The following is a 115,343-nucleotide window of genomic DNA, read 5'->3' as shown; positions in this document are numbered from 1 at the left end:
ACACGGAATGATTACCGAAACCATGCCTTTGCTTACCACTTCCGGCGACGTTCGTTCTTCTTGTTTTAGCCTTACAGGCTCATCAACATTTATCATGACGCGAAAATTTTAGTAGTCAAAAACATCACAATGCATGGCTTATACAAACAGGCTAAGTTAAGCGCTACAACATCCGGCACTATGCCTGATCAGTCATTGCGGTATAAATCTGCTGGTAAGACCGCACCATTGCTTCAACTGAAAACAGCTCCTGCGCCCGCGCACGGTTTGCAGCCCCAATCTGCAGGCGCTTCCTGCGGTTATCCAGTAACGCAATAAGCAACGTAGCTAATTTTTCAGTATCTCCCGGAGGTACCAGCAGGCTGTCGTCGGCAATAATTTCCGGTAGGGCTCCTACACGGTAGCCTGCCACCGGTATGCCCATGTTCATGGCAAAAGGCGTTACCTGGCCAAAGCTTTCGTTATGAACAGGCGCTACAAAAACACTTATCTTTTTATAAAAATGCTGCAGGTCTTCGTAAGCTACGTACCCGGTAAAGGTAAAAGCATCTGCTAAACCGGCCTCGGCGACTGCTTTCCGGTAATAGTCCAGGAGGCTACCTCCGCCCACGATCAGTGCTTTTGTTCCTTTTCTGCGCCTTACAACCTCTATAAATACATCGATTGATTTCTCATTTATTTTATCCCGTTCGAGCCGGTATACCATGCCAATGCAGTTGTCCGGTATAGCCGTGTAATCGGTCCTGTTGAAATGAGTAAAATCAGAACCCGGATAAATGACGACATTGTTGTGTTCTGCCCTGCTGTAGGCATTGTTCACATACCGGCTGACATAAACATAATGACTAACGGCCCCGGAGGTATAGGGCTCTGTCGGGATGTTGATATTCTCAACCACCTTACAGCCATACGCTTCAATCCCTTTAAAAACGTAGTCATACCATTTCCAATCCTGCTCACCCCATTCATCTTTATGATGCCCTAAGTAATGCACATGAACAAGAACGGGTTTAAAACTTTCCAGCTCCGCACGTATAGCTTCAGGGTTTCCTGTTTCTTTATGCACGATAACCGGGACGCCGGTATAAGCAGGAATTTCAGGCACGTCGTAGGTTATAATTTTCTGTTCATACAAATGCCCCAGGTGTTCAACCAAATCGATAACCAGCCGGGCAGAACCACCTGTCCAGAAGTTACAGATGACATGCAAAATCTTTTTACGGTCGGCCCCTGGCGGCTGGTGCATTTTTACCTGGTAAGGCTTGAACCCCGCATGGTAATTACGATTGTTGGCATGGGGCCTCTTTTTATTTACCTTCTTCTTTACCTTTTGCAGCAGGGCAAATAAGACCGGGAAATAAAACCTGATAAAGCTTTTAATATTCCTGGCAGGGATATAATTGGTTTTCATTCATTTATACAGCTTAAGGTTGTTCTTCCGGAGCTTCGTTATTTACCTGCCGGGGCTATGGTGGCGCAGAGGCTGTAGTGGCAGGTACAGAACCATTAATAAGTTGCAAAGCCAATGCCCGCTGCTCTCTTATCAGCACAAACCAGGTGTAACATGGCTTTATCAGTTATTCAGTCGCTTCCAATGTTCAAGGGCATAGAGAAAGGCAGGTTCAGCAAGATTTTTAACCTGGAACCTGCCCAGGCGGTACGGATGCGACCGGTTCGTAACAGCCCTTGCTTCGGTCGTAAAGGCTGCTTCGAATGCCGCATCAGCTGCCGCTGTTAAGGTGTCGTGATTGTAATTGCCGTAGGGGTAAGACAAAAGGCTTACTTCTTTATTTATAGTTTCCTGCAGATACTGCTTGTTCACCTCCAGCTCCGCTTTCTGGTACTCCAGGCTATGCGAAGCCAGCGCAGGATGCGAGACGGTATGGGCTCCAATGTCGAAGAGGCTGTGCTGTGCCAGCTCCTGCAACTGGGCTACCGACATACTTTTAGTAGCGGGCCGGGTTTCCGTTGCAGCGTCGGCCCAGTTCCGGACAAGCTGCAGCTGCTCTTGCAGCACCGCAGCAGGCAGCGGCTTCAGGCGCTGCCACAGCTTGAGAAAAAGTGCGCAGCGCCCGGAAGGGGGCACTTCTTCGCAGGCCCTCCACGACCTGTTTATTTCCAGCTGCTTCCCGGTTAGTTGTGCTTCTTCACCAAGATGCATCGCAACCTGCTCCCCGCCTACTGCTAAAGCTATTTCGTCAGGCAATTGTGGCGTGTACAGAATCAGCTGCTCCAGCTCGTCCCACCAGAAGGCTGCGTCTTTGCCTACATTGCCGGAAGAGATAAAGAAGGTAGCAGGCAGCCCGTATTTTTCCAGCAACTGTTTGGCTACCTGATAGTTATCAACATACCCATCGTCAAAGGTGAGAGCAACAGTGCTCTTTTCAACTTTCTTCCGCTTAACCCTTTCCACCAGCTCTTTGAGCGGAATTACGTTTGCCGTATTCTTTAACACCTGCAGTTGCTGTTCAAAATTTTCAGGGCTTACCGCTATATCCCAGGCATCGGCAGCAGGCACAGCTACCCGATGATACATGAGTACCAGCGCCTGCGGCTTCAAAAACCTGTCGATGAGGTAGCGAACCATGGCTTTAACGGACTGCTGCCTTTTGCGCTTTTACGGAAACGATAACCTGGTAATGCGGATCGTGGTGGTCGAGCTTTTGCCGTGGCACTTCCGGCAGCCCCATGCCATACAGGAAAGCCGTAGCCACATACACATTCCCGTAGGCATTTACCTCCGCTGCCCCGCCAGGAAAAGTTTCTGCCATAAGCCTCCGCATTACTTTATCAGTAAAAGACCAGTACCAGGTTTCCTTCCACTCGCCGTGATCTATAGGCGTTATACCGGGAACGGTCAGCAACAAAGTACCGCCGGGTTTTAAGATACGGTGACAGGTACTTAGTGCTCCTTTAAAATCGTAGATCAGGTGCAGTGTCTGGGTAAGCACAATGCAGTCGAAGGTATTATCCGGAATATGGGGGGCATCGCTTATATCCCCGATAATGGTAGCATTGGGGTTACGATCATTTATATGCAGAATATCGCTCCGGGTGATGGCACTGCCCCCGAACCGCATGGTATATTCGTTGTCGCCTATTTCCAGGGCTCTGCCCCTGATACTGGCGGCCTCGTTATCCAGAAATTTTTCGATGTAATACCTGTCTACCGGGCCTCCCCTGTTGTAGCCAAATTCTTTACTGAAGGGCGTTACCCGGTTAAAGTCGCCGGGCGCAACGCAGCCAACCCCAGGAATGCCTGATTTGTACAGGCCCATCTGGTGCAGCCACCTTAAGCTAAAAGCAGGTGCATGTTTTTTCACAATTGTTTTAATTACGGCAGCCATCGTGGTTAATAAATATTTTAAAATGAAAGTGGGTCTGTATTTCAAAAAAGTATGCAGCTCTTTTTTTGTGGCAGCAGTTTTCTTCTGTTTAAGCCTGGTATAGAGTTCCTTTGTATAATAATTCTTCCAGACCTTCTTTCCTTTCAGCCAGGAATTTTTATCGGCTGCCGAATTCAGAAAACGCTGCTGCCGGTCTAACACCAGGAGTACCGCCGTCAGCATTTTAGGCACATTGGCAGACATGTTTGCCGTATGAAGCCGGTATGCAGCAAGTCTTTCGGTGTGGTGCAGCACCGGGTATTTGCGGGCAATTTTCAGGTACAGGTCATAATCTTCGCAGCAGTTCAGGCTGGTGTCATACTGGAATTCATCAAACACCCACCTGCGGTACATTACTGTAGCATGCATGCCAATGTAATTGCCCTGCAGCAGGCGCCTGTAATGATCGTCAGTTACGCTGGTAATATCCGGCTTTACGAGGTTAACATCCTCAAACACTTTATCGTGACCACCTGATACAAAAGCAAGCTGCGGGTGTTGCTGCATGTACCGCACGTTGGTGCTGATGGCGCCAGGCAACAACCAGTCATCGGCATCGAGAAACATCAGCAGTTCGCCACGGCTGTTCCGGATACCTGTATTGCGGGCGGCAGATAAGCCCTGGTTGTACTGGTGCAGATAGTTGATACCTCCGCATTGGGCTGCCACCTCTCCGGTCGCATCAACCGAGCCATCGTCCACTACCACAACCTCGACAGCGGGATATTCCTGCTGCCACACGCTTGCCACCGCCTCCTGCAAAAAGAGAGCCTGGTTATAGCAGGTAATAATGACAGAAACCAGGGGCATACGCTTTGAATCCTGCTTTTCCATTGCCTTATTGTTTAACTGCCAGACCTGAATGATTTATGTACCGCCTTTTCAGGAACTTCCAGGGCCCGGCACGCACTGCTTCAGCACGCCTGCAAGCCCTCCTTAATTATACAGCACCTGCCACCACAGCCACTGCGCACAATTTTGTTTACTGCACCTGCCACCACAGCCTCTGCTCCCGTAGTAACCCGGTGCAACGACTGCCAAACAGAACATTTTAAGGCTGTACCAGCAGCTCCGCCTTTACCTGTTCCGGGCTTATCAGTTGTGCGTCCTTTTTGTCCCTGTTTTTAAGATAAAACAGCACCCCTGCAACCATCCCGCTTATTTCAGACCACAGTGTGCTGTGCTCAGACCGGTAGAAAGGAAAACCCTTTAAGATTAACCGTACATAATTTTTGGGCTGCCTCCAGAAAATGTGCCGGCGATAGCCCGCTTCAGCATGATACGCCTGCTGCATGAGCGCCGCTGCAACATGGCCTTTCATGTAGCTAAAGAGTTGTTTATGTAAAGCGGTCATGCTTTTGCGGTGGGCATGGTACGCGATCGCTCTCGGGTTATAAACAATGGCCTTGCCCGCTACTAATATCCTGTACCACATCTCGGAGTCTTCGCTGCAACCCGATGCCCCGGCGCCCAGCCTTTCGTCAAAATAACCAGCTATTTCAAAAATAGCCTTCCGGAAAGCCATGTTTGCACCCGCGCCTATATTCCACACAGGAGCGCCACCACGCAGGTTTTCCCTTAGAAAGTCACTGTCATACAGCCTGTCTATATAACCACGGTTAAACCCCCAGCGTTTTTCAAAAATCTGCTGCGCCTCCGTTTCCAGTTCTGAGGTTATTACCAAACCGGTCATGGCTGCTACGTTTTTCTGCTGAAAGGTCTGCCAGACCCAATATACCCAGGCCGGATGCACCAGTACATCATCATCCGTAAAGGCCACAACCGGAAAGGCTGCGGCACGCACGCCTGTATTTCGCGCATAAGAAAGTCCAGGCAGAGGTTCTTTCAGGTATTTAATTCCCGGCAGGCTTTTTACCAGTTGTTCGGTCCTGTTATCGGCAGGGGCATTGTCAATAATAATAACTTCTTCGGGCTGGCAAACCATACGCTGCAACGAGGCGAGGCAGCGTTCTAAAGCTGCCGTTCTGTTCCGTGTACAGATCAGCACAGAAACAGGCACCTTCGCCGGCAGGGCTTCTGAAGCACAGGCAGAGAAAATGGTTTTCATCCAGCTGGTCCACATTTCAAACTCCCCCATCAGCAGCCACAACTCCCAATCCGGCGCTGCAGCATGCCGGCTTTCTGCATAAAACTGAACAGCAGGCCCAATGGCTGCCACCAGCTTCTTATAATAAGCAGCTTCAGTTGTTTTTTCCCCGGGACTGATAAACAGATGCCCTAACGCAACGTCTTCCCACCAGAATACCAGGTAGTTTCCCTGACAGGCAACATCAAGCGGGGGCTGTGCCTGCTGCTCATGCAGGTGCACATGCATAATCTGGTAAGGCGGGTGCATCATCATAAGGGTAGTAGCCTGGCATGTGGTTATTGAAGTATCAGTTCGGCCTGTTTAAGCCGGAAAGGTAGTTTTGGCCGTACAGCGCCCCACCATTTTCCGTACCATTGCAGATTCTCCCGGTAATCTTCGAGTTCGAACGAGAGGCACTCGTTAAAATTGAATAGTTCCACAGAGGTATCCCGTACAATCACCATGGAAATATAGTAGGAGCCATCGTTCAGGAAATTGCCGGGTATCATGCATTCGCCCTCCACAATACCTTTATCGCAATGCGCCGGCGGGGAGGGGACATTAAAAATACACTCTCCGTTCGATGTAAACAGATGCAGCCCCACACTCAGCAACACATCGTCCTGCATGTTCCAGAACTGAAATTTAACTGTGAGCGGGGTCCTGATATCGAGGTATTCCTCAAAAACCTCCTGGTGCGGTACCAGCTCTACGGCTTTCATACGCACCCACTCATTGCCGGGGGCCTCTGCCGGTGTATGCCAGTGCTGCTTCAGTTTAGCCTGCTGGGTAGTAGCCAGGTATTTATTCACGACACTGTTTACGTCTCCGATGGCTTTTAATTTACCCTGGTTCAGCCACAGCGCCTTATCGCAGAGCGTTTTAACGGCCTGCATGCTGTGGCTTACAAACAGGATCGTCCTGCCGCTGTGCTGCGAAACTTCCCGCATTTTCCCAAGGCACTTCTTCTGAAAATCAGCATCGCCCACGGCCAGCACTTCATCCACAATCAGGATGTCCGGCTCCAGGTGGGCAGCCACGGCAAAGGCCAGGCGCACGTACATACCCGACGAATACCGTTTTACCGGGGTGTCAATAAACTTTTCGACGTTGGAAAAAGCCACAATTTCATCAAACTTCTTCCTTATTTCGTCTTTGCTCATGCCCAGGATGTACCCGCTGATGTAGATGTTCTCCCGCCCCGTAAGCTCTTTATGAAAGCCGGTGCCCACCTCCAGCAGACTGCTGATCTTCCCCCTGCCCTTCACGGTGCCGCTGGTAGGCCGAACGATGCGTGAAATAATTTTGAGCAAGGTGGATTTGCCAGACCCGTTGCTGCCAATAATACCCATTACATCGCCATGCCTTACCTGGAAATTAATGTCCTGTAGTGCCAGTATGGACTGATGCTGGGCTGCCGGGTTAAATTCTCCGTCAAGCTGAAAGTACGGGTCTTGCTTTTTTAAGACGTAGGTGGTCCACCAGCGCTGTAAGTCACGGCGAAAGGAGCCGGTACTGATGGTGCCCAGGCGGTACATCTTAAACAGGTTTTCTACTTCGATTACTACGTCCGGCATAACTTTACTTTTTATATTACATCTATCAGCTTGTCTCCCTGCTTGTTGAAAAACAACACAGCCCCCACCAACACCAACACGGTAAACAATACACTATAGAGTAACTGAAAGGGTGTAAGCGAGCCTTCTCCTAGTAAAGACAAACGGAACAATTCAAACAAAGGCGTAAGCGGGTTTAACTGCACAATCCAGCGGGTTTTCTCCGGAATGGCCACCAGCGGATATATAACCGGTGTTACGAACAGAAGCAGCCGAATGCCCAGGGCAACCAGGTTCGTCATGTCGCGGTACTTGGCAGTTACCACGGAAAACAGCAAGCCCAGCCCCAAGCCCATTGCCCCGATAAACAGGATGGCAAAAGGGAAAGCCAGCATCCACACACCAAAAGGCAACGTTAAACCCTGGAACACACTGTAATAAACAATAACCAGCAGAAACATGACCAGCTGGATCAGGAAACGCAGAAAATGCGTGCTGAGCACCGACACGGGCATAATGATACGCGGAAAATAGACTTTGGCAAACACTTCGGCATTTTCGCGGAAGGTACTGGAAGTTCCGGTAAAGCTGTCGCTGAAAAAGTTCCAGAGAATAATGCCGGAGGCGTAGAACACGACCGGCGGCAGCCCCCCTGTCGAAATCCCCACGAGCTTGTTAAACACAACCATATAAGTAACCAGCGTTAATATTGGCTGCAGCAGCACCCACAAAGGCCCCAGTACCGTCTGGTGGTAGTACAGCAAAAAATGACGACGCACCATCCCCTGCAGCAAATGGCGGTATAACCAAAGCTCCTTTACCCCATGACTCCAAAAACTGGTCTTATTGCTTATCTCCCAGTCCCACTTACCATTTGATGATACCATGATCCGAACATTAACAGGAATACAAACTTTTACATAAAAAACAAAATAAAGTTGTGGGTTAAATTAAAAAATATAGCGAAATAATGCATTAAAACACATCTATTTGTAACACCTGATAAACGAATACGACATGCCCAGGCTATTAACCGTAAACCACAACCAGAGGCAAAAGCCCGTGTGCTGCTTCCGGAAAGGTCTTTTCCCTGACCGGTTCCTGCAGCAGGTTTTAAGCACCGCAGCGGAGGCAGCACTTCCCACACCACATATAACCACCTGGTTTACAGATAATTTCTACTGTATTGGCAACTTTCTTTCTTTTGCCCGGATGAACGCCTGTTTTTATCTGACTGCCGCTGCCACCACAGCCTTACATCAGCTGCTAAAGCTGTGGTGACAGTGGCTGCAGTTAACGAAACATATACTTCGGACAACACCGGTCTCCTCCTGCACGTGAGGCAGCCCCCCAGCATTATGCTGTTGCAGAAACAAGCCAGGTGGAAGGAAAAAACCAGGCTTCTTTTTGCTTTCAGGCAAAAAATATCACTTCAGTTCAGCTAAAAGAATTCTAATGGATTTTTAATGTCAAAATAGTGTAACTTTTTATTGTAAAACCGATATAATAATACTCAATACTCCGCTATTGTAACCTTGGAATTATCCTGCATCTTTCGCAGACTACTGTGTAAACGTGCACAGGAGCAGAATATGGTATAACTGGCCGATTGCTATGAAAAGATTTACAACGCTGTTTTTGTGTGTTTATGCAACGCTGGCATCTTTCAATCTTGCTGCTCAACAAGCAGTAAAAGGCTTTTATGCTATAAAAAACCTGGCGTCCTTGTCCATCGCAATCAATACCGCCGATAAACCACAATCTAAGGTATGGTCTTATGACGGAAAGCATTGGGCAGTATTAGCAAACGAGGCGGGCACCCATGTCTGGCGGCTTGATGGCACCTCCTGGACCAAGGTACTCACCATAGCATCCAGCACCTCCCCCCGGGCCGACTGCAAGGTGGTAGACAATGTGGTACACATCCTGCTCTTCAGGGGCTCCTCTGCTGACTCTTACTTGTTATCGCTGGAGTATGTTCCGGGTTTACAAACTTACAAGCTCTGGTCGCGCAGACCTGAAAAGATAGACCTGCCCCTGCAGGAAGGCGTTGAAACAGCCACCATGGATATCGACGGTACCGGCAGGATGTGGATAGCCCACGATGGTAAACACGATGTGTATGTACAGTGGAGCGATCCGCCTTATAAAACCTGGAGCGCCCCGATAACCATAGCCACCGGAATAACAGACGATGACATCAGTGGCATTATTGCCATGCCCGATAAAATTGGCGTGCTTTGGTCTAACCAGAATACCAAGCGTTTCGGTTTTAAAACTCACGCAAACGGAGCAGCCCCCACGGCCTGGTCAGCAGATGAGGTGCCGGCCTCGCAGTCGGCTCTGGATGTTGGCAAAGGCATGGCCGACGACCACCTGAACATGGCCGTAGCCAGCGACGGAACCTTATACTGTGCTGTTAAAACCAGTTACGACGAACCCGGATATCCCAAACTGGCCCTGCTGGTGCGCCGTCCGCAAGGTACCTGGGACGACCTCTACAGAATTACAAGCACAGAAGGGACCAGACCGATTGTGCTCCTGAACGAAACTTTTGGAAAGATGAAAGTAGTATACACGTCAGCCGAAAGAGGCGGAAGGTTAGTATATAGGGAATCTGCTTTGTCTAAAATTGCTTTCAGTCCTCCATTCACACTTATCAATGGGTTTCATAACTATGCCACCAGCAGCAAAGACAACTTCAGTACCGATGTAGTGATTCTGGCTACAAACATGAACCCTATAGCGCAGGGAAATACCTGGGAAGCAGTTGGCGTACTGGCAACAGATGTGGAAGGCGTAACAGTTTATTCTGAAAGTGAAGAGGGAGAACTGCTCGCCTACCCAAACCCTCTCCAAACTCAAACCACTATTACCTTCGCTGTTCAGGAGAGTGGAGATTATACTCTGGACTTGTATGATAGTAAAGGCATATTTGTTTCCAGCCTGGAGCAGGGTATAGCAGAGGCTGGTGAAGTTTATTCAACTAAACTGAATACATATCTCAAGGGAGGCCTGTATTTCGTCAGGTTACAGACAGAAAACAGGACCAAGACCCTGAAGCTGGTTATCCAGAATTAGTGCTGCATGCGGTATACTCCACTTCCAGACGTCAGCTGGAATAAATATGCAGGCAGCATAGCCTGTTGCTACACTTAAGTCATCTTCACCCTTAGTATATTTTTTATGGATGATGTAACGCCTTTTTTCAGTATCGTGATACCTCTTTATAACAAAGAGACACATATAGCCGATACCCTCCTGTCTGTGTTCAACCAAAGCTTTCAGGACTATGAAGTAATTATTGTAAATGACGGCTCTACAGACAGGAGCCTGGCTATAGCGGAGACTTTTTACGACACCCGCATTAAAATTTTTTCGATCGCAAACGGGGGCGTATCCGCAGCACGGAACTATGGCGTGGGCCATGCGCAATCTGCTTTCATAGCCTTCCTGGATGCTGACGATACCTGGGAACCTTCTTTTCTCGAAGAAATGAAGCACCTGATTGAGCGATATCCTGCCTGTGGCCTGTATTCTTCTTCATACACGGTATTAGAGCAAAACAAGGTTTACGACAAGTGCAGGCATTTGCCGGAAGGATTTGTGCAGAACTACTTCGAAACAGAATTTAAACACGGAATCTCAAGACTCTCGGCCACTGTTGTGCGGAAAGCCGTTTTTGATGCAACAGGCGGATTTCCGGCAGGTATGGTGAGCGGCGAAGACAGTTACTTCTGTGCCAGGGTTGCCCTTAAGTATGCGATGGCCTTTACGCCAAAACTTCTGGTTACCTACAACAAAAGGTTCAGCGGCATAAATCTTCGCTATTGCCAGGCCGATAGCTGCCGGGAGTCCTGGTTTGATTTATATGAGGAAGGGGATTTCTACAGGAACGAACTGCTTGCTGACAAAGCCATCAGGGCAGGCATCAGATATGCACTTGGGTTTCATAAAAGCAGGAGCATCCTGATAGAAAAACGGACAGAATTTACTATGTTATCTAAAAAGAGGTGGAGATATCTCTTTATCTTAAACAGGCTCCCTTACCCCGGCATTGTTCTGCTTAAAAGAGCAAAATATATCTATAGCCTTACAAAACTGCTGAACAGCTGGGTCAGCATGACAACGCCGCTGTACACGGTTCCAAACATGAGCAAAATGAAGCAGCGATGGCAGGCCCGGGCAGCCTCCGTTTTACATGTTTGCAAAGAACTACTGATAAATTCAGCCCGGCAGGACGGACAGTTTTAGCGCCTGTTCAACTTATGGCTTTGCCTGTAATAACGGCAGCCCCTACTATTTTCCGTAAGCCGGCAACCGGCTTACTCTTTACGGGCTGTCTGGGCACCCGATGTCATGTCAGCGAAAGCAGCTTTTTCACTGCCCACCCTGATGTCGTCAAAGTAGGCTATTCGTTTACTTACCTCGGAGGTGCCATGCTTAAAGGAAGCCTTATACAGCCCGATCTTCCATTTTGGCAACATTACATTATTGTACATGTTGCCCCCTTTATGGGTAAGTATCTTCTCGCCATTGTGCCACACTTCTACCAGGCCATCCTCGCCATAGGAATGCACAAAATGAAACACAAACTCATGCCAGGTATTCTTGGTTACAGCTCCCAGTTCAATCTTCTTCCGGCCTCCCGGCGCTACACCATCCGACACCTGCTTTGCATTGTAGCCAACATCTAAAATAAACTTGTCTCTTTTCACGCGCAAAGCGGTAGCAGGACTCCCGCCATCTTCTCCCAGATGGTAATCGGGCCGTTGTCGCCACTGGCTGATGATTTCCTGTTCAGAATCGGTGGCAAAGCCATCTGAAGGAAAGTAAACAGCAAAGGAGTACCACCTGTTTTTGTCCGGAACAGCATCTACAATGGTTACTTCCGACCTTTTACCATTTTTAACCAGCGGCTGATCTTCCCTGATCTCGAAGCGGACGGCTTTTCGCCCCCTGTACACAGGGCTGTTTACATATTGCAGGGCGTATTGCCAGTCGCCTGTTTCCAGGTTGTGCGCCGTAGAAAAAGGGTTGGCCCCTTCAAAGGTTTCCTCGAACAAAAGCTTATCAGAAGCACCCGGGGCAACAGACCCGGGTGGTGCAGCCTGCTCATATTGTTTATAAGAAAAAGTCATCAGACAAACCAGGACAAAGACTGGCAGGAAACGTGAGGGAGCAACCATTAGAATAATCTGTTTATATTTTAAAAAAAGCTGTAATTACTCCTACTTCTTACGTAGTAAGGAAAGACTGGTTTTTGCTACCGGCGCCCTTAAAACGTGCACCAGGGTTTAGCTGCTGCTGAGGTGCCCGGAAAGCGGAGGAGGAAGGCCCGGGCAGGTATGAACAAGTTGTAAAACAAATCAAAAAAGAGCGACTTACGACTGTTTATTTGAAGAGCGCCAACCCTGCAGCCTTCATAACAACCCGGCCAGGAACAGGCAGGCGAGCAACAGGCAAAAACTTTACTCGGTGAAAAACAATATTAGTATATGTAAATTAACCATTCACCCACCAAAAACAGCCTTTAACCAAAATAAACCACAACACCACAACCGTACCCCTTGATTTAAGTATATTTTTTATAACAAAAATATTAAAAACAATTTGTTAATATAAAAATAAAGCAAAAGCAACATCTGGCAGCCCAACTTTTTGAAAAAGGTCACTCTAAACACTCAAAGCTATGACAAACAATTACAAAGCCACTACACCCCGGACAACTGTCCTGGCAGCTGCAACACCCTTGTTTTTACATAACAAATCAGTATGCAACCTAAGGCAATGCGCGATGGCTCACGATCAGACGCACCTGGTTCAGTCTTCCGTTTGAACAGCATCATAAAAGCCCTTGTGCTACGCCAAAGCAACGCAACCACCACCACTCTCACCAGGAGTTGCTGAAACCGGCTCCTGCTAAAAAAGAAAAGTAGAGCATTCTCTCCCTCGGCCTGTAAACTAGCAGGGCAAGCAATGGCAAGTGCACTGCTGTTGTTTAACCTGTAACCGGGCAGGCTAGCTTCGTCAGTAAACAATACAGTCAGTAAGGTGCATTGGAAGGTAACCTCTTTAAGCCTGCTGTTGAACCTGAGAACAACCTATTAAAAGTAAAACTTATGAATACCTCAAGACAAATACACCCATCCTTCTATCTGGGAGGAGATATGCTTACCCTCCTCCTGACGTTTTTAGTTTCGCTTCACTTTTTTAACGACAGCAAAAACCCTGAGCTGGAGTGGAGTATTTTTGCAGGCTTCCTCTTGCTCTGGTTCGTGATCGGATACTGGAGAAACCTGTACTTCTCTAACTTTTACAACAGGTTCAGTGCGCGTATTTCGAGCTACATCAAAGCCTATTTCATTTTGCTGGGGCTGGTGTTCCTTTCCTATATATTGTTTTCCTTTCCGGTGCCTGACAGAGAAGTGATGGCAGCCTTTGTGGTTGGTTTTCCGATATTGGGCGTTTCAGTAAATTATTTAATATTAAAAGCTGTAAACCAGGTAAAAAATATACCCAACGAAACAAAGTATGCCCTTGTAGCGGGCGTAGGCAATCCGGCAAGATATGTGGAGAAAGAGTTTTACTCAAACCCGGCCGCTGGCTACAGGATCAAGGGATTTATTAACTGTAAAAAGAATGAACAGTGCCTGGTAGAGCAGGAAAGGGTGGTGGGCAACCTGGACAGCATGCGCCAGTTCCTGAAAGATAACCCCGTAGACGAGATTGTAATTGCTTTACCGGTTAAAACCTCTAAAAAAGTCCGCAACATTATAGAAGCCGCTGATTACCATGGCATCCGGGTGAAATACATTCCGGACTACCAGGGCTTACTGGGCAAACATTACAAGCCGGTGCGGGTTGGGCAGCTGGATGCGGTAGATGTAAGGCACTTACCGCTCGACGAGAAATTCTCTTTCTACCTCAAAAACGCCTTCGATAAAGTATTTGCCCTGGCTGCACTCACCATGTTGGCACCTGTGTTCCTGGTGCTGGCCATCCTGATCAAGCTCGAATCCCCGGGCCCTGCGTTTTACTGCCCTACCCGGATCGGGAAAGGCGGCAAGCCCTTTAAGGTGTATAAGTTCAGAAGCATGCGGCAAAACGACGCTGCCACCGGCGGCACCTTGTCTACCCAGAAAGACGATGCCCGCATTACGGGAACAGGCAAGTTTATCAGGAAATACAGCATCGACGAGTTGCCGCAGTTCATAAACGTGCTCCTGGGCGACATGAGCGTGGTGGGCCCCCGACCGCACAGAAGCTTCCTGAACCAGCAGTTCCAGGAAAGTGAAGACAAGTACATGATCAGGCACTACTTTAAACCAGGCATTACAGGCTGGGCACAGGTAAACGGCTGGCGCGGACCAACCGACACAAAAGAACAACGCAACCAACGTACCGTGCACGACCTGTGGTATGTGGAAAACTGGTCTTTGCTCCTCGATATTAAAATTATTTACCTGACTGTTTTTGGGAAGAAGGTACACAACAACGCTTTCTAAACCTGTACCACCAGGCTCAGGACACGGACAATACAAGCGGTTTAAAACTCATCAGGCAGGAGAAAGCCGGTTTCCAACCCTATGGAAGCCGGCTTTCTCCTGTTTTAGCTGCCGCAACTACTTTTATTCCAGTCCGGGCTGAAAAAAAATTTCAGGGAGCATGCAACCCTTCCTGGTGCTGCTGCATCTATACAGTACAAAGCAGCCGCACCTGTTCCTGTTGCAGCTGCGATGCGCGCCTTTTCTACCCGTAAAACTATGAAAGAGTACCTGGTCCTGTTCCGCTCCCGAACCGGAGTGGAACAGGATAAAACCAGTCCGCCTGACTGCTTACACAACCACGCCAGTCTTTTTATAAAACCTCATCTTCCGGTTAGTTCTCCGTGATATTTTGTACAGCAGCGGGAATGGTGGCAGGAGCTGCAAAGTAAATGGCAGCAGTTTAGAGGCTAAAAAGCTGCCTAAGCCGGCAGATAGCGGCCAGCCAGCCGGGTGAAACTGCTGATCTGTTGCTGCACCCAGCGCTCATCCTGGCCGAGTTCCTGCGCCAGAATAGCAGCAACCTTCGGCGCCATCCGGATCGCGGCCCTGGCATCCAGGAACAGCACCCGCAACCTTCTGGCCAGTACATCTTCCACGGTTCTGGCCATTTCGTGCCGCACGGCCCACACCACCTCTGCCTGCCTGTAGGGGAAATCTTCGTGCAACCTGCTGCCAAGTTCTGCTCTGCCAGCCACCAAAGCCTCTATTGCTGCCGCATCGCTCCCGTAAACGGCCAGGTGGCCGGCGGTGTGAGTTGCGGCCTGGTAACCGTGTATTTTGATGGCTGCCGTCGGGCAGGGTACTGCTGGTAAACCCGCTGCTTTAATCGCTGCATCTACTGTGTCTGCTGCCATTTTGCGGTAGGTCGTCCATTTGCCGCCAGTTATCGTGATAAGCCCGGAGGGGGCTACAATTAACTTATGGCTGCGGGAAATTTCTTTGGTGCTTTCCGGGGTGCCGGCAGGCGCCGCCAACGGGCGCAATCCGGCAAAAACACTCCGCACATCCTGGCGGGTAGGCTTGCGGCTCAGGTACCGCCCCGCCGTCTGCAGTATAAAAGTTATTTCATCTGAAAGGGCATCTGGTTCCAGGCTGCTACTGTGAAGCGGCGTGTCTGTGGTGCCAACCAGCACATGCCGGTACCACGGAATGGCAAACAGCACACGCCCATCCGGTGTTTCAGGTATCATCAGGGCTGTTTCGCCTGGCAGGAAGCTGCTGTCTACAACCACATGCACCCCCTGGCTCGGCCGCACCAGCGGCTCACCAGCCGGCTTGTCCATGTGCAGCACGGTATCTACAAACACACCAGTGGCATTTATGACCACCCTGGCCTGTAACCGGTACTCCCGTCCGCTTTCCAGGTCCTGCGCCTGTACGCCTGTAATGCGCCCGCGGTCATCTTTCAGCAAACTTGTCACCTGTACATAATTCAGCAGCACGCCGCCCTGCCCGGCACAGGTCTGCGCCAGGTTTATAGCTAAACGGGCATCATCGAACTTACCGTCGTAGTACCTGATGCCGCCTTTCAGCCCGCTCTTTTCGATGGTTGGCAGCAGTGCAAATACTTTTTCCCGGGAAAGGAACGAGGTTTTCCGGAACCGGAAGCGGCCGGCCATCCAGTCGTAAATTGTTAAGCCGGCGCCATAAAAAAGCTTGCGCCACCAGCTGTAACAGGGAATGATAAAAGGCTGCTCCTTTACCAGGTGCGGCGCATTTTGCAGCAGCAGTCCCCTCTCCTGCAGGGCCTCGAACACCAGCCGGATATTGCCCTGCGCCAGGTACCGCACGCCCCCGTGCACCAGTTTGGTGCTCCGGCTTGAAGTACCCTTCGCAAAGTCCGACTGCTCCAGCAGCAGGGTTGTAAAGCCTCTTGCAGCTGCATCCAGGGCCACTCCCAGGCCGGTAGCCCCTCCGCCAATCACCAGCACATCCCAAACCAAGGGCCCGGATTCTATCCTGCCGATAAATTGTGCCCGATCAAACGGGAGCCTGCCGGTTGCTGCCTGTCCTGCGTCCATAACCAATGCTGTGGTGGCTGGTTGTCTCCTGCTCCTGCTAATACCGAACCGGCAGGAGTAACAGGCTGTTTATTCCTGTGGCGGCACCAGCACCTTATCAATAATATGCACTACGCCATTAGAGGCATCCAAGTCAGATCGTAGCACCGTGGCTCCACCCACCAGTACCACCTGCCCGTTGCGCTTGATAATCACATCATCGCCCTGCGCCGTTTTCTCGGTCATGCTGGCCTGCATATCGGCGGTGGTTAGTTTGTTATTGAGCACATGCGCCTGCAGCAGCCGTTTCAGCTCCGTTTGGTTGTCAGCCCTTTTCAGGTTTTCAACAGTACCCGCCGGAAGCGCCTCGAACGCTTTGTTGTTGGGCGCAAAAAAGGTGTAGGAAGCCGGGCTTTGCAACACATTTACCATACCTGCCGCCTTTACCAATTCCAGCAACGTAGACAGGTCAGGGTTCTGCTGCACAATCGCTACGATGCTCATATCACGCCCCACCTGGTTGTCGACAGAAACATTGCCTCTGACCTGTTCTTCATCCGTGGTATCTCCAAGCGGTACATCCGGTGCGTTTTCATAAGCCTGTTCAGCCACACTTTTGTCTAAAACCTCCACATCGGTGGTGGTATCGGTACTGGAGCAGCCAGGCAATAACACCGAAAACATAAACAGCACCAGGGGGCATAGCATTTCTCTTTTCATAGTCGTTTTGTCTTTCTTGTTTTTAGTTACTGCTTTAGAGCATGTTTAAATTCCGTCCTTTGCGCTACAAATTGCCCGGAAAGGAACCTGACTTCATATTTTTCTCGCACCATAGCGCTGCTATGCTGCTCAAAAAACATTTCGTCAGAACCCTTCCCGAACAATTTTCGCTTGCTAAAACGAAATTTAAACATACTCTTAGTTCTACGACATACAACTAAAAGAAGAAAAAATTTGCTTAAAAAATGTATTTACCGGAAAGCAATCTCTTAAAAGCCAGGAAGAAAACAATGCCGGTTCTGATGCTTCAGCGTACGCCACAGCCACTGTCCATACCTGGTCGGTGTTTCAACACTTACTATAAAAATATTTACCTTAACCTATATATAACTTTCATTCACCAAAATCCCCTCCTATAATCCTGTTTAAGCCCGTCATTATCACAACATTACCGTAATATTAACTTTACCATAAGTTTACATTTCCAGTGCCTGTTTAGGTTTTATGCAGAATTACTACTTATCCATCCGGGGCTTTTGCATTCTGCTGTGGCTTTTGCACAGCCTGATGTTCCCTGCCGCAACTGCACCTAACCATAATTAATCTGATTGACGATGTTAAGACTATCCCTACTTCTTTGTTCTTTCGTGGCACTCCTTTCCCTTAAATCAGCTGCCCAAACCAGTATGGTACCTTTCGGCTCTTCCTGGAAATACCTGGACGACGGAAGCAACCAGGGCACCGCCTGGCGTTCCGCCTCTTTTAGCGACGGTAGCTGGGAAAGCGGCAACGGGGCTTTTGGCTACGGCGACAGCGGGCTCTCCACCACCATAGATTATGGGCCTAACTTCAACAAGAAATACATTACCACCTACTTCCGGAAAAGTTTTAGCATCCCGGATGCTACCATGTATGCCGGCTATACTGCCAGGGTTAGAAGAGACGATGGCATCGTGCTCTATGTGAACGGCGTGGAGGTATTACGCAACAATATGCCCTCCGGCACCATCACCTATACAACAGAAGCCGCATCAAGCAGCGAAGAAACAATCAGTTTCCCCCTGCAAGCTGCGGCTTTCAGGAGCGGCACCAACGTTATTGCAGTGGAAGTACACCAGGCGGATGGAAAGGATGCTGACCTTTCGTTTGACCTGGAGCTTACCGGCCAGTACAGCCTGGTGGTGAACACTTCCGGCAGCGGCACCGTTACCCGGAGCCCCAGCCAGACCACCTACGCCAGCGGCAGTACCGTTACGTTAACGGCCAGACCCGATCCTGACTTTGTTTTTACCGGCTGGAGCGGCGCCGCTTCGGGCACGGCCAACCCGCTGACGGTAACCATGAGCGGCAACAAGGTCATCACTGCCGGCTTTGTTCCTGTTGAGCGAAAGGTAACAGGCTTTGTACTCGTAGATGCCGATTCGGAGCAGGATATCCAACCCATTGCCGACGGTGCTGTCATCAGCCTGGCCTCGCTGCCTTCTTCTAAACTCAATATCCGCACCACTACCACGCAGGCCTCGGTAGACAATATGGTCTTTGAACTGAGCGGCACCCAGCGTAAAAACTACACCGACAATGCCGCACCTTTTGCCCTGCACGGCGACAACGGCGACGGCAACTTCTACTACGGCAACTGGAACCCGCCGGAAACAGGAACCTATACCCTCAAAGCCACTCCCTACTCCGGAAGCGGCACCCCCGGCACCTCCCTCTCCATCACTTTTACAGTTGTAGAAGATGCCAGCGCCCCGCCTCCTGCCGAGCAATACAGCCTGGCGCTAAGCACCTCGGGCAGCGGCACCGTTACCAGAAGCCCCGACCAAACGACCTATGACAGCGGCAGTACCGTCTCCTTAACAGCTACGCCAGCATCAGGCTATGCCTTTGCAGGCTGGAGCGGAGACGCATCCGGCACTACTAATCCACTGTCGGTGACCATGAACAGCAACAAATCCATCACAGCTACTTTTACCGCTGTTAGTCCCTCTGTATACACCCTATCGGTGAGTACTACGGGGGGTGGTACTGTTACAAAAAGCCCGGATCAAACCACCTACGCCAGCGGCAGCACCGTTACCCTGACGGCCACGCCAGCCACAGGCTTTTCCTTCGACGGCTGGAGCGGCGATGCCACAGGCACAACCAATCCGCTGGCGGTGACCATGACGGGTAACAAAGCCATTACAGCCACCTTTACTGCTGTTTCTGGTGAGCAACAGCTAACAGGCTTTGTACTCGTAGACTCCGACTCGGAGCAGGACATCCGGCCCATCACCGACGGTGCTGTTATCAGCCTGGCTTCGCTGCCTTCTACCAAACTCAATATCCGCACTGTCTCTTCCACATCCTCGATAGGGAGCACGAAACTCGAACTGCAAGGTCCCCAAAGCAAGGTCCACACCGACAATGCAGCCCCCTTTGCGCTGCACGGCGATAATGGCGATGGCAACTACTACTACGGCAACTGGAACCCGCCCGCAACCGGCACCTACACCCTCAGGGCCACCCCGTACTCCGGCAGCGACGGAACCGGCACGCCGGGTACCCCGCTCACCGTCTCTTTTTCTTTTGTGACAGATGATGATGTCACTCCTCCCCCTGCCGAAGCATACAGCCTGGCCGTAAGCACTTCCGGCAGCGGCACCCTTTCGAAAAGCCCGGACCAGACCACCTACGCCGGCGGCAGCACCGTTACCCTGACAGCCACGCCTGCCACAGGCTTTTCCTTCGACGGCTGGAGCGGCGATGCTTCGGGCGCGAGCAATCCGCTGGCCCTCACGATGAACAGCAACAAGTCCGTTACAGCTAATTTCGTTTCTGTTTCAGGTGCGCAGCAGGTAACAAGTTTTGTGTTCGTGGATTCAGGAACGGAGCAGGACATGCAAACGATCACAAACGGGGCTGTCATCAGCCTGACCGCCTCCAAGGTAAACATCCGCGCCAATACCTCCCCGGCGTCGGTGGGCAGTGTGATCTTTGAACTGAGTGGCGCCCAAAGCAAAACCTACACCGACAACGCCTCCCCCTACGCCCTGCACGGCGACAATGGCAGCGGCAACTACTACTATGGCAACTGGAACCCGCCGGCGCCAGGAACCTATACGCTCAAAGCTACCCCATACTCCGGAAGCAATGGTAGCGGTACAGCCGGCATCCCACTAACCGTCTCCTTCACTATCAGCTCGATACGCCTGACCCGCGGCCCTTACCTTCAAATGGGCAACCAGACCGCCATGACCTTGCGCTGGCGAACCTCCGAACCCACCGATTCCAGGATAGAAGTCGGCACCACCTTCGGCACCTACTCCTTTTCCGCCACCAACCCTACGGTTACAACCGAACACGAGGTCAGGATTAGCGGTTTGAGCCCCGGCACCAGATACTACTACCGCTTCGGCAGCTCTTCCCAGATACTGCAGGCCGACCAGAGCAACTTCTTCAACACCGCTCCTTCCGCCAACACCACCAGGAAAATCAGGATTGCCGCCTTTGGCGATTGCGGAGCAGACGACAACGGCAACCGCACCGGCTCCCTGAGCTCTTACCTGAAACATACTGGTGGTAGTCCGGCAGAACTGATGCTGCTGCTGGGCGACAACGCCTATGCCGATGGTACCGATGCCGACTACCAGAAGGAGTTCTTTACGCCCTTTGGCAATAACCTCCTCAAGAACCATGTGCTGTTCCCGGCTCCCGGCAACCATGATTACCATAATATTGCGCTGACCGAACGGAATGCCGGCGGCTACTACAAAAGCTTCTCGATGCCCACGGCAGGCGAGTGCGGCGGCGTACCCTCCGGTTCCAAAGCCTTCTACTCCTTCGACTGGGGCAACATCCACTTCATCAGCCTCGACTCTTACGGTGTGGAAGCCCTGGACAATACGCTGCTTTACGACACAACGGGCGTGCAGGTACAGTGGCTGAAGCAAGACCTGGCAGCCAATACGAAACAATGGGTGATCGCCTACTGGCACCACCCGCCCTACTCCATGGGCACCCACAACTCAGACACAGAAGCGGACCTGGTGCAGATACGCCAGAAAGTAGTGCGCATCCTGGAGCGGTACGGGGTAGACCTGGTGCTTACTGCCCACAGCCACAACTACGAGCGCTCTTACCTGATGGACCAGTATTACGACAACGAAGCTTCTTTCGACCTGGCCACCCACACCAAAAGCAGCTCCAGCGGGAAATACAATGGCAGCGCCAACTCCTGCGTCTACGTGACGGCCTCCGGAAGCCGGAACCACGGAACGGTGTATGTGGTGGAAGGTTCTTCGGGTAATTCGGGTGAGGTAGAAGCCGGTTTTCCGCACAAGGCCATGCCCTTTGCCGTAGACGATGGTGGCATGCTCTACCTGGAGGTGGAAGACAACCGCTTAGACTGCAAGATGCTGCGCAAGGACGGCACCATCTTCGACCAGTTCACCATCATGCAGGATGTGAATAAAACGACTACCATCGACACAACTCCCGGCAGCCAGGTGCAGCTGACCGCCTCCTGGGTCGGCACCTACCGGTGGTCTACCGGCGAAACCACACGCAGCATCACTGTTAGCCCGTCTGCCTCTACTGTTTACTCTGTGTCTGATGCTTACAACTGCCTGACCGATGTGTTTAACGTGAACACCGAACCGGTGGCTGCTGCTACCCAAAGCCTGACGGGCACTAACGACGGCGTTGTTCAGAATACCGGCAAGCTGGAAATATATCCGACTATCGTGAGGCGAGGCGCGCGTATCACGATCAGAACAAACGAGAAAGAAGCTGTGGAAGCTTTTGTGACCGACATCACCGGACGGGTTATTCAAACCCATAAATTCAGCGGCTCCTTCTCGATACAGACAAAAGATTTGCCGGCCGGCATGTACTTCATCAGCCTGGACGGAAGCAAATACCTGCCGGAGCATAAGTTTGTCGTTACCGATTAAACGCTGTCCGACTGGTCAGGCTGCTGCGAATTCACCACAAAACCAGCCTCTCAGAAAAAAAGCACCTGCCTTTGCCCATTATACAAAGGCAGGTGCGGAAAAGGTTAATTTGCCAGCCAAAAATTCTGCTGCTGCTGCAGCCACCACAGCCACTGCTCCTGAAAACCACGCACTGTCAGGTAAATTCACGCCCTTCTCGCCTTCACCTCCATCCCACCAGGCATTTAATACCAGCTAGTATTTACTCAGTTCCACAAAACAATTCCCTCTTTGTCATCCCCGAAGGGGACCTTGTTGGGCTTTAAATAGGGCCCCTACCCCAAACTGCAGTCAAGCTAACTACTGGAGGTCATGTAATGGAAGGTACTTTATGCGATTTGGTATAAATAAAAAAATCACAGCTCACACCAGTTCCTGCACATCGGCAATGAAGCCCGCCACTCACCCTGCTGTGGCAGCAGCACACTAAAATTATTGTGGTACCTAAAGGAGATGAGATTTACTTTAACTACTTTTGCAGGTTCGCATTTGTGCCGGCAGCGCCTTGCCGGAGAATTTTGAAAAAATATTTTGCTGCTTGCAACCCTTTTGCGGGTTCAGGTATCATAGGTATGTAAGTCTTTAAGAAGGCAGCTATTGAAACTGTTTACTAAGCCAAAGTCAGACGAGGAAAAACTCATAGAGGGGTGCATTGCCGGCAAGCGGGAAATGCAGCAGAAGCTCTATGACCTCTATGCTAAAAAGATGATGGCGCTGTGCCTGCGGTACGCACCAACTAATTTCGAGGCGGAAGACATGATGCAGGAAGGGTTTGTGAAAGTATTTGCCAACATTCAGAATTTCAAAAAGGATTGCCCGGTTGAGTTCTGGATCAGGCGCATCATGATCAACACCGCCCTGAAACATTTGCGCCAGAAGTCGCTGCTCACGGTGTCGCACGAAACGGAGGAAGCCGCCAGCGTCAGCACCGACAGTTTCAGCCTGACAGGTTACAGCCTGGACGAGTTGCTTGGCCTGATTCAGAGTCTTGCACCACGGTACCGGATGGTGTTCAACCTCTATGCCATAGAGGGCTACAACCACAAAGAGATCGGCGAAATGCTGGGCATCTCGGAAGGCACTTCAAAATCACAATATTCACGCGCCAGGGTTATCCTGCAGGAGATGCTGGCACGGCAGGAACATAAATTTAAAGAGCATGTCATCAGCAGATAAACTAGAGCGCGGGAGGCTGGAAGAAGAGTTCCGGAGCAGGATGCACGATGCTGAAGTCGCGCCTGCACCTGATTTGTGGAGCCGCATCGAGCACGAACTGACCGTAAACGAAAACCGGGAGTATAAAGACCGCCTGTTCATCTACAAGCGGCTGGCGGCGGCCTGTTTTGTGCTGTTCATGCTGGCCGGTGCCTTGCTTACTTTTGAATACAAAAAAGAGTTAGCTGCACCAGCCACCACAGCCACTGCTCCTGCAAACAACCCCACAACCGGACTGGCAGCTGCAGAAAAAGCAGCCGATCAACCTACTGAAGCTACCGGAGTGGCAGCAAACGAAACAACAGGTGCTGCCAGCATTAATACAGCGCCTGCCGCACCACAACCCAAACAGCGAACAGCAGAAGCTGTGGTGGCTGGTGCAGACCAGGCACTGGCGGCTAAAAAAGCACCTGCCGCAGGCGACGTGCCGGTAAACGCAGGCGAGTTGCTCAAACTGCTGACAAACAATGAAGGCCAGGGCAACACCATCGCCGCCACAACACCAGCGGCTGTGCAGGAGGATGAAACTCCTGTACCTGGTGCTACCGCTGGCATCGCAGCAGACAGCGATAAGGCAGCCGCCGATAAACTGGCGGTACAGCAAATGCTGCGGAATGCAGGCAGCATCGTTGCCTTATCTAAAGAACAGAAAAAACTGAAAGACTCTTTTGCTGCCGCTACTACCGTAAGCAGCAACAACGATAGCCAGGCAGAAGCCCTTACAAAGTCGTTCGCGAGCCTAAATCAGTCCGATAAAAAAGCAGGTCAAACCGCTGCAGGCGGTGACAGCCGCCTGAGCCTGGGCATGGCCTACGGACCGGCGTATTTTAACCAGAACATCGGCCTGCCGAACCAGATGATGAGTACCGTAAGCCGGAACAGCCTGGTAGCACCCGGCCCCAGCACCTCACGTTTTGCAGCTGAAAACATGGAGGCTGCCCGCGAAGAGTTCGAAGACAATACCGATGCTGCTTTCTCGTATGCCGTAGAGGCCAGAACAGGCATCAGGCTGGGCAAAAAATGGAAACTGCTCACCGGCATAGGCTACAGCCGCAACTCGGCCCGCACCAAAACCACGTATGTCATCCGGCAGTACTGGTTCCGGCCCGGCACGCGCGAACCTTACGAACTGGCCTCCACCATCTTTTTACCATCGCTCAACAACGGCTTCACCACCGATTCCATTTCGGTAGAGCAGACGGACCCGTTCTATGTGAACTATGATTACAAGCAGCTGTCGGTGCCGCTGGGGCTGCAGTATGAAAGTAAAATTGCCAAAGACTGGTACTGGTACGCGTCCGGAGGGGTGGCAGCCAACTTTAACCTGGGCAGTGAAATAAAAGCAACTTCAGCAGAGATCGGCTCCGTTAAGTACAGCAGCCGCGACGAAGATTCGCCGTTCCGCGAAGTGCAGTTTTCGGGCAATGTGGGCGCCGGCATCGGCAAGCGTGTCTCAGAATCGGTGATGGTGGTAATTGGACCGGAGTTCCGCCGGTACTTCAGCACCATGCTGGCCCGGCCCGACGAGGCACTGGCTCCGCAGGGAAAACCTTACTCGTTCGGGGTAAATATGGGGATACAGTACACACTGGATAAAAAATAAATTTTTCGTAAAATTTTTATAGAAGCGTGCAACCATCCAGCCGCAGAAAGGGTCATAATAGTATAGAAGGTAAGTAGTTCCACCTCTAACCAGACTGCGCTTATGAAAACGATATTCGACTCTTTTGCTGCCTTTGCAGAAATTTTCAACCTGAACCTGATGGGATGGTTTGTGTTGGTGGTGCTCCTGCTCGTTTCGGTTTTGATGGGCAACTAATGCTTATCACCCAAAGAAGTATAACAGCAGGCATACCAGCGAAAATTTAAAATACGTACTGCGACACCTAACCTACTGTAGCTCTTACGGGCTCCTGCTATGAATTACATTGCCTTTAAGTTTTGGATAGTGCTGCTGCTGTTGCTTGCTGCTACCGGTTGTATGGAGCGTGAAGCGCCTGTGCCGCTGCTGCAGGCAGACGAGGTGCTGCAGGCAATTACCGGAAAATGGACCATCGAGAAGATTGATTACCAGCTGTGCCGCGACCGGAACTGCACCGTCAGTACCTACACCGGCAGCACCGGCGACTACTTCGAATTCAGGGCCGACAGTGCTTTCCTTGTACTTACAGAAAGGCCACAGCAGCAACAAAAAGAGCAATTTAAAGCTTCCTACACCCTGCAGGGCAGCGTTGTATTAACCAAAGGCGAGTGGTCGGGCCGGTTCGAGCTGGAAGAAGCAAAGGCAAAGCGACTGGTGTTACGAAACACCTTTATTGGCCGCGACCCCAATGCCATCTTTACCGATACCTATTACTTAACCCGCTAACCCGGGATTGCTAACACAAGATGCACACATTTACCACCCAAAGCTTGTGCAGAGGCAGTGGAGGCAGGAGCAGAACCCTTTTTTTACCTGAAACAATATCAGTTTTTATACAAGAACCTATCGATCCATTAGTACAAAACTAAAACTATGAAACCTACTTTTTTTATTGCACTGCTATACCTCTGCCTGTCGTTGCTGGTAATCAGTTGAGAAACTGCTGCGCCTGAACCGGAGGATGTTGAGGCCGACATGATTCGCACAGTTCTGCAACCAGAACTGGGATTTTGCCATAAGCGCGATGTTGCCTAACAGGTCAGCAGTGCGGTAGTGGCAGCTAACATTGCGTTAACGCTTACTGCTTATTTTTTGGGATATTGTTTGCAAAAAGCCTGGTGTGGTACAGCAGGCTTTTTCCTTTTTTGACCGTTGATGGTAGTGATGAGTATGATGGGTGTGATTTTATGTTTGTCTGAATCAGGATTTACGGGATTTTAGAATTTTCAGGATTGGGTTTGTCTGAACAAGATTAAGAAGATTTAAGGAATAACAGGATTGGGTTTGTTTGTGGTTCGTGCAGGAGACGCGGGCACCGTGTCTCTACAGCCATCCCCCCAACCGCTCTACCTCTCTGTTACAAGGTTGAAAACCTTCAACCCCTACAAATTCTACCTCTCTACCTTTCTACCTCCTAAACTTTCTAACTTTCTAACTCCTAAACTCTCAAACTCCCAAACTCCTAAACTTTCGGGCGCTTTTGGGTGTTATACTATATCTTTACATTCCGTAAAAGTATAGCATGGATTTTCAGTTAACATCAGAATTTCAACCGACCGGCGACCAGCCGAAAGCCATTGCGCAGCTGACCGACGGTATAAACCGTGGCGAGCATGCGCAGGTATTGTTAGGAGCCACCGGTACAGGTAAAACCTTTACCATGGCCAACGTGATCAAAAACACCGGCAAACCGACGCTGGTGCTGTGCCACAACAAAACGCTGGCAGCGCAGCTGTACGGCGAATTTAAGCAGTTCTTCCCCAACAACGCGGTAGAATATTTCATCTCCTACTACGACTACTACCAGCCCGAAGCCTACATTGCCGCTTCGGATGTTTTCATCGAAAAAGACCTGGCCATAAACGAAGAAATCGAGAAGCTGCGGCTGCATACTACCTCGGCACTGCTCTCGGGCCGCCGCGACATTGTGGTGGTGGCGTCGGTATCGTGTATCTATGGTATCGGTAACCCCGAAGAGTTTGGTAAGAATGTGCTGCACCTGGCACCGGGGCAGCGCTACAGCCGCAACAACCTACTCTACACCTTCGTGCAGATCCTGTACAGCCGCTCCGAAGTGGAGTTCACACGTGGAACATTCCGGGTAAAAGGCGACACCGTGGATATTTTTCCGGCCTATGCCGACTTTGCCTACCGCCTCTATTTCTTCGGCGATGAACTGGAGGCGATACATCGTATTGATCCTGCTTCAGGTAAAAAATTATCCGACGAAACTGCCATCACTTTATATCCTGCCAACCTCTTCGTTACCGGCAAGGATACGCTGCAGCAGGCTATTTATGAGATACAGCACGACATGGTGGCGCAGCACGAGTACTTCCTGAAAGAGGACCGCCCCGTGGAAGCCAAGCGCATTAAAGAACGGACGGAGTTCGACCTGGAGATGATCCGGGAACTGGGCTACTGCTCCGGCATCGAGAACTACTCCCGCTACTTCGACCGCCGCGCCCCCGGCTCGCGCCCCTTCTGCCTCCTCGACTACTTCCCCGACGATTACCTGATGGTGATAGACGAGAGCCACGTAACCATGCCGCAGGTGCGCGCCATGTGGGGGGGCGACCGCTCCCGCAAAGTGTCGCTGGTAGATTATGGTTTCCGCTTACCGGCCGCCATGGATAACCGCCCGCTCACTTTCAATGAGTTCGAAAGCATGATGCACCAGGTGGTGTTCGTAAGCGCCACGCCCGGCGATTACGAGATCCAAAAATCGGAAGGGGTGGTAGTGGAACAGATCATCCGCCCGACCGGCCTGCTCGACCCGGAAATAGAAGTGCGGCCAAGCGCCAACCAGGTAGACGACCTGCTCGACGAGGTAGACGAGCGTGTGAAGTTGAAAGAACGCGTGCTGGTAACCACCCTCACCAAGCGCATGTCCGAAGAGCTGTGCAAGTACATGGAGCGCCTCAATATCAAGGTGAAATACCTGCACTCCGAGGTGAAGACGCTGGACCGGGTAGAGATACTCCGGGAGCTGCGCCTCGGCGATATCGACGTGCTGATTGGCGTAAACCTACTGCGCGAAGGCCTCGACCTGCCGGAAGTAAGCCTGGTAGCCATCCTCGATGCCGACAAAGAAGGCTTCCTGCGCGACCAGCGCTCGCTCATCCAGACGATGGGCCGGGCCGCCCGTAACGAACGCGGCAAAGTAATTATGTACGCCGACCGCATCACCGGTTCCATGCAGCGCGCGATGGACGAAACCAACCGCCGCCGCGAAACACAGATGGCTTACAACATTCAGCACGGCATCACGCCACGCACCGTACTCAAGTCCACGGACGAGATTTACGAGCAGACATCCGTAGCGGATTCCAGGAAGAAGGAAGTGAAGATGTATGCCGGTCCGGAAGAGGTAACGCTGGCTGCAGAACCTATCGTGCAGCACATGAAGCGCGACGAGTTGGAGAAGCTTATCAAGAAAACCGAAAAGCAAATGGAAGCCGCCGCCAAAGAACTCGACTTCCTGCAAGCCGCCAAATACCGCGACGAACTGGCCGAGCTGAGAAAGCTCCTGAAAACGAAGCGGGATTAATTTCCAGCTACTGCCTTAGTTGCCGCCCCTGCTTGTGCTGTTGCACTGGCAGGGGCGGTTTTTTATTTCCAGGAAAGTAGCCTGTTGTTTTTGTTTTGCTGCATCTGCCACCACAGCCTCTGCTGATGCAAGACAGGTGAGATGACGGCAGCAGTAGATCAATCGGTAATAAGAATTTTAAGCTTTGCCGTGCTTTGATTCTTGATCACGTTTACATAGTAAGTACCGGCAGGGAGATCCGTTGTCTCTATCAGAAAAGCCTCGCTGAATTTATAAGACTGAAGTGTGTTACCCCTTTCGTCCGTCACAAAGGCTTCCGTTATTTCCTTATCGGTTAGTTGAACAGTAATGCTGGTGCCTCGCTTTGCCTCAGTGGGCGATACAATAACAGACTGCGCTAGTGTAGGATCTTCCTCGTACAGTTGGCTCTGCGCATTGGCAGCCATCGGTTCGGTGTTCACATTAAACACATCGGTCAGGCAGTTGTAAGCATCAGACACAGAGTAAACAGTAGAGGCAGACGGGCTAACAGTGATGCTGCGTGTGGTGGCACCGTTGGACCACCGGTACGTCCCAACCCAGGAGGCGGTCAGCTGCACCTGGTTACCAGGAGCCGTGCCGATGGTAGTTGTCTTGTTCACATCCTGCATGATGGTGAACTGGTCGAAGATGGTGCCGTCCTTGCGCAGCATCTTGCAGTCTAAGCGGTTATCCTCCACCTCCAGGTAGAGCATGCCGCCATCGTTTACGGCAAACGGCAGGGCGTTGTGCGGGTACCCGGACTGTACGCTTCCTGAATTGCCCGAAGAGCCTTCTACTACATATACTGTCCCGTGGTTTCTGGTGCCGGAGGCCGTCACGTAGACGCAGGAGTTGGCGCTGCCGTTGTATTTCCCACTGGAGGTGCTTTTGGTATGGGTGGCCAGGTTGAAAGAAGCTTCGGTGCCATAGTAGTTGTTTAACAGGTACGAGCGCTCGTAGTTGTGGCTGTGGCCGGTAAGTACCAGGTCTACCCCATGTCGTTCCAGGATGCGGATAAAGTTCTGGCGAAGCCTGATCAACTCGCCCTCTGTGTCGGAGTTGTGGCTGCCTTTTGTGTGAGGCGGGTGGTGCCAATAGGCAATCACCCACTTTTTAGAGTTGGCTGCCAGGTCTTTTTTCAGCCATTGCACCTGCACACCCAGCGTATCATAGAGCTTGGTGTTATCCAGTGCTTCCACGCCATAAGAGTCGAGGCTGATGAAGTGGATGTTGCCCCAGTCGAAGGAGTAGAAGGCTTTGGAACCGGAAGGTACGCCGCCACACTCACCTGCCGTGGGCATCGAGAAGCTTTTGTAGTAGCCGCCGGCATTCCGTTCGGTCAGCGCAATTTCACGATACTCGTGGTTTCCGGGAGCCGGGAAAAGCACATGGTTTTTCAGGATGGTACTGCTGTAAGGGGTGAAGAACTCATTCTGGTAATCGGCATCGGTACCATCCTGATAAGCGTTATCGCCCAGCAGCAGCATGAGTTCTGCCGGGTTACTGCCGGTGTGGGTGAGGTAGGAGTTCAGGGAGCCGGTGCGGTTGCCGTTGTCATCTGCTCCGCAATCGCCGAAGGCGGCAATCCTGATTTTACCTGTCGTGTTGGCGGGAGGAGCCGTATTGAAGAAGTTGCTCTGGTCGGCCTGAAGAACCTGCGAAGAGCTGCCGAAGCGGTAGTAGTATCTGGTGCCGGGAGTTAAGCCGCTAATCCTGACTTCATGTTCGGTTGTAACCGTGGGGTTGGTGGCGGAGAGGGTGTAGGCGCCAAAGGTGGTGCCGACTTCTATCCTGGAATCGGTGGCCGTGGAAGTTCGCCAGCGTAAGGTCATGGCCGTCTGATTGCCCATCTGCAGGTAAGGGCCGCGGGTCAGGATGCCCGGTCCGGAACCAGATTGCCCGCCCTGCTCCACAAAAGTAAAGGAGATGATGAGCGGAAGCCCGGCTGTGCCGCTTCCATCGCTGCCCGAGTACGGGGTGGCCTTGAGGGTGTAGCTGCCGGTGGCAGGCGGGTTCCAGTTGCCGTAGTAGTAGTTGCCGCTGCCGTTGTCGCCGTGCAGGGCGTAGGGAGCAGCTTTGTCGGTATAGGTCTTGCTCTGGGTGCCGCTCAGCTCAAAGATCACACTGCCCACTGGTGCAACGGTGGTGATGGCACGGATATTTACTTTAGCGGAAGGCAGCGAGCTCAGGCTGATCACTTCCCCGTCTGAAACAGATTTTACCTCCCGCTCGGTATTCGCATCAATAAGCACAAAGCCCATTACCTGCGGGACGGTTGGATCAATTACATAGGTCTGCCCGCTGGTGTATCCGCCGCTGCTACTATTGCCAACTGCATCCAGGATGCCTGTGCTGTCAGCTTTCAGGTCCAGCCGCACTGTACCACTTCCTGTTAAAGCGCTCACGGTAATGTCATACAGCACACCACCTGTGCCTACGGCGGCTACTGCGTTCGGGGCGAGCACACCACTCACTCCACCTGAAACAGCAGTAAAAGTGAAGTCTCCCCTGTCTACCCCGCTAACACTTTCGGAGAAGGTGGCCCGGAAGGTGACAGTAGTGGCGCTGGTAACAGTGGTAGCAGGTGCATGCCTGTTGATGCTCAGCACCACTGGCGCCACCACATCCTGCCGAATGGTATAGCTTTCTCCTGTGGTAAAGCCGCCCGTGATGGCATTGCCCACGGCATCTGAGATACCCGTGCCACTGGCGTTGAGATCCAGCCGGAGTTTACCGTTTCCTGCAATAGAACCGACAGTAATGTCGAAAGTAGTGCTATCGGAAGCAACTACAGCTACCGAATCTATCACCCCGGTCAGCATACCGGTTGTAACAACAGAAAAGTCTGCGGCATCCACACCAATTACTTCTTCTGAAAAGATAGCCCGGAAAGTAACGGAAACAGCATCCGTACTGTCTGCTGCTGGCAGCAACCTGCTAACGCTTGTCACGACCGGCCCTGTGACATCCTGTCGGATGGTATAGCTTTCGCCACTGGTAAAGCCTCCGCTGATGTTAATACCAACAGCATCGGCGATGTTGGTGCTGGCTGCTTTCAGATCGAGACGCAGTTTTCCATCACCCAAAACCGGGCTGACTGTGATGTCATAGCTAACTCCTGTTGTATCCGCTGCAGCTACCGAATCAATGGTTCCGGAAAGCTTACCAGAAACGGCGAGGGTGAAGTCTGATGCATCAACACCCTTAACCACTTCTGAAAAAGTAACCCGGAAAGTTACGACCGTCGCATCGGTACTATCTGCAGCCGGCGACAGCCTGTTAATGCTTTTCACTACCGGCGCCTGCAGCACAGTATACGTTTCCCCGGTCGTGTTGCCGCTGCTGATAGCATGGCCCACAGCATCCGTAATGCCAGTGCCACTTGCATTAAGGTCCAGCCGCAGTTCACCGTCTCCGGCTATGGCGTTAACAGCTATGTTGTAGCCGGCACCTGTTGAATCTGCAGCAGTAACAGCCTCTATTACACCGGTAAGGTTACCGGTTAAGGAAAGGCTGAAATCCGCTGCATCCACCCCACGCACTGCTTCAGAGAAAGTTGCCCGGAAGGTAACAGCTGTAGCATCGGTGGTGTCGGCTGCAGGTGTTTTCCTGCTGATCGTCAGTAGCGTTGGCGCTACCAGATCCTGCCATATTTTATAGTTTTCTCCTTCCGTAAAGCCGCCCTCAATTGCATTGCCTGCTGCATCTGCAACACCAGTGCCACCAGACTTCAGGTCCAGGCGCAAAATGCCGTTCCCAGAAACAGAACCAACGGTGATGTCATAGGTAGTGCCCAGGGTGTCAATTGCAGCTACAGTGTCGATTGTTCCTGTCAGCGGGCCGGAGATGGTAAGGCCGAAATCACTTATGTCAACACCACTTACTCCTTCTGAAAAGATGGCCCGAAAGGTAACAGCAGCAGCTTCGGTACTGTCTGCTGCCGGCGATTGCCTTGTTATGCTTAACACCACCGGCGCCACCACATCCTGCCGGATGGTATAACTCTCCCCGCCGGTAAAGCCGCTGCTGAGGACATTTCCTGCTGTATCTGTAATCCCGGTACTGTCTGCTTCCAAATCCAGCCGGAGCATACCATTTCCTCTAACCGAGCTGACGGTGATGTAGTAGCTGGTCCCGGTTGTATCCGCAGCAGCTACTGAATCTATGCTGCCAGTTAACACACCCGTGATGGCAAGTGCAAAGTCGCTTGTATCTACACCGCTTACTTGCTCCGAAAAAGTAACCCTGAACGTAACAGCTGTAGCATCGGTGGTGTCAGAAGCTGGTAATTGCCTGTTGATGCTCAGCACCACCGGCGCCACCAGGTCCTGCCGGATAGTGTAGCTCTCCCCGCCGGTAAAGCCGCTGCTGATCGTATTGCCTTCCGCATCTGCTATACCGGTACCACTTGCCTTCAGGTCCAGGCGCAGCACCCCATCCCCCGCAATAGAGCTGACGGAGATGTCGTAGGTAGTGCCCCCGGAACCAACGGCAACTACCGAAAAAACACTGGCCACCAAAGCGCCAGCAGTTACGGTCGGAACAAAATCAGCTGCATCAACACCACTTACTTTTTCAGAAAATGTAGCTCTGTATACAACCGATGTTGTATCTGTGGTACTGGCAGCAGGCGCCTGACGGGAAATGCTTACCACCGCAGGAGGCGTCAGATCCCGCTCCACAATCGTGAAGGAAATAGTGAGCGGTATGCCGGGCGTGCCGCTGCCGTCGCTGCCGGAGTAGGGGGTGGCTTTGAGCGTGTAGGAGCCTGTTGCCGGCGGATTCCAGTTACCATAGTAGTAGTTGCCACTGCCGTCGTCGCCGTGCAACGCATAGGGAGCAGCCCTGTCGGTATAGGTCTTGCGCTGGGTGCCACTCAGCTCAAAGACCACACTACCTACCGAGGGCGGGGAGGTGACAGCACGGATGTTTACTTTAGAGGAAGGCAGCGAGGCCAGGCTGATGACAGCACCGTCGGAGATAGGCTTTACTTCCTGCTCGGTGTTCGAATCAATGAGCACAAAGCCCGTTACCTGCTGCTCACTGGAAACGGCAACAAAATTAGCCGTAATGGATAAATTGCCATTCATAGTTACCGCCAGCGGGTTGGTAGTTCCTGATGCATCGCCGCTCCAGCCGGCAAAGGTATAGCCGGAGGCCGGTGTTGCCGTTAAGGAGACGATGCTGCCGCTGTCAAACGTATCCTGGTCGGGACTTTTTGTAACGGCACCGCTGCCGGAGGTACTCACGGTCAGGCTGTTTTGGGTGACCTGGGGCAGAACGCCAGCTGTGCCGGACAGTGCCAGGTCAAATACCATATCCGAAGTATTCAGCTTTGACTGGTGTACCTCTACGGCTAGTATATTGGTACCGCTTACAAAAGCGGAAGGGCTGATGGTAAAAGTGTGCATGTCTTCTCCGTCGTCACTGGCATCGAAAGCAAGGGTGGTGTAGGAGATGGAGCCTGTGGGGAGGTTGTAGCGGTGCACCTCCACCCCGTTCACATACACCACCAGCCCGTCGTCGCAGTACAGGCTGCCTGTAAAGGAGGTGTAGGCACCGGCATCGGAAATGGTAACGGTTTTCCTGAAATAGGTAGTGATGAATTTATTACTTGCATCAGGGCCAAAACTTACAACAGTGGATAGGCCGCTCTCGCCGTAGCCAAACTTGCCCGTGCCCGTTTTCCAGCTACTGTCGTCAAAAGAAGCGGCACGCCAGCCGGTGCCCTGGTCGGTACCGTTATCCAGGTAGCGCCAGGCAGAATTGAATGGTACAAGCGTGGACTGAGCTGCCACCTTAAAGGCAAGCAGTACCACATAAAGAAGCGTAATTCCCTTCAACATCATACAAGAAGTAATAAAACAGCATAAATAAAAATGTGGCCTTTGAAACGACCACACCAGTATAGTGCTGTTCAAACGCCCTGTGTTTGATGAAAAAAAGTCCAGTTAAAAGTGAAGCTGGCTATGCAAAATTTAGGGGATACTTGGTTTACGGAATTGTTAAGAAAACAGCAGCAGGATGCAGGCAGGATAGCAGGAGAATTCCGTAGACTGGCTTCAGATTTTTGTCAATGGCAAGATTGAGGGGGTAAACCGTTAATAACTCCATTTCGCATTAACCGCCTGCCACAGCAGTACAGCAGAGGCTGTGGTGGCAGGTACAGCAGAACAAAATAAGCCTTCGGAACGGGAGCAGGTGGATACCTTTTGGCTGTATCATTCAGGCAAGCTGCCGTAAAACAAAAAAGGAAAGCTTTCGCTCTCCTTTTTCGGGTAGATGTAGTTTTTCAGATCGGTTTTCCCGGCAGGCGGCTAGAGCGCATCCAGGAACAATAATTTATAAAGTAAAATGGCTGCCAGCGCTGCGGCCAGCATCCAGGCAAATAATACAATACGGTTTGCTTCTTTCTCGCCATCCGTATGCAGCACTTCGTAGGCATGCATACGCGATTCATCCAGAATATTTTTCGCTACCAAACGGTACGCCATACTCAGCCCAACTGTTACCAGCACAATATCGTCCAGGAATCCGAATACAGGTGTTAAATCGGGGACCAGGTCGATCGGGCTGATGCCGTAGCCGATCATGAACGCCAGCAGCAGGCGCACGGGCCACGCTACCCGTTTATCGCGGAACGATAAATAGAGGGCGTAAATTTCAGTATTCAGCTCATGGGTTTTCTGCTTCAGTATATGTAACTGCGTCATATCTCTCTCCTCATTTTTGGTGATTGTACGAGAAGATGATAAGTAAAAGTTACAACATTCTTCAGCAGCAGGATAAAAGTTTCTTATTTAACGCCTATTCCAGATCGCCCAGGCGGCATCGGCCTGCTGGTAGAGCATGTCCAGGCCATTCATCACCTGCGCTCCGGCCGCTGCCCCTTTCTGCATAAAGGTGGTGTTTTCGGGGTTGTACACCAGGTCGTAGAGGTAGTGCGCTGGCGTCAGGTGTTCGTAAGGCAGGGGCGGACAAGCCTCGGTAGCCGGGTACATGCCCAGCGGTGTGGTATTGATGATCAATTGGTGTGCAGCCAGCATTTCCTGGTTCAGCTCTTCGTATGTTACCCCTCCGGCAGGTGGATTTCGGGAAACATAGGTATGCGCAATTTGTAGTGCGTCCAAGGCAGCAACCACTGCTTTGGAGGCACCGCCTGTTCCCAATACCAGCGCCTTTGCTCCCGGCTGCACCGGGAAAAACTTTTCGAGCGTATGCTTAAAGCCGATATAGTCTGTGTTATAACCTGTCTTTCTGCCGTTTTGGATGCGGATGGTATTGACGGCTCCTATCCGGGCAGCAGCGGGATCGAGCTCATCCAGGAAAGGTATCACGACTTCTTTGTACGGCACCGTTACGTTCAGCCCCACCAGTTCCGGCTCGCGTGCCAGCAAGGCCGGAAACGCTTCTATTGATTCCAGTTCATACAGGTCGTACACGGCATCGTTTATGCCTTCGCGGGTAAATTTTTCGGTAAAGTATTTTTTGGAGAACGAGTGGCCTAGCTTTTTACCAATAAGCCCGAACTTTCGCATGGCGGTAATTTTTTGGTGATGAATGTGGAGCCGTAAAAGCGGCTCTTTATACGGTTACTCTTTTTGCCTTGGTAGCACTCTCGTCTGTGTAGCGGTCTACGAGGTACACCAGCAGGAAACCGAAAACAGCCAGCAGGATGCCGTACAGCAGGTAAGGCTCGCGACCTGTCAGCTCCAGGTACTCCAGCGGCGACACGTTTTCCTGCACCAGCGGTTTTACCACGCCGTGGCGGTCGGTGTAGGTCTGGAGGGTGTTTTTCCAGGGCCATACTTTGTTCAGCGAACCCACCATAAAGCCGGTGAGCAGGGCCACCGTCAGGTTGTGGTAGTGCCGCAGCATCCAGTTAAGCACATGCGAAAAAGCCAGGATACCGGTCACGCAGCCTAGGGCAAAGGTGAGAATAATATCCAGCCGCAGGTCTTTTACGGCATTCAGAATAAACTCATACTTGGCCAGCAGCACCAGCAAAAAGCTGCCCGAGATGCCCGGCAGAATCATGGCACAGATCGCAATAGCGCCCGACAGGAAAATAAACCAGTACGCCTCCGGCGATTGCGTAGGCGACATGGTCGTGATGAGGTAAGCAGCCACAATACCCACCAGTCCTGCCACCACAACCGCTGGCCGCCACTGGGTTATCTTTTTACTTACGACTACCGCAGAAGCTACGATCAGCCCGAAGAAGAACGCCCAAAGCATTTCGGAGTGGTTATCGAGCAGGTACAGGATGAGGCGTGACAGCGAGGCTACCGAAAAGAGAATGCCTGCCAGCAGCACCACCAGGAAATTGCCGTTGATATGCTTCCAGAAGCCTGCCAGGTTAAACCGGAGCAACAACCTGATTGCATCGCCATCTACAGAGCGGATAGCCCCGAGCAGTTCTTCGTAAATACCGGTGATAAACGCAATGGTCCCGCCTGAAACACCCGGCACCACATCGGCAGCGCCCATGCCCACGCCTTTGGAGAAAAGCAGCAGGTTTTCCTTTAAATTTCTTCTTTTTTTCATTATCGGGTGATATGCTCGCCAGTTCTGAACAGCAAATTTAGTAAAAGGTGGTAATAAAAAATTGCCCGTCCGGTTATTATGACCGGGCGGGCAATTTTATTTATAATGGATGATTTACCCTTTAAAGTTGGTATTCTCTAAATTCAGGAAATGGCTGAAGGTATCGCCACGCAGCCCCAACCGGATGGTTTCGAGCGGAACCACCTCGCTGGGCGCTATATTTCCCAGGTTCACGTTGTGGCCCAGCAGTTTGATAAACCATACCTGCTGCGCTTTCTGCGGCGCCTCCCACAGTATTTTCTCAAACGGAATCTTGGTCAGAATTTCTTCCACCAGGCCGCTTCTTACTTCGCCTGTCGATCGGAAAAGGCCGACATTACCACCCTCGCGGGCTTCGCCAATTACTTTCCAGGCACCGGCATCCAGTTCTTCCTGCATCAGCTTTATCCACATGTAAGGCGGGATAATCTTGGTATCGTCTTTAGAACCAACCTCCGACAGCACGGTAACCTGCTCCGAAAGTAGCCGGATATACTCGCACTTGCGGTCATGGTCCATATCCAGCGAACCGTCCGACACTTCGGCAAAGGTCATATTGTATTTGTCCAATACCCGGCGGTAATCGTCGAACTGGTTGCGAACCACGAACGCTTCGAACAGGGTACCTCCAAAGTAAACAGGAATGCCGGCTTCCTTAAATATATCCAGTTTCTTCTGCAGGTTAGGCACTACATACGATGTAGCCCACCCCAGCTTCACAATATCAACATAGTCTCCTGCTACCTCGATAAAATCTTCTACTTCCCGGATACTGAGGCCTTTGTCCATAGCCATCGTGAATCCTCTTTCGCGAGGCTTCGGCTCACGCTCCGGAAGGTTGTTAAGCAAATAATTATGAGTCATTTGGGTTATTTACGGTACTGATCTATTAACCTGGATAATGCACGCTGCGACTCCAGTTCCGGAAAGAACTCGAAGAGCAGCTTATGTTTATCAAAGTCCAAAATTAATGCATTTTCCAGATAATTGTATGCTTCTTTGTAATTTCCTGCCGAAAGCATGTAAGCGCAGGCCCTGTAATAGAGCTCTGCTTCGTCTGGTTGTATATCAATGGCGTTGAGAATTATCTCGGTGGCTTCATCAAAATTTCCCTGCTCGTAAAGGATAATCGACCAGTTCAGGTAAATATCTTTATCGCCGGGTTGTATCTCGGCGGCACGTGCATAACTCTCCAGCGCCGACACCACGTGCCCCACATGGTACTCAGCCGCGGCCAGGGCCACCCAGTAATCTACGCTGTCTTCGTACAGGTTTACAGCTTTCTTAAAAAAGTGAACCGCCTCGTACCACTTGCCCTGCGCATCCAGTATAACGCCAATGCCAAACCACGCCTCGTCCATTTCCGGGTCCAGGTCAACGGACTTCTGGTAATACCTCCTGGACAGGTCCCACTGGTTCAGCTTTTCGTAGCACTCGCCAATGTTGCAGTACACTTCGGCAGAGGGGGTGCCTTGCTCCAGCATTGCATTAAAGGCCTCGATGGCTTTGGTATACTCGCCCAGGAACACATAGGCATTGGCCATGTTGTTATAGGCCGTGATAAAATCCGGTTTGATGATGGTAGCGTAGTCGTAGGCTGCGATGGCTTTATCGTAGATGCCCAGTTTGTTGTATACATTGCCCAGGTTAAACCAGGCAACATACGAATAGGGGTCGTTGTCGACGAACTCCTGGAAGAAGGGCAACTGCTCGCGCATGGTGCCTGTTACCTCCATACAGTAAATAATTTCCTGCATGGCCGCTTCGTTTTCGATGTTGAGCACAATGCACTTCCTGTAGTATTTAATAGCCGAATTAAACTTGCCCCAGGTCTGGTAGGCCAGGCCGATGTTAAAGAAAATATCGTCGCGGTCGTCGGCAAAAGCGAGGGCTTTTTTGAACTGGTCCACGGCATCGCGGAAATCGCTGCGCTGGGTAAAAATGATGCCGCGCGTCAGGTAAACATCCGGATTTTCGGTTTCTACTTCGGCCACCTGCTCAATCAGCGTCAGTGCCTCTTCAAAACTGCCGGACATCGCCAGCAGCTGCGCCTTGTCTATCAGGAGCTCGTTCGAGAAAGGGTATTGCGCAATGGCAGAGTCGCAGGCGATGATTGCCTTCTTGTAATCAAAGTTGGCGGTATAATGGTCAATTATATATTCAAAATCGTTCAGGTCGAAAAAAGCAGGCTCACTACTTCCCAGCATTTGTTCAAACCGGTTTATCAACTCCAGTTCTTCGCTGTGATCGTCAAAGTTATCTTTCATCTCCAAATTCCAACAAGCTGCCACATGGTAGCTTTATCATAGTACATTTTATCCCTGCAAATAGTTTAGATTGCCCTGGCAGCCGCTGCCTGGTTGCCGGCAGGCAACTGCTGCAGCAACTGGCTGCAGGTCCAGCCGATGGTTTCGCCCACCGGCCTGAATTCCAGCCCGGTGGCCTGCTTTATTTTTTCGTTGCTGAACAGGTGGCTCTTGCCCGAAACCCGTGCCGTGTCTTTGGTTATCAGGGGCTTCGCGCCCGTTAGCAGCGACCGCACATGCTCCAGGCGCCACACCACCTCTGCCAGTGCCGGCACCACCCGCCAGGCAGGCGCTTTTTTCCCCAGGCACCGGGCCGCCAGTTCAAAGAACTTTTTAAACTCCAGCTGTCCCGCGTTTAATATAAATCTTTCTGATGAAATTTCCGAGAAAGTTAGCCGCAACATGGCCTCCACCACATCGCGTACATCCACAAAGTTGGCCGTGCCGGTGGTGTAGAAAGAATTCTCGTTGTACACGTACCGGAAAAGCCGCGTGCTGCTGCGGTTCCAGTCGGCGGGCCCCAGCACCACAGACGGGTTTACGATTACTGCTTTCAGTCCTTCGGCTACGCCACGCCACACTTCCAGCTCGCCAAAATACTTGGAGCTGGCATAGGCGGAGTGCTCTTCGGCCTGGTCCCACTTATTTTTTTCGGTCAGCACCGCTACACCTTTGGGGCGTCCTACAGCTGCGATGGAACTGACGTGGCACAACTTAACATCGCCGGCTTCGAGGCAGGCATCTACCACGTTGGCAGTACCTTCCACGTTAATCTGCCGGAGCAGTTCGCTGTCCTGCGGCGCATACGACACCAGCCCGGCACAATGAAAAACATACTGCACGCCCTGCAGCGCCTCCCGCAGCATGACCGGGTCCAGCACATCCCCCTCGAGCCACTGCACCTTCCGGGCAACGGAGACAGCAGGAACCTGGCCGCGGTACAGCGCCTTAACGGTGTACCCCTGCGCCACCAGCGCTTCGAGTAGAAAGCTCCCTATCAGGCCACTGCCGCCCGTAACAAAAACCGTCATAGTAGCGAGGAGAGGTATAAGGATTAAAGTTGATTATTGCGTAAAGGGAGCGCCAGTGCCTTGTGCAGGTATTTGCTGGTCAGTACCCGGCGGAGTGCCCCGGTATGCTTGAGGTTGTGTGCATCGGAGCCTAAAAACTCCACCATGCCCCCGTCGATTAATTGCTCGGCCACATGCTTTGCGCCCTCCGAATAATACCCCGAAAGCGAGTTGAGGTTCACCTGGAACAGCACCCCCAGTTCCCGCAGCGACACCATCTCCTTAAGCTTTCCCTGAAAGTAGGTGTACCGCTCCGGGTGCGCCAGCACTGGCTTGTACCCCATCGAGCGCATCTGGAAGATCGCCTGCCGCAGGTTCAGGGGCTCGTTGAGGAACGAAGTCTCGAAGAGCAGGTAATTGTCGCCGAAGGTCAGCAGTTCTTGTTTTGCCTCCAGCTTATCCAGCAGCCCCTCATCCAGGTAATGCTCTGCAGCACAGCCCAGCTCCATTTCGATGCCGGCGTCTGTTACCGCCTGCTGCAACAGGGCCAGCCTTTCCCGGATACCTTCGGGGGTGTTTTTGTAAAAGTCGCTCATCACGTGCGGGGTCATAATGAGCTTACGGTAGCCCAGTTCCTGCATTTCCCGCACCAGCTCCAACGATTGCTCCACGTTTTCAGAACCATCGTCGAGGCCGGGCAGGATGTGCGAATGCATATCGACCCCAAGACTGGCTAACGAAGCTTCCGGAACAGACCCTCCAAACAGGCCTTTAAAAAACTTTATCATTTACAGAAAAATTACACCTCCCAAGCCAACCAGATGCGCTTGTACAAGTTGCAAAACAGAATTCAAAATAACACAAATTTAAGGCAGCATCAAAAGGCTGCAGGAGGCGATTCTGAAATGTAAAGCAAAAATAGCCTGCCATGCACTATTCCTGGTGGCACACAGCAGCAGGCAAGGCTGTGGTGGCAGCAGCAGTAAACCCGAAAAAGCCCTGAAAAAGTCTGCTGCTGCAGCCACCACAGCCTCTGCTCCTCCTTTTACCCGCTGCTTATTACAGGAGCACATTTTTCAGGTCAAAATCACGAACAGGCGCGGCACCTCTTCCGTTAGGCTAAGTAACAGGCAAGAGCAGATTTTACCAACAACGGGAAAGGCCGAAACAGGCAAGCAGCTGTGCCAACAACCGGCAGCTACCTGCCGTTAAATACGCGACTACATCTCTACACTTTAGAACCATGGAATTCACAACGACAGAAAACCAGCGGATGATCGCCGACATGATCCGTGACTTTGGAGCGAAGCACATCAAGCCCAGCATGCGTGCCTGGGACGAAAGCCAGGAATTTCCGGTGGAGGTATTTAAGGCGCTCGGGAAGCTGGGGCTGATGGGTGTGCTGGTACCGGTTCCCTACGGCGGCTCGGGCTTTGGCTACGTGGAGTATGTAACAGCCATTGCCGAACTCTCGAAAATTGACGGTTCCATCGGGCTGTCGATGGCGGCGCATAATTCGCTGTGTACCGGCCATATTCTACAGTTTGCCAGCGAAGCGCAGAAGCAACAGTACCTGCCCAAACTCGCCACCGGCGAGTGGATTGGCGCCTGGGGCCTGACTGAACCCAACACCGGCTCCGATGCCGGCAACATGCGCACGGTAGCCGTACAGGACGGCGATTACTGGGTGATCAACGGCGCAAAAAATTTTATCACGCATGGCAAGTCGGGCAACGTAGCGGTGGTCATTGTAAGAACCGGGGAAGTGGGCGATTCGCATGCCATGACCGCTTTTATCATCGAAAAAGGCACCGAAGGGTTCAGCGCCGGACGCAAAGAAGACAAGCTCGGCATGCGCGCCTCCGAAACCACCGAACTCATCTTCGAGGACTGCCGCGTGCACAAAGACCAGGTAATCGGGCAGGTAGGCGAAGGCTTTGTGCAGGCCATGAAAGTGCTGGACGGCGGCCGCATCTCTATCGCGGCCTTATCGCTGGGCATTGCCCAGGGTGCTTTTGAGGCGTCAGTGGCGTACGCACAGGAGCGGCAGCAGTTTAACAAGCCTATTGCCAGCTTCCAGGGCATCTCTTTTAAACTGGCCGACATGGCCACCGAAATAGAAGCCGCCTCCCTCCTCACCTACCAGGCTGCGGACATGAAAGACCGGGGCCTGGATGTAAACAAAGAATCGGCGATGGCCAAGCTCTATGCCTCCGAGGTGTCGGTGCGGGTGGCAAACGAGGCGGTGCAGATTTTCGGGGGCTACGGCTTCACCAAAGATTACCCGGCCGAAAAATATTACCGCGACGCCAAATTATGCACCATCGGCGAAGGCACCAGCGAAATCCAGAAACTCGTGATTTCCAGGGCCATCCTGAAGTAACTCCTGCACCACAACAGCGTAAACCCAATATACTGACGCTATTTTTTAGCGCCGGTGTACTTTCTTTTACACTTTAAGATAAATATTTTCTCAAAGTGTTGATTTTTAAGGAATCTGTTTCGTAAATTTGCAACCCAAATATCAGAAGAACCAAGTAATTATATGATCATTGTAAACGTAAAAGATAACGAGTCTGTAGACCGTGCATTAAAGAGATTTAAGAAGAAGTTTGAAAGAACAGGCGTTCTGAAGGAGTTAAGATCCAGAACTTTTTTTGAAAAACCATCTGTTTCTAAAAGAAAGCAGAAAGAGCGCGCTAAATATAAGCAGCAACTCTTTGCAAACGAGAACTACTAGTCGTCGTTTTTACATATAAAAATATTTTTCCATACATTAGTGTAGCTGATTAAGTTTTTATCGGCTATATTGATGTATGGATTTATTTTTTAAATATCTGCAGTACGAAAAGCGGTACAGCCCCCACACGCTTACCTCTTATCATACGGACCTGGGCCAGTTTGCCGAGTACCTGAAAGAGGTATACCAGCTAACCGATCCGGCAGAAGCAGACCACGCCATTATCCGTTCCTGGATTCTGTCGCTTGTACAAAAGCACCTGGAGGCGCGCTCTATCAACAGAAAGATAGCCTGCCTGCGCTCCTATTACAAATTTTTACTTGCGCAGCAACGCATTTCCGTAAACCCCATGCTGCGCATCAGGCCACCCAAGGCATCAAAAAAGCTGCCCGGCTTTGTGCTGGAAGAACCTTTTAACAACCTGCTCGACAGCTTTACTTTCGAAGATAATTTCGAAGGACACCGCGACAAGCTCATCCTGGAGTTTTTGTATGGTACCGGTATGCGCCTTTCGGAGCTTCTGGGCATCGAACATCCTGATATCGACTTACATGCCCGTACGGTACGTGTTCTGGGCAAAGGCAACAAAGAGCGCATCATTCCGATAAACGATTCATTGTATTTTTCGCTGGAAACGTATCTTGCTGCCAAGAAAACGTTAAATGCCGATAACAATTCACAAAAGCTGCTCGTTACTACTAAGGCACGTCCCCTATACCCGAAGTTCGTATACCGTGTCGTGAAGAAATATATCGGCATGATCACCACGTCAGAACACAGCAGTCCGCACGTGCTGCGGCATTCGTTTGCCACGCACCTGCTCAACAAAGGCGCTGACCTGAATGCGATAAAGGATTTACTCGGGCATGCAAGTCTTGCGGCAACGCAGGTGTATACACATAATTCGATAGACAAGCTTAAATCAATTTTTGAGAAAGCTCATCCAAAGGCATAAGTTAAACCTTTAATTAAAACGACTATGAAGCTACAGATGCATTCCATCCATTTCGATGCTGACCCTCAGCTTATTGAATTTGTAAGACAGAAAATAAACAAACTGGATACATTTTACGATCGCATTGTAGAAGGTGAAGTGTTCCTTAAACATAATAACAACGACGGCACTAACACAAAAACTGTAGAGATAAAACTGTTTGTACCCGGCGCTACTCTTTTTTCGCAGGAAGACGCCCCATCTTTTGAAGCAGCAGCCGATGCTGCCGTAGAAGCAATGCGCCGCCAGCTCAAGCGGTTTAAAGAAAAGCAGATGGCCCACTGACAGGTGCCTGTGCTGCATACAGGTTAATCCTAACCGATGAAAGCACACATAAACAAAAACGGCTTGCTGTTTCCAGCAAGCCGTTTTTGTTTAACTGTCTTGATGCCTGTTACAGACCAAAGACCTCCTTGATTTTATCCACGTGGTCGAGTTTCTCCCATGTAAACGTTTCGAATTCCTTCAGCTCTTTCTGGCCGTTTCGCACTATTTCCACTTGTTTTACGCCAGGTGTTCTGCCCATGTGCCCGTAAGCAGCTGTTTCGGAGAAGATAGGGTTCTGCAGGCCAAAACGCTTTACAATGGCATAAGGCCGCATATCAAACAGCTGGTGTACTTTCTCGGCAATTTCGCCGTCGCTCATAATATTGCCGCTGGCATCTTTGACTTTGGTAGAGCCATAGGTGGTTACATACATACCCACCGGTTCTGCCACACCAATAGCATAGGCCACCTGCACCAGCACCTGATCGGCTACTCCGGCTGCTACCATGTTTTTGGCAATATGACGGGCCGCGTAAGCTGCAGAACGGTCTACCTTAGAAGAGTCTTTACCGGAGAAAGCACCACCCCCGTGCGCGCCTTTGCCACCATAGGTATCGATGATGATCTTACGACCTGTCAGGCCGGTGTCGCCATGCGGGCCACCAATTACAAATTTCCCGGTTGGGTTGATGTGGTAAATAATATCGTTGCTGAATAGCCTGCGGGTGCGCTCCGGCAGTTTGGAAAGCACGCGGGGTATCAGCACATTCGTAATATCATCGGTAATCTGCTTCACCATTTTATCCTCGGCCTGCTGTCTTGCCTCCGGGCTGTCGGTTTCGGGCAGCACAAACTCATCGTGCTGGGTTGATATAACAATGGTCTCTACCTTTTCAGGCACGTGGGTGTCGCTGTAGCGGATGGTCACCTGCGATTTGGCATCCGGGCGCAGGTACGTCATTTCCTGTCCTTCTTTGCGGATGGTTGCCAGCTCCTGCAGCAACAGGTGCGAGATGCTGAGCGCCAGCGGCATGTAGTTGTCTGTTTCGTTTGTAGCATAGCCAAACATCATCCCCTGGTCGCCTGCTCCCTGTTCTTCCGGGTTCTTGCGCTCAACCCCCTGGTTAATGTCGCTGGATTGCTCGTGAATAGCCGAGATAATGCCACAGGCTTCCGCATCAAACTTATATTCCGACTTGGTATAGCCGATCCGTTTGATAACCTCCCGGGTCACCTTCTGTACATCAACATAGGACTCGCTTTTTACTTCGCCACTCAACACCACCAAACCAGTGGTAACAAGGGTTTCGCAAGCAACTTTAGACTGCGGATCCTGCTTTAGAAACTCATCGAGCAGCGCATCGGATATCTGATCCGCCACCTTGTCCGGGTGACCCTCCGAAACAGACTCAGAGGTAAATAAATATGGCATTGTATAGTCGGGTTAAAGTAAAACGTAAAAAGAGCTGCTAGCCTGTGAAACAGCAACTGCAAAGCTAAAACAATTATGCCACACTTAAAACATTTCTTCCCGGGCCCAGTGTACAGATATGCAGAAGCACAGGCATTTTACACGAAATAAAAGATTGTGAAACAGCCACCTGGAAATTTATCTGCACCTGAAAAGCAACTGCTGCTGCCATCCTGAAAAACGGCTGCTGGAAACCTTTCAAATACACCTCCGTTTCACAGCAATAAACAACTTTATTCTAATGAACCGATATATGAAAGCCAAGATACTTTTATTTTTCTTCCTGGGCATGGTGGCAAACGGCGCTTATGCACAGGACGACTCTCCCTATAAAACCAGCCTTCTAGTAGATGGGCCTGTTATTGCTGTGGGATCAGGATTAAGTTACCTGGGGTTAAAGCTAATGCAGGACAAAGATGGTATTTCGCAGGAGGAAGCGATGAACCTTCGGAAAGAGGATGTAAACGGCTTCGACCGCTTCGCGGCAGGCAACTTTGACCCGGATGCGAAAAAGATCAGCGACTACCCTTTTTATGGTTCCTTTGGATTACCGCTCTTACTGGTACTGAACGAAAATGTCCGCAGCAAGGCAGGTCAGATGATGGTGCTCTACATTGAGACGATGGCAGTAACAGGCGCACTTTTTACGATGACGAACGGCAATGTTAAGCGCCTGCGCCCGCTTGCCTATGGCGAAAACACGCCACTACACGAAAAAATACGTGGTAATGCCACAAACTCCTTTTATGCCGGCCACACGGCAGCTACTGCAAGCGCCACCTTTTTTGTGGCCAAAGTGTTTCATGATTTTAACCCCGACTCAGAGGCACGGCCTTACATTTGGGCAGCCGCTGCAGCCATACCAGCCGGTGTGGGTTACCTGAGGTTAAAAGCCGGAAAGCACTTTCTGAGCGACAACCTGCTGGGCTATGCAATAGGCGCCGGCGCCGGTATACTTGTGCCGCAGCTTCATAAAAAGAGCAACAAGTACAATATAAGCCTGGTACCTGTTTCGGCACCGGATTATAACGGCGCTTTACTTGTTTACAACTTCTAGCGCTGGTAGTGCCCTACAAATGCCTGCTCCTGTTCCGGGAGCAGCGCCTTCTGCCGAAAGAACATTTTTCAACACATATAAAAAGGGGCCGAAAGGCTGACCACTGCATTAAACAATACTGGTAAGTCTGAACAAAGGCTTGTTACTTAGTCCGCTATCGGGGCGAAAGTCTCCCTACAGATATCATTTTTATAAAGCTGCGCCTGATTACATAAAAAAAGTAATCAGGCGCAGCTTTTTTTTTAAAATTTTAAAAACTATTTTTAAAAAATGAACTTTAGGCTAACACATTAAGTATGCAAAACCCCAGAAGAGAAAAGCAGGCGCCCTTCCTCCGTAAATTTGTGTATTACTTTAGCATGCTTATGACATTAATATATGTGGGGTTAGGCATCTTTATTATTTTTGCCGATGAGGAACAAATGAACCTCGACATTCCGCAGAACATAAAATACTTGTTGGGTGGTATCCTTATTTTATACGGCGTAGTTAGATTTGTGAGAGCTTACAAACAAAAGTCAAAACAGAATGGCACAAATGAATAAAACAGGACGTTTTTTAGCTTTTGCCTTCAGCTTACTTGCTGTGGCAGGCTGCAGCAACCCCGATGCTCCTACAGACACCCCTACAACCGGAAATATCAAAATCAGTATTGACGAATCGTTTCAGCCCATACTGGAGAGCCAGATCAGCACCTTCGAAGGGATTTACAAATATGCCGACCTGGACCCGCTGTATAAAGCAGAAGGCGCAGTGTTCAACGACCTGCTCAGCGACAGTATAAAAGTTGCCGTCGTGTCCAGGGATCTGAATGCCCAGGAAAAAGAATATTTCGAAAAAAAGAAGATCATCCCGAGAGTTACCAAACTCGCCATCGATGCGGTAGCCCTGATTGTTAACCGCAACAACCCGGACACCTTGCTGACACTGGAGCAGGTTAAAGCTATTTTCAGCGGAGAAATTACCGACTGGAATAAAATCAGCAGCCAGAATACTATAAAGAACCTGACCATCGTTTTCGACAACAACAATTCAGGTACGGCACGCTTCGTTAAAGACTCGCTGCTGGCCGGGCAGCCACTCCCCAAAAACACCTATGCCAGCAACTCGCATCAGGCGCTGATCGATTATGTGTCGGAAAATGAAAATGCTATTGGCGTACTTGGCGTGAACTGGATCAGCGACCGCGACGATTCTACGGCTCAGGTGTTCCTGAACAAGATAAAAGTAGTAGGAATCAGCACAGATCCTGCACCTGCATCAAAAGATGATTATTATCAGCCGTACCAGGCTTATATTGCACAAGGAACTTATCCGTTACGCAGATACCTTTATATAATAAGCACAGAAGGGCGCACAGGACTTGGCACAGGGTTTGCATCGTTTATCGCTGGGGATCAGGGACAACGCATTTTCCTGAAGTCCGGATTGGTTCCGGCTACCATGCCGGTGCGTGTAGTAGGAATGAGAAATAACTAAGTAATTAACTTTATCCAAAACAATAATAAATTAAATTTAAATAAGATGACCAAAAACTGGAAGTATATCCTTCTGATGGCAATAGCGTTTCCTTCAGCAGCTGCTGTAGCTCAAAATGCAGACGCAGGCCGGACAGCAGTTGAACTGGAACGATATCAGGAAGCTAAATCAATTTATAAGTCACGGTTAAACGATAAAAATGCCGAGGACGCTTACTTTGCGCTTGGCGATATTTACCTGAGAACAGGAAAAACTGACTCTGCTGCTTATTATTTTAACCAGGCATTAGCAAAAGACTCTAAGTCAGCCATTAACATGGTTGGGTTGGGCAAACTGGAACTTGCGAAAGGCAACAAAGCTGCCGCCGAAAAACATTTTGAGCAGGCGCTGAAAAGAAGCAAATCCAAAGATCCTTATGTGTTAACCATGATTGCCGAAGCCTATGTGCAGTCTGACGAAAAAGACATGACCAAGGCGATTGAGTATGCACAAAAGGCCCTGGAGCGGGATAACTATAAAAACCCGATGGCGTTTGTAGTGCTCGGCGATGCTTACCAGAAACAAAAAGAGTATGGCAAAGCCATGACCAACTATGAGCAAGCCATTGGTGTAGACAGCAATTATGCCACTGCTCACTTTAAGCTGGGCCAGTTAAATACCAGCTCCCGCATCTACAATACAGCAGAAGAGGAATTTAAAAAGGTAATAGCCATTAATCCGAACTATGCCCCCGCCTACCACGACCTGGGTGAGCTTTATTTCTATATGGGTAAATACGACGAGGCTGTATCCACTTTTAAGAAGTATTTAGATCTGGCTGAAAAAACTCCGGAAACCCGGGCCAAATATGCTGCCTTCCTGTACAAGACCAAAGATTTTAAAGGTACACTGGCCGAAGCAGAGGAAGTGCTGAAGACAGATCCGAATAACCCTACCATGAACCGTTTACGCGCTTATGCCTACTTCGAGCTTAACCAGCCGGAACAAGCGCTCAAGGCCATGGAAACCTATTTTACCAAGGTGGACACAAGTAAGATCCTTGCCAAGGACTATGAGTATTATGGCAAAATCCTGAGCAAGAACAAGCAAAATGCCAAAGCCATCGAAAACATGGAGAAGGCGCTTGAAATGGATGGTAAATTAGTGGAACCAGCTACTGAAGCAGCTAAGAAAGACCTTGTTGCACGCTATGCAGACCTTGCAAACCTGTATGCAACCGAACAACAGTTCGACAAGGCGCTTGAAGTGTACGACAGAAAGCGTGCAAATGTAGAGGAGTCGCCGGAAGACTTTTACTACATTGGCCAGATAAATATGATGGCAGGTGATTATGCAAAAGCTGATTCAGCCTATGCCAATATTACCAAAGCCGGCCCTACTTATCCGTATGGTCACCTTTGGAGAGCTTATGCTAATGCCAGCCTCGATCCGGAAAGTGAGCAAGGACTTGCCAAGCCACACTTTGAAGAGTTTATCAAGCTGGCAGAATCTGACTCCGTGAAATTCAAGAACGAACTTGTGCAGGCTTACTCTTACCTGGCGTATTACTACCTGGTAAAAAATGAGAATGACAACTCGATTAAGTACTGGAAACAAGTGTTAGCGCTTGACCCGGAAAATGAGAACGCTAAAATTGCGTTAAAACAACTTGAAAAAACTCCTGCCAAGGGTAAAAAGAAATAGCCTTAAGCAGCCATAAAAAAGAGAAGGCCTGTTCGTTTGAGCAGGCCTTCTCTTTTTTATATACTTCGCTTTATTCTTTTAGCAGGAGCTAAGGCTATGGTGGCAGCAGCAGAGCACTTTATTCCACTTCTTTTACCACAATTCCTGGCAGCAGCGGCTGTGGTGGCAGGTGCAGCTAAGCCGGTGGTTCATACTAAGAAGCTTCTAGCTACCTATTCCGGATATTATGCAGGCAGCAACATTCTGCTGTAGCAGCCACCATAGCCACTGCTACTGTTCCTCTGTTACTATGGCAGAATCAAAAGCAGGTTCGAGTGTTGTTACTCATAATGCGCCCACTTTTCCAGCACGAGGCTAAAGTCTTCAGGCAACGCAGAATCAAACTGCATAAATTCTTTTGTTAACGGGTGCACAAAGCCTAGCGATTTCGCATGCAGCGCCTGACGCGGCATCAGTTTGAAGGCATTTTCCACGAATGCTTTGTAGGAGCCATTCGGGGTGCCGAATAGAATTTTGTCGCCTCCGTAGGTAGCATCTGAAAAGAGCGGGTGCCCCAGGTATTTCATGTGCGCCCGTATCTGGTGCGTACGCCCTGTCTCCAGGTTGCACTGAATCAACGACACGTAGGTAAAAGTTTTCAGGACTTTGTAGTGGGTTACGGCATGTTTGCCGTATTCGCCATTCGGATATACCGTCATCACCCTGCGATCCTTAGGGCTCCTGCCTACGTGTCCCACTATGGTTCCGGTGCTCTCTTTGGGTACTCCCCACACAAGCGCATAATAGGTTCGTTCTATGGTGTGGTCGTAAAACTGCTTGGCCAGGTAGGCCATGCTGTACTCGGTTTTAGCTATCACTAAAAGGCCGGAAGTATCTTTATCAATGCGATGCACCAGGCCTGGCCTGCCGGCACCATTCCGGGTAGTTGGCAAATTTTGCAGATGATACGTGAGGCCGTTTACCAGCGTACCCGTCCAGTTGTTGTATGCCGGATGCACCACCATGCCCGCCGGCTTGTTTACCAGCAGCAGTTCGTCATCTTCATATACAATGTTTAACGGGATATCTTCCGGAACAACATCCGTGTCGCGCGGGGGTTCAGGCAGCGTAATAGTTATTATATCGGAAGGCTTAACCTTGTAACTTACCTTTACAGGCTTCTGGTTTACCTGAATAGACTCTGTGCGAATAGCATTCTGAAGTTTGTTGCGTGTTACGTTTGGCAAACGGTCCATCAGGAATTTATCAACACGCAACAGGGCTTGTCTTTTATCAACTACAATCCGGTGGTGTTCATAAAGTTCGTCTGAGTCTTCGGCAGTCTCCAACTCATTAGGATCTATCACGGCTCTTTCTTCTATCATGTACTACAAAAAAAGAAAGCCGAAGTTTACACAACGGCTCTCATTACTCTATTCTATAAAAATTCTTACTTCTTCTTCGGAGTAGTTTTGGAAGGTGATATAGCAGGCTTAGGTGCTGGCTTGGCAGCTGCAGGTTGCTCTGCGGTAGCTTTAGATGGATCAACACCAAGCTTTTTCAGCACAAGCGGCGAAATATCGCCATCTTCCGGACCGGCAAGCAGCGCCTGGTTGCTGATTACGTAAGTATAACCATTCTCTTTGGCTACATCTTTGATAGCTTTGTCGATTCTGTCGATAACCGGATCTACCAGCGATTTTTCTCTCTGCTGCAAAGAAGCCTGTGCATTACGCTGCATCTCCTGGATAGAATTCTGAAGATCCATTAGTTCTTTTTCCTTGTCGGCACGCACTACTTTATCCATTGTAGCAGCACCTTTTTCATAAGCCTGCATTTTAGCTTCGTAATCTGCATACTTTTGCTTCAACTGGTTCTCGTACTGAGTACTGGTTGTTTTAAGTTCAGATTCTATTTGTCTGCTTTCCGGCATCTGCATCAGGATATACTCCACATTCGTGTAACCAATCTTTATTGGCTGGTCACCAGACTGTGCAAAAGATGCAAAGCTGATTAGCATGAATGCTGCAACTAATGTTTTGATTTTGTTCATCATTGGTTAATTGATTTATTTGTATTAAAGATTGTTGTTTTACTTCCTTTTTGGCGCAGGCTTAGCAGGCGACTGGTTTTCATTTGTACCTGTATTACCATCATCGCCAACCTGAGGCAACGAATCAGTAGGATCAACTACTGTGCCCGTTCTGTTTTTTGCTCCCCCCTGTCCTTCGCCTGCAAGGCCTAATTCTTCCAGCACATACTCCGTATAATCGTGCACGGGGTTCGTATAAATCATCACCAGGTCACCAGATTTATCAAACACGATTTGTAAGCCTTTGGCCTTGGCAACTTTTTCTACTGCTGTAAAAATTTCATCCTGTATCGGGCGAATCAGCTCCTGCCTGCGCTTGAACATTATCCCTTCGTAACCAAAAACTTTGCGCTGGTAATCCCGCACTTCTGCTTCTTTTTTGGCCAACTCGCTCTGGCGCTTCTGCTTCATTTCTTCCGTCAGCAGCACCTCTTCCGCTCTGTATTCCTGCTTCAGGGTTTCCACTTGCTTGTGCATGTCTTCAATTTCTTTCTGCCATGCTTCGGTATATTTATTCAACTCCTGCTCTGCCTTGCTGTAGGCAGGCATACTTTTCAGGATATAATTTGAATCGATATAGCCGAACTTCTGTGCCATCGAAACATGACACAGCAAGACGCTTATTACTAGTGCAAACAAAAATTTATTCATACAAATTCCTTTTTTAGCGAATTTGCTGCCCGATGATAAAGTGGAACATGCCCCGCTTATCATTCGGACGCCCTGGAATGGTATCTAATCGCCAGCCATAATCAAACCCTAACAACCCGAACTGCGCCATAAAAATACGGGCACCCAGGCCTGCCGAGCGGTACAATTTAAACGGGTTGTAATTTTCGAACGAGCCAAAGCTGTTACCTGCTTCCAGAAATGCCAGGCCATAAATGGTAGCGGCAGGGTTCGGAGATATCAGGTAACGTGGTTCGATCACAATTTTGTTGAAAGCAATTCCACCGGCAGATCGTAGCGTCGGGTTTGCATCATTCACCACCGATTCATCTTCGTAGCCACGCAAGCCTATATATTCTGTACCTACAAATATGTTGCCGCCAGCCAGACCGGAACCACCCAGTTTAAAACGTTCAAAAGGTCCGGGAGTAGCATCAGCACTATAGTTACCGATAAAGCCAAAGTGTGCTCTCGTGTTTAGTACCAAATTCCCTGCCAGATTTATAAAGTAAGAAGCATCGAACATCCACTTGTGGAATTCCACAAATTCGTAGTTATTTTTCTTCTCTGTGAAAAGCGAATAAGGCGGCGTCAGGTTTACATTAAGCGATAAGGAAGAACCTCTTCTCGGGAACAGGGGATTATCCACACTGTTACGGGCCAGCGTATTTATGAACGAGATGCTATGGGAATCGCCGTTACTGAAATCACTGAATAAAGCGTAATTGTTCAGCCTGTACCTGTTGTAAGACAGCGAGTGGTTCATCAGGAAGAAGTTGTCTGGCCAGTTTAACCTTCGGCCTAAGCCAACTGTTACACCATCTACATTCAGGCGGCTGTCCTGGTCACTTCCAGGTATTCTTCTTAGTGTTTTAAACAAGCTTACTGAGAAGGAGTTTGCTTTGCGTCCTCCCAACCAGGGCTCCGTGAAAGACAGCGAGTAAGACTGGTAATATTTTCCGTTTGCCTGCACATTGAGCGACAAACGCTGTCCGTCGCCACTCGGAATCGGCCTCCACTGCGATAAGTCGAAGAATTTTCGGGTAGAGAAGTTATTTAATGTAAGGCCTACAGTACCCACGGCACCAATGGCTCCACCCCAACCACCGGATAAGCTAATCTGGTCGTTGGCACGTTCCACTACACTATAGCGAATATCCACGGTACCGGCTTCCGGATTTGGCTCCGGAACCAACCCAATTTGTTCCTGGTCGAAGTAGCCCAAATTAGCCAACTCGTTTCTCGTCCGGATTAAATCGTCGCGGCTGTACTTCTGCCCCGGCAGCGTCCGAACCTCCCGCAAGATTACATGGTCGCTGGTCTTATCGTTTCCGGTGATAATAATCTTGTTAATGGTAGCCTGAGGGCCTTCCGTCACACGCATTTCCAGGTCGATCGAATCGCCCTCCACTTTGATTTCCACAGGCTCGATGTTGGAGAACAGGTAGCCGTCGTTCTGGTAAAGCGCCGAAACATCTATACCCGTTGTCGGATTATAGGTTAAGCGTTTTTCCAGTTCTTCGCGGTTATAAACATCTCCTTTAGATAGGCCAAGCACTTTCGATAAATAGGCATCTTCGTAAAGGTAATTACCGGTCCAGGTAATGTTCCTGAAGTAATAGCGGTCGCCTTCATCAACCGTTATGCGTATTCCCAACCTGTCCTCTTCTGTTTTGTAAACAGAATCAGAAACAATGACAGCATCCCGGTAGCCCTCCCTGTTATAGAAGTCGATCAGTAGTTGCTTATCATTTTCGTAGTCAGAGCGAACAAATTTGGAAGAGGTGAAAATTTTGAGCGGCTTTTTCTCTTTGGTCTTTTTCAGCTGACGGCGGAGCTTCTTGTCTTCAAAAGCTTCGTTGCCTTCAAAAGTTATTTCAGAGATCTTAACTTTATCGCCTTTGTCTACATGTATATTTAATACCACACTGTTAGGCAGCACAGAGTCCGGCCGCTGTGTAATATTTACTTTTGCGTTCAGGTAGCTTTTCTCATTAAAGTGCTTCCGGATAGCATTGCGCGTGCTGTTAAGCACTGCATCTGTTACAACCTTACCCCGGGCTAACGAAATCTTTTTTTCCAGCGCATCGCGCTGGCTTTTGTTAATGCCTGTAAAATTGAACCTGGAGAGGCGTGGCCGGTCCTTGATACTAATGTTCAGGAAGATTTTATTTCCTTCGATACGGGAGGCAAATACTTCGATATCACCCGCAACACCCATCTCCCAAAGCTTCTGGATAGCCCTGCTTATCTCATCACCCGGAACAGTTATTTTATCGCCGACCTTCAGGCCTGAAACTGAAATAAGCGCTGTGGGATCTAAATAATTAGTACCACTTACCGTGATACCTCCAATCTCATATTGTTGTGGCAGCGAATAATCAATTTTATTATTCTGCTGAAGCGTATTGGGTATTTGAGCCGAAGCAGTGCCTGCAATTAACAGCAATACAAGCACCCAGACATATTTCGTCATTAATAATATTTTTACTTAATTAATTGTTCACTTGTCTTACCGAAGCGGCGTTCTCTTTGCTGGAAAGAAATTATTGCCTCGTACAGATGCTCTTTCCTGAAATCCGGCCAAAGCAGATCGGTTATATAAAACTCGGTATAAGCTAACTGCCACAACAGGAAATTACTGATACGCTGTTCGCCGCTTGTTCTTACCAACAGTTCCGGGTCAGGCATTCCTGCTGTTGAAAGGTACTGCTCAAACGATTTTTCTGTCACATCCGACGCAGCTACAACACCTTTTGCAACGTCCATTGCCAGCCTTTGAGCGGCCTGGGTAATATCCCAGCGGCCACTGTAACTCAAAGCCAGCACAAGCGTCATGCGTGTATTATCCTTTGTAATCTCGATGGCTTCGCGTAGTTCTTTCTGGCAGGATGCCGGAAGACTGTTGGTATCGCCGATAGTCTGAAGCCGTATGTTATTTTTGTTCAGCGTGGCTGTTTCTTTCCGGATGGTTGAAACGAGCAGTTGCATCAGCGCCGACACTTCCAGGGCAGGTCTGGACCAGTTTTCAGTAGAAAAAGCATAAAGTGTCAGGTACTCCACGCCCAACTCAGCTGCAGCTTCAACGGTCTCTCTGACAGCAGTTATAGCACTTTGATGACCAAAAATGCGTAAGCCACCTTTTTGCTTGGCCCACCGCCCATTGCCGTCCATAATAACGGCAATGTGCCTGGGCAAATTGCCTGCATCAACTTTTTCCCTTAAATTCATTCATTCAATTTTCCTTGCAAGTTACAAAAAGCAAGTCAATTATATGAATTTTATACTGCTAATCTAAAAGACCAGGCTTCAGCCTGTAAACCGGAGGACAGTTAATTTTGTAGAAAGTATAGGAGAGACTAATACCGTTGTAGTAGTACCAATCTTTATCGAAGGGATTTGAGATTCTTTTGTCCTGCCCGCGCAGGTTATCAATTCTGTCATTAAGCAATTTTCTGGCTCCAAACTCTACCCCCAGGTTCCAATGTTTGCTTAAGCCATATTTTATTCCTACCCCTATCGGGATGGCAAATGTCAGCGTTGTCCGATAGGGCTCTTCTAAACTATTTTTCAGAGCAGCATTATCAAACCGTGTTTGTACATTATAGAAAGTACCTGCAAGCCCTAAAAAGAAGTACGGAGAAAACCTGACTGCCTGCGCAGGATCGTAATAATCCAGGAAATTATATTCCACAACCCCCGAAAGTTCCAGCAGGCTGAGCCGCATTTCTGCCTGGCGGTAGTTTGGCAGCGGCAAATTGTAGGAGTGGTCGCCTATTGTATTGTCATTCACGATACGGTGGCTACCAAACATGCCTGCACGCAAGGTGATAGGCGCCGTAAAATCCCTGCGGTAAAATACCGTAAGCGCAGGCTGATTGTTCAGGAACCTGTATTCAGGAGCAAGTTCACCTGTGTAATTGGCCCCGCCAATACCAAAGCCTAACTCGCTGGTTGTAACCGCGCCTTGCGCAAATAAGTTGCTGCAAAAAAAAGCACTCTTTATTTGTAGCATAAAACAAATAAAGAGTGCCTGCTTAAAATTCTTAGAGGTCATGTAAAAAAGCTAGAGTTTAGATGAACAACGCAAAGTTGCTCATTCTATTATCTAAATTTAGGTCTTCTCGGAGCATTATTAAGGATATAGCTCAATGTCAGGCCTGTAGTAATATACCAGTCGTCATCGGTTCTGTGGCCACGGGTCTGGTTTTCTGGAGTACCGTATCCAGGAATGCTATAGTAAGGAGCGCCATTCGGAGTAACTCTGTACTCGTTAACAAATGGTCCTTCACCACTCCTGTCGGATAACAAAGCAGCAGCTGTTGGATTTGCGCCACCACCAGTTCTTATCGCATCCTTATTTACATAAGCGGTACTAACATCATCCAGGTAATCCGTGAACGTTTTTCTCCAGCCAACTTCCAGGCTCAGGTCCCAGAAACGGCCAAGCTTGTATCTTACACCCAGACCAAATGGAATAGCAATCTGCACTCTTTTATAAGGATCCGGAGCTCCGTCTGCATTGGTATATTGTCCTTCTGTACCCAATGGCTGCAGCGCATACCATCCTGTTGGAATATCAAATTCATCAGCAATACCACCAACAGCTCTACCATGGTCTCCATTTTCGTAGTACGCCTTTGGGTTATGATGCAACAGCGCCACACCTGCAAATGCATAAGGAACAAAATCCGGGCGAAGACGTGGCGAACGTCTGTTTTCAAAAAGATCAACTATAGCAACTGCACTTAGCTCTTTTACATCGTTCCGGAAAGACAGATTACGTCTGTAACGGCCAAAGTTCTCTGCCTCGTTCTGAGAAGCACTCTTGGCATCATCGCCGGCTATACGAGCCCACATGAAACCTACTCGCCCTGAAACTCTTGGATGTAAGCGGCGGGTAAAGTTGATGCCAACACTTGGACGGGTTGCATTACTTGCCAGGCTGGTAAAATCCGGCTGTGGTGTAATGTCGCCAAAATAGTTTGAGGCATTTACACTAACACCAACGGAATTATACTTCTGTCTCCTGGTAAAACGTTGCGCTTCTGCATCCAGCACCCCTATTAGAAGAATGAGCACAAACAAAGAGATAAGGGTAGTTATGTTTTTCATACAAGTAAATAATATAACAATCAAAAGCTACTTCTGTATTAAAGCCCTATTTAGTTAGATTTTAAAGCAAAACAAAAATAAGCACAAAAAATTTAGAAAGGAAATAATATTCCAAATATAAAATATAAAATCATTTCGCAAAGGTATTTCTTTTATCAAGCCCCCAGTTCAGCTTGTTCCGAAGCGTAGATAAAAAGTTCACATGATGCAACTTAACCAGGTGAGCAGCAAAACTTTCTCTACGAACGGCCAGCTGCACATTCATATCTACCGCCACCGATCTTGAGTCAAGAGAGGCAAGAAAACTGGTACTACGCCCTTCTACTTCAAAAGAAATTATACTTTTATCGGACACAATCATTGGCCTCACGTTGAGGTTATGAGGGCATACGGGAGAGATAATGAAATTGTTTGTCTGCGGAAGCACCAAGGGCCCGCCACAACTCAGGGAATACCCGGTAGAGCCTGTAGGCGTTGCTACAACCAAACCATCTGCCCAATAGGAATTTAAATATTCTCCGTCGATATACGTGTGTACCACAATCATGGAGGATGAATCGCGTTTCAGTACGCTGAATTCATTCAAGCCAAAATTCACCCCGCCAAAAATATCCAGCTCAGAATCGACCCGGATCAGTGCCCGGCTGTCCAGGGTATAACGTCCCTTAAAAAGAGCATCGAGCGCCGTGCTGATGCTATCGTGCGGGATGGTTGCCAGGAACCCGAGCCGCCCGGTGTTGATTCCAAGTACAGGTATTTCCTGAGCCCCTACATACGTCACCGTATCCAGCAAGGTTCCGTCGCCACCTATACTCAGCACCACATCAATGCCGGTAAGTTTATCGCTGCGGCTGAAGGACTGCACACCTGTCGGGAGATTGATCGTATTACTCAGGTATTGCTTAAAATACTCTACCACAAACAGTTCGGATGAGCGGTGCATGAGCTCATCAAACAGCAGCTGAATAAATGGTGCTGTATCGCTTGTAAAAGGTTTCCCAAGTATAGCTATTCTCATATACAAATCAAATATTAAAATGGAAATCCGGTACTGAAATAAAACCCTCTGTCGCCATGCCGGTTAACCGTATACTCCAGCCGCAATACCATGTCGTAGAAAGAAACCAGGTGCAACCCCACTCCTCCTCCTGCTAAAAGCGTATTGGTAAACGAGTTAGTATCCTCATAAACATGATCGCGCACATAACCTGCATCGGCAAATACGTTGAAGTACATAGCAATCGGAATTTTATTAAACTTCGCACTTTTGATAGGCTTTAGCCGGATGCCTGAAATTTTAAACAATTCCCTGGTCAGCCCCTGCTTCAGAAGCCCGTAATACTGCCCGCCTGCCACATAAAGCTCGTAGCCGCGGACAAGCGACCTGTAGCCCAAGGCAACATTATCTGCAAATGCATGCTGCTCAGAAAACCTGACCTGCCCTTCTGCCCCTATCGCATAATAAAATTTATTCCCCAGGCTTTGGTAGTTTACATATTTGGAACGCAGTATGGTAAAGGGCTTTCCTGTATCGCTTACAAAAAAAGCTTGCCCCAGCACTGCATCAAAATAGCTGCCTGACAGGGGATAAGCAAAGTTATTACGTAAGTTAACTGCTTTAAAAAGCTCAAACCGAAGCGAGTGCCGCTCCCGCAGGTTATTTCTGAAATAATCCGGGTTCAGGAAAAACGCTGAATCAGATATTTCCTCCTCCTGGTAGGCAAACCTGAATCCTTCCTGGCGCTCTACACTCTGCCTGTGTATGATACCTGCAGCTATGCCTTGTCTTTTAATAGGGAACCCCTCTTCCTGCAGAAAAAAGCGCTGCGTATTTTCTATTGTGTTGTAGTTGATGGTGTGGCTTTTGTAACTGGCAACGCTAAACTCCATCCCCAGTTTGTATTTCCTGCTGATATAGGGCACTTTATAAGACAACTCCAGCCGACGGTTAAAGCCATGCTGCAGCCGTAGCCGCACCTCTTCGTTCCGTCCCCTGAAATTCTTCCTGACCAGCGTCACGCCATAATCCAAACGCCTCAGGTCTTTTTTCTCCAGCCACGCACTCAGGTTTCGGTCGGCAAAATCGAATATCAGGTTGGGATAAATATAAAACCGCTCCTGCAGGGTAAAAAGCACGGCTATCTTATTATCGCTGCAGTTGTAGCTGACATTTACTTCCAGGAACAGGCGCAGGTTCAGCAGCCGTTTCCGGTTTTCTTCCAGTCGTTGCTCCAGGTTTTCGCGGGCCAGGGTGTCGCCGGCTCTGAAATCAAGCTCATACAGCAGGACACTCTCTTTGGTGGTTTCGTTGCCGGAAAAATTGATGGAGGAAACAACCAGGGAATCGGCATCGCAGGGGGCTGCCTGCACAGCACCAGAGACTATGGTGAGAACAGCAGAAAAAAAGGCGGTTAAAAAAAAGTAACGCTGGAAAATTACCGGCATAAGCACTAAATATCCAGGTACTTAAACAACATATCCAACCGTTCTTTGCCCATATCAAAGCTGGAGCTGTCATGAAACTGGGCGGTAATACGATACTCAAACCGTTCTAATGTGGCAATAATGCGGGTAAGATCGGTGGCATTAAGTTTCAGAGTCAGCTTTATTTTATAGGGGTCCAGCTCGTCGGGCGAAACATAAGCACTGAGAATTTTTACGTTTTCTTCCTCTATCAGGCGGCTGACCTGGCTAAGGGAGTAGTCCCGCTCGGGCATAGACAGCACCAGTATACTGCCCTGCCCCTGCAGCGCCGACATCTGGCCAAAAGCAGCCAGTGTATCGTTGATCGTGATAATGCCAATAAATTCGTGCACCTCGTCGAGCACGGGCACCACCTGTATTTTATTTTTGATGGCCGCCTCCATTACATCATAGAAGTGCTGGTAGTGCATCACAAACACATCCTGAAACTCCAGTTTAACGTTCTCCAGCGTAAGCCCCCTGTCTTCTAATTCGATCAGGTTGGTTTCGGTGGCTAAGCCTATGTATTTACGGTTCTTGGACACGGCAAGCTCGTTCACACGAAATTCATCCATCCATCGTAAGGCTTTGTCTACGGTATCGTACACCTTCAATGGCGGAATCATTTGGTTTATGAGCTCTTCTGCAATCATGTGGCTTTTGCTGCTGCTTTTGTTTTAACTAAAAACTTCTCTAAGATACTGTTAAACTTCTCCGGATGTTCCATCATCGGCGCATGTCCGCACTTATCAATAAAAAACAGCTCCGAGTTCCTGATCAGCCTGTTAAATTCATGCGCTACAAGGGGCGGTGTAATCGTATCGTTCAGTCCCCATATTAACAAAGTTGGCACCTGTATGTTTGTAACATCTTTTGCCAGGTTGTGGCGCTGTGCCGACTTAGCAATTGAAATGATGCGCAGGCATTTAGAATTGCTGTTGGTAATGTTAAACACTTCGTCTACCAGCTCTTTGGTAGCAGTCTGGGCTTCATAAAACGTATACTCTACCCGCTCTTTTACATAGCCGTAGTTGCCCCGCTTCGGGAACGACCCTCCCATGGAATCTTCAAACAGACCGGAGCTACCAGTGAGCACCAGGCGTTTCACCTTATCGGGGTTGTTGAGGGTAAATACCAGTCCGACATGCCCGCCCAACGAATTACCAAGCAAAGTCAGATCGGCTAATTTTTTAAAGTTAACAAAATCTTCCACAAAAGAAACAAGTCCGGGCACACCCGCTTTGTGCAATGCCATTTCATAGATGGGCATCAGGGGGATAACCACGCGATAGTCTTTGGAGAAATAATTTACAACGCCCTGCCAGTTACTTAAAGCACCGAACAATCCGTGTAAAAGCAGCAAAACCTCGCCTTCTCCTTCGTCTATGTACTTAAACTCGCCTTCTTGTCTGACCTGTAAATTCATGTGGTGTGAGAAACAAATTAGAGAAACGTATTTTTTAGAATACAGATTTAGTTATGCAATATTAGCAATAGTAAGCCAATTACAAAGCATACGTAAACCATAAGTGGTAAGTGCAGCTTCCGGGTGGAATTGTAGCGCATACAGGGGCAAGTCTTTGTGCCGGAATGCCATCAGCTCTCCTTCGCTTGTATGGGCCAGCGGAATAATGGCAGGAGGCGTGTGCTGCAACACCAGCGAATGATACCGCACCACGTTCATTTTTTCCGGCAACCCGCTGAAAACAGGATCAGGCAGGCAGGTAATTTCTGACACTTTCCCGTGCATGGGCCGCAGCCCTTTTTCCAGCTTTGCCCCGAAAAAAGCGCCCAAGGCCTGGTGCCCCAGGCAAATACCCAACATCGGCACCTGCTCGTGGTACTCCTGTATTACCTCCATCAGGCAACCCGCCTGCTGCGGCGCCCCCGGCCCCGGCGACAGCACAATAGCTTTTACCGGCAGTTTCTTCAGCTCCTCCAGCTGCACATCGTTCCGGACCACATGCGGCTCTACCCCTGCCTGCGCAAAATAATCCACCAGGTTGTAGGTAAACGAATCGAAATTATCGAGCAGGAGAAGCATTTTTAATGTGCTAATTTTCTAATGTGCTAATGTGCTGATTGGTTAATGTGTTAATGTGTTAATATGACAATGTGCTAATGTGCTATTGGGGAATAGTTACATGGCTGGAGGGGTAATGTGAAATCACACGCATCATGCCATCACTACCATGGTCAGAGGAGCAGAGGCTGTGGTGGCTGGTGCAGCAAACTAATTTGCTAACGAACCACCTTTCCTGTTCCACAAGACGGCCTGCCTCAGTTTCACCATTAGCACATCAGCACATTATAGCATTAGCACATTAAAAATGCGCCTTCAGGGTAGATAGCAGCGCTTTGGCAAAAGGCAGCACGTACCCCAAGGTACCTAAGGCATAGGGCGTGGTTTTCAGGATAACCGGGTAAATAAAGGAATCGCCTGCTTTATCCGGAGAGATAGCAACACCTGCCATACCGGAAACATAGAGCAGCAGGCTAAGTGCGAAGCACCATTTGAGTGCTCCGAGTACACCGCCCAGGAAATTATCGAAAAAACCGAATGGCGTGAAATCCAGTACCGTTTTCAGGAACTTGCCGGCCAGGTGGATGCCGATGATGATACCGATAAAGACAATCAGGAAAGTAACGTAAGGCAGCAATCCACCGGCATCGCCAATGTACTCCCGCATCACCGGCAGAGCCGTGTTCAGCAGCTTCAGCCCGGCTAACAATGCCACTACAAAAGCCACCAGCGATACCAGTTCCAGCAGCAAGCCTTTCCGGAAACCTTTATATGCACCATACAGAATGGGCAGCGCTAAAAAAATATCGAATGTGCTCAAGATAGTAAAAATTAAGGCAGAAACAGCTCCTGATGCCATTCCTGCCTCCAAAGATAAGATAAATTTTATGCGCAGTCAATCCGGTAAGGGTTGAATGCCAGCGGCCCTAGAAATCGGTGTTATTCAGCAAAGCGCCGACAGCATTCGAAATAGCCCGACCATCGGCCTGCCCTGCCAGTTCCCTGGAAGCCACGCCCATTACCTTGCCTAAGTCGGAAGGACCGGTGGCGCCCACACGCTTGATAATTTCCAGTAAGCGCACCCGCAGATCGCCTTCATCCAGCTGCGCCGGCAGGTACTGCTCTATTATGGCCAGTTCTTCCAGCTCCACCTGCTCCAGATCGGGGCGCTGCTGTTTGGCATAAATATCGGCCGATTCGCGGCGTTGCTTGGCGGCTTTGGTGAGAAGCTTGATTTCGGCCTCTTCCGAAAGACCTTCTGCTCCTCCTTTTTCAGTTTCTGCTAATAATATCTGCGACTTAATCGCTCTTAGTGCCTGCAAACGTGGCTTATCCTTCGCCAACATAGCCTGTTTTATGTCGGCTTCTACTCTTTCTTTTAAAGTCATAGCTTTATCGATGGTTGTTTTTTTAACTCTGATTTGCTGTAGCTTAGCCAGCTGTGCTACTTATACGTTAATATAGCGAATAGCATAGATTTAATACTTTTATAATTTTACATTAATTTAGTCAACCCGTATTAACAGTAAGTATTAAACCGGCAACTTGGCCACAACACGTACTTTTATGACCAAACTGAGTGTAAATATAAACAAAATTGCCACGCTTCGTAACGCCCGTGGTGGCGACCGGCCAAATGTTGTGCAGGCTGCCAAAGATTGCGAGCGGTTTGGGGCACAGGGCATCACGGTTCACCCGCGTCCCGACGAGCGCCACATCCGCTACCGCGATGTATACGACCTGAAGGAAGTGGTGACAACGGAATTCAACATCGAAGGCAACCCGACACCCGACTTTCTGAAGCTGGTAAAGGATGTAAAACCGGCACAGGCCACGCTCGTACCCGACGCACCCGATGCCATCACCTCCAACGCCGGCTGGGATACATTGAAACACAAAGACTTCCTGACCGACGTGATCCTGGAGCTGCAAGAACTCGGCATCCGGACCTCCATCTTCCTGGACCCGGTTGAGAAGCAGGTTGAAGGTGCTGCTCTTGTAGGCACCGACCGCATTGAGCTTTACACCGAGGCCTACGCCACCGGCTACCACCACAACCGCGAAGCAGCCATTGCGCCTTATGTAAAAGCGGCCCTAAAGGCACAGGAATACGGCCTCGGCCTGAATGCCGGTCACGACCTGGACCTCGACAACCTGAAGTATTTAAAAGATAACCTGCCGGGGCTGGAGGAAGTAAGTATCGGTCATGCCCTTATCTGCGATGCCCTGTATTTTGGGCTTGAAAACACCATTCAGCTTTACCTGCGCCAGCTGAAATAGCTGGTTTGGGCCCTGAATTGTTTGCTGCAGCTGCCACCACACCCTCTGCTGCTCAACGCGGGTTACTATTTTCACGATACAATCAAATTCTGACAACTGTTACGCTGAACGCATGAAATTAAACTATAAAGAAATGGGCCACGGCAAACCGCTGCTGATACTGCACGGTCTGTTCGGCACCCTCGATAACTGGCAAACGCTGGCCAAACGCCTGGCCGAAAACTTCAACATCTTCCTGGTAGACCTGCGCAACCACGGCCGCTCTCCGCATGCCGACGAGCACGATTACGATGTAATGGCTGATGACGTGCTGGAGCTGATAGAGGACCTGCAAATTCCTACGCCCGCCATTATGGGGCATTCTATGGGAGGAAAAGTAGCCATGAAATTCGCGCTCAAGTACCCGACCCGCCTCACCAAACTGATTGTGGTAGACATTGCCCCCAAAGCCTACCCCCCGCACCACGACGAGATCCTGGACGCCCTGCAGTCTGTAAATTTAGAGACAGCGACCAGCCGGAAAGAGATTGAGGATCAGCTGGCACAGAAAATTGAAGACCAGGAAGTGCGCCTGTTCCTGCTGAAGAACGTGTACCGCAAAGAAAACAACACTTATGGCTGGCGCATGAACCTGGACGCGCTCCAGAAAAATTACGATAACATCAGTGCTGCCATCACGGCTGATGTACCTTTTAAAAAAGACACCTTGTTCATCAAAGGCGGCAGGTCCAGGTACATTTTGCCCGAAGACCTCTACACCAGCATCGAACACCTCTTCACGCAGGTTGAAATAGAAACCATACCAGGCGCAGGCCATTGGGTACACGCCGAAGCCCCCGACCAGATGTACGACCTGGTTACCCGCTTCCTGTCGGTTTAGGTCCTGGTAGGGGTACCCTTTACGGGTACCCAATCATTGAAAAAAACTTTCTGATTCCCAATAATCTGCAATCCGCCCCAAAGAAAATTTGCTTGACGGGATTTGGAATCCCGTTTTAACAGAGCCGTCGGATGTGCAATCTGAACCAAAGAAAAGCTGTCGCCACCATCACACCAGTAGCGGCAGCTTTTCCTTTTTTTCTGCCTTGGCTATACTTCTTACCTTTGCACCATGAACAAAACCGGCACACTTTTCTTAATCCCGACCATACTCGCAGAAGGCACCGCCGACCAGGTGATTTCGCCGCAGGTAAAGGACACGGTGCGGCATCTGAATTATTTTATTGTGGAAAACCTGCGCACCGCCCGCCGTTATGTGAAAAGCATTTGCCCGGAACTGGTAATTGAGCAGCTTACCTTTGTGCAGGTAGATAAGGATGCCACGCCAGCCCAGGTACAAGCTTCACTCAAGCCGGTGCTGGAAGGCAAAGATGCCGGCATTATTTCAGAAGCAGGTTGCCCCGGCATAGCAGACCCGGGTGCCGAGGTGGTGAAGTTTGCACATCAGAAGGGAATAAAGGTAGTACCGTTTGCCGGTCCGTCGGCCATTCTGCTCAGCCTGATGGGGAGTGGCTTCAACGGGCAGCGCTTTGCCTTTCATGGGTATTTGCCCATCGAGAAAGGTCCGCGCCTGCAGGCGCTCCGCCAACTGGAAAAGGAAATGCAGCAGCGCGACCAGACCCAGATTTTCATGGAAACGCCTTACCGCAACAACAAGCTCCTCGAAGACCTGGTGCAAACCCTCAGCGGCAGCACCCGCCTCTGCATCGCCGCCAACATCACCTCCCCCACCCACGAACTCATCCAGACCAAAACCATCTCCGACTGGAAAAGAAAACTCCCCGACCTGCACAAGCAGCCGGCGGTGTTTTTGATTTACAAGTAAAATTAGTTCTGCAGCAGCCACCACAGCCTCTGCTGTTTGTCAAAACCGTTGATAGTAGGATAAAAAGATGAGTATGCTGGTTGTTGGTTAAATTGTGGAATAGTTACCTGAATCAGGATTACCCTCCACCAGTTCTCCTGCTATATCAAAACAAAATCCTCCGGCTGCAATAGTGCTGCAACCGGAGGATTTTAAATTTATCAAACAGCTCCACCCACGGGAGCTACAGCTCTCTTAGCTAAAAACCTGGTACGTAATAAACGCCATCACATAGGCCAGACCACTCATGTAGAGCAGCTGCGCCAGGGGCCAGGTCCAGCTTTTGGTTTCGCGGTGTACCACAGCCAGCGTACTTACGCACTGCATGGCAAACAGGTAAAAGATCAGGAGCGAGAACGCACGGGCGGGGGTAAAGAAAGGATCGCCGTTCGCATCCTTTTCGCTCATGAGTTTATTTTTGATGGTGCTTACGTTCTCTTCTTCGCCAATGCTGTAGATCGTAGACATGGTACCGACAAATACTTCACGGGCTGCAAACGAGGTAAGCAGGGCAATACCAATCTTCCAGTCGTAGCCCAGCGGACGGATTACCGGTTCAATCACATACCCGACCACACCTGCATACGACGACTCCAACTGGTGCGAGGCCACCAGGTTCTCGGTCTGCACCTCGTTTAAACCTGCAATACGTGCCTCTTTCAGCGCCTGCTGTTCGGCTACTTCGAAACTGTCGCCGGGACCGTAAGAAGCCAGCACCCACAGCACAATCGAAACGGCCACAATCACTTTTCCCGCCTCAAACACAAACGTTTTCGACTTTTCAAAAATGGTCAGGCCCACGTTTTTCCAGCGCGGCATTTTGTACACCGGGAACTCCATAATAAAATAGCTCCGCTCCCGGGCTTTCAGGATGGTCTTAAGCAGCAGTGCCGATAAAATGGCCGCCAGAAAGCCGATCAGGTACAGCCCCATCAGCACGAGGCCCTGCAGGTTCAGGAAACCGAAGTAATATTTCTCCGGCACTACCAGCGCTATCAGCACCGTGTATACCGGAATCCGGGCCGAACAGCTCATGAGCGGCGTCACGAAAATGGTGATCATCCGGTCTTTCCAGTTCTCGATGGTGCGGGCCGACATAATGGCCGGCACGGCACAGGCAACACCCGAGATAAGCGGCACCACACTTTTCCCGTTCAGACCAAACTTACGCATGATTTTGTCCATCATAAATGTAACGCGGGCCATATAACCGGTTTCTTCCAGTATGGCAATAAAGGCAAAGAGCAAGGCAATCTGGGGGATAAAAATCAGTACGCCACCCAAACCGGCAATTACGCCTTCGGTGAGCAGGTTTACAAGCGGACCGCTAAAGTTTTCCTGGATCAGCGCATTTAAACCGGCCACGCCCTCGTCAATCAGATCCATGGGGTAACTGGCCCAGGCAAAGATGGCCTGGAACATCAGGAACAACACACTGAAGAAGATCAGGTAACCAAACACCTTATGCGTGAGCACCTGGTCCAGTTTGTTGCTGAATTTCTCGTCTGCATCTACTTTCTCCACCCGCACGACATCCAGCAGCATCTCGTTGATGCGGGTGTAGCGGGCGATGGTTTCGTTTGCCTGCAGGGTATTGGAATTGAAAGCCGCATCCTCCAGCAACTGCTCCATCCAGGCACTATCCTCTGTCGGCAAAAATTTCAGGCTCTTGTACTGATGGGCGTAATGCAGCGCCAGGTAATCGTTCTGCAGCTCAAACCGTTCTTTGATCTGCAGTATAACAGGCCGAAGCTCTGGCGGAATTTCAAAAAAAGCACTATCAGCAGCCGTAAGTTGCTGTGAAATAACAATTTTCAAGGCAGCAACCCCTATTCCGGTACGTGCGTTCATCGGGATAACAGGCACCCCTAACGCATGCTGCAGTGCTTCCAGGTCAATTTTTACGCCATCCGCTTCTGCTACATCCACCATATTCAGGGCAAGTACTGCCGGAATGTGCAGGTCTGCCAGCTGTGTAAAGAGCAACAGGTTACGCTTCAGGTTAGAAGCATCGGCCGTAACAATAACAAGATCGGGAAGATGTTTGGATTTGGGATCGTACAGCAGGTCGATGATCACGCGCTCGTCCAGCGACTTGGGGTATAGGCTATAGGTACCCGGCAAATCGATAATCTGCGCCTTCTGATGCGGCGCAATCTGACTGATCCCTGTTTTTTTATCGACTGTAACACCCGGGAAGTTACCAACCTTCTGGTTCAGGCCGGTAAGCTGGTTAAATAAGGAAGTCTTACCGGAATTAGGATTCCCGACAAGGGCAATGGTGGCAACGGCGGATTTTAGGACCTCCTTCTTAACCGGTTGCGCTTTCGCCTGGATAGTTACAGCCATACGTGTGTTTATCTCTTCAGCAAGATGGTTTCTGCTTCGTCGAGGCGCAACGAGAGCGTGTAACCATTTACAATAATGGTAATTGGATCGCCGAGTGGAGCCTTGCTGTTCAACTTCACCCGGGTGCCTGGTATGCAACCCATCTCCAGCAGTTTTAGTGCCATTTCCGGGTCCAGCAGCGAAGCAATTTCACCAGACTCGCCAATCTTCAGATCACGGACGGTTCGTTGTGGCCCCTGCTGTTCTGTCCTGTTTTGCACCTCTTCCTGTTTTTATTTAGACTCTTTATAAACAAATGCAAGATACAAGGCGTTCAGCTTTAAAGCAAAAGTTGAGGTTTTTTTGTTGGAAAGCAGCAGCACAAGAAATGGTGGCAGGAGCAGAAAAGTTTACTCCGAATAAAAAATCCGTTTCACCCGGGTACTGACATTAGTGAGCAACTCGTAGGGGATGGTACCTATCTTTTGCGCCAGTTCCACCAGCGTCAGCTGCGGGCCGTACACAACTACCTCGTCTCCGGCTTTCACGTCCAGGCCTGTTACATCGATCATACACATGTCCATGCATACATTGCCGATAACCGGCATTCGTTTGCCGTTGATGCTGACTTCACCTTGTCCGTTGCTGAAGCGGCGGTCATAGCCATCGGCGTAGCCAATAGCGATGGTGGCAATGGTTTTGTCCGAGTCGGCTATGCCTTTGCGGCTGTAGCCTACTGTTTCGCCTTTGGCAATCTGCTTTACCTGCGATACGGTGGTTTTGAGAATACTTACCGGGCGCAGCGCCTCCTGTTCTGCCCCAGTGGCCTCTACGCCATACAAACCAATACCAAGCCGCACCATGTCCAGCTGGTGCTCCGGGAAGCGCACGATGCCTGCCGAATTCAGGATATGCTTGAGCACCGGATATCCCAGGCGCGCCTCTATTTCTGCCGAAAGCTCCCGGAAGGTAGCTATCTGTAGCTGGGAGAAGTCGTTGTGGAGCGCTTCGTCGGCACCGGCCAGGTGGCTGAAGGTACTCACCACCCGCACCTGTGGGTTCTTCTGCAGCAACTCAAACACTACATCGAAATCTGACGCGGTAAAGCCCAGGCGGTGCATGCCCGTGTCGAGTTTCAGGTGGATCTTGTCCAGGATGCCGGGATCTGACGAGGCAATGAACGACTCCAGCAGCTCTACCGAATATATCTCCGGCTCCAGGCTGTACTGCCGGAGCTTTGCAAAACTGTCCGGTGACGGGTTCATCACCATAATGGGCAAGGTAATGCCATGTTCCCGCAGGCTCACCCCTTCGTCGGTATAAGCCACGGCCAGGTAGTCTACCTGGTGGAACTGCAGCAGGTTGGCCACCTCAAAGCTTCCGCTGCCATAGGCAAAGGCTTTCACCATGACCATAAGCTTGGTTTCGGAGGCCAGTTTGGAGCGGTAGAAGTTAAGGTTATGCACCAGTGCATCCAGGTTTACTTCCAGCACCGTACCGTGTACCTTCTGCTGAAAGGCATGCACGATCTTCTCGAAACCGAACACGCGGGCGCCTTTTATCAGGATAACTTCGTTCCGGAAACTACCCGCCTCAAACTGCTCCAGGAACTCGGCGGTACTGCTATAGCAGGTGCAACGTCCATTGAAAAGCGCGGCATGTTTCTGTATCGTTTTTCCTACCCCAATCACACGGTCCACGCCTTTGGCCTCAATAAGTGCCGCTACCTGCCGGTACAAGTCCTGCTCCTGCATACCAGATTCGAGTAAATCGGAAAGGATAAGCGTGTGCCCGCTGCGGGGTGGCTGGCTGGCAAGTAAGTCCAGGGCAATGGCAAGGCCGGCCAGGTCGTTGTTATAGGTATCGTCGATGAGGTAGCAGCCGTTGATGGCTTCTTTCATCTCGAGGCGCATGGCTACCGGTTGCAGCCTGTCCAGCCGGTCCTGAATTTCGGCGAGCGGGAAGTTACGGTACAGCAAAACAGCGAGGCAATGCAGTGCATTTTCCAGCGATGCCTCGTCGGTAAACGGGATCGCCAGCCGCTGCTTTTTGCCCTTGTACGTATACACCACAATGGTTCGGTGGCCGGCAGTCGTGATGCCGGAAACAACCAGGTCTGCCGCTTTGCCGCTCCTGGACCAGGAGAAAGCCTTCAGTTGTGTGGCCTCTATTGCCTCGTGCAGCAGTTCGTAATCTGCACAATAAAACAACAGGTCAGTACCTTTGAAAAGCTCCAGCTTTTCCTGCACTTTCTGCTGACGGGAAGAAAAGCCTTCGTCGTGGGCGTTGCCGATGTTGGTAAAGATGCCCATGGTAGGCTGAATAACCTGCTGCAGCTTTTCCATTTCGCCGGGCTGCGAAATACCGGCTTCAAAAATGGCCAGCGTATGGTTACTGTTCAGCTGCCACACCGACAAGGGCACCCCCACCTGCGAATTAAAACTGCGCGGGCTCTTCACGACCAGTTCATCGGGACTCAGCAGCTGGGCCAGCCACTCCTTCACAATCGTTTTGCCGTTGCTGCCTGTTATGCCAATCACCGGAATCGTAAACTGCTGTCGGTGCCAGGCTGCTACCGCCTGCAACGCGGCTAAACTGCGCTGCACCTGCAGGATGTTTGCTTCAGGATACTGTTGCGCCAGCTCTTCCGTTTGTTGCACATCTACAATAAACTGCCGCACGCCCTGTGCATATAGCTGCGCCAGGTACTTATGTCCGTCGTTGTACTTACCCGGAATGGCAAAGAAAAGCGTTCCTGCCGGTTGCGACAATTTGCGGCTGTCGGTGAGCAGGTGCACGACGGGCCAGTCCTGCACAAATTGTACTAAACGCCCCTGGGTAATGGAAACAAGCTGCTGAAATGAAAGCATCGTTTAAAGATAATCTGGCACCAAATATACTAAACCACCCGCGCTTTTACCCGCTCTACTTTTCCCGGAACCAAAGGAGCCCCACATTGTTCTGGAGGTGAGGCATCAGGAATGCTGGTGCTGCTCAGTTTAAAATACTTTACGGAGCGGCAACTTTCCTAGTGTTACAACACGTACTTTTGTATTCTTTTCCTGAATTAAATGTCTGCAACGAATATAAAATCTTATTACGCAGCAGGGTTTGCTGCCTTTATTATCTGGGGCTTCATTCCTTTCCCGCTCAAAGCCCTGGCCGATTACCCGAGTGGCCAGATCCTGTACTACCGCATTGCCTTGTCTGTAGTCCTGCTGCTCGTTATCTCATTGCTGTTCCGCAGGCAGGAGCTACAGGCAACACTACGGCAGGTGCAGAAAGCAGGCCAACACGAAAAGCGGGTTTTTGTTGGTTACACTGTACTGGGAACAGCCTTACTGACAGCCAACTGGCTGGGCTTTATTTATGTAGTTAACCGCATCAGCATACAAACAGGCTCTTTTGCTTACATGCTCTGCCCCATCCTCACGGCCATGCTGGGCTTTCTGTTACTGAGGGAAAAACTGCGTAAAAACCAGTGGATTGCCATCGGGCTCTGTGTCATCAGCTGTATCCTGATTGGTACGGGTGAGTTAAGAAGCTTGTTGTTCAGCCTGGGCATAGCCCTGAGCTACGCCTTTTACCTGATCACGCAGCGCATCCTGAAATCGTACGACAAACTAGTACTGCTCACCATACAGCTGGTGCTGTCTTTTGCCTTTATCGCCCCTTTTTACAGCTACTTCAACAGCAATGCTACTGCCCCGCTGGGGGTTTACTTTTTTGGCTGGGTTGCCCTTTTAAGCGCCGTTTTCACGGTGCTCCCGCTCTTCCTGAACCTGTTTGCCCTGAAAGAGCTTACCTCGGGCACTGTCGGCATCATGATGTATATAAACCCGGTATTTAACTTTATGGTGGCGTTTGTTTACTTTAACGAACACACCACACCAGCTAAAGTTACAGCTTACATTATCATCTTTGTTTCGGTGGTGATCTATAACCTAAACCTGAAAGGAAGGCGGAAAGACGGCGACGGGCTGGTAATGCCGGCAGTGGGCACTACAACTGTCGCAGACAAAACATAAAAAGAGGCTGCCCAAAAAGGGGCAGCCTTCTTCAATATTCGTATAAATACAAACTCCTTATTGCCCGGCTCCGTCGATACGGCGGTTGGGGGGAGTCCGGATGATAGGCCGCTGATTCGGATTTTTCTCCAGCTGCTTCTGCTTGTCGAGTTCAATGTACGCCCGGGCCGCAGAATCCTGGTTCGGAGCCATCGGTCCGAAACGGTTGGCCTGCTCTGCTGTTTTTGAAGTTTTCCCGATTGGCGCCGGACGCGGGTTGTTGAGGTTAGCGGCGGACGGGCTCTTGGCAACAATGGCTTCCGATGTACTGGTATCATCCGTCGGATTGCTCGCCGGCCGGTCATAATTGCAGCCAAAGCCAATTACCGCTACAATGGCTACCGCTACGCCCCTTTTAAGTAAACTATATATCGTTCTCATGGTCTGTTCTCTTAGTGATAAAATTTCTTACACTTTTTAACGGTTATATAATTATTTGGTTGTAAAGCAGCTGCAGGCGTAGTAAAGTTTGGGAGTTAGAGAGTTTGGGAGTTTGGGAGTTTGGGAGTTAGAGAGTTTAGGAGTTAGAAAGGTAGAAAGGTCGAATTTGTAGCATTAGCATCCTGTGCATTCCATTTGGAAGCATCGTAGGTTAGAAAGGTAGAAAGGTCGAATTTGTAGGGGTTGAAGATTTTCAACCTTTTCACGAACTACAGACAAACCTAATCCTGTCAATCCACAAATCTGATTAATCCCGGTTCAGACAAAAAACTTTCTTTCTGCACCTGCCTCCATAGCCACTGCTCTTTTGTATGAATCAGGATTTACAGAATTTTAGAATTTTCAGAAATTTCTGTCTGAACCGGGATTAAGCAGATTAAAGGATTAACCGGATTAGTTCTTTTTATTTTCCGTGCAGGAGACGCGAACATCGCGTCTCTACAGCCATACTCCCAACCTCTCTACCTTTCCGTTACAGGCTTGAAAGTTTTCACCCCCTACATGTTCTACCTTTCTACCTCCCAAACTCTCTATCTCTCTAACTCCCAAACTCTCAAACTCCTAAAACCCAAACCCAAACCGGATGCCGGTGCGGGACTTCTGCCCTTGCTGGAATGCGCTGAAGAAATCGACGCGCAGGAATTTGAAGATGTGCTCCACCCCCAGCCCCAGCTCGAGGTAATTCATCGATTCGCGGGTGTTCAGGTAGTTGAGCGTGACTACCTCCTGCCACTTCAGGCGGCGGAACAGCGGCACTTTGTTGAACAGGAAACCATTGAAGTGGTGCTCAAAATGCCCTTCGATGTAGCTGTTCTGGGTACTGTAGCGGTAGTAATCCAGCAACTGAAACCCTTGGTAGCTGCCGGCATAAATAACGCGGCTGCCGAAAAAGTGCTTGAAATCCATCAGCGTCATGTAGCCTTTGCCCCAAAAGGTGCCGCCGGTTAAACTGTATTCGCTGGTTCCGAAAAGGCCGAAGCTTTGCCGGTCGCTTATCTGGGCGATACCCAAATTATACTGCACATCACTACCCAGCACACCCTTTACAGCTCCCCGGTAAGCCACTGTAAAAGTGGGCCAGCGGGAAGGAAGATTGATCTTGCGGTCGGGCAGGCTGATGTATTTCTGGCCCGGACGCCAGCTCAGGGCAGCATACAGCGTCAGAGCCTGGTGCTCCGAGAAAGCCGCGTCCGGCAGCTCCTCGTTTACCGGCACATTTGGCGTAAACGCCCGCTCGTCCAGGTCCCGCAGCTTAAAACTGGTGGTATTCCGGAGCGGCATCCGGTGACTGAAATCCACGTACGAGTTCAACCGCAGGCTCTGCACGACATCCATGGCGTAGTTTATCCGGACAAAATCGCGCTGGTACAGCTTCAGGTGGTTGCGTTCGTACAGCAGCGTAGATGCGGTATTGGCAAAGGGGGCTATCGGGTTCAGGTTGTTGATGTCTTCTACATAACGCCCTCCTTCCACGGAAGCAGAACTGTTGCTGAACCTGTCGTAGTTGTAGCCCAGCTTTAGTTTTGCATTTAATTTCCGGTTCGAAAAGCCATACCGCACGGCAGGTTCTATTTCGTAGCGGCGCTTGTCTTCCAGGGTGCGCCTGTAGTTTACGCGCACATCGGTTACCCATCCCTCCACCGTGTTAAACTGCAAAATTCCGTTGCCGCCCGTCAGCCCGACGATGGGGTTTACATTGATGCGATAGTCTTTGTAGGTGTTGTAATAGGTATAGCCCCTGATAAAGAAGCTGCTGAAACCGGGAACATTCCGGATGCGGTCCAGCGAATCTTTATATTCGCGCGACTCTTTTATCACTTCCAGGCTGTCTTTTTTCTGGTAGTCGCGGGTTTCCTCTTCGGTCAGGGGCAGCGGACGTATTTCGGCCCAGTAAGCGGAGTCGCGTTTGTTGGCGTCTTCTTCAATTTTCAGGATTTCCTTGCTGAAGAGACCTTCTTCATGAATAGGCTGCTGTCGCTCCGGGTCTGCCTTCTCCGGCTCAACAACAACCGGTTTCTGCCTGCGGGTGCGCCGGGGCGCTTCTGCGGTTGCCGTTTCTTCTGCCGGTTCCGGCTCCGGTTCTTCCAGTACGGGCGGCCTGGTGTAGGCGGGTTGCACTTTGTACCTGGAGTACACGCCCGTTACATGGCCGCGCCCTTTAAAGCCCAACCCCGAGGCCTCGAAGTTAAACTTCTGCGTTACAGGCATCCATACGTCTTTCTGCACCGGCGCATATACCTGCTGCACCCGGATAAAATCCACAAAGTCGATGCCGGCATTTTTGGTGAGTTTCAGGTCGGTGCTGTGGATGCGCCACGAGCCATCGACGATGTAAATGAAGCCCGAAAATACCGGGTCGTTCCGCCGCCGAGGGATTACCTTGATTTTGTAGATGGTGCGCCCGCTCTCCTGGAAAGAACCGTGGTATTCAAACTTGTAAAAAAAGAGCGCATTGCTGGCCAGCGGCGATACAAAGCCCCGCTCGCTCAGCCCTTCCACCTTCAGCAGGTTATCGTAGAAGCTGATGTTCATTTCCGAGGCCTGGTTAAAGCTGAAGCCTTTCTTCTGGCCGCTCACCCTGCTGGAGATCATGCGCTCGTTTATCTTATTCGGCTTTTTAAAGTGCAGCTCCGACACCGACTCCGACAGGTACACAATGCCGGTATCTACATCCACTATCTTCACACCCAATATCTTGGACGGCACTTTCTCCATGCGGCCCAGGCTTTTCATGTACACACGGGCGCTCCAGGCATTGACTTCGTTCTGGTGGTACTTGCGCAGCTTAATTGCATTGCGCATAATGGCATAGGCAGGGTCCTCGTCCGAAGGCCGCACCACCACTTCCTCCAGGTGCAACACTTCCGGCTCCAGGCTTACGTTCAGCTGCTGCGCCTGATCTGCAATGGTTACCCGCTGCACATTGGCTTTGTAGCCTACATATTTAAACTCGATGGTATAGGTTCCAGGACTGAGCTGCAGCTTGTAGTAACCCGATTCGTTTGTGCTGCTGCCACTGGCAGTCTCCACAATATAAATGCTCGCATACGGCAGCCCCTGCCCCTTCTCGTCGGTAACACGGCCACTTAACACAGCAGCCTCCGCGAGCGCAGGGATAAACAGGATCAGGAAAAGCAGCCAGAGCAAACGCATGGTATATTTATAAATTAAGTTCTTCGCCAAAACCAGTCAGGCCCTCACATCAAATATAGGAAAGGATGTGAATATAGTGCTACCTCTATTCTGATGTTCCTCTTATGCTTGTTGATGCTCCCGGACCTGATACGCGATGTCCGGGCAGGTTCCTTTTGTGCCCGCACGGCACGTTACCTTACGTTCAGAGGCGCTGGTGTGTTGAGCAGACAGGCCTGAACCCCCGAAAAGGTTTTCTGCACCTGCCACCATTCCTTCACCAGATGGTAAAAACAACCTCAGGGGCAGGGATTATAACAGGATAACGGCTGTACTTTACCGCTGGTATATCTGCCTTTGCCGTACTTATGGCAGAAAGAGGCAACTCATAGCTGCTGCAACTTGTTTATATTTGAAAGAACAAAGCCCGGAAACAGTGTTTGAAAACAAGAAGAAAAACAAGAGCTACACTCCTAAAGAGGCAATGGTAAAAGCTGCAGCCTATTGCGCTTACCAGGAGCGCACGCAGCAGGAAGTGCGCGACAAACTCTACAGCTACGGCCTCACCCCCGACGAAGTGGAGGAGCTGATTGTTCGATTGAGCCAGGAAAAATTCATCGACGAGGAACGCTATGCCCAGGCCTACGTGCGCGGCAAGTACGGACTCAAGAAGTGGGGCCGCCGCAAAATCATGCAGGGCCTCAAAGCCAAAGGCATCTCCGACTACTGCATCAAACAAGGTCTGAAGGAGATCGACCCGGAAGTATACGAACAGAACCTGCTGCAGCTCCTCGAAAAGAAAAACGCCACCGAAAAGGAAAAGAACCCGTTCGCCCGCCGCCAGAAAATTACCTATTTCCTGCTAAGCAAAGGGTATGAGAACGATCTGGTGAATGATGCCGTGAAGGGAGATTAGTAGTTAGAAAGCTCTTTGCTCCTGCCACCATTGCCTCTGCTGCTTGCCTGAACCGTTGATGGTAGGATGAAGTGATGTATGTGATTTTATGTTTGTCTTTTTGTCTGAATTCGGATTCGTCAGATTATTGGATTTTCAGGATTGGATTTGTCTGAACAAGATTGAGATGATTTAAGGAATAACAGGTTTGGTTGGATTTGTAAGTGGTTCGTGCAGGAGACGTGAGCATCGCGTCTCTACAGCCTTACTCTTAACCTCTCTACCTTTCCGTTACAGGACTGAAAGTTTTCAACCCCTACAAAATCGCTACCTTTCTACCTCTCTACTTCTCTAACTCCTAAACTTTATAACTCTCTAACTTTCAACTATCTCCTCGGTGGCATCTCCGGGTTCTGGATGGTGCGTTGCGGGGCCAGGATTACTTTGCGGCCTGTTACCTCCTCCAGGATGGGTTTGAGCACTTTCTCGGCATTTACTTTTGTCTGTTGCAGAATACCGGACTTCAGGGCCGCCTGCTCTACATTTTTTTCGGCATAGCGGTAGCTTTCCTGCACCAGGTCCGCATCCTGAAAGTAAGTGTTTTCTTTTGAGAAGACCCTTGACTTGGCATGGTCGATTTTGTAGTAGCAGATTTCCGGCTCCGGCAGGCTTACCAGCACCAGCGAATCGCCCTGAAACTGGATGTCTTCCTGCCGTATTTTGGTAAAGTCGACACATCCTACGGCCTCTCCGGCCACAATCAGCACAATTTTGGAGTTGGGAATAAACTGCGACACCTCCTTCTCGTATTCCACCACATCTTTAAAATTATAGCGCACCAGCTCCATCTTGCCAAGTTCTTCGGTGGTAGTCAGGATGGTGTGGTGATTTACAATTACCTCGGGGGCTTCTTTCTCTCTTGTGCCAAAAAAGGAGAAATCGGAAAAGCTGCGCCAGACAAACACAACCAAGCCGATAATTAACAGCCAGGGAAGCAGTTTTATGAAAAAGCGAATCAGGGGCATAAGCAGAATCTTGTTTTCTGGTAAAACACAAGCAAGTATTATGCTACAAAACCAGCTATACGTTAATCCCCAGCCGTTCGCTGAAACCGGCATTCCCCTGCAGCCCGCCCGTATGAACTGCCACAATACGGCTGCCGGCGGGGAAGTAGCCTTGCTGTATCAGGTCGAAGAGGCCGTACATCAGTTTGCCCGTGTACACAGGGTCGAGCGGGATGTGGTGCTGCTCCCGGAACTCCTGCATAAACGTCAGTAGCTCCGGCTTTACTTTCGCATACCCGCCGAAGTGGTAATCGGTTACCAGTTGCCAGTTGGTGTAACTCTGACCGTTATAGTCCTTTATAAGTTGCGCAATTTCTTCTTCCAGAAAAGCCCCTCCTTTCAGGGCCGGAAATCCGAGCACCTGCTTTTCGCCTGCCAGACCTGCAATAATACCAGCCAACGTACCGCCGGTTCCGCTGGCACAGCAGATGTAGTCATAATCGATGCTGATATCCGACACAATTTCGGTACAGCCTTTCACCGCCAGTGCATTGGTGCCCCCTTCGGGCAGGATGTAGGGCTGCTGAAACTGTTGTGCGAGCTGCAGCACAGTTTCCGGTTCGTTTTTAAGGCGGTACTGCTCCCGCGTCATGTAATGCAGCTCCATCCCCTGCTCCCTGGCAAAGCGGAGCGTCGGGTTCAGCGGCAGGTGCTCTTCGCCCCGGATCATGCCGATGGTTTTAAAACCGAACTCAGCACCGGCTGCTGCTGTGGCTGCAATATGGTTGGAATAGGCCCCGCCAAACGTGAGCAGCGTTTCTTTTTGCTGTCGCTTCGCCTCCAGCAGGTTGTACTTCAGTTTGCGCCATTTATTGCCGGAGATAGCCGGGTGCAGCAGGTCCTCGCGCTTTACCCAGACCTGTACCTGGTGCTGGTCGAGCAAGGGGCTGTGCAGTTGCTGGAGAGGGGCTTGCATGGGAATTTATTTATTCCGCGAACACCAGGCGTTTTACAAGGACTTTCTCTTGGAATTGAATGTGCAGGAAGTAAACTCCGCCTGGCAGACTGGAAGTAATCAACTGTACCCCTGCCTGCGCCTCTGCTGCTGTTACTTCCCTGGAAAGCACCTGCCGGCCCGTGGCATCGTGCAGCACCAGCTTAACAGCTCCCACCAAAGCCTCTGCACCTGAAAAGACCAGCTGCACATCGCCCTGACTTGGATTAGGATACACCAGCACCTCCGTTCCTGCCTGCAGTTCTCTGCCTGCACTCAAGGAGGTTCCTTCATCTCCAAATAATCTTGCTATGCGCCTTCTTGAAGTTTGCTTATATGTGGTAAACCATCCTCCTGCCACTATTTTGCCGTCAGGCTGCAGGACGATTGAATTAACAACACCATTAAACCCTTCTCCCGGGTTGAAAGAGGTATCCAGGTAGCCATCGGCGTTTAAGCGGGCTATTTTGAGGCGCCATTCACCATTGGCGCCAAAAAAATTTCCCGCCATTACTATTTTTCCGTCTGACTGCAGGACAATAGACCGAACCTCATCATTGGTGCTCGGTTCAAAAGAATAATCGAGCGTGCCGTTGGCATTGAGGCGGGCTATATTTTCGCGCCCAATATCGTTATAGCTGCGAAAATATCCTCCAACTACTATTTTGCCGTCTGGTTGTACCGCGACAGACTGAACTTTACCATTAAAACCTGTTCCGGGGTTAAAAGAACTATCCAGCGTGCCGTCGGTGTTGAGTCGAACAATTGATCTTCGCCTTATACCGTTATAGTAGCCATACGCTCCCCCTGCCACAATTTTGCCATCCGGTTGCAGAGCGAAAGATATAACATCACCGTCAAAACCGTACAAGTGCTTAAAAGAGGCATCAAGGGAGCCGTTAGAATTCAGACGGGCAATGCGGTTTCGCATTACACCATCATATTCAGAGAAACTTCCGCCTACCACTATTTTACCATCTGGCTGCAGCATGATAGCAAGAACATTACCATTAAAACCAGTCCCGGAGCTAAAGGAGGCGTCGGAGGTACCGTCGGCATTGAGTCGGGCAATTTTGCTTAGCCCTATACCATCAAAAGAATTAGACGATCCCCCCACCACTAGTTTGCCGTCTGGCTGTACCACAATAGTCGAAACAGGACTATTAAAACCTGTCCCGGCATTAAAGGCATCATCGAGTGTGCCATCGGCGTTGAGGCGGGCAAGATAGCTGCGCACTTTACCGTTGTAGGAAGTAAAGCCTCCTCCCACGACTATTTTGCCGTCTGGCTGCAGGGCCATTGAAGAAACATATCCGTCAAATCCGCCTCCGAAGTTGAAGGCATCATCGAGCGTGCCGTCTGCCTGGAGACGGACTATTTTGTTGCGCCATATACCTTTGTAGGAACGAAAATTTCCCCCTACCACTATTTTACCGTCTGCTTGCACGGCGACAGATTGAGCCATTTCATCAAAACCAATTCCGACGTTAAAGGACTCGTCAAGTGAACCATCGGCATTGAGACGGGCTATCTCGTTACGCTCTGTATCATTATAGGAAGAAAACCTTCCCACTGCCACTATCTTGCCATCAGGCTGCAAGGCAATACCATGAACGAAATTCGGCGAACTATTGCTGGTAAAACCTGTTCCGGGTTCAAAGGAGGTATCGAGTGTGCCATCAGTGTTGAGGCGAGCAATTCTGTTTTGTACTGTCTCATTAAAGGAGCCAAATGCTCCCCCCACCACTAGTTTGCCGTCTGGCTGCACGGCAATAGTCCAAACATATTCATTAAAACCAGTTCCGGGATCAAAGGAATCATCGAGTGTGCCGTCGGCGTTGAGGCGGGCAATTCTGTTTCGTCCTGTATTATTATAATGTGTAAAGGATCCTCCCACCACTATTTTGCCATCAGGCTGTAGGGCAACCGACATAGTCCGGACATACCAGGAGACTACCTCTGTTTTGAAGCCTGTTCCCGAATTGAAGGAGGTATCAATCGTACCATCATCATTGAGGCGTGCTATCCCGTTTCGACTGGTTCCGTTATAAGAGCTAAAAACTCCCCCCACCACAATTTTACCGTCTGGCTGCACGGCAATAGACTGAACATCGGCAGAGGTACCGTCCTGCATTATGAAGCCTGTCCCGGTATCAAAAGAAGCATCTAAGGTACCATCAGCATTAAAGCGGGCAATTTTATTAAGAGCTGTACCTCCATAGGTGCTAAACATTCCCCCTACCAGTATTTTGCCGTCTGACTGCAGGGCGACAGACTTAACTTCACCATTAAAACCATACCAGTCGTTAAAAGAGGCATCAAGGGAGCCGTCGGTGTTGAGGCGGGCAATCCTGTTTCGTCCTATATTGTTATAAGAAGTAAAAGATCCCCCCACAACTATTTTACCGTCAGGCTGCAGGGCGATAGCGGTTACTGCGATATTGGTTAAATTGCTGTCAAACCCTTCCCCAGCACCAACTACGGCATCTGCCGTGTTAAAGCTTGCATCGTTAGTCCCAGGCAAAGTCTGAGCCTGGGCAGCAGAAAATGCGCTTGCTACCACCAGAACAACAGCTATATAGCTAAGCAAAGTATTATAAATTTTCAAAATCAAAGCGATTTCATTTGTTTCACCAATTTGTCAGATTTTCAGCTTGTCCCAAATCCCTTTTTCTTTCAGGCCGTTTATTATTTCAGCTACCGAAGCTTCGGTATTTTCTCTTGCCAGTTCTGTTCCTGGTTCTTTAATTCGAGCTACGCCATCGCTCAGGAGAATAGGAGATGCCTCGCAGGTTGCTATCGTAAACTTTATGTTTCTTGGCTCTTGTGTCTGTGCTTTAAGGAAATAAAGCGGTAAAGCAGTTGAATCGACTTCCCTTTCCCAGTTATACTCATAACTCACAGACAGAGGATCGATGTGGAATGTCATTTCATTCCTGTTGACGCTATATTTTCCTTTATTTACTATTTGACTTCCTTCGCAATAAGAACTTAAGACAAACGTATCAGCAGAAAGAAAAAGCAAATCTGAAAGGCAACAATCACATCCGCGCTCGACCCGGCAAATTTCTCCGCGGGTAGCATTACTCATAACAAATGATTTCTCCTCAAAATCATCGGTGCTATAAATGCCTGTTGTTATGGCTGCATCTATCGCAGGAGTGGCAGTATCTGCTGCTACAATTTCCGGAGCCGCCGGTATATTTTCGAAAGGAGTTTCCGGGGTAGTTGGCTCCTTCGTCTCTGAACAAGACAGCAGTAACAGCATCAGGGCAAATACATGCAGCTTTTTCATTGGATAAATTAAAATGAAACCCATTCTCATTTTACTTACAAGTCAGGAATCTACGCCACCACCTCCCGCTCAACCGGCTTCTTCTTCACCCCATAGTAAATAGCGCCTGCCAACACCAGCAGCAGCACTACCGACGACACCAGCGACACCGTGTTGCCTATCGCATACGCCTGTGGTGCAAACCGGAACTCAATGGTGTGTTTTCCGGCAGGCACAGGCAGGGCTCGCAAAATGTAGTTGGCCCGGATGTGGTCTACCGCCTGACCGTCGATATACGCCTGCCAGCCATCTGCATAGTAAACTTCTGAGAATACGGCGAATGCCTGCTGTGGAGTAGTGGCTTCGTACTTCAGGTAGTCTGGCTGGTACTCTGTCAGCTTTATCGCTGCACCCTCACTCGAAAAGTTCTTGGCAGGCACGTCAAACTTCGACACATCCACCACTGCGGTTGTAGCTGCATCTAAACCATCCAGCGCTTCAATTTCTTCATCGGGATTGTTTACGGTTTTTATAGTTTCTACAAACCAGGCATTGCCCAACGCGCCCGGTAACCGCTGCACGGGTTGCTGCTCGTTACCCGTGATGACATAGCGGGTATTCAGCATGCGGAGCACCTCCAGGTTGTTCTGCGAGATATGCCGTTCAATTACGTCCTGGTAACGGCGCAGCTTGGCGCCATGGTAACCACCAACGGATTTGTGAAAGTAAGAAGTACGGGCATCGTTAAAGGCATTGGGCAGGTACAGCACGCGGTAGTGCGGGTCTTTGTCCTGCAGAATCATCTGGTCGGCCTGAGTTGGCTGGAAGTAGTTTTCGATGGCGCGGCGCTGGAAATCGTCATCGTTCAGGTAGCGCTTGTCTACCGCCCATAAATCCACGAGTATCAGCACACCAACTCCTGCTATCGCCAGTGTGGCAGAAAGTTTGTTTTTGAGGTAGAAGTAAAGCAAAGCAGCTGCCAGCAGGATAAACACCAGCGAACGGAAGGCATCGGAACGCATCAGGCTTTCGCGGTCGGAGCGGATGGCATCTATCGGGAACTGCGCCTGTATCAGTTGCTGGTCGGCACTCCCCTCGAAGCCTGCCATACCTGCCAGCAGCCACACCAGCGCACAGATACCGGCTGTAATACCAGCGGCATACAGCAGCTGCTTATCCAGGTCCTTCACCACACCTTTGTCGCGGAAGAGGCGGTAGAGTGCCAGCATGCCCAGCAGCGGTATCGTGATCTGGGCTATCACCAACGCCGACGATACTGCCCGGAACTTGTTGTAAGCCGGGAAGTAATCGAACATGAAGTAGTTGAACGTCTCAAAATTCTTGCCCCAGGCCAGCACAATAGAAAGCACCGTAGCTGCCAGCAACCAGTAACGGGTGCGTTTGTTCACGATGAGCAGCCCCAGCACAAACAGGAAACAGACAATAGCGCCTACATACACCGGACCGCTGGTCATAGGCTGTGCGCCCCAGTACATGGGCAGCCCCTGCTGCACGATCTGGTCTGCCTGCCCCGGCGGCACGCCCATCCGGATAAAGGCTTCGTAGGTATCAGAGTCCTGGTCGAGCGAAGCGGTGCTGCTGCCGCCGTAAAAGTCAGGGATAAGCAGGGTCATGGTTTCGCTCACGCCGTAGCTCCAGTTAAAAGCATATTCCCGGTCAAGACCGCTGGAAGTGCCTTCGCCGCTGTTCGGAGCCGACAACTCTGATTTGCCCCGGATGCTGTGCTGGCTGTACTCGGCAGTAGTATAGAGCCTGCCAAAGTTCACACCCACTGCCAGCACTGCCGCTACACCTAATACCAGCCCCCGCTTGATCAGGTCCGCGATCGTTCCGTTGCTTATGGCATAAATCACCTCCACTACGATAAACACCAGCACCATCAGTAGCATGTAATAGGTCATCTGGAGGTGGTTGAAGTGCAGGTTCAGGGTAAGGCCCAGCGCAAAAATGGCGGCCCCGATCCACAGGTTGCGGCGCAGCGCATAAAGCAGCCCGGCCAACACCAGCGGAATGTAGGCAATGGTAAGCGACTTGGTGTTGTGCCCCGCTTCCAGGATGATGAGGTTATACGAGGTAAAGGCAAAGGCAATGGCGCCCACTACCGACAGCCACACATTCAGCCCGAGCATGACCATGAGGATGTAGGCACAAAGCAAGGTAATGAAGAGGTTGGCTGCCATAGCCGGCATATCAAAGGTCAGCACCTTATGGATATAACCCGAGAGGTCGCCGGTATAGTGGGTATTGATCAGGTAAGATGGCATGCCTCCGAACATAGAGTTTGTCCAGAGCGTTTCTTCGCCGGTGGCGGCCCGGAAATCCTGTATTTCCTTGGAACCTCCCTTCGACATCATGATGTCGTGCTGGGCTATCGCTTTGCCTTCGAACAGGATGGGCGAAAAGTAAGCCGCTGTTAAAACTAAAAAGATGAGTACCGCGATGGCATGAGGCAGCACATCGCGTTTAAAATTCACAGAAGTTGTCATATCAATCTAAAAACCCTCGGAATAGAGGTAGAAAGATAGGACTTTTATTTTATTTCTTCATAATCTACGTACTCGCCTCCGTCAAAACCCTTTTTATCGGGCTGCTCCGGAATGTAATCGATGCGCACGTTGCCATCTGCCTTCGCCCTGCCATTGCGTGGCTCCTGCTGGCTGCGCTGCTGTTGTGTGTTGCCGTAAAAGAAGGTGCCGTTGCGGATGCTTTTCTTCACAAAGGCCTGCAGCAACCAACGTAAAAGGAAAGGGGCTACTAACCTGATAAAGAAAATGATAAGTATGGTTACAAATATGAATTTGATCATGAGTTTAAATTAATACAGAGCCTCACGAAACTGAAGCCGGCTATTTTTATAGGGTAATATGCAATTCTCTTGCCAAACGATGTGGCCTGCCTATTTGGCTGCAACCTCGTTTCTTTTTACAAAGATAAGGCTATAGTTAATAAAGTGCCTAATCAAACGTATAGTTCCATTGCCCGGCACAACACGCCACAAAAGCAACAGGCCCTCACCTGTCGCAGATGAGAGCCTGTGCCTGAAGCTGTTCTGAAGCTGAAAATTATCGCCCGCCTCTGCCTTTGCCAAAAGTCGCCTGCAGGCCCAGCGATGGAATAAAGGTCATGCCCGAGAAACTATGCTCCCGCCCTTCCAGGAATTTATAGGTACCATAATCCTGGTAATAGATGCTCAGGGCCGGCAGCAGGTAAATAAATTTAAACCCGAATTTGGCATTCATAAAAAGTCCGAACGATGGAAAGTTATTCTTTGCTGCCAGCGACGGAACTTCCACATCGCTGTTGTCTTCTACTTTTTTAAACAAGCCGGAAGGAGCAAAGCCGTATTCAAGAAACGTGTGGTTGTACACAGCCCCAAAAGCAAAGTGGCCGTTTTCTTCTTCCACCCCAATCGATTTACTGAAGATAAGCGGAATGGTAAAGTCTCTGCGTTTGGCTGTAAACTGCAGCAGCGGCTGCAGCTTGGTCAGGTACAGCTTGTCCAGGATGTCAGAGCTCTGCCCGGCATACTGCAAACCAAAGCTGCCATACCAGCCATCTGTTCCCGGACTTTCCGGTGTGCCCGTCGAGCCCATAAACTGGTACATGGCGTCCAGCACATGCACTCCCGCTGCATATTTATACCCAACGTCTACGCGTGGCACCAAACCATAGCGCAGGTAAAAATCGAAGTTCGGACCAACCGGGTCCAGGGCGTAGGCTACCATGGCTTTAGTAGCCACATCTATCTGCTCATCATAATACACATCGCCCTTGTTACTGATGGCATCCACTACAGCTTCTTTTATATCGCCAAGCTGGCTGATAGGTTCGGTGGCAATGTTGCCGCCAAAGTTAACGCCAGCCTTAAATGTGCCTGCCGGTGTTACTTTACCTGAATTAATAACGGACCTGGGAGCTGTACAGCCGGCAGCCAAAGCCAGTAATACCAGCACCCACCACTGGTTTGCAGACGCAAAAATTGAACGCATAGAGTTATCCTCAAAAGTTTAAAAATTTCAGAAATAAAAGGAATGGTACTGAATCAGGAAAAACGGTTCTTGTTTAAGAGCACGATTCCTCCTGAGCTTCCACTGCGGTAAAGATACGACTGGCAGGAAGTAAAAAAGCAACAGCAAATATAAGGCCTATTCTATGTAAGATGGCTAAAAATCTGCTGCACCTGCCACCACAGCCTCTGCTCTTCCCGATCAGTAAAACGAAACTGCTACAGAGAAAAAAATCCCTCTCGGTGAGGAGAGGGATTTTAGAATTTATCGGCTCAGGTATAAATTTCGCTCGGAGTAAACGTTGGTGAAGTAGTCGTCCTGCAGATCGTCGATGAAGTAAATGGCCTCACCGGTCGATTTCATTTCAGGCCCCAGTTCCTTGGTTACTTCCGGGAATTTATTGTGCGAGAACACCGGCACTTTAATCGCGTAGCCCTGCTTGTACGGATTGAAGTTAAAATCCTTTATCTTCTTCGCACCCAGCATCAGCTTGGTCGCATAGTTAATATATGGCTCTTTATACGCTTTGGCAATAAACGGAATGGTACGCGAAGCACGCGGGTTGGCTTCGATCACGTACACCACCTCGTCTTTGATAGCATACTGAATGTTGATGATACCGACAGTGTTAAGCGCCAGCGCAATCTTTTTAGTATACTCTTCTATCTGCCGGATAACATTTTCGGAAAGGTCGAAAGGAGGCAGTACGGCATAGGAGTCGCCGGAGTGGATACCGGCAGGCTCGATATGTTCCATGATACCGCAAACATACACATCCTCGCCATCAGAGATAGCGTCTGACTCTGCTTCGATAGCATGATCCAGGAAGTGGTCGAGCAGCACCTTGTTGCCCGGGTGGTCCTTCAACAGATCGATCACGTGGGCTTCCAGCTCTTTCTCGTTGATCACGATTTTCATGCTCTGGCCACCCAGCACGTAGCTCGGACGCACCAGCAGCGGGAACTTCAGCTGCTTGCACAGCTCCAGCGCCTCCTCAGCCGACTCAATCACACCAAACGGAGGATACGGGATGTCCAGCTCACGCAGCAGCGAAGAGAAAGAGCCACGGTCTTCGGCCAGGTCAAGGGCTTTGTAGCTCGTTCCCAGGATCTTGATGCCGTAGCGATCCAGTTTCTCGGCCAGTTTCAGGGCTGTTTGTCCGCCCAGCTGTACGATAACGCCTTCCGGCTTCTCGTGCAGGATGATATCGTAAATGTGCTCCCAGAATACCGGCTCAAAGTACAGCTTGTCTGAAATATCAAAGTCGGTACTTACAGTTTCAGGATTACAGTTGATCATGATGGTTTCGTAGCCGCACTCGCGGGCTGCCAGCACCCCGTGCACACAGCTGTAGTCGAACTCGATGCCCTGGCCAATGCGGTTTGGTCCGGAGCCCAGTACCACAATCTTTTTCCTGTCGGTAACGATACTTTCGTTTTCGCCGTCGAAGGTGCTGTAGTAGTAAGGTGTTTTGGCTTCGAACTCGGCAGCACAGGTATCCACCATTTTAAACACACGCTTGATGCCAAGTTCGGTACGCACGGCATGCACTTCGCTTTCGAGGCAGCGCAGGATGTGCGCCAGCTGACGGTCGGAGAAGCCTTTTACTTTGGCTTCGCGCATCAGGTCGGCAGGCAATGTCTCTAAAGTATATTTACCAATTTCCCGCTCAAGCATTTCCAGCTCCTCAATCTGGGCCAGGAACCACGGGTCAATTTTAGTTAGTTTCTGGATCGTGCTGGTCGGGATACCGGCATGCATGGCATCTTTGATGCAGAACAAGCGGTTCCAACTTGGGTTTTGCAGGTTGTAGATGAGCTCGTCGTAATTGGTCATCTCCTTGCCGTCGGCGCCTATACCGTTACGCTTGATCTCTAAGCTCTGGCAGGCTTTCTGGAGCGCTTCCTGGAAGGTACGGCCAATGCCCATCACCTCACCCACACTCTTCATCTGCAGACCAAGCTTGCGGTTGGCGCCTTTAAACTTGTCGAAGTTCCAGCGCGGTATTTTTACGATCACATAATCCAGGGCAGGCTCGAAGTAAGCCGACGTGGTTTTGGTGATGGCGTTTTTCAGTTCGTCCAGGTTATAGCCAATGGCCAGTTTGGCGGCTATTTTGGCAATAGGATAACCAGTGGCTTTGGAGGCAAGTGCAGAAGAACGCGAAACACGCGGGTTAATCTCGATGGCAATGATGGTATCGTCTTCCGGGTTAACGGAGAACTGCACGTTACAGCCGCCGGCAAACTGCCCGATGCCGTTCATCATTTTGATGGCCAGGTCACGCATCTGCTGGTACACGGTATCAGGCAGTGTCATGGCAGGCGCTACTGTAATAGAGTCGCCGGTGTGTACGCCCATCGGGTCGAAGTTCTCGATGGAGCAGATGATGATCACGTTGCCCAGGTTATCGCGGAGCAGTTCCAGCTCATATTCTTTCCAGCCCAGGATGCTTTGCTCGATCAGTACCTCGTGCGTAGGCGAAGCATGCAGACCACGGTTCAGGGCCGCATCAAATTCTTCGGGCGTGTTCACGAAGCCTCCTCCTGTACCGCCCAGCGTAAACGACGGACGAATTACCAGCGGAAAGCCTATTTCCTGCGCAATTTCTTTTCCTTCCAGGAACGATGTGGCTGTTTCGCCTTTACAAACGTTAACGCCAAGCTCGAGCATTTTCAGACGGAATTCCTCGCGGTCTTCTGTCGTTTCGATGGCTTTGATGTCAACACCGATAATTTTAACGCCATACTTTTTCCAGATTCCGGCTTTTTCGCAGTCAATGGCTAAGTTTAATGCCGTCTGGCCTCCCATTGTCGGTAGCACCGCATCAATTTTGTGCTTCTCCAGAATCTCGATGATGTACTTTTTCTCAAGCGGCTTGAGGTACACATTGTCTGCCGTGATACTATCGGTCATGATAGTGGCAGGGTTGGAATTGATAAGGGTTACTTCTATTCCTTCTTCGCGAAGAGAACGGGAGGCTTGTGAGCCGGAGTAATCGAATTCGCAGGCCTGGCCAATTACGATAGGACCAGAACCAATAATAAGAACAGATTTAATACTGGTGTCTTTTGGCATGAGTTGGTAGGTATAAATTGCCCAAAGTTATGTTAAATTTTAAAGGCAGTCAATATAAAATGTAGATTGGTCATTTTTTAAGTTAACAAAGCCGGGAATTGCAGCAGCATTTGCAAAAATTGTTTTGTAAATTTAAGCTAAGTTTTATTATATTGATGACCGCAAACTCCCGGATACCGCTGTGGAGGTCGTGCAACGGCAAAATGGCTTTTAATTACCCGCCGGAACCAAACTCTCCCACTAAGCCTTCGGGCTTCTTCGACAAGAGCTAAAAAACTTAACTTAAATTTAACTTTGGCACCTGGCGCCCTGCTTATTTATGAAAAAAGTTTACCTGCTACTCCTGCTGATCTGCTGCTTTACAGCCCCTGCACTCCAGGCGCAGAAAGTCAACTGGAGCACACCGGAGGAATATCTCCGCGACACGGCCCAGATTGCCCAGACCATACGGTGGCTGGAAGACAATGCTTTCCCGGAAAATTTTAAAGACCGGAAAGACAAAGCAGCCTATGTATTTAAATGGCTGGAAGGCGCACCGTACACGGTAATGGTAGACGGTACCTTTATCGAAAGTATTCTGAAAGACAAAAGCTTTGCCTATAAAGATATGATTGTGCCGCAATTTGTTTTCGGGAAAGGCCTGTACCTGATCGAAAACAAAGGCGATAAAAACGAACTAAGGGCAAATATGCGCGGCCTGGAAAGCATTTTAAAATTGTACAGCCAGATTAAGGCAAAAGATGCCCGCGCCAAAAACAAGACACTCGACAAATACGCAGCGCTTGCTTCCAGGAACGAACTGGAGGCGTATGTACGCAAACAGATGAGGCTGTAGCAGCCAACCAGCACCAGGCAAGGCAGCTGCTTTGCAAAACCACAACACACAAACCCAACTTACCTATGAGAACACCGCGCGAAAACGACTTTATCACCAACTCCGATGAGAGCAAGGTAGTGCCCGACGAAAACCCGGAACCGCTGAAGGGCACCAAAACAGACGAGCCAGACACTACGCCAGACGAACAAGACAAAAAGGAAGAAAATGACAATCCCACCACAAAAAGCGAAGAGAAGAAGCCATAATGTGCAGCAAAAGCTGTAGTCGCGGCTGCAGCCTATTTTACCGGGATAACAGGAAACAGCGGCCATGCAGCACCTGCAGCTAACAGGCGAGGTTACTGAAAGATACTTGTGGCCGGAGTCTGCCTGTTGTAAAATGTTCCTTTGTTAACTTCTACCGCTTTTAATTGGTACAGCTTAAGGCTGTGTCCCTGACTTTTGTAAGAGTAGTATTACCAATTTATTCTGTTCTATGGTTTGCTTTCAATCAGAGTACTTACATATAGAATACCATGAGCCTGACAAAATCCTGATCAGCCAGTGGTATGGCACCTGCACCAGCCTGCAATACCGGCAGGCGCTGCAGCAATCGGTGCAATGCTCTAAAACACACGATGTGAACTTTGCCATCGTGGACCGGCGCCTCCTTTCTCCGCTTTCGGCAGAGGACCTGCAATGGACATCGGAAAATTACCTGAACGCGCTGTACCAGCTGCCCCTGAAACGGTTTGCTATTCTGAATCCATTTAATGTGGAAGCAGACCGGCAGCAACAGCAACTTATGCAGGCATACACCAAGCAGCTTCCGTTTCAAATTCGCAGTTTCGAAGACCTTACCTCCGCCTACGACTGGCTTATGCTTCAGGAGGCCTGAGGCAGAATTAACAGCCAAAGCAGACAGTAGCTGCAGAGGCAATGGTAACTGTGGCTGCAGAAAGATTTTAGAACCGGATCGGGTTTAAGTAGTGTTCTGCCCCTGCCACCATTGCCTCTGCCCATCAGAACCGGCGCCTGTTTCGGCACCAGGGTTCCGGTAGTGTGGGGTTACTCCTCCAGCACCTTGTTCACCGTTTCCTGCAGCTGGTCGTAGGGCAGGTAGCCCCGCGCCACCAGGTACAGTTGCTCGCCTTTTTGCAACACAACCGCCGGGAAACCGGTAATTTTCCAGCGTTGCACCAGCTCAAACTCTTCCTTTGCCCTGGCAGTATATTGCTCATCGGTAAACTTCTTTGTAAAATCGGCTTCTGCCAGGCCGTATTCCCCGGCCAGCGGCAGGTAAGTTTCCACCTCATTCAGGTCTTTGCCTTCCACAAAATGCAAGTGCTGTATAGCCCGCGCCAGTGGCACCTGCTCCGCCGGCGCCTGCTCTTTCAGGATAACCAGCGCCACCGACGGCGGCAGCGAGTTGGTGATATAAGTACCTTTGTCCAGAATTCCTGTTTTGTAGGGTTCGCCCACTTCCACACCCGACACATGCTCCAGGCGTGGCATGGCATGCCGTATGTATTCCGCCATCCCGCTGATGGGCCGCACATTGTCGCCTGTGATCATGCCGCCGCTAATCACCTCGAATTCGAACAGATCCTTATAGTCTGCGTGAAACTGTTTCATTACCCGACCGAAACCATAACACCAGCCGCAAAGGGCATCGTACACATAAAACACTTTTGGCTTTTTCATACTGGACATTTTTATTCGTTTGTTAGAAGATGATGTACCGGCGTAACAACGTGTTTATCACGACAGCGGCAGGCTGTTACCTCCTGCTACGCAAAATATTGAATACAGGACACCAAACAAAGCCTGAGCTAACTTAACTTTCGCTATATTGCTTTAGACTTTCCTATGTTCCGGTTAATGCGAAAATTGCTGCTGTCTTGCTCCAACAATATGCTATCTGTACTCCTGATACATTAGATTTCACGCGAATGGGACAAGTAGTAACAGGATTATTTCGGGCTATACGCCGTATAAGGTAATATAATACTATACCTAAAGACATGTTGTACAATGTGCTGAAGTTTATCGCCCGGATTGGGCTGTGGGTATTTTTCAGGAAGTTTGAAGTGCGCAACCGTCACCTGATGGACACAGAAGGTCCGCTGCTGGTTGTATCCAATCATCCGAACACGTTCATGGACCCGATTGTAACAGCAACGCTCTTGCGACAGCAGGTCTACTTTATCACCAAAAGTACCGTCTTCAGCACCCCCTTCCGCACCTGGCTGCTCCAGCACATGAACCTCGTCCCGATCCACCGCCGGGAAGATAATCCTGACCTGAACATCAGCAACGAAGAAACCTTTAAGGCTTGTTTTAAAGCGCTGCGGGAGCGCAAGTCACTGCTTATTTTCCCGGAAGGGAACAGCTTTAACGAGCGGCGGCTTCGCAAGATCAAAACAGGCACAGCGCGTATTGCACTTGGTGTGGAGGCTACTTCACACCAACCGCTGGGGGTAAGAATACTGCCCGTCGGGCTTAACTACTCCGACCCAACCCGCTTCAGGAGCGACCTTTTTGTAAATGTCGGCAACCCGATTGACGTGGCTTCTTTTCTGCCGGCATATAACACCGACCCGACAGCTGCGGTTAAAGCCCTTACAGACCACATCAGGCAGCAGTTGGAGAAGCTGATTATCGTAACCGCATCGGACGAGGAGGACGAACTGGTGCGTAACATCGAGGAAATTTACAGAACCAGACTGGCAGCCGGCTCCCAGATAACAGCACCCGAACACGAACATCATTTCCTGCTTACCAAATCTATTGTAAAAGGCCTGTCTTATTTCAACGAAGTTGCCCCGGAACTCCTCCAGAACCTGAAACAGCAGATATCCGACTACAGGCTTCAGTTGAACCGGCTACGGCTACAGGACGCCGTGCTGCGGAAAGGCCACACCAAGCTGCTGCGCCACAGCATCCGGATGACCATTTTCCTGTTGCTTTGCTTTCCGCTTTACCTGTACGGGCTGCTCAACAACTACCTGCCGTACATTATTCCCTCCAAAGTGGCGAAACGGCTTACAGAGGCGCAGGAGTTTATGGCTCCTATCATGATGACCGTAGGCATTTTCTCTTTCCCGCTTTTCTACCTGCTCCAGAGCATCCTCTTCTGGCACTTAGTACCGAACTTATTTTACCTGCTGCTCTACATGGTCAGCCTCCCCGTCAGCGGCTTTTTTACGCTGCAGTACTGGAACACGTTTGAGCGCATACAGGACCACTGGCTGCTGCTCAAGCTGTTCCTGAACAGGAGCACACTTTTATCAAAGCTCAGGGAACAGCGCGAGAAAGTGCTTATAGCGCTGGAAGAGGCGCGCATGCTTTACCTGCAGAAGCTCAAGAAGGAATAAACATCACGCCCCGTCTCAGAAAAACATCCCATCTGCCTTCAGTTCCCGACCCGGTGTATATGGTTTGAAATATAAAGCAAAACGTTTCTCTCAAACATTTTTAAACCAGCTTATTACTGAAGCAAAAAACAGTATTTATTCCAGCACACCCCATTACCTGTTTTTCTAATTTCTTCGTAAAATGATAATTAGATTTAGTCTCTTTAAAAACTACAAAACTATGAGAAAAACTTACGTGAACTGCCTGGCTTTAGCGTTAATGACCGGCACCGTTTTATCTGCTTGTTCTTCAAGCACTACAGAAACTACCAGCGAGCCGCCTTATGGCACCTCCACTCCCAGTGATGCTACTATAGAAGAAACAGACACGATGGGAACTTATGAACAGGACACGACAGGTACAACCACCGGGATGACCACAGGCAGCACAACAGGAATGACGACCGGCACGACAACGGGTACCACTACCGGAACAACAACCGGTACTACCACTGGTACAACGACAGGAACGACTACTGGCACAACAACGGGTACGACCACTGGCACCACTTCCGGTACCACCTCGGGAACCACCACTTACTAGTAACCAGACAACTGATATGTAATGCATGAACAAAAAGGCAAACACCAACCGGTATTTGCCTTTTTGCTTTAACCGTAAATTTTTGGAAAATGAATTTTGTGGGGAGCTATTTACGAAAAGTTTTTACCGTTGACCTGCGGGCACTGGCCCTGATGCGCATCTGGCTGGCAGGTATCGTACTTACGGATCTGGCGATAAGAGCCACCGACCTGGAAGCCCATTATGCTGACACAGGCGTGCTGCCGCTCCATGCACTGCACCAGCATGCTTGGCATCAGTACTTTTTTTCATTTCATGCTTTCAGTGGTTTATGGCAGTTCCAGGCGGTGCTTTTTGCGGTGGCTGCTGTTTGTGCTACCAGCCTGCTGGTGGGCTACAAAACAAGGTTTGCCACCATTGCTACCTGGCTGCTGCTGATCTCGCTCCAGAACCGGAATGTGCTTATTGCACAGGGCGGCGATGATTTGCTCCGGATGCTGCTCTTCTGGGGTATATTTCTGCCGTGGGGCCGGTTCTACTCATACGACGCTGCCAAAGCCTCGACACCTGCTACAGAAACCCGGTATTTTAGTGCTGCCACAGCTGCTTACATCCTGCAGCTGTTCCTGCTGTATGTTTGTGCGGCCTTACTGAAAAACTCGCCCGAATGGAATTCGGAAGGTACTGCCCTCTACTACGCCCTAAGCCTCGACCAGATCCTGATGCCGCTTGGCAAACTCATTTACCCATACCCGGAACTGCTCCGCCTGCTAACCCTCGGCACCTACTACACCGAACTGCTGCTTCCATTTCTGTTGCTCATACCCTTCTATAACGCCTTCTTCCGGTTGCTGGTGGCGGGGGTGCTGGTGCTGCTCCATATAGGCATCAGCCTTACGCTGTTTGTCGGGCTATTCTACCTCATCAGTATCGCTTCGGTAACAGGGCTGCTTCCTGCCAATGCCATGGACTGGATAGAGCAACGTTTTCTATCATCTTTCAAACGGCCGTTCAGCGGGCAGTTCAAGCGTGTGTTCAGGGAAATAAGCTTTCCGGTAACGGTACGGGTAGAACTCCAGTGGCCACGGACGTTCCTGCAGGTAGCCAGGCAACGACAGTTCAGGGAAGTGTTTGTGGGGGTGATGCTTTTTTACAGTATCTGGTGGAATATCAGCGAAACGAACCTGCACCTGCCAAAGCTTCCGGAGCATACAAAGTGGCTTGGTATTTTATTGCGCACCGACCAGCGCTGGGGTATGTTTGCTCCTGTTGTGTTTAAAGATGATGGTTGGTATGTGCTGGAAGGCAGCACAACTGCCGGCAAAACCATAGACCTGAACCAGAAGGGCAAGGAAGCTGATTATGCGAAACCGGCTTCTGTGATGGCTATGTTCAAGAACGACAGGTGGCGGAAGTACTCGGAAAACTACCTCTTTATCAGCAACAGTGCCATCCGCCCCTACTACTGCCACTACCTGCTGCGCCAGTGGAACGAGCAGCATCCTGACCAACAGGTAACGAAACTGCATGTAGTATACATGAAGGAGCCTACGCGACCCGGTTATCAGACTGTAAAACCAAAAAGAGAAATGCTTTGTGCCTGCGCCACCGCTAAGGAATAGCACAGGCACAAAACCTGTTTACTCATCCTCATCTGAAGCCAGCGCGTAGCCTACCGCAGCGGCAGCCAGTCCGCCCAGCAGGTACAGGCCGAAGGTCATGGCTTTGGTTTGGTTCGTACGGTTAGCAGGAGCTTCGCCCAGCCCCAGCGGACCAGGCAGTAAAATAGCGCCTGCGCCTGCACTGGCGCCTAACAGCGCACCACGCCACAAAGCTTTTTTGCCCGAGCCGGTAAAGCTGTAGTAAACCGAATTTGAGATAACGTCTCCTACCAATGCCCATGTGTGCAACTCATCGTCTGGCGGTGGCTCTTCGCCTGCTTTTTTCATTGTTTTGGCAATCGCGCGCATGCCCAGCAAATCCATACGCGGGGCTTCGGGTACCATGCGCCTTAAGCTTTCATGCGCCACCGTTAAAATGCAGGCGCCTGCCAGGCCACCTGCCAATGCTTTTATCACACTCATAGTTTTAGTAGATTTTGTTTGGGCTTGTATACGCAAAGTACACGACAGTTGGTGAAAAGATTAACCCAACACAGCCCGCTCACTAACTCATACCATTGGCACTCAAATCAATACACATCAACATAGCAAATAGCTTTTGCTGAAGAGCAGAGGCTCTGGTGACTGTAGCTGCAGAAAAAAAATGTGCCAACTGCCGCTAAATTTTGTCTCAGCTACTCCCACCACTGCTTTACCTCCTACTTGGCAACCATCAAACTGCTCCTGAAGTTCTGCAGCCACTGTCACCATTCCTGTTACTGCACCTTGTACAGGTCGGCCAGCACACCGTCTTCCCCTACTTTGCGTTCATCTTTTGGGCTGTCGAATACGACCAGCAGGGTGGTATCATCAAAAAAAGCCAGTCCTTCTGCCTTGTCCTGGCCGGATGTTTTGCCGGAACCATGCGGTACCTCGAACTGGCGTTCCAGGTCTTTGGCCCATACCATCGAGTCGCCTTCCTGCTTTAAGGCATTGCGCCATTTATAAATCGCGATAACACCATCCAGGTCCATGGTAGGGCCGGCCAGTACAAAAATATCGTCGTTGCTGATGCGCAGTTCCCGGATGCCTTTGCCCTTCAGGTGCAGAAAGTGCTTTTTGTATGGCCTTTCGGAGGTAATCTTTTTCAGGTGCAGGTAGCCGTGCTTGTCTTCGTCCTCTTCTACCTCAATCTCCAGCACCAGGGCCCAACCCATCAGCACCGGCCCCCGAAGCCCGATAAAAATACGTTTTCCGCTGATGCACAATCCTTCAATGTCGAAGCCGTTGTCTTTGCTGGGTATCCTGAAATAATCTGCCAGGTGCTCATCCTTTTGAAGCACCTTGGTTAACTCGTTTCCCTTTTTGCTTCCTTTCAATTGGGCGGCATGCAAGATTTTGTCTTTATGGTCGGGGTGGGGACACGCTTTGTGCAGCGTGTAATCGCCGGTTTCTTCCTCGTACACAATGGGAATGCGGGCCAACATATAACGATTCTCCTGTGCCTTTACTTTTGCCAGCCGTTTCATCTGGTCTTCTACAGAGTCGTGTTTGCGGGGCTTTTTGCGGCGCAGGCTATGCGAACCAATAATCCAGAGGTAGTTACCGGCCACCCCCATTCCTTCTATGTCTACTTCTTCGCCGGCTTTCCCCGGCAGGTCCAGGTAGTCGCTTAGTTTAAAGGACTTATGTTTTCCGTAGGTACCATCTTCCAGTTGCGTCAGCCGCTCCACTGTGGCACGTTCATCACAGGCCAGCCACAGATTTTTCCCGGTATTCAGTACAGTAGATAAATCGTTCCGGACATGCTCCCCATCGGGGGAATAACTTTGCGCAGCATCAAACTGCAGCAGAACTTGTTGCTCCATGGTTTATAAATTCTGGTGAAGGATAAAAAAAAACCGACTGCATTGTGTACGGCTGATGGCAGGAGAGGTAACGGGTTAATTTATAAAGATCTGATGTTCTGCCACACTTTAAAACACCGAAGCCAGGCATGGCTGCCTGGCTTCGGTATTCAAAATATTAAAGGAGCGTTACGAAGTGCGGTGCATCTTCTTCTGGCCCAGGATATTTTTTCCTTTCATAGAGTTCATGGTTACCCAGCCTGCACCAAGGGCAAGCAGCGTACCACCAACAACTTTTTGTGTTGTGCTTAAGTTGTTTACTTTATCAAAGGTAGTGCTACCAAACTGCTGTATTTTATGCGGCAGTTCCTGTAATCCACTTTTGTTCAGCATGTCGTTAAACTGCGAACCCGATTTCGTGGTCGTAGTTTTATTATTTGCGGTTTCCATAGTTTTAAAATTTTAATTAACTTGTATTATTTAAAGCGCCCTGGCAGCTGCACCAAAACCCTTGTTGCTTCAGCCACCAGAACTACCTAGTGTTATTTTATCGGCTTTCCCGAAATATTGTTTCACCATCTCCCTTTTTTATTAATTTTCATAGCCAATTCCCGGAAAAACACCACATCGAACCTATTCCCCCTGGCTGCTGCCCGGCTGCTGTTCCTTTAACAAAATGTAACAAATAACACATCGCCTTTAGATCACGTCTTCTTCGTTTCTTGCTCCAAGCGCTTTCCGGTAGCTCATTACTTCCATCAGGCTGATACCAATGAGCAGCCACATACCTCCGAGCAGGAAGCCCGCCAGCACATCGGTTAAAAAATGAACTCCCAGGTAGATGCGGCTAAACCCAACAAGCCCGATGATGATGGAGGTAGCCCAGAACACGATATTCCGGTAACTGCGCCTTCTGTAATGCCTGAAAAGCAAATATCCAATAAAGCCATAATTGGAAGCTGCGGTAGTTGCATGTCCGCTGGGGAACGAAAAATACCTTTCCTGGTAATAGGCCACGTCAGCAGGCCGGTCGCGGCTGATAATCTTTTTACCATACCTAGCCGACAAACCCGCTCCGCCCGCCATGAGCCAGAAAGCCAGAATAGCCACGTACCGCTGCCTGTACAGAAAAACGCCCGTAATAATAGCGCCTACTATAAACACAGCCTCCCGCCCGCCCAACTGGGTAAGCAGGAAAAAGGCGCTGCTCAGCCACTCCGAACGCACGCTGTAAATGGAAGCGGTAAAATGCTCATCCACCATAATAACGCCATTCGACTCGACCACTTCTTCAGTGAGCTGCGACAGGAGCAGCATATTGAGCATAAACACCGTTACCAGCAGGGTGAGGGGCAGGCCCATAAAAGAAGTAGTGCTAAACCGGTAAATAATAAAGTAAAAAGGCCGCGGGTAGCGCTTCCGCAGCCACATGATCACAGGGTGCTGCAGCACGGCCTGAACTGTTTCTCTTACTTTTTGCGATAAAAGATTTCTCATAAAAGGAGTGCTGTGGTTGTACTGCTTTCGTTTTATGGTAATACTTGTTTTGTGGTGGTAAGTTCTGAACAGCAACAAGTCCACTGCTCCTGCAGCACTGGGTTCCAAGGCAATTTTGGAATTGCTGCACCAGTTACCACTCCCGCTGCTGCAGCCATAAGATATTGCGCTGTTCACCCAGATGTAAAGCAAAACACAACAAACCGCTTGCATTTAAAGTACATATTTTGTATGAGGAAGCATGGATATATATTAGATAAACTCCTGCTGGGTGTGGGAATTATTTTACTGGTTTTGCTCTGGATTCAGTTCCCGGCACAACCAATACGAGAGATGCAGGTTTATCCTGCCTATACGATTCCATCAAGTGACGAAGAAGAACAGGATTTGGATAATGGCGATATTACGCACCCGTCGAAAGCGCTTTCGCCACGACAGGTGATTCAGATACAATTGGTTGCACTGCAGAAAAATGACCGGAACGATAGCGGTATTATTACAGTGTTTAACTTTTCGTCGCCCGCCAACAGAATGCTGCTGGGCCCCCTGAACCACTTCCGGATAATGGTACGGAACCCTGCTTACAAGCCAATGCTCAACTTTGTTTCGTACAAAGCAGGCCAACTAGTTGTAACAGACGACACCGCGCACCAGCTGGTGGTAGTTAAAGGCCGCGACGGGGCAGAAACAGCCTACATGTTTACCCTGACCAAACAGAAAAGAGGGCCGTACAGAGGCTGCTGGCTGACCGCAAACGTATCGATTATGGAACCGGAAAGTCCTGTTTACTTCACCTGATGCCGATAATTTGTTTAATTGCACCAGCCAGAGCTGCCGCACCACTAGAAGGTGCTGCGGCAGCTCTGGCTGGATAAAAATGCAGCTTTACCAGCCACTGATCACTTAATTTTACTATGCTGCTACTGCCTCCACCGCTTTATCCACTCCATGGCAGTACCACTTTGCCCGTTTGTTAAGATATCATTAATTCCATTTTAATATCGGCACGCTGGTAAATGCTGGGCGGCATGGGCACTTCCACAAAGCCCAGCTTGCGATACAGGTTCAGGGCACTGTGCAGGCCTCTGTTCGATACCAGGTACACTTTTTTTGCGCCTGCTTCTTTTGCCTTTGCTATGGCTGCTTTGCCTAAAGCCATGCCAAGTTTCAGGCCCTGCGCTTTTTCTGTCACAGCCATCTTAGCCAATTCAAAAACGTCGTCATGCTCTTTTATCAGGGCACACGTACCTACCGCCTCGCCCCGATACAAAGCCATCAGGATAAAACCGCCTTTGGCAAGAATGTAGCCCTGCGGGTCGCCTAACGATTTTACGTCCGCCTCCTCCAGCACGAAGTAGCGGGTAATCCATTCTTCGTTCAGTTTTCGGAAGGCAATGGCATGCTCAGGCGTAAAATCGACTATCTGTGCTCCCTGGGGTGCACCTGCAGTATGGTCCTTCATAGGATGCTTGTTGTCATGTTGGCGCAAAGATAAAAAATACGCCAAAGCTTTACAGCGGCCAGCAGACACAGGAGCGCCGGCGGTGTTGTGTGCCACCTTCTCCTGCAGGAATCGTTTAGGGACTATGTTTTTACCTGATCTGCCAAAGCCTGTCCTGTTCCATCCGCTCAAGCACCACCTGGGCTACATCCGGGAATTTATCCGGCAAGGCACCCAGGCCGCTCCTGCAGCCTTAAAAGCAGATCTGCTGACGCTGGGCAGTTCGCAGCTCGATTTGTATACAGGGCAGCTCACGCCCCTGCAGCTTGCAGAAGAGGTGATACAGCAGTTGCAGCACCGGCATGTACTGGAACCGGAAGCTTACCGCCAGTTTATAGGTGCTGCAGATTCCGATTATCAAATTATCACGCTTGCTGATGGCACAGACTGGGTGCTGCGGTGGGGTGTGGAGGCAGGGCGGCATGTGCACCTGCACCCGGCACGCTATGCAGCCAATACCATTCGCGTAAAAGCTAACGCCCTGAAAACAGCAGTGGCTATGGTGACAGCAGCAGCAAAGTATAAAACGGCTGCGGCAGACCTGCCCCTCCTGAACCAGGTACGCCACGAATGGCTGGGGCTGCCGCCGGTAAAGGCATTGCCTTCGGATGAGGGTGCAGCCAAACTGGTGAAGCTGCTGAAAAACCAAATGCCGGAAGCCTGAAGCGCCTGTTACAGCGCCTCCTGTTTCCGGCATTCAGCCTTTTTCATAGTTTGGTTAGGCAGGTATGTTTTTACTCGCTGGGCACTGGCGGAGCCGGTGGCGCTGGCGGCGTTGGTGTCTCCGGAACGGCAGGTGGTTCTAAATAATAACCTTTCTCATATTGAAAGGTGCCTCTATAGCCATAATATTTGGCAACACCAGCCACCACGGTTATAAAGAGCAGCACCGCCAGGAGCAGGCCCAGCAGGAGTTTATTGCTTGTTGTCATGATCTTTTTCATTGTCTTTGTCGTTTCTTTACCCTTACATGCTTTTTCAGGAGCCGGCCAGCGGGTGCTTCTGCACGTAGGCTTTCAGGTCGTCGAGCGAGAGGCCGAGCAGCTGCATGGTTCTGAGGAACAGCGGAAGCTCCTCCTGCAGGAACTGCTCTTTTTTAAGCGCGATGGTTTTTTCGAGGCCGTCGTCGGCCAGGAAGTAGCCGATGCCCCGCTTGTTGTAGATCACGCCTTTATCCTGTAAGTAATTGAAGGTACGCATGGTGGTATTGGGGTTTACTTCAAACTCAACTGCCATATCCCGGATGGATGGGATCTTATCGCCACTGGTCCACTTCTTCTGAAGAATGTTTTCGAAAAAGCGTTCGGCAATTTGCAAATAGATCGCTTGTGATTCTCTGAATTCCATACTACACCTGCCTTTCTTTAAGTTTAAAATACGATACCAGTAATAGGAAAGGCCCCAGCAGATACCAGAAGATAAAAGGAATTACCTGTTTAATAATAAACTCCATGGTGTTCTTCAGGTCTGCCGGATAGGCATTAACGCTTATGTTACCTTCACCAAAGAGCAGAAAAGCCAATCCGCTGCCATACATGCCAATCAGCAGCACCAGCACAAAAAGCATCAGGAGTGTTTTCAGGAAGTTGTTGCCCCTGAAGCTGCAGGCACCCAGGAAAAAGATGGTCTGCGTTACCAGAAAAACCTTGATACTGGTAAAGAAGTTGCTGTCAAAAAGAAACGGTAACGCTTCCGGCCTGTCTGCTATTAATGAACTGATGAACAGGAGCAGCACCATAAACAGGGCAAACACGAGCACATAGACCGGTCCGGTAATAATCCAGCCCCCGATCAGCTTTTCGGTTGCCGACACCGGCAGCGTCAGGAAGGAATAGCTTTTTTGCGGGGTGTGCATTTCGTCGAAAATCTTACTTGTAAAAAAGTAGCCGCCCACAAAAAACACGACCAGGTAGAGGTTCCGCAGGCCGGGCAGCGTACCCGGGTTAAAGTAAGCGAACAGCGCAGAGATCACCAGCAGGGTGCCTACTACGGCTGCAATGGCTATCCAGAGCGAGCTGACATTCAGGTACAGGTGCCGCTTTATAAAATAGCCTAGTCTTGTAGAATTGAATTGAGGGTTCATCGTTTTATTTTGTACAATGGCTGGTGGTTATAAATACATCGTCGGTAAGCACGGTTTTTAGCAGCACCTCGACAGGATAAGCATAATTCAGCTCCAGTTGCTTTGTCTGCACCAGGAAGGCACAACCAAACGCAACAAGCGCAACGCCCAACGAACCGAGGCTCAGGTGCAGCTTAGCAATTTGAAGGTTAGCGAAAACTTGCATGGCTAATAGGTTAAATGGTTGTTAATAACGGCGGCATCTTTCACAATGCCGTTAAACAGCAGCTCCAGGTCTACACGGGTTTCCAGGCCCGACTGGTTTTTCACGATGCCGGCCCTGCGCCCCTGCATATCCTCTGCGTACAGAATCTCGGTTTCGTCCACGCCACGCAGGTTGTGCTCAAAGGCCATCCGTTCGGATATCTCGGCAATGTTCCGGTTAAAGATGATGTGCCCCTTCTCCAGCACCACCACGTTATCGATCAGGTTCTCCAGGTCCCGCACCTGGTGTGTAGAGATGATCACCACCTTTTCCTCGTCGAGCGCCGATGCCATAATCTTGCGGAACTGGCTTTTGGATGGAATATCGAGGCCGTTGGTGGGCTCGTCGAGGATGAGCAGGCGGGCATTGGTGGCCAGGGCAAAGGAAATCAGGAACTTCTTTTTCTGGCCGTACGACATGTTGGCGAGTTTTGTATCGGTCGGAATGTCGAACTCGGCGAGGTAACGGTTCAGCTGCTCGTAGTTGAATTTGCTGTAGAATGGCGCGTGCAGTTTTACATACGATGCTGGCAACACCCCCGGCAGCGCAAACTCTTCCGGCACCAGGAAAATATCCTGCAGCATCTCCGGGTTCCGCGCCTGCGCCTCGTACCCGAAGATATTGCAAACACCCGCATCCGGGTACAGCAGACCGGCGATGTGCTTGAGCAGCGATGTTTTACCCGCCCCGTTTTTACCCAGCAAACCATAAATGAAGCCTGGCTGCAGGGTCAGGTTCAGGTGGTCGAACAGCGGCTTGTTCTTTTTGTAGCTGAACTGAACATCTTGTAAGGTTATCATAGTTATATTTTGTTACCTGTTGTTTTAGTGTACTAGTTACTTAGTACACTACAAACGTACGAAAGGTTTTTGAATTTGCAAGCTTTTTTGAAGAAATTATTTTTGATCGTTGATGGTAGTGATGGAAGGATGAATGTGATTTTAAGTTTGTCTGAATCAGGATTTGCGGAATTTCAGGATTTTCAGGATTAGCGTTAGAAGGCAGTAGACAGGCTCGAAAGATTGGAGGAGGAGGAGAGGGAATGGTGGCAGGTACAGCAGAACTTTTGTTGTTGCCGGTGATAACACACGGCAACGGCGGCATGCTTAGCGTGGAGCAGCGGCTATGGTGGCGGGAGCAGAAAAGGAAATCTGGTCCAGAAATCCTGAAAATCCTAAAATTCGGTAAATCCTGATTCAGACAAACCTGAAATCACATCCACCCTTCCATCCTACCATCAACGGTCTAAAACAAAAGCGCCACCCCTTGCGGAATGGCGCTGCTGATATGATAGTATGTATTGCTAAGCTTAGATATGAATGGCTCTGTTCTCTGTGGCGGCGAGGCAGGCTTCTTTCATGGCTTCGGTGTAGGTTGGGTGGGCGTGGCTCATGCGGGCAATGTCTTCTGCCGACGCACGGAACTCCATGGCTACTACTGCCTCGGCAATCATGTCGGCGGCACGTGGCCCGATCATGTGTACGCCCAGGATTTCGTCTGTTTCCTTATCGGCGAGTACTTTCACAAAACCGTCGGTGTCCATAGACGCTTTGGCGCGCCCTGAAGCTTTGAACGGGAACGAACCGGATTTAAAGGCACGCCCCTGCTCCTTCAGCTGCTCTTCTGTAAAGCCTACGCCAGCCACTTCCGGCCAGGTATAAACAACTCCAGGAATCAGGTTGTAGTTGATATGCGGCTTTTGGCCCACCATGTACTCTGCTACCAGTACACCTTCTTCTTCGGCTTTGTGTGCCAGCATGGCGCCACGCACTACGTCGCCAATGGCAAAAATACCCGGCACGTTGGTTTCGAGGTGGTCGTTTACGGCAATCATGCCGCGCTCGCCCATCTGCACACCGGCATTCTCCAGGCCAAGCCCTTCGGTGTAGGGTTTACGGCCTACTGATACCAGCACATAGTCACCCTCGAAGGTTACAGTTTCACCTTTTGGTGTTTCGGCAGTTACCTGTACGGCATCGCCTGTGTTGGTAGCGCCTGTTACTTTGTGGCTCATGTAGAACTCAAAGCCGAGCGTTTTCTTCAGTACACGCATCAGCTCTTTGCCCAGCGCACGGTCCATGGTCGGGATGATGGAATCCATATACTCCACCACCGATACCTTTGCTCCCAGACGCGCATATACCGAACCAAGCTCCAGCCCGATAACGCCTCCACCAATGATGATCATGTGTTTCGGCACTTCAGTAAGCGTCAAAGCTTCGGTAGACGTGATGATGCGCTTCTTGTCGATTGGCAGGAACGGCAGCGAAACCGGCTTTGAACCTGTCGCAATGATGGTTTTGTCTGTTTCAATCTCCTGCTCCTGGCCGTCTGCTCCGGTTACTTTGATCTTGTTTTTGCTTACAAAAGAGCCAAGGCCATAATAGGTATCGATCTTATTTTTCTTCATCAGGTACGTGATGCCGTCGTTGTTCGACTTTACCACTTCGCCCTTCCGCTTGATCATCTGCTGGATGTTTACCTGCAGGTTATCTAGGTCGATGCCGTGTGTTTTAAAGGTATGGGCGGCGTTGTGGTAGTGCTCTGAAGAGTCGAGCAGCGCTTTGGATGGGATACAGCCTACGTTCAGGCAGGTACCACCCAGCACGTTATATTTTTCAATGATAGCAGTTTTCAGGCCCAGTTGTGCACAGCGAACCGCTGCCACATACCCACCAGGACCAGAACCGATAACTGTTACGTCGTATTTCATTTTCTATTCTGTTAAAGAGTTGCCTCTTATTTTTAATATTTTTCTAAAGATGAAGCTTTCGCTTTATAGCATCATTTATTGTCATCTCGACCCCAGGGAGAGATCTGATGAACTGCAAAAGCAAATTGCACCCAGATCTCTCCCTGCGGTCGAGATGACATATAAGACTTTAATTTCATCCTGAAGCTAAAATAAAGGAGGAGAAAACTTCTCAGCCTCTCCTCCTCTACCTTCTCTACTAAATTATACTCCTAATAGCAATCTCATCGGATCTTCCAGCAGCTCTTTTACGCGCACCAGGAAGCTTACGGATTCGCGGCCGTCGATGATGCGGTGGTCGTAGGACAGGGCCAGGTACATCATCGGGCGTATTTCTACCTGACCATTGATGGCTACCGGACGCTGCACGATGTTGTGCATACCCAGAATGGCAGACTGTGGCGCGTTGATGATTGGCGTTGACATCATGGAACCGAAGATACCACCGTTGGTGATGGTAAAGGTACCGCCTGTCATTTCTTCGATGCCGAGTTTCCCGTCGCGGGCTCGCTTGGCTAAACGCACTACTTCTTTCTCGATTCCGTCTAAGCTTAGCTGCTCGGCATTGCGGATAACCGGCACTACCAGTCCTTTAGGCGAAGAAACAGCGATAGACACATCGCAGTAGTCGTTGAACACGATATCGTTGCCATCGATCATAGCGTTAACCGCAGGCCACTCCTGCAGCGCCATGGTACACGCTTTGGTGAAGAACGACATGAAGCCTAAACCAACCTCATGCTTTTCCTTAAACTTGTCTTTGTACTTGGCACGGATGTCCATGATCGGCTTCATGTCTACCTCGTTGAAGGTAGTAAGCATTGCCGTTTCGTTTTTCACCTGCACCAGGCGGCGGGCAACTGTTTTGCGCAGGCTGCTCATTTTCTCGCGGCGCTGGTTGCGGTCGCCAGATGCGGCAGGAGCTGCAGCAGTTTCCTGTTTTGCGGCAGGCGCAGCGGCTGGTTTAGCAGCAGCTTTCTGGGCACCAAGCGCATCTTCTTTGGTGATACGGCCATCGCGGCCAGTACCTTGTACGTCGGCAGCGTTAACGCCTTTCTCCGCCAGAATTTTACCGGCTGCAGGCGAAGGTGTACCGGAAGCATATGTCTGGCTTCCGCCAGCGGCAGCTGCCGGCTGAGCGGCCTGTTGTGCTGCAGGCGCAGCAGGCTGGGCAGCTGGTTTAGCAGCACCAGCACCTGCCTCAATACGGCAGATCAGGGCACCAATCTCCAGCACATCGCCTTCCTGGGCCACGATACGCAGCGTACCGGAAGCCTCGGCTGGTAATTCGAATGTTGCTTTATCAGACTCCAGTTCGCACAGCACTTCATCCATTTCTACATGGTCGCCGTCGTTTTTCAGCCAGTTGGCAACAGTTACCTCGGTGATAGACTCACCTACCGTAGGCACTTTCATTTCGATTGTTTCGCCACCACCTTGCGCGGCGGGAGCACCAGCTGCCTGAGCAGCAGGTTGAGCAGCTGCAGCAGGAGCAGAATCGCCTGCCGAAGCAGCGCCATTCTCTTCGATACGGCAGATTACTGTACCAATCTCGATGGTATCGCCTTCCTGTGCCACTATCCGTAAAATGCCTGCTGCTTCGGCGGGCAATTCGAATGTTGCTTTATCAGATTCCAGCTCACAAATTACCTCATCCATCTCTACCCGGTCACCGTCTTTCTTTAGCCACTGGGCTATCGTTACCTCGGTTATAGATTCGCCTACTGCAGGCACTTTAACTTCTAAACTCATATTTTTTTAACTTATGAATGACGAATTTTTATCAAAAATAAGTCTGGCTAATGGGCTGCAAAGGCACACAAATGTACCGCCATCCATTAACCAGACTTTTACTTAAATTTCGAATGCACGGTTTACGATATCCTGCTGCTCTTTTACGTGTACTTTCATGTAACCGGTGGCAGGCGATGCACTTGGCTTACGTGCAATCACATCTTCCACTTTGTTACGCATCACACGCAGGATATAGGTCCAGCCGCCCATGTTTTCCGGCTCTTCCTGTACCCAGTAAATTTTAGCTTTCGGATATTTCTGCAGCTCTGCCTCCAGCTGCACTTTCGGGAATGGCGCCAGCTGCTCCAGGCGGATAATGGCTACATCTGTGCGTTTGTTCTTCTGCTGCTCTTCCAGCAGATCGAAGTATACTTTGCCGGAGCACAGTAACACCTTCTTCACTGTTTTAGGCGCTGCAATGGAATCGCCAATCACTTCTCTGAAGCCGCCCTGCGTAAACTCTTCGATCGGAGACACCATCAACGGATGGCGCAGCAACGATTTTGGAGCCATGTTCACAGCAGGCTTGCGGAACGGCAATGCCAGCTGACGACGCAGGAAGTGGAAGAAGTTGGCAGGAGTGGTGATATACGTTACAAACATGTTGTTCTCGGCTGCCAGCTGCAGGAAGCGCTCCGGACGGGCATTGGAGTGCTCCGGTCCCTGGCCTTCGTAGCCGTGCGGCAACAGCATCACCACACCGTTCATACGCTGCCACTTAGACTCAGTAGCCGCAATAAACTGGTCGATCATTACCTGTGCACCGTTGCCAAAATCACCGAACTGCGCTTCCCAGATAACCAGTGCGCTAGGGTTCGCCATGGCATAACCAAACTCAAAACCCAGTACCCCATATTCAGAAAGCAGCGAGTTGTAGATTTCCAGCTTGCGCTGTTCGTCCTGGATGTAGTTCAGGCTTGAATATGGCGTATTGCTATTCGCATCGCGGATAACAGCATGACGATGCGAGAACGTACCGCGCTGCACATCCTGACCGCTCAAACGAACCACTTTACCTTCGGCAAGGATGGAGCCATAGGCCAGCAATTCGGCAGCAGCCCAGTTAAGCTCACGGGTTTCGAAGAACATGTCCTTACGCTCTTTAAGCAGTTTCTCTATCTGCTTCAGCGGCTTAAAGCCCTGCGGAACGGTAGTCAGTGCCTTTCCTACTTTTTCGATCACCTCTTCGGAAATTCCGGTTTCAGGCGACTGGTTAAAGTCTTCCGGCGTAGAACGGCGCAGCGTCTGCCATTCTTTTTCCATAGTCTGATAGTTGTACGGAAGCGGCTTTTGCTTTACCATGTCGAGGCGGTCCTGCAGCATCTGCCTGAATTCGGCATCCATGTTTCGCGCCAGTTCAGCGTCGATCTCGCCATGGCTGATCAGTTCTTTGTTATATACCTCGCGCGGGTTAGGGTGCTTGGAAATCAGGTTGTAGAGGTGCGGCTGCGTAAACTTCGGCTCGTCGGCCTCGTTGTGGCCATGGCGGCGGTAGCACACCATATCAATAAATACATCGCCCCCGTATTTCTGGCGGTATTCTGTTGCCATACGCACGGCAAATACCACTGCCTCCGGATCGTCGCCGTTCACGTGAATAACAGGCGCGTCAATCATTTTGGCAACATCAGTACAGTAAATAGAGGAGCGGGCATCTACGAAATCGGTAGTGAAACCAATCTGGTTATTGATCACAAAGTGAATGGTACCGCCGGTATGGTAACCAGCCAGTTTCGACATTTGTGTAACCTCGTATACGATACCCTGACCTGCCACAGCAGCATCGCCGTGGATGAGGATAGGCACGATCTGGCGGGGATCTTTTTCATACATGCAGTCTATTTTGGCACGTACAAAGCCTTCTACCACCGGGTTAACAGCCTCCAGGTGCGATGGGTTTGGCGCCAGCTTCAGGTTAACTACCCGTCCGGATGGCGTCTCAACTTCCGAAGAGAAGCCCATGTGGTATTTTACGTCGCCGTCGCCGTAGGTAAGATCCGGAACAGCTGTTCCTTCAAATTCCGAGAAGATCTGCTCGTACGTTTTGCCCATGATGTTGGCAAGCACGTTTAAGCGGCCACGGTGGGCCATCCCAATCACGACCTCTCTGGCTCCTAGTTCAGATGCTTTATCGATAATCGCATCCAGGGCCGGGATAGTTGTTTCGCCACCCTCAAGCGAGAAGCGTTTCTGGCCCAGGAACTTCGTGTGCAGGAAGTTCTCGAACACCACCGCTTCGTTCAGCTTGGAAAGGATGCGTTTTTTATATTCAATACCCGGATTAAAGCTTAAAGACTCTTTTTCTATTTTCTGCTGTAACCACTTCTGGATCTCAGGGTTACGAATATACATGTATTCATAGCCGATGCTGCACTCGTATATTTTCTTAAGCGCTGCCACAATGTCGCGAAGCGATGCTGGCCCGATGCCGATCACCTCTCCTACCTGGAATACCGTATCCAAGTCAGCTTCGGTCAGCCCGAAATCTTCCAGGTCCAACAGGGCTTTGCGATCTTTTCGCTCGCGCACCGGATTAGTTTTGGAGCGTAAGTGCCCACGGGTGCGATAAGCATAGATCAGGTTACGTACAGCAACCTCTTTCTCTGACTCACCCTCAACAACCTTTGCTGTTTTAGCAGTAGCAGGAGCTGCTGCTTCAGCAACATGTCCGTTTTCTCCGTAAGCGGAAGAAAACTCATAGCCTTCAAAAAACTTGCGCCATCCGAAATCTACCGACTCTGGATCCTGCTGATACGCCTTGTAGAGCTCATCTATGTAGGCTCCGTGCGCATTTGCGATGTAAGTATATTTATCCATATGTTTTTACTACTGCTTATTAGCACAGCAAAGATAGAAGTTATTCTAAATAAAATAAATGCTTATATTCGCATACACAAATACAAGGGCAATATTTTTATTTAAAACCGGCTGTTTTTGTCATAGTTCCGGCCCGAAGCAGGTAGTTTATTTTTCTGTTAATTTTATAGCTAACTGTAAAACAGAAACGAATGTTCGTAAATATAGGGTAATCTGTAATAATATCGAAGCAAATAAATGGGTAATTAATAGTAGCCAAACTACCTGAAACAGAAGAATTGTTGTTTTCCTATAGCCGTTTACAAGCTCCTAAACACCCCGTTTCTGTTCATCCTTACCTGCAGCCGTTAATCAGAATGCAGCAGTGGCTATGGTGGCAACTGCTGCAGAATAAAGTAGCTTAACATTATCAACTGTTGCCAGTATAAGTGGGTTATATTAACCTAACTTGATCCATATGAAAAATTTTTTTTGGCTTCTGGCGTTACCAGCACTGTTAACCTTTAGCTGCAGCGAAAGCTCCCGGCAGGTGGCGGAGACCGAAGACAAGGATAAAACCGCCGTAAACGACAGCACCAACGTAGAACCTGCGCTGGAAAGCATAACCACCAGCGATGTGCTCATGCATACAAAAGTATTGGCTTCCGATGCTTTTGAGGGTCGTGGTCCTGGTACAGCCGGCGAAGATTCTGCTGTTAATTACCTGACACGCCAGTTTAAGAAACTCGGGCTGAAGCCCGGCAACCCGGATGGCACCTATATCCAGCAAGTTCCTATGATGGGTTTTACAGCCAGAACGGAAGCTTCCTTTACAGCCGGAGGCAAAAAAATAAAACTTCAGTCTCCTGATGATTATGTAGCCGTGTCGCGACGTTTTGCTCCTTCCGTTGAAGTAAAAAATTCTGACATTGTTTTTGTAGGCTATGGCATTGTTGCCCCTGAATACGGCTGGGATGATTACAAAAATGTAGATGTGAAAGGCAAAACCATTGTTATGCTCATCAATGACCCGCCTATTCCGAGCCCTGCCGCTCCCGGTAAGTTAGATACGACCATGTTTGGCGGCAAAGCGATGACGTACTACGGTCGCTGGACCTACAAATATGAGATTGCCGCCGAAAAAGGCGCCGCAGCAGCTATTATCATACACGAAACTGAGCCGGCCGGTTATCCTTACGAAGTACTTTCCGGAAGCTGGAACCGTGAAAACTTCGACACCAGCACATCGAATAAAAACATGCACCGGGCAGCCATAGAGGCCTGGATAACTACCGAAAAAGCAAAGCAGCTTTTTAATGCCGACGGCAAAAGCTTTGCAGCACTAAAGGCCAGCGCACTACGAAAAGATTTTATGCCAGTGCCGCTCAATGCCAAAGCAAACTTCACAATAAAAAATGAGCTGCGTGAAATTGATTCCAGAAACGTAGTTGCTAAACTGGAAGGTGCTGACCCGGAACTGAAGGAAGAGTACATTATATACACCGCGCACTGGGACCATCTGGGTAAAGACACAACGCTGACCGATGACCAGATCTATAACGGCGCCCTCGACAACGCCAGCGGCACTGCAGGATTGCTGGAACTGGCAGAAGCCTTTACACAACTTCCTGAAAAGCCAAAACGGTCTGTTCTATTTTTAGCAGTAACAGCTGAGGAACAAGGGCTTTTAGGTGCGAAATACTATGCTTCCAATCCGCTGTACCCGCTCAACAAAACGCTGGCAAACATTAATATGGATGGCTTGAATACTTATGGTCCTACCGAAGATGTAGTAGTGATTGGCTATGGCAACTCCACGGTAGAAGATATACTGGCCGAAGAGGCACAAAAACAGGACAGGCGCATTGTGCCGGAGCCCACACCGGAAAAAGGGTACTATTACCGTTCTGATCATTTTGAATTTGCAAAACAGGGCGTGCCTGCTCTGTATATGAAGTCGGGAGTAAAAGCCCGTAACCGGCCTGATGATTATGTCAAGAAGATCCAGGATGAATATATCGCCAAAGATTATCACAAAGTAAGTGACCAGGTGAAAGAAAGCTGGAACCTGGAAGGAGCTGTAGAAGATCTCCGTTTGTTGTTCATGGTTGGTTACCGCATCGCGAACGGACAACAGTACCCGGAGTGGAAACCTACCTCAGCGTTTAAAGCGCGCCGCGACTCGATGCTAACGACAACAGAACACGCGCACCAGTAAACCCGGACTAACTCGCTAGCGGAATACCAAAGTCGCTGTCTCAGCCTAACATACCAGTAGAATCTCTGATAATTTATATTCACATGGCAATATCAGCACAAGCCACCCAATCCAATATTAAACGTTAACCCTGCAGATACAGTGATTCACACTAAAAATAAGGCCTTTTACCAGATAATAGCGAAAAGAAACAATGGTTTTAAGTAACCTTCTGCAGCCATAGCGTATAAGGAAGTACAAATTACAATAATTTCAACAAATGAAATTGCTATGAAAAAGAACATAAAATTAGCGTTTGCTGCCTTTGCTTTACTAGCTTTTACTGCTTGCGGTAACGACAGCGATACAGCTACCGATACTACAGAAACAGTAGAAACAGAAGTAGACACAGATATGGATATGGAAACAGATCTGGATGCTGACACTACTATTGTAGTTGAGGATACCACTGTAACCGATGGTGTTGCCGACGAAATAAAAGAAGAGCAACCTCCTAGATAGATAAAATAATAAATTTATAAAAAGGGTCTCCGTTCGATTATTGACGGAGACCCTTTTTAGTTGATACTACCTACATATTTTTATTGAATCAGCAATAAAAAATAACAGATTGATGGGTTTAGCAGATAAGTTTTTAAATTAGGGAATGAGAAAACCACCCCTGACATACGACGGTGTAGCTATATGGCTGGTAGAGACGGATGAAGAGCTGAAGGAAGCTTTAGAAGAGCTTTGGTCCAGTTCTGTTCTGGCACTAGACCTGGAGTTCGACCAGAACCGCTTTACCTATGGCTTTAACCTGTGCCTGATTCAGATAACAGACGGAAAAGGAAAATGCTTCATCATAGATCCGTTCATGGTAAAAGACTTAAAGCCCCTGTTTCAGCTGCTGGAAGCTCCCGACATTACCAAAATTATACACCATGCCAACAACGATATCTTGCTGTTAAACAAGTTAGGTTGTAAGATAAAGGGCGTGATGGATACGGATGTAGCCGCAAAAATTTTAAATTTCGAGCGTTCTTCTCTTGCTACTGTCTTAAAAACAGAATTTGATAAAGAAATAGACAAAAGCCAGCAATCCAGCAACTGGAATAAAAGACCGCTCACTGAAGATCAGATCATATATGCTGCCATTGATATCATTTACCTGCACCGGGTAAAAGACCGGCTGGTGGAGCAGGTAAAGGAACTGGAGCGTTTAGACTGGCTGGAGGAAGAAAACTTTTTGCTGGAGCAGCTGACGTATGCGGAACCGGTTAATCCTCACCTGAAGCTACGCAACGCCTATAAGCTTAACATTTACCAGCAGTTTATCCTGAAAGAACTTTTTGCTTTCAGGGAAAAAATGGGGAAGAAACTTAACAAACCTGCTCCCTATGTAATTTCTAACGAGGCATTAGTCGAACTTGCCAACAACCCCAACACCGATGTCCGCGAATGGATAAACCACAGCAGGGGGATTCACACCGCCTTAAAAAAACCATTTAACGAAAAAGAGCTGGTAATAACCATGGCGAACGCCAAGAAAGAAGCCAAAGAGCAGCATATCAGCCACGAGTATGTGGCGAATAAATTTTTCCGGCCTATAAAAACACCGGAAACGGAAGCGCGCAAAGAGGCCTTAACACAAGTACAGAAGAAGATAGTTGAAAAGTACGGAGAATTTGCGACCAGGCTTATTATTACACAAGGCCTTATTACGGAATACAGCCAGACAGGTAAACTCCGTTGCGTAAAGCAGTATGCAACAGAAGTCCTACTGCAAACTGCGGCAGAACTAAACATTGCTTTGCCGGTACCTGCTACAAGAGAAACGGAGTAGGATTAAAATAATTGATTCTTCCGCAGCTACTACTTTTGTAGTAGCTGCCAACAGCAGCAGAGGCAATGGAGGCAGGAGCAGCAGACTTTTTGAGCAGCTAAGAAGCAGGTTGAAGGAATCGCACAGAGTAACTTCAATAGCAGAAAGCGCTTCCATACAGTTCCCCATACTCACTTTCCCCTTTTACCAGTTAGTAAAAAGTATCTTCCATTCCATAACCTCTTGTAGCTGGCCTTACTGGAGTTTGCCCACAAGGTACTGTCTTAAAAGTCAAGTTTTTTTATAGGATAATTTTGTTATCTTTGTCTTACCCAAAAGAGAGCTCCCAGCCGAAAGGTCACGGATGTTCATCTTGTGTAGCCCCGCTAGCCGGGGCTACTTTTTTATGCTGCTGCGCAGCAACCCA

The 115,343-nt window shown here is 49.9% G+C and carries 92 protein-coding genes (1 of these 92 running past the window's edge); 32 read left to right on the top strand and 60 right to left on the bottom strand.

Going from position 1 to position 115,343, the window contains the following annotated elements:
- The 7 genes from DCW36_RS09255 to DCW36_RS09225 all read right to left on the bottom strand — a co-directional run.
- Nucleotides 1-96 carry the start of a glycosyltransferase family 2 protein gene (locus DCW36_RS09255; protein ID WP_114782256.1) on the bottom strand. Its footprint begins 867 nt before the window's first position, so only the first 96 of its 963 coding nucleotides appear in the window; its start codon is at nt 94-96; its stop codon lies beyond the left edge, outside the window.
- Between the two features lie 82 nt (nt 97-178).
- A complete protein-coding gene (locus tag DCW36_RS09250; protein ID WP_114782255.1) occupies nt 179-1,411 on the bottom strand; it encodes a glycosyltransferase family 4 protein in 1,233 nt (410 codons plus the stop codon).
- A gap of 162 nt (nt 1,412-1,573) precedes the next feature.
- On the bottom strand, nt 1,574-2,587 hold the full coding sequence (locus DCW36_RS09245) for a polysaccharide deacetylase family protein (protein ID WP_114782254.1): 1,014 nt from the start codon (nt 2,585-2,587) through the stop codon (nt 1,574-1,576).
- A 4-nt stretch (nt 2,588-2,591) separates the two neighbouring features.
- Nucleotides 2,592-4,220 carry a glycosyltransferase gene (locus DCW36_RS22845; RefSeq protein ID WP_114782253.1) on the bottom strand — a complete coding sequence of 543 codons (1,629 nt, stop codon included), beginning with the start codon at nt 4,218-4,220 and terminating at the stop codon, nt 2,592-2,594.
- A gap of 217 nt (nt 4,221-4,437) precedes the next feature.
- The gene (locus DCW36_RS09235; RefSeq protein ID WP_114782252.1) at nt 4,438-5,748 is read right to left on the bottom strand and encodes a glycosyltransferase family 2 protein; all 1,311 of its coding nucleotides are present in this window, start codon (nt 5,746-5,748) and stop codon (nt 4,438-4,440) included.
- Between the two features lie 23 nt (nt 5,749-5,771).
- Nucleotides 5,772-7,052 carry an ABC transporter ATP-binding protein gene (locus DCW36_RS09230; protein ID WP_114782251.1) on the bottom strand — a complete coding sequence of 427 codons (1,281 nt, stop codon included), beginning with the start codon at nt 7,050-7,052 and terminating at the stop codon, nt 5,772-5,774.
- 11 nt (nt 7,053-7,063) lie between these two features.
- Entirely contained in the window at nt 7,064-7,918 is an 855-nt protein-coding gene (locus DCW36_RS09225; protein WP_164891085.1) for an ABC transporter permease, read from the bottom strand.
- Between the two features lie 727 nt (nt 7,919-8,645).
- Here DCW36_RS09225 and DCW36_RS09220 point away from each other — a divergent pair.
- Together DCW36_RS09220 and DCW36_RS09215 are read left to right on the top strand one after the other, a co-directional pair.
- The gene (locus DCW36_RS09220; RefSeq protein ID WP_125185387.1) at nt 8,646-10,112 is read left to right on the top strand and encodes a T9SS type A sorting domain-containing protein; all 1,467 of its coding nucleotides are present in this window, start codon (nt 8,646-8,648) and stop codon (nt 10,110-10,112) included.
- 105 nt (nt 10,113-10,217) lie between these two features.
- Nucleotides 10,218-11,285 carry a glycosyltransferase family 2 protein gene (locus DCW36_RS09215; RefSeq protein WP_114782248.1) on the top strand — a complete coding sequence of 356 codons (1,068 nt, stop codon included), beginning with the start codon at nt 10,218-10,220 and terminating at the stop codon, nt 11,283-11,285.
- A 71-nt stretch (nt 11,286-11,356) separates the two neighbouring features.
- Here DCW36_RS09215 and DCW36_RS09210 read toward each other — a convergent pair whose 3' ends face one another.
- A complete protein-coding gene (locus tag DCW36_RS09210) occupies nt 11,357-12,172 on the bottom strand; it encodes a polysaccharide lyase (RefSeq protein WP_164891084.1) in 816 nt (271 codons plus the stop codon).
- A gap of 981 nt (nt 12,173-13,153) precedes the next feature.
- Here DCW36_RS09210 and DCW36_RS09205 point away from each other — a divergent pair.
- Nucleotides 13,154-14,539, top strand: a complete 1,386-nt coding sequence (locus DCW36_RS09205; RefSeq protein ID WP_114782246.1) for an undecaprenyl-phosphate glucose phosphotransferase — start codon at nt 13,154-13,156, stop codon at nt 14,537-14,539.
- Nucleotides 14,540-15,000: 461 nt separating this feature from the next.
- On the opposite strand, the gene DCW36_RS09200 is transcribed toward DCW36_RS09205, so the two are convergent.
- Complete coding sequence (locus DCW36_RS09200; protein WP_114782245.1) at nt 15,001-16,602, bottom strand: glycerol-3-phosphate dehydrogenase/oxidase; 1,602 nt, start codon at nt 16,600-16,602, stop codon at nt 15,001-15,003.
- A gap of 69 nt (nt 16,603-16,671) precedes the next feature.
- Nucleotides 16,672-17,301: a fasciclin domain-containing protein gene (locus tag DCW36_RS09195; RefSeq protein WP_114782244.1), complete on the bottom strand. Its 630-nt coding sequence runs from the start codon at nt 17,299-17,301 to the stop codon at nt 16,672-16,674.
- A gap of 614 nt (nt 17,302-17,915) precedes the next feature.
- On the opposite strand from DCW36_RS09195, the gene DCW36_RS09190 reads away from it, so the two are divergent.
- From DCW36_RS09190 to uvrB, 5 genes are all read left to right on the top strand, one after another.
- Nucleotides 17,916-22,238: an InlB B-repeat-containing protein gene (locus tag DCW36_RS09190; RefSeq protein ID WP_114782243.1), complete on the top strand. Its 4,323-nt coding sequence runs from the start codon at nt 17,916-17,918 to the stop codon at nt 22,236-22,238.
- A gap of 636 nt (nt 22,239-22,874) precedes the next feature.
- Complete coding sequence (locus DCW36_RS09185) at nt 22,875-23,453, top strand: RNA polymerase sigma factor (RefSeq protein ID WP_114782242.1); 579 nt, start codon at nt 22,875-22,877, stop codon at nt 23,451-23,453.
- Complete coding sequence (locus DCW36_RS09180; RefSeq protein ID WP_114782241.1) at nt 23,437-25,095, top strand: outer membrane beta-barrel protein; 1,659 nt, start codon at nt 23,437-23,439, stop codon at nt 25,093-25,095. Before DCW36_RS09185 ends, DCW36_RS09180 begins: the two co-directional genes overlap by 17 nt.
- Before the next feature lie 315 nt (nt 25,096-25,410).
- Entirely contained in the window at nt 25,411-25,860 is a 450-nt protein-coding gene (locus DCW36_RS09175; protein WP_114782240.1) for a hypothetical protein, read from the top strand.
- Between the two features lie 796 nt (nt 25,861-26,656).
- The gene (uvrB, locus tag DCW36_RS09170) at nt 26,657-28,684 is read left to right on the top strand and encodes an excinuclease ABC subunit UvrB (protein ID WP_114782239.1); all 2,028 of its coding nucleotides are present in this window, start codon (nt 26,657-26,659) and stop codon (nt 28,682-28,684) included.
- 158 nt (nt 28,685-28,842) lie between these two features.
- On the opposite strand, the gene DCW36_RS09165 is transcribed toward uvrB, so the two are convergent.
- The 8 genes from DCW36_RS09165 to DCW36_RS09130 form a co-directional block, all read right to left on the bottom strand.
- Nucleotides 28,843-34,554 carry a metallophosphoesterase gene (locus DCW36_RS09165; protein ID WP_114782238.1) on the bottom strand — a complete coding sequence of 1,904 codons (5,712 nt, stop codon included), beginning with the start codon at nt 34,552-34,554 and terminating at the stop codon, nt 28,843-28,845.
- 468 nt (nt 34,555-35,022) lie between these two features.
- Nucleotides 35,023-35,418, bottom strand: coding sequence for a YkvA family protein (locus DCW36_RS09160; protein WP_114782237.1), 396 nt, complete (start codon nt 35,416-35,418; stop codon nt 35,023-35,025).
- A gap of 87 nt (nt 35,419-35,505) precedes the next feature.
- Nucleotides 35,506-36,243, bottom strand: a complete 738-nt coding sequence (locus DCW36_RS09155; protein WP_114782236.1) for a shikimate dehydrogenase family protein — start codon at nt 36,241-36,243, stop codon at nt 35,506-35,508.
- Nucleotides 36,244-36,289: 46 nt separating this feature from the next.
- A complete protein-coding gene (locus DCW36_RS09150) occupies nt 36,290-37,252 on the bottom strand; it encodes a DUF368 domain-containing protein (RefSeq protein ID WP_164891083.1) in 963 nt (320 codons plus the stop codon).
- A gap of 114 nt (nt 37,253-37,366) precedes the next feature.
- Complete coding sequence (locus DCW36_RS09145) at nt 37,367-38,155, bottom strand: phosphosulfolactate synthase (RefSeq protein ID WP_114782235.1); 789 nt, start codon at nt 38,153-38,155, stop codon at nt 37,367-37,369.
- Nucleotides 38,156-38,160: 5 nt separating this feature from the next.
- Complete coding sequence (locus DCW36_RS09140) at nt 38,161-39,558, bottom strand: tetratricopeptide repeat protein (RefSeq protein WP_114782234.1); 1,398 nt, start codon at nt 39,556-39,558, stop codon at nt 38,161-38,163.
- A gap of 65 nt (nt 39,559-39,623) precedes the next feature.
- A complete protein-coding gene (locus tag DCW36_RS09135) occupies nt 39,624-40,628 on the bottom strand; it encodes an NAD-dependent epimerase/dehydratase family protein (RefSeq protein WP_114782233.1) in 1,005 nt (334 codons plus the stop codon).
- Nucleotides 40,629-40,651: 23 nt separating this feature from the next.
- Complete coding sequence (locus DCW36_RS09130; protein WP_114782232.1) at nt 40,652-41,395, bottom strand: tyrosine-protein phosphatase; 744 nt, start codon at nt 41,393-41,395, stop codon at nt 40,652-40,654.
- Between the two features lie 455 nt (nt 41,396-41,850).
- Between DCW36_RS09130 and DCW36_RS09125 the strand changes: the two genes are divergently transcribed.
- The 4 genes from DCW36_RS09125 (at nt 41,851) to hpf (ending at nt 44,626) form a co-directional block, all read left to right on the top strand.
- Complete coding sequence (locus DCW36_RS09125) at nt 41,851-42,990, top strand: acyl-CoA dehydrogenase family protein (RefSeq protein ID WP_114782231.1); 1,140 nt, start codon at nt 41,851-41,853, stop codon at nt 42,988-42,990.
- A gap of 162 nt (nt 42,991-43,152) precedes the next feature.
- A complete protein-coding gene (gene rpsU, locus DCW36_RS09120) occupies nt 43,153-43,347 on the top strand; it encodes a 30S ribosomal protein S21 (RefSeq protein WP_114782230.1) in 195 nt (64 codons plus the stop codon).
- 76 nt (nt 43,348-43,423) lie between these two features.
- Complete coding sequence (locus DCW36_RS09115; protein WP_114782229.1) at nt 43,424-44,302, top strand: tyrosine-type recombinase/integrase; 879 nt, start codon at nt 43,424-43,426, stop codon at nt 44,300-44,302.
- 24 nt (nt 44,303-44,326) lie between these two features.
- Nucleotides 44,327-44,626, top strand: coding sequence for a ribosome hibernation-promoting factor, HPF/YfiA family (hpf, locus tag DCW36_RS09110; protein WP_114782228.1), 300 nt, complete (start codon nt 44,327-44,329; stop codon nt 44,624-44,626).
- Nucleotides 44,627-44,735: 109 nt separating this feature from the next.
- Here the strand turns inward: hpf and metK are convergent, their stop codons facing one another.
- A complete protein-coding gene (metK, locus tag DCW36_RS09105) occupies nt 44,736-46,040 on the bottom strand; it encodes a methionine adenosyltransferase (protein ID WP_114782227.1) in 1,305 nt (434 codons plus the stop codon).
- Between the two features lie 292 nt (nt 46,041-46,332).
- Here metK and DCW36_RS09100 point away from each other — a divergent pair, with 292 nt between their 5' ends.
- From DCW36_RS09100 to DCW36_RS22550, 4 genes are all read left to right on the top strand, one after another.
- Nucleotides 46,333-47,136 (top strand): phosphatase PAP2 family protein, encoded by an 804-nt coding sequence (locus DCW36_RS09100; RefSeq protein ID WP_114782226.1) that lies wholly within the window; start codon nt 46,333-46,335, stop codon nt 47,134-47,136.
- 528 nt (nt 47,137-47,664) lie between these two features.
- A complete protein-coding gene (locus DCW36_RS09090) occupies nt 47,665-48,615 on the top strand; it encodes a PstS family phosphate ABC transporter substrate-binding protein (protein WP_240676108.1) in 951 nt (316 codons plus the stop codon).
- 45 nt (nt 48,616-48,660) lie between these two features.
- The gene (locus DCW36_RS09085; protein WP_114782223.1) at nt 48,661-50,298 is read left to right on the top strand and encodes a tetratricopeptide repeat protein; all 1,638 of its coding nucleotides are present in this window, start codon (nt 48,661-48,663) and stop codon (nt 50,296-50,298) included.
- Between the two features lie 96 nt (nt 50,299-50,394).
- Nucleotides 50,395-50,550, top strand: a complete 156-nt coding sequence (locus DCW36_RS22550) for a hypothetical protein (protein ID WP_164891082.1) — start codon at nt 50,395-50,397, stop codon at nt 50,548-50,550.
- 68 nt (nt 50,551-50,618) lie between these two features.
- Here DCW36_RS22550 and DCW36_RS09080 read toward each other — a convergent pair whose 3' ends face one another.
- The 14 genes from DCW36_RS09080 to DCW36_RS09015 form a co-directional block, all read right to left on the bottom strand.
- Nucleotides 50,619-51,662: an RluA family pseudouridine synthase gene (locus tag DCW36_RS09080; protein WP_114782222.1), complete on the bottom strand. Its 1,044-nt coding sequence runs from the start codon at nt 51,660-51,662 to the stop codon at nt 50,619-50,621.
- 65 nt (nt 51,663-51,727) lie between these two features.
- Entirely contained in the window at nt 51,728-52,333 is a 606-nt protein-coding gene (locus DCW36_RS09075; RefSeq protein ID WP_114782221.1) for an OmpH family outer membrane protein, read from the bottom strand.
- 36 nt (nt 52,334-52,369) lie between these two features.
- Complete coding sequence (locus tag DCW36_RS09070; protein WP_114782220.1) at nt 52,370-53,020, bottom strand: OmpH family outer membrane protein; 651 nt, start codon at nt 53,018-53,020, stop codon at nt 52,370-52,372.
- 13 nt (nt 53,021-53,033) lie between these two features.
- Nucleotides 53,034-55,514 carry an outer membrane protein assembly factor BamA gene (bamA, locus tag DCW36_RS09065; protein ID WP_114782219.1) on the bottom strand — a complete coding sequence of 827 codons (2,481 nt, stop codon included), beginning with the start codon at nt 55,512-55,514 and terminating at the stop codon, nt 53,034-53,036.
- An 11-nt stretch (nt 55,515-55,525) separates the two neighbouring features.
- Entirely contained in the window at nt 55,526-56,269 is a 744-nt protein-coding gene (locus DCW36_RS09060) for an isoprenyl transferase (RefSeq protein WP_114782218.1), read from the bottom strand.
- 58 nt (nt 56,270-56,327) lie between these two features.
- Nucleotides 56,328-57,053, bottom strand: coding sequence for a type IX secretion system protein PorG (gene porG, locus DCW36_RS09055; RefSeq protein WP_240676107.1), 726 nt, complete (start codon nt 57,051-57,053; stop codon nt 56,328-56,330).
- Between the two features lie 89 nt (nt 57,054-57,142).
- Nucleotides 57,143-58,153 carry a DUF6089 family protein gene (locus tag DCW36_RS09050; RefSeq protein ID WP_114782216.1) on the bottom strand — a complete coding sequence of 337 codons (1,011 nt, stop codon included), beginning with the start codon at nt 58,151-58,153 and terminating at the stop codon, nt 57,143-57,145.
- A gap of 130 nt (nt 58,154-58,283) precedes the next feature.
- Complete coding sequence (locus tag DCW36_RS09045) at nt 58,284-59,171, bottom strand: NAD kinase (RefSeq protein ID WP_114782215.1); 888 nt, start codon at nt 59,169-59,171, stop codon at nt 58,284-58,286.
- A 14-nt stretch (nt 59,172-59,185) separates the two neighbouring features.
- Nucleotides 59,186-60,598 (bottom strand): POTRA domain-containing protein, encoded by a 1,413-nt coding sequence (locus DCW36_RS09040; RefSeq protein WP_114782265.1) that lies wholly within the window; start codon nt 60,596-60,598, stop codon nt 59,186-59,188.
- A gap of 5 nt (nt 60,599-60,603) precedes the next feature.
- Nucleotides 60,604-61,242 carry a CBS domain-containing protein gene (locus DCW36_RS09035; protein ID WP_240676106.1) on the bottom strand — a complete coding sequence of 213 codons (639 nt, stop codon included), beginning with the start codon at nt 61,240-61,242 and terminating at the stop codon, nt 60,604-60,606.
- 23 nt (nt 61,243-61,265) lie between these two features.
- Entirely contained in the window at nt 61,266-62,042 is a 777-nt protein-coding gene (locus DCW36_RS09030) for an alpha/beta fold hydrolase (RefSeq protein ID WP_114782213.1), read from the bottom strand.
- Nucleotides 62,043-62,093: 51 nt separating this feature from the next.
- Nucleotides 62,094-62,660 (bottom strand): anthranilate synthase component II, encoded by a 567-nt coding sequence (locus DCW36_RS09025; RefSeq protein ID WP_114782212.1) that lies wholly within the window; start codon nt 62,658-62,660, stop codon nt 62,094-62,096.
- A 280-nt stretch (nt 62,661-62,940) separates the two neighbouring features.
- The gene (locus tag DCW36_RS09020) at nt 62,941-63,459 is read right to left on the bottom strand and encodes a CvpA family protein (RefSeq protein ID WP_114782211.1); all 519 of its coding nucleotides are present in this window, start codon (nt 63,457-63,459) and stop codon (nt 62,941-62,943) included.
- A 106-nt stretch (nt 63,460-63,565) separates the two neighbouring features.
- The gene (locus tag DCW36_RS09015) at nt 63,566-64,027 is read right to left on the bottom strand and encodes a GatB/YqeY domain-containing protein (RefSeq protein ID WP_114782210.1); all 462 of its coding nucleotides are present in this window, start codon (nt 64,025-64,027) and stop codon (nt 63,566-63,568) included.
- Between the two features lie 178 nt (nt 64,028-64,205).
- Between DCW36_RS09015 and DCW36_RS09010 the strand changes: the two genes are divergently transcribed.
- The 3 genes from DCW36_RS09010 (at nt 64,206) to DCW36_RS09000 (ending at nt 66,744) form a co-directional block, all read left to right on the top strand.
- Complete coding sequence (locus DCW36_RS09010) at nt 64,206-64,919, top strand: pyridoxine 5'-phosphate synthase (RefSeq protein ID WP_114782209.1); 714 nt, start codon at nt 64,206-64,208, stop codon at nt 64,917-64,919.
- Nucleotides 64,920-65,031: 112 nt separating this feature from the next.
- A complete protein-coding gene (locus tag DCW36_RS09005) occupies nt 65,032-65,799 on the top strand; it encodes an alpha/beta fold hydrolase (RefSeq protein WP_114782208.1) in 768 nt (255 codons plus the stop codon).
- A 231-nt stretch (nt 65,800-66,030) separates the two neighbouring features.
- A complete protein-coding gene (locus tag DCW36_RS09000; RefSeq protein ID WP_114782207.1) occupies nt 66,031-66,744 on the top strand; it encodes an SAM-dependent methyltransferase in 714 nt (237 codons plus the stop codon).
- 234 nt (nt 66,745-66,978) lie between these two features.
- Here DCW36_RS09000 and feoB read toward each other — a convergent pair whose 3' ends face one another.
- From feoB to DCW36_RS08985, 3 genes are all read right to left on the bottom strand, one after another.
- Nucleotides 66,979-69,132, bottom strand: a complete 2,154-nt coding sequence (feoB, locus tag DCW36_RS08995; protein ID WP_114782206.1) for a ferrous iron transport protein B — start codon at nt 69,130-69,132, stop codon at nt 66,979-66,981.
- Between the two features lie 8 nt (nt 69,133-69,140).
- On the bottom strand, nt 69,141-69,392 hold the full coding sequence (locus tag DCW36_RS08990) for a FeoA family protein (RefSeq protein ID WP_114782205.1): 252 nt from the start codon (nt 69,390-69,392) through the stop codon (nt 69,141-69,143).
- A gap of 129 nt (nt 69,393-69,521) precedes the next feature.
- The gene (locus DCW36_RS08985; RefSeq protein WP_114782204.1) at nt 69,522-71,981 is read right to left on the bottom strand and encodes a bifunctional UDP-N-acetylmuramoyl-tripeptide:D-alanyl-D-alanine ligase/alanine racemase; all 2,460 of its coding nucleotides are present in this window, start codon (nt 71,979-71,981) and stop codon (nt 69,522-69,524) included.
- Nucleotides 71,982-72,182: 201 nt separating this feature from the next.
- On the opposite strand from DCW36_RS08985, the gene DCW36_RS08980 reads away from it, so the two are divergent.
- The gene (locus DCW36_RS08980) at nt 72,183-73,139 is read left to right on the top strand and encodes an EamA family transporter (RefSeq protein WP_114782203.1); all 957 of its coding nucleotides are present in this window, start codon (nt 72,183-72,185) and stop codon (nt 73,137-73,139) included.
- Nucleotides 73,140-73,196: 57 nt separating this feature from the next.
- Here the strand turns inward: DCW36_RS08980 and DCW36_RS08975 are convergent, their stop codons facing one another.
- Nucleotides 73,197-73,559 carry a hypothetical protein gene (locus DCW36_RS08975; RefSeq protein WP_114782202.1) on the bottom strand — a complete coding sequence of 121 codons (363 nt, stop codon included), beginning with the start codon at nt 73,557-73,559 and terminating at the stop codon, nt 73,197-73,199.
- Between the two features lie 621 nt (nt 73,560-74,180).
- Complete coding sequence (locus DCW36_RS08970; RefSeq protein WP_114782264.1) at nt 74,181-76,772, bottom strand: DUF5686 and carboxypeptidase regulatory-like domain-containing protein; 2,592 nt, start codon at nt 76,770-76,772, stop codon at nt 74,181-74,183.
- Between the two features lie 463 nt (nt 76,773-77,235).
- On the opposite strand from DCW36_RS08970, the gene DCW36_RS08965 reads away from it, so the two are divergent.
- On the top strand, nt 77,236-77,667 hold the full coding sequence (locus DCW36_RS08965; RefSeq protein ID WP_114782263.1) for a regulatory protein RecX: 432 nt from the start codon (nt 77,236-77,238) through the stop codon (nt 77,665-77,667).
- Between the two features lie 365 nt (nt 77,668-78,032).
- On the opposite strand, the gene DCW36_RS08960 is transcribed toward DCW36_RS08965, so the two are convergent.
- The 8 genes from DCW36_RS08960 to carB form a co-directional block, all read right to left on the bottom strand.
- Nucleotides 78,033-78,671 (bottom strand): DUF4230 domain-containing protein, encoded by a 639-nt coding sequence (locus DCW36_RS08960; protein ID WP_114782201.1) that lies wholly within the window; start codon nt 78,669-78,671, stop codon nt 78,033-78,035.
- A gap of 55 nt (nt 78,672-78,726) precedes the next feature.
- The gene (locus DCW36_RS08955) at nt 78,727-79,626 is read right to left on the bottom strand and encodes a 1-aminocyclopropane-1-carboxylate deaminase/D-cysteine desulfhydrase (protein WP_114782200.1); all 900 of its coding nucleotides are present in this window, start codon (nt 79,624-79,626) and stop codon (nt 78,727-78,729) included.
- A gap of 10 nt (nt 79,627-79,636) precedes the next feature.
- The gene (locus tag DCW36_RS08950; protein ID WP_128396964.1) at nt 79,637-82,234 is read right to left on the bottom strand and encodes a T9SS type A sorting domain-containing protein; all 2,598 of its coding nucleotides are present in this window, start codon (nt 82,232-82,234) and stop codon (nt 79,637-79,639) included.
- A gap of 51 nt (nt 82,235-82,285) precedes the next feature.
- Nucleotides 82,286-82,939 carry a hypothetical protein gene (locus DCW36_RS08945; protein ID WP_128396963.1) on the bottom strand — a complete coding sequence of 218 codons (654 nt, stop codon included), beginning with the start codon at nt 82,937-82,939 and terminating at the stop codon, nt 82,286-82,288.
- Between the two features lie 50 nt (nt 82,940-82,989).
- A complete protein-coding gene (locus tag DCW36_RS08940) occupies nt 82,990-85,413 on the bottom strand; it encodes a YfhO family protein (RefSeq protein ID WP_240676105.1) in 2,424 nt (807 codons plus the stop codon).
- A 56-nt stretch (nt 85,414-85,469) separates the two neighbouring features.
- Complete coding sequence (locus DCW36_RS08935; RefSeq protein WP_114782196.1) at nt 85,470-85,745, bottom strand: DUF4834 family protein; 276 nt, start codon at nt 85,743-85,745, stop codon at nt 85,470-85,472.
- Between the two features lie 256 nt (nt 85,746-86,001).
- Nucleotides 86,002-86,928, bottom strand: a complete 927-nt coding sequence (locus DCW36_RS08930) for a hypothetical protein (RefSeq protein ID WP_125185383.1) — start codon at nt 86,926-86,928, stop codon at nt 86,002-86,004.
- A 282-nt stretch (nt 86,929-87,210) separates the two neighbouring features.
- The gene (gene carB, locus DCW36_RS08925) at nt 87,211-90,024 is read right to left on the bottom strand and encodes a carbamoyl-phosphate synthase large subunit (protein ID WP_114782194.1); all 2,814 of its coding nucleotides are present in this window, start codon (nt 90,022-90,024) and stop codon (nt 87,211-87,213) included.
- A 319-nt stretch (nt 90,025-90,343) separates the two neighbouring features.
- On the opposite strand from carB, the gene DCW36_RS08920 reads away from it, so the two are divergent.
- From DCW36_RS08920 to DCW36_RS08910, 3 genes are all read left to right on the top strand, one after another.
- Complete coding sequence (locus tag DCW36_RS08920) at nt 90,344-90,859, top strand: hypothetical protein (protein WP_114782193.1); 516 nt, start codon at nt 90,344-90,346, stop codon at nt 90,857-90,859.
- 65 nt (nt 90,860-90,924) lie between these two features.
- The gene (locus DCW36_RS08915; protein ID WP_114782192.1) at nt 90,925-91,107 is read left to right on the top strand and encodes a hypothetical protein; all 183 of its coding nucleotides are present in this window, start codon (nt 90,925-90,927) and stop codon (nt 91,105-91,107) included.
- A gap of 229 nt (nt 91,108-91,336) precedes the next feature.
- Nucleotides 91,337-91,738, top strand: a complete 402-nt coding sequence (locus DCW36_RS08910) for a hypothetical protein (protein WP_114782191.1) — start codon at nt 91,337-91,339, stop codon at nt 91,736-91,738.
- Nucleotides 91,739-91,908: 170 nt separating this feature from the next.
- On the opposite strand, the gene DCW36_RS08905 is transcribed toward DCW36_RS08910, so the two are convergent.
- Nucleotides 91,909-92,544, bottom strand: a complete 636-nt coding sequence (locus DCW36_RS08905; RefSeq protein ID WP_164891081.1) for a DsbA family protein — start codon at nt 92,542-92,544, stop codon at nt 91,909-91,911.
- A 320-nt stretch (nt 92,545-92,864) separates the two neighbouring features.
- Here DCW36_RS08905 and DCW36_RS08900 point away from each other — a divergent pair, with 320 nt between their 5' ends.
- The 3 genes from DCW36_RS08900 to DCW36_RS08890 all read left to right on the top strand — a co-directional run bounded on the left by DCW36_RS08900 (nt 92,865) and on the right by DCW36_RS08890 (nt 96,401).
- A complete protein-coding gene (locus DCW36_RS08900; protein WP_114782189.1) occupies nt 92,865-94,217 on the top strand; it encodes a lysophospholipid acyltransferase family protein in 1,353 nt (450 codons plus the stop codon).
- 220 nt (nt 94,218-94,437) lie between these two features.
- The gene (locus DCW36_RS22715; RefSeq protein ID WP_205702902.1) at nt 94,438-94,800 is read left to right on the top strand and encodes a hypothetical protein; all 363 of its coding nucleotides are present in this window, start codon (nt 94,438-94,440) and stop codon (nt 94,798-94,800) included.
- 98 nt (nt 94,801-94,898) lie between these two features.
- Nucleotides 94,899-96,401 carry a hypothetical protein gene (locus DCW36_RS08890; protein WP_394344801.1) on the top strand — a complete coding sequence of 501 codons (1,503 nt, stop codon included), beginning with the start codon at nt 94,899-94,901 and terminating at the stop codon, nt 96,399-96,401.
- Between the two features lie 18 nt (nt 96,402-96,419).
- Here the strand turns inward: DCW36_RS08890 and DCW36_RS08885 are convergent, their stop codons facing one another.
- From DCW36_RS08885 to DCW36_RS08870, 4 genes are all read right to left on the bottom strand, one after another.
- Nucleotides 96,420-96,863: a hypothetical protein gene (locus tag DCW36_RS08885; protein WP_114782187.1), complete on the bottom strand. Its 444-nt coding sequence runs from the start codon at nt 96,861-96,863 to the stop codon at nt 96,420-96,422.
- A 293-nt stretch (nt 96,864-97,156) separates the two neighbouring features.
- The gene (locus DCW36_RS08880; protein ID WP_114782186.1) at nt 97,157-98,248 is read right to left on the bottom strand and encodes a DUF3616 domain-containing protein; all 1,092 of its coding nucleotides are present in this window, start codon (nt 98,246-98,248) and stop codon (nt 97,157-97,159) included.
- Between the two features lie 168 nt (nt 98,249-98,416).
- Complete coding sequence (locus DCW36_RS08875) at nt 98,417-98,677, bottom strand: hypothetical protein (protein ID WP_114782185.1); 261 nt, start codon at nt 98,675-98,677, stop codon at nt 98,417-98,419.
- Nucleotides 98,678-98,926: 249 nt separating this feature from the next.
- A complete protein-coding gene (locus DCW36_RS08870) occupies nt 98,927-99,724 on the bottom strand; it encodes a phosphatase PAP2 family protein (protein WP_114782262.1) in 798 nt (265 codons plus the stop codon).
- Nucleotides 99,725-99,955: 231 nt separating this feature from the next.
- Here DCW36_RS08870 and DCW36_RS08865 point away from each other — a divergent pair, with 231 nt between their 5' ends.
- Complete coding sequence (locus tag DCW36_RS08865) at nt 99,956-100,522, top strand: DUF4864 domain-containing protein (RefSeq protein ID WP_114782184.1); 567 nt, start codon at nt 99,956-99,958, stop codon at nt 100,520-100,522.
- 175 nt (nt 100,523-100,697) lie between these two features.
- On the opposite strand, the gene DCW36_RS08860 is transcribed toward DCW36_RS08865, so the two are convergent.
- Entirely contained in the window at nt 100,698-101,186 is a 489-nt protein-coding gene (locus tag DCW36_RS08860; RefSeq protein WP_114782183.1) for a GNAT family N-acetyltransferase, read from the bottom strand.
- A gap of 124 nt (nt 101,187-101,310) precedes the next feature.
- On the opposite strand from DCW36_RS08860, the gene DCW36_RS08855 reads away from it, so the two are divergent.
- Nucleotides 101,311-101,889, top strand: a complete 579-nt coding sequence (locus tag DCW36_RS08855) for a hypothetical protein (RefSeq protein ID WP_114782182.1) — start codon at nt 101,311-101,313, stop codon at nt 101,887-101,889.
- A gap of 70 nt (nt 101,890-101,959) precedes the next feature.
- Here the strand turns inward: DCW36_RS08855 and DCW36_RS08850 are convergent, their stop codons facing one another.
- The 8 genes from DCW36_RS08850 to DCW36_RS08815 form a co-directional block, all read right to left on the bottom strand.
- The gene (locus DCW36_RS08850) at nt 101,960-102,169 is read right to left on the bottom strand and encodes a hypothetical protein (RefSeq protein WP_125185381.1); all 210 of its coding nucleotides are present in this window, start codon (nt 102,167-102,169) and stop codon (nt 101,960-101,962) included.
- Between the two features lie 34 nt (nt 102,170-102,203).
- Nucleotides 102,204-102,572, bottom strand: a complete 369-nt coding sequence (locus tag DCW36_RS08845) for a GntR family transcriptional regulator (RefSeq protein ID WP_114782181.1) — start codon at nt 102,570-102,572, stop codon at nt 102,204-102,206.
- A 1-nt stretch (nt 102,573) separates the two neighbouring features.
- On the bottom strand, nt 102,574-103,308 hold the full coding sequence (locus DCW36_RS08840) for a hypothetical protein (RefSeq protein ID WP_114782180.1): 735 nt from the start codon (nt 103,306-103,308) through the stop codon (nt 102,574-102,576).
- A 4-nt stretch (nt 103,309-103,312) separates the two neighbouring features.
- On the bottom strand, nt 103,313-103,513 hold the full coding sequence (locus tag DCW36_RS08835) for a hypothetical protein (protein ID WP_114782179.1): 201 nt from the start codon (nt 103,511-103,513) through the stop codon (nt 103,313-103,315).
- A gap of 2 nt (nt 103,514-103,515) precedes the next feature.
- Nucleotides 103,516-104,352: an ABC transporter ATP-binding protein gene (locus tag DCW36_RS08830; RefSeq protein WP_114782178.1), complete on the bottom strand. Its 837-nt coding sequence runs from the start codon at nt 104,350-104,352 to the stop codon at nt 103,516-103,518.
- 509 nt (nt 104,353-104,861) lie between these two features.
- Nucleotides 104,862-106,265 (bottom strand): dihydrolipoyl dehydrogenase, encoded by a 1,404-nt coding sequence (gene lpdA, locus DCW36_RS08825; protein WP_114782177.1) that lies wholly within the window; start codon nt 106,263-106,265, stop codon nt 104,862-104,864.
- A 243-nt stretch (nt 106,266-106,508) separates the two neighbouring features.
- Nucleotides 106,509-108,056 carry a 2-oxoglutarate dehydrogenase complex dihydrolipoyllysine-residue succinyltransferase gene (gene odhB / locus DCW36_RS08820; RefSeq protein WP_114782176.1) on the bottom strand — a complete coding sequence of 516 codons (1,548 nt, stop codon included), beginning with the start codon at nt 108,054-108,056 and terminating at the stop codon, nt 106,509-106,511.
- A gap of 102 nt (nt 108,057-108,158) precedes the next feature.
- The gene (locus tag DCW36_RS08815) at nt 108,159-110,915 is read right to left on the bottom strand and encodes a 2-oxoglutarate dehydrogenase E1 component (protein WP_114782175.1); all 2,757 of its coding nucleotides are present in this window, start codon (nt 110,913-110,915) and stop codon (nt 108,159-108,161) included.
- A gap of 457 nt (nt 110,916-111,372) precedes the next feature.
- On the opposite strand from DCW36_RS08815, the gene DCW36_RS08810 reads away from it, so the two are divergent.
- From DCW36_RS08810 to DCW36_RS08800, 3 genes are all read left to right on the top strand, one after another.
- The gene (locus tag DCW36_RS08810; protein ID WP_114782174.1) at nt 111,373-113,112 is read left to right on the top strand and encodes a M28 family metallopeptidase; all 1,740 of its coding nucleotides are present in this window, start codon (nt 111,373-111,375) and stop codon (nt 113,110-113,112) included.
- Between the two features lie 270 nt (nt 113,113-113,382).
- Nucleotides 113,383-113,613 (top strand): hypothetical protein, encoded by a 231-nt coding sequence (locus tag DCW36_RS08805; protein WP_114782173.1) that lies wholly within the window; start codon nt 113,383-113,385, stop codon nt 113,611-113,613.
- Nucleotides 113,614-113,758: 145 nt separating this feature from the next.
- Nucleotides 113,759-114,937: a ribonuclease D gene (locus DCW36_RS08800; protein ID WP_114782172.1), complete on the top strand. Its 1,179-nt coding sequence runs from the start codon at nt 113,759-113,761 to the stop codon at nt 114,935-114,937.
- The last annotated feature ends 406 nt before the right edge of the window (nt 114,938-115,343 follow it).

The sequence above is a fragment of the Botryobacter ruber genome (assembly GCF_003347595.2).
GTDB classification, from domain to species: domain Bacteria; phylum Bacteroidota; class Bacteroidia; order Cytophagales; family Hymenobacteraceae; genus Pontibacter; species Pontibacter ruber_A.
This window is presented reverse-complemented; position numbering and strand designations above follow the sequence as displayed.

Excerpts from the sequence above, each read along its gene's own strand:
- DCW36_RS09250 (WP_114782255.1), bottom strand. The coding sequence starts at position 1,411 with ATGAAAACCAATTATATCCCTGCCAGGAATATTAAAAGCTTTATCAGG.
- DCW36_RS09245 (WP_114782254.1), bottom strand. The coding sequence starts at position 2,587 with ATGGTTCGCTACCTCATCGACAGGTTTTTGAAGCCGCAGGCGCTGGTA.
- DCW36_RS22845 (WP_114782253.1), bottom strand. The coding sequence starts at position 4,220 with ATGGAAAAGCAGGATTCAAAGCGTATGCCCCTGGTTTCTGTCATTATT.
- DCW36_RS09235 (WP_114782252.1), bottom strand. The coding sequence starts at position 5,748 with ATGATGATGCACCCGCCTTACCAGATTATGCATGTGCACCTGCATGAG.
- DCW36_RS09230 (WP_114782251.1), bottom strand. The coding sequence starts at position 7,052 with ATGCCGGACGTAGTAATCGAAGTAGAAAACCTGTTTAAGATGTACCGC.
- DCW36_RS09225 (WP_164891085.1), bottom strand. The coding sequence starts at position 7,918 with ATGGTATCATCAAATGGTAAGTGGGACTGGGAGATAAGCAATAAGACC.
- DCW36_RS09220 (WP_125185387.1), top strand. The coding sequence starts at position 8,646 with ATGAAAAGATTTACAACGCTGTTTTTGTGTGTTTATGCAACGCTGGCA.
- DCW36_RS09215 (WP_114782248.1), top strand. The coding sequence starts at position 10,218 with ATGGATGATGTAACGCCTTTTTTCAGTATCGTGATACCTCTTTATAAC.
- DCW36_RS09210 (WP_164891084.1), bottom strand. The coding sequence starts at position 12,172 with ATGACTTTTTCTTATAAACAATATGAGCAGGCTGCACCACCCGGGTCT.
- DCW36_RS09205 (WP_114782246.1), top strand. The coding sequence starts at position 13,154 with ATGAATACCTCAAGACAAATACACCCATCCTTCTATCTGGGAGGAGAT.
- DCW36_RS09200 (WP_114782245.1), bottom strand. The coding sequence starts at position 16,602 with ATGGACGCAGGACAGGCAGCAACCGGCAGGCTCCCGTTTGATCGGGCA.
- DCW36_RS09195 (WP_114782244.1), bottom strand. The coding sequence starts at position 17,301 with ATGAAAAGAGAAATGCTATGCCCCCTGGTGCTGTTTATGTTTTCGGTG.
- DCW36_RS09190 (WP_114782243.1), top strand. The coding sequence starts at position 17,916 with ATGTTAAGACTATCCCTACTTCTTTGTTCTTTCGTGGCACTCCTTTCC.
- DCW36_RS09180 (WP_114782241.1), top strand. The coding sequence starts at position 23,437 with ATGTCATCAGCAGATAAACTAGAGCGCGGGAGGCTGGAAGAAGAGTTC.
- DCW36_RS09175 (WP_114782240.1), top strand. The coding sequence starts at position 25,411 with ATGAATTACATTGCCTTTAAGTTTTGGATAGTGCTGCTGCTGTTGCTT.
- uvrB (WP_114782239.1), top strand. The coding sequence starts at position 26,657 with ATGGATTTTCAGTTAACATCAGAATTTCAACCGACCGGCGACCAGCCG.
- DCW36_RS09165 (WP_114782238.1), bottom strand. The coding sequence starts at position 34,554 with ATGATGTTGAAGGGAATTACGCTTCTTTATGTGGTACTGCTTGCCTTT.
- DCW36_RS09160 (WP_114782237.1), bottom strand. The coding sequence starts at position 35,418 with ATGACGCAGTTACATATACTGAAGCAGAAAACCCATGAGCTGAATACT.
- DCW36_RS09155 (WP_114782236.1), bottom strand. The coding sequence starts at position 36,243 with ATGCGAAAGTTCGGGCTTATTGGTAAAAAGCTAGGCCACTCGTTCTCC.
- DCW36_RS09150 (WP_164891083.1), bottom strand. The coding sequence starts at position 37,252 with ATGAAAAAAAGAAGAAATTTAAAGGAAAACCTGCTGCTTTTCTCCAAA.
- DCW36_RS09145 (WP_114782235.1), bottom strand. The coding sequence starts at position 38,155 with ATGACTCATAATTATTTGCTTAACAACCTTCCGGAGCGTGAGCCGAAG.
- DCW36_RS09140 (WP_114782234.1), bottom strand. The coding sequence starts at position 39,558 with ATGAAAGATAACTTTGACGATCACAGCGAAGAACTGGAGTTGATAAAC.
- DCW36_RS09135 (WP_114782233.1), bottom strand. The coding sequence starts at position 40,628 with ATGACGGTTTTTGTTACGGGCGGCAGTGGCCTGATAGGGAGCTTTCTA.
- DCW36_RS09130 (WP_114782232.1), bottom strand. The coding sequence starts at position 41,395 with ATGATAAAGTTTTTTAAAGGCCTGTTTGGAGGGTCTGTTCCGGAAGCT.
- DCW36_RS09125 (WP_114782231.1), top strand. The coding sequence starts at position 41,851 with ATGGAATTCACAACGACAGAAAACCAGCGGATGATCGCCGACATGATC.
- rpsU (WP_114782230.1), top strand. The coding sequence starts at position 43,153 with ATGATCATTGTAAACGTAAAAGATAACGAGTCTGTAGACCGTGCATTA.
- DCW36_RS09115 (WP_114782229.1), top strand. The coding sequence starts at position 43,424 with ATGGATTTATTTTTTAAATATCTGCAGTACGAAAAGCGGTACAGCCCC.
- hpf (WP_114782228.1), top strand. The coding sequence starts at position 44,327 with ATGAAGCTACAGATGCATTCCATCCATTTCGATGCTGACCCTCAGCTT.
- metK (WP_114782227.1), bottom strand. The coding sequence starts at position 46,040 with ATGCCATATTTATTTACCTCTGAGTCTGTTTCGGAGGGTCACCCGGAC.
- DCW36_RS09100 (WP_114782226.1), top strand. The coding sequence starts at position 46,333 with ATGAAAGCCAAGATACTTTTATTTTTCTTCCTGGGCATGGTGGCAAAC.
- DCW36_RS09090 (WP_240676108.1), top strand. The coding sequence starts at position 47,665 with ATGGCACAAATGAATAAAACAGGACGTTTTTTAGCTTTTGCCTTCAGC.
- DCW36_RS09085 (WP_114782223.1), top strand. The coding sequence starts at position 48,661 with ATGACCAAAAACTGGAAGTATATCCTTCTGATGGCAATAGCGTTTCCT.
- DCW36_RS22550 (WP_164891082.1), top strand. The coding sequence starts at position 50,395 with ATGGTGGCAGCAGCAGAGCACTTTATTCCACTTCTTTTACCACAATTC.
- DCW36_RS09080 (WP_114782222.1), bottom strand. The coding sequence starts at position 51,662 with ATGATAGAAGAAAGAGCCGTGATAGATCCTAATGAGTTGGAGACTGCC.
- DCW36_RS09075 (WP_114782221.1), bottom strand. The coding sequence starts at position 52,333 with ATGATGAACAAAATCAAAACATTAGTTGCAGCATTCATGCTAATCAGC.
- DCW36_RS09070 (WP_114782220.1), bottom strand. The coding sequence starts at position 53,020 with ATGAATAAATTTTTGTTTGCACTAGTAATAAGCGTCTTGCTGTGTCAT.
- bamA (WP_114782219.1), bottom strand. The coding sequence starts at position 55,514 with ATGACGAAATATGTCTGGGTGCTTGTATTGCTGTTAATTGCAGGCACT.
- DCW36_RS09060 (WP_114782218.1), bottom strand. The coding sequence starts at position 56,269 with ATGAATTTAAGGGAAAAAGTTGATGCAGGCAATTTGCCCAGGCACATT.
- porG (WP_240676107.1), bottom strand. The coding sequence starts at position 57,053 with ATGCTACAAATAAAGAGTGCTTTTTTTTGCAGCAACTTATTTGCGCAA.
- DCW36_RS09050 (WP_114782216.1), bottom strand. The coding sequence starts at position 58,153 with ATGAAAAACATAACTACCCTTATCTCTTTGTTTGTGCTCATTCTTCTA.
- DCW36_RS09045 (WP_114782215.1), bottom strand. The coding sequence starts at position 59,171 with ATGAGAATAGCTATACTTGGGAAACCTTTTACAAGCGATACAGCACCA.
- DCW36_RS09040 (WP_114782265.1), bottom strand. The coding sequence starts at position 60,598 with ATGCCGGTAATTTTCCAGCGTTACTTTTTTTTAACCGCCTTTTTTTCT.
- DCW36_RS09035 (WP_240676106.1), bottom strand. The coding sequence starts at position 61,242 with ATGATTCCGCCATTGAAGGTGTACGATACCGTAGACAAAGCCTTACGA.
- DCW36_RS09030 (WP_114782213.1), bottom strand. The coding sequence starts at position 62,042 with ATGAATTTACAGGTCAGACAAGAAGGCGAGTTTAAGTACATAGACGAA.
- DCW36_RS09025 (WP_114782212.1), bottom strand. The coding sequence starts at position 62,660 with ATGCTTCTCCTGCTCGATAATTTCGATTCGTTTACCTACAACCTGGTG.
- DCW36_RS09015 (WP_114782210.1), bottom strand. The coding sequence starts at position 64,027 with ATGACTTTAAAAGAAAGAGTAGAAGCCGACATAAAACAGGCTATGTTG.
- DCW36_RS09010 (WP_114782209.1), top strand. The coding sequence starts at position 64,206 with ATGACCAAACTGAGTGTAAATATAAACAAAATTGCCACGCTTCGTAAC.
- DCW36_RS09005 (WP_114782208.1), top strand. The coding sequence starts at position 65,032 with ATGAAATTAAACTATAAAGAAATGGGCCACGGCAAACCGCTGCTGATA.
- DCW36_RS09000 (WP_114782207.1), top strand. The coding sequence starts at position 66,031 with ATGAACAAAACCGGCACACTTTTCTTAATCCCGACCATACTCGCAGAA.
- feoB (WP_114782206.1), bottom strand. The coding sequence starts at position 69,132 with ATGGCTGTAACTATCCAGGCGAAAGCGCAACCGGTTAAGAAGGAGGTC.
- DCW36_RS08985 (WP_114782204.1), bottom strand. The coding sequence starts at position 71,981 with ATGCTTTCATTTCAGCAGCTTGTTTCCATTACCCAGGGGCGTTTAGTA.
- DCW36_RS08980 (WP_114782203.1), top strand. The coding sequence starts at position 72,183 with ATGTCTGCAACGAATATAAAATCTTATTACGCAGCAGGGTTTGCTGCC.
- DCW36_RS08975 (WP_114782202.1), bottom strand. The coding sequence starts at position 73,559 with ATGAGAACGATATATAGTTTACTTAAAAGGGGCGTAGCGGTAGCCATT.
- DCW36_RS08970 (WP_114782264.1), bottom strand. The coding sequence starts at position 76,772 with ATGCGTTTGCTCTGGCTGCTTTTCCTGATCCTGTTTATCCCTGCGCTC.
- DCW36_RS08965 (WP_114782263.1), top strand. The coding sequence starts at position 77,236 with ATGGTAAAAGCTGCAGCCTATTGCGCTTACCAGGAGCGCACGCAGCAG.
- DCW36_RS08960 (WP_114782201.1), bottom strand. The coding sequence starts at position 78,671 with ATGCCCCTGATTCGCTTTTTCATAAAACTGCTTCCCTGGCTGTTAATT.
- DCW36_RS08955 (WP_114782200.1), bottom strand. The coding sequence starts at position 79,626 with ATGCAAGCCCCTCTCCAGCAACTGCACAGCCCCTTGCTCGACCAGCAC.
- DCW36_RS08945 (WP_128396963.1), bottom strand. The coding sequence starts at position 82,939 with ATGAAAAAGCTGCATGTATTTGCCCTGATGCTGTTACTGCTGTCTTGT.
- DCW36_RS08935 (WP_114782196.1), bottom strand. The coding sequence starts at position 85,745 with ATGATCAAATTCATATTTGTAACCATACTTATCATTTTCTTTATCAGG.
- DCW36_RS08930 (WP_125185383.1), bottom strand. The coding sequence starts at position 86,928 with ATGCGTTCAATTTTTGCGTCTGCAAACCAGTGGTGGGTGCTGGTATTA.
- carB (WP_114782194.1), bottom strand. The coding sequence starts at position 90,024 with ATGCCAAAAGACACCAGTATTAAATCTGTTCTTATTATTGGTTCTGGT.
- DCW36_RS08920 (WP_114782193.1), top strand. The coding sequence starts at position 90,344 with ATGAAAAAAGTTTACCTGCTACTCCTGCTGATCTGCTGCTTTACAGCC.
- DCW36_RS08915 (WP_114782192.1), top strand. The coding sequence starts at position 90,925 with ATGAGAACACCGCGCGAAAACGACTTTATCACCAACTCCGATGAGAGC.
- DCW36_RS08910 (WP_114782191.1), top strand. The coding sequence starts at position 91,337 with ATGGTTTGCTTTCAATCAGAGTACTTACATATAGAATACCATGAGCCT.
- DCW36_RS08905 (WP_164891081.1), bottom strand. The coding sequence starts at position 92,544 with ATGAAAAAGCCAAAAGTGTTTTATGTGTACGATGCCCTTTGCGGCTGG.
- DCW36_RS08900 (WP_114782189.1), top strand. The coding sequence starts at position 92,865 with ATGTTGTACAATGTGCTGAAGTTTATCGCCCGGATTGGGCTGTGGGTA.
- DCW36_RS22715 (WP_205702902.1), top strand. The coding sequence starts at position 94,438 with ATGAGAAAAACTTACGTGAACTGCCTGGCTTTAGCGTTAATGACCGGC.
- DCW36_RS08885 (WP_114782187.1), bottom strand. The coding sequence starts at position 96,863 with ATGAGTGTGATAAAAGCATTGGCAGGTGGCCTGGCAGGCGCCTGCATT.
- DCW36_RS08880 (WP_114782186.1), bottom strand. The coding sequence starts at position 98,248 with ATGGAGCAACAAGTTCTGCTGCAGTTTGATGCTGCGCAAAGTTATTCC.
- DCW36_RS08875 (WP_114782185.1), bottom strand. The coding sequence starts at position 98,677 with ATGGAAACCGCAAATAATAAAACTACGACCACGAAATCGGGTTCGCAG.
- DCW36_RS08870 (WP_114782262.1), bottom strand. The coding sequence starts at position 99,724 with ATGAGAAATCTTTTATCGCAAAAAGTAAGAGAAACAGTTCAGGCCGTG.
- DCW36_RS08865 (WP_114782184.1), top strand. The coding sequence starts at position 99,956 with ATGAGGAAGCATGGATATATATTAGATAAACTCCTGCTGGGTGTGGGA.
- DCW36_RS08860 (WP_114782183.1), bottom strand. The coding sequence starts at position 101,186 with ATGAAGGACCATACTGCAGGTGCACCCCAGGGAGCACAGATAGTCGAT.
- DCW36_RS08855 (WP_114782182.1), top strand. The coding sequence starts at position 101,311 with ATGTTTTTACCTGATCTGCCAAAGCCTGTCCTGTTCCATCCGCTCAAG.
- DCW36_RS08850 (WP_125185381.1), bottom strand. The coding sequence starts at position 102,169 with ATGAAAAAGATCATGACAACAAGCAATAAACTCCTGCTGGGCCTGCTC.
- DCW36_RS08845 (WP_114782181.1), bottom strand. The coding sequence starts at position 102,572 with ATGGAATTCAGAGAATCACAAGCGATCTATTTGCAAATTGCCGAACGC.
- DCW36_RS08840 (WP_114782180.1), bottom strand. The coding sequence starts at position 103,308 with ATGAACCCTCAATTCAATTCTACAAGACTAGGCTATTTTATAAAGCGG.
- DCW36_RS08835 (WP_114782179.1), bottom strand. The coding sequence starts at position 103,513 with ATGCAAGTTTTCGCTAACCTTCAAATTGCTAAGCTGCACCTGAGCCTC.
- DCW36_RS08830 (WP_114782178.1), bottom strand. The coding sequence starts at position 104,352 with ATGATAACCTTACAAGATGTTCAGTTCAGCTACAAAAAGAACAAGCCG.
- lpdA (WP_114782177.1), bottom strand. The coding sequence starts at position 106,265 with ATGAAATACGACGTAACAGTTATCGGTTCTGGTCCTGGTGGGTATGTG.
- odhB (WP_114782176.1), bottom strand. The coding sequence starts at position 108,056 with ATGAGTTTAGAAGTTAAAGTGCCTGCAGTAGGCGAATCTATAACCGAG.
- DCW36_RS08815 (WP_114782175.1), bottom strand. The coding sequence starts at position 110,915 with ATGGATAAATATACTTACATCGCAAATGCGCACGGAGCCTACATAGAT.
- DCW36_RS08810 (WP_114782174.1), top strand. The coding sequence starts at position 111,373 with ATGAAAAATTTTTTTTGGCTTCTGGCGTTACCAGCACTGTTAACCTTT.
- DCW36_RS08805 (WP_114782173.1), top strand. The coding sequence starts at position 113,383 with ATGAAAAAGAACATAAAATTAGCGTTTGCTGCCTTTGCTTTACTAGCT.
- DCW36_RS08800 (WP_114782172.1), top strand. The coding sequence starts at position 113,759 with ATGAGAAAACCACCCCTGACATACGACGGTGTAGCTATATGGCTGGTA.